Origin of the sequence: Paenibacillus gyeongsangnamensis (genome assembly GCF_027533625.1) — a bacterium.
GTDB lineage: Bacteria > Bacillota > Bacilli > Paenibacillales > NBRC-103111 > Paenibacillus_G > Paenibacillus_G gyeongsangnamensis.
Map to the genome: position 1 here is coordinate 173,015 of NZ_JAQAGZ010000001.1, position 115,343 is coordinate 288,357.

The 115,343-nt window shown below is 55.2% G+C and carries 109 protein-coding genes, 2 pseudogenes and 1 riboswitch (2 of these 112 running past the window's edge); of the genes and pseudogenes, 67 read left to right on the forward strand and 44 right to left on the reverse strand.

Annotation, left to right across the window (positions count from 1 at the left end; all coding sequences use genetic code 11):
* Window positions 1-429 carry the 5' portion of an AraC family transcriptional regulator gene (locus O9H85_RS00735; RefSeq protein WP_269879356.1) on the reverse strand. Its footprint begins 414 nt before the window's first position, so the window shows 429 of its 843 coding nt (coding positions 1-429); the start codon lies at window positions 427-429; the stop codon falls past the left edge of the window.
* Window positions 430-818: 389 nt separating this feature from the next.
* On the opposite strand from O9H85_RS00735, the gene O9H85_RS00740 reads away from it, so the two are divergent.
* A complete protein-coding gene (locus O9H85_RS00740) occupies window positions 819-1,958 on the forward strand; it encodes an extracellular solute-binding protein (protein WP_269879357.1) in 1,140 nt (379 codons plus the stop codon).
* Between the two features lie 92 nt (window positions 1,959-2,050).
* Window positions 2,051-3,663: pseudogene (locus tag O9H85_RS00745) on the forward strand (glycoside hydrolase family 3 protein).
* A gap of 154 nt (window positions 3,664-3,817) precedes the next feature.
* On the opposite strand, the gene O9H85_RS00750 reads toward O9H85_RS00745, so the two are convergent.
* Window positions 3,818-4,237, reverse strand: a complete 420-nt coding sequence (locus O9H85_RS00750) for a cupin domain-containing protein (protein WP_269879358.1) — start codon at window positions 4,235-4,237, stop codon at window positions 3,818-3,820.
* A 285-nt stretch (window positions 4,238-4,522) separates the two neighbouring features.
* Between O9H85_RS00750 and O9H85_RS00755 the strand changes: the two genes are divergently transcribed.
* From O9H85_RS00755 to O9H85_RS00780, 6 genes are all read left to right on the forward strand, one after another.
* Window positions 4,523-5,986 (forward strand): sulfatase-like hydrolase/transferase, encoded by a 1,464-nt coding sequence (locus O9H85_RS00755; RefSeq protein WP_269879359.1) that lies wholly within the window; start codon window positions 4,523-4,525, stop codon window positions 5,984-5,986.
* Between the two features lie 102 nt (window positions 5,987-6,088).
* Complete coding sequence (locus tag O9H85_RS00760) at window positions 6,089-8,404, forward strand: helix-turn-helix domain-containing protein (protein WP_269879360.1); 2,316 nt, start codon at window positions 6,089-6,091, stop codon at window positions 8,402-8,404.
* A gap of 141 nt (window positions 8,405-8,545) precedes the next feature.
* A complete protein-coding gene (locus O9H85_RS00765; RefSeq protein ID WP_269879361.1) occupies window positions 8,546-9,502 on the forward strand; it encodes an ABC transporter permease in 957 nt (318 codons plus the stop codon).
* A gap of 21 nt (window positions 9,503-9,523) precedes the next feature.
* Window positions 9,524-10,390 (forward strand): carbohydrate ABC transporter permease, encoded by an 867-nt coding sequence (locus tag O9H85_RS00770; protein WP_269879362.1) that lies wholly within the window; start codon window positions 9,524-9,526, stop codon window positions 10,388-10,390.
* A gap of 48 nt (window positions 10,391-10,438) precedes the next feature.
* Window positions 10,439-11,959: an extracellular solute-binding protein gene (locus O9H85_RS00775; RefSeq protein WP_269879363.1), complete on the forward strand. Its 1,521-nt coding sequence runs from the start codon at window positions 10,439-10,441 to the stop codon at window positions 11,957-11,959.
* A gap of 236 nt (window positions 11,960-12,195) precedes the next feature.
* The gene (locus O9H85_RS00780; RefSeq protein WP_409348087.1) at window positions 12,196-12,474 is read left to right on the forward strand and encodes a Ger(x)C family spore germination protein; all 279 of its coding nucleotides are present in this window, start codon (window positions 12,196-12,198) and stop codon (window positions 12,472-12,474) included.
* Between the two features lie 39 nt (window positions 12,475-12,513).
* Here O9H85_RS00780 and O9H85_RS00785 read toward each other — a convergent pair whose 3' ends face one another.
* The gene (locus O9H85_RS00785) at window positions 12,514-14,007 is read right to left on the reverse strand and encodes a peptide MFS transporter (protein WP_269879365.1); all 1,494 of its coding nucleotides are present in this window, start codon (window positions 14,005-14,007) and stop codon (window positions 12,514-12,516) included.
* Window positions 14,008-14,437: 430 nt separating this feature from the next.
* On the opposite strand from O9H85_RS00785, the gene O9H85_RS00790 reads away from it, so the two are divergent.
* Both O9H85_RS00790 and O9H85_RS37425 read left to right on the forward strand, forming a co-directional pair.
* Entirely contained in the window at window positions 14,438-14,965 is a 528-nt protein-coding gene (locus tag O9H85_RS00790) for an alpha-galactosidase (protein ID WP_269879366.1), read from the forward strand.
* 365 nt (window positions 14,966-15,330) lie between these two features.
* Complete coding sequence (locus O9H85_RS37425) at window positions 15,331-15,558, forward strand: AzlD domain-containing protein (protein ID WP_409348078.1); 228 nt, start codon at window positions 15,331-15,333, stop codon at window positions 15,556-15,558.
* A 123-nt stretch (window positions 15,559-15,681) separates the two neighbouring features.
* Here the strand turns inward: O9H85_RS37425 and O9H85_RS00800 are convergent, their stop codons facing one another.
* Together O9H85_RS00800 and O9H85_RS00805 are read right to left on the reverse strand one after the other, a co-directional pair.
* Window positions 15,682-15,996, reverse strand: coding sequence for a hypothetical protein (locus O9H85_RS00800; protein ID WP_269879367.1), 315 nt, complete (start codon window positions 15,994-15,996; stop codon window positions 15,682-15,684).
* A 438-nt stretch (window positions 15,997-16,434) separates the two neighbouring features.
* Window positions 16,435-16,551, reverse strand: coding sequence for a YjcZ family sporulation protein (locus O9H85_RS00805; protein ID WP_269879368.1), 117 nt, complete (start codon window positions 16,549-16,551; stop codon window positions 16,435-16,437).
* A 263-nt stretch (window positions 16,552-16,814) separates the two neighbouring features.
* Between O9H85_RS00805 and O9H85_RS00810 the strand changes: the two genes are divergently transcribed.
* Complete coding sequence (locus tag O9H85_RS00810) at window positions 16,815-16,913, forward strand: YjcZ family sporulation protein (protein WP_269879369.1); 99 nt, start codon at window positions 16,815-16,817, stop codon at window positions 16,911-16,913.
* Window positions 16,914-17,039: 126 nt separating this feature from the next.
* A complete protein-coding gene (locus O9H85_RS00815; RefSeq protein ID WP_269879370.1) occupies window positions 17,040-17,429 on the forward strand; it encodes a hypothetical protein in 390 nt (129 codons plus the stop codon).
* Between the two features lie 39 nt (window positions 17,430-17,468).
* On the opposite strand, the gene O9H85_RS00820 is transcribed toward O9H85_RS00815, so the two are convergent.
* From O9H85_RS00820 to gcvT, 9 genes are all read right to left on the reverse strand, one after another.
* A complete protein-coding gene (locus O9H85_RS00820; protein ID WP_269879371.1) occupies window positions 17,469-18,020 on the reverse strand; it encodes a hypothetical protein in 552 nt (183 codons plus the stop codon).
* Window positions 18,021-18,062: 42 nt separating this feature from the next.
* Entirely contained in the window at window positions 18,063-18,320 is a 258-nt protein-coding gene (locus O9H85_RS00825) for a hypothetical protein (protein WP_269879372.1), read from the reverse strand.
* A 72-nt stretch (window positions 18,321-18,392) separates the two neighbouring features.
* Window positions 18,393-18,734 carry a hypothetical protein gene (locus O9H85_RS00830; RefSeq protein ID WP_269879373.1) on the reverse strand — a complete coding sequence of 114 codons (342 nt, stop codon included), beginning with the start codon at window positions 18,732-18,734 and terminating at the stop codon, window positions 18,393-18,395.
* 34 nt (window positions 18,735-18,768) lie between these two features.
* On the reverse strand, window positions 18,769-19,140 hold the full coding sequence (gene gerPC, locus O9H85_RS00835; RefSeq protein WP_269879374.1) for a spore germination protein GerPC: 372 nt from the start codon (window positions 19,138-19,140) through the stop codon (window positions 18,769-18,771).
* 56 nt (window positions 19,141-19,196) lie between these two features.
* Window positions 19,197-19,409: a hypothetical protein gene (locus tag O9H85_RS00840; protein WP_269879375.1), complete on the reverse strand. Its 213-nt coding sequence runs from the start codon at window positions 19,407-19,409 to the stop codon at window positions 19,197-19,199.
* A 52-nt stretch (window positions 19,410-19,461) separates the two neighbouring features.
* A complete protein-coding gene (locus O9H85_RS00845) occupies window positions 19,462-19,911 on the reverse strand; it encodes an Hsp20/alpha crystallin family protein (RefSeq protein WP_269879376.1) in 450 nt (149 codons plus the stop codon).
* 339 nt (window positions 19,912-20,250) lie between these two features.
* Window positions 20,251-21,708, reverse strand: a complete 1,458-nt coding sequence (gene gcvPB / locus O9H85_RS00850) for an aminomethyl-transferring glycine dehydrogenase subunit GcvPB (RefSeq protein ID WP_269879377.1) — start codon at window positions 21,706-21,708, stop codon at window positions 20,251-20,253.
* Window positions 21,705-23,063 carry an aminomethyl-transferring glycine dehydrogenase subunit GcvPA gene (gene gcvPA, locus O9H85_RS00855; protein WP_269879378.1) on the reverse strand — a complete coding sequence of 453 codons (1,359 nt, stop codon included), beginning with the start codon at window positions 23,061-23,063 and terminating at the stop codon, window positions 21,705-21,707. Before gcvPA ends, gcvPB begins: the two co-directional genes overlap by 4 nt.
* A gap of 33 nt (window positions 23,064-23,096) precedes the next feature.
* Complete coding sequence (gene gcvT / locus O9H85_RS00860) at window positions 23,097-24,197, reverse strand: glycine cleavage system aminomethyltransferase GcvT (protein WP_269879379.1); 1,101 nt, start codon at window positions 24,195-24,197, stop codon at window positions 23,097-23,099.
* Window positions 24,198-24,440: 243 nt separating this feature from the next.
* Window positions 24,441-24,547: riboswitch (glycine riboswitch) on the reverse strand.
* A 208-nt stretch (window positions 24,548-24,755) separates the two neighbouring features.
* Here gcvT and gcvH point away from each other — a divergent pair.
* Window positions 24,756-25,154: a glycine cleavage system protein GcvH gene (gene gcvH / locus O9H85_RS00865; RefSeq protein WP_269879380.1), complete on the forward strand. Its 399-nt coding sequence runs from the start codon at window positions 24,756-24,758 to the stop codon at window positions 25,152-25,154.
* Between the two features lie 281 nt (window positions 25,155-25,435).
* Here gcvH and O9H85_RS00870 read toward each other — a convergent pair whose 3' ends face one another.
* Entirely contained in the window at window positions 25,436-26,119 is a 684-nt protein-coding gene (locus O9H85_RS00870) for a DUF2238 domain-containing protein (protein ID WP_269879381.1), read from the reverse strand.
* A 162-nt stretch (window positions 26,120-26,281) separates the two neighbouring features.
* On the opposite strand from O9H85_RS00870, the gene O9H85_RS00875 reads away from it, so the two are divergent.
* The 3 genes from O9H85_RS00875 (at window position 26,282) to O9H85_RS00885 (ending at window position 28,817) form a co-directional block, all read left to right on the forward strand.
* Complete coding sequence (locus tag O9H85_RS00875) at window positions 26,282-26,767, forward strand: CBO0543 family protein (RefSeq protein ID WP_269879382.1); 486 nt, start codon at window positions 26,282-26,284, stop codon at window positions 26,765-26,767.
* A gap of 291 nt (window positions 26,768-27,058) precedes the next feature.
* The gene (locus O9H85_RS00880) at window positions 27,059-27,487 is read left to right on the forward strand and encodes a MarR family winged helix-turn-helix transcriptional regulator (protein ID WP_269879383.1); all 429 of its coding nucleotides are present in this window, start codon (window positions 27,059-27,061) and stop codon (window positions 27,485-27,487) included.
* A 55-nt stretch (window positions 27,488-27,542) separates the two neighbouring features.
* On the forward strand, window positions 27,543-28,817 hold the full coding sequence (locus tag O9H85_RS00885; RefSeq protein WP_269879384.1) for an MFS transporter: 1,275 nt from the start codon (window positions 27,543-27,545) through the stop codon (window positions 28,815-28,817).
* 70 nt (window positions 28,818-28,887) lie between these two features.
* Here the strand turns inward: O9H85_RS00885 and O9H85_RS00890 are convergent, their stop codons facing one another.
* From O9H85_RS00890 to O9H85_RS00920, 7 genes are all read right to left on the reverse strand, one after another.
* On the reverse strand, window positions 28,888-29,067 hold the full coding sequence (locus O9H85_RS00890; protein WP_269879385.1) for a hypothetical protein: 180 nt from the start codon (window positions 29,065-29,067) through the stop codon (window positions 28,888-28,890).
* A 161-nt stretch (window positions 29,068-29,228) separates the two neighbouring features.
* Entirely contained in the window at window positions 29,229-29,873 is a 645-nt protein-coding gene (locus tag O9H85_RS00895; RefSeq protein ID WP_269879386.1) for a hypothetical protein, read from the reverse strand.
* Between the two features lie 267 nt (window positions 29,874-30,140).
* Complete coding sequence (locus O9H85_RS00900) at window positions 30,141-31,559, reverse strand: MBL fold metallo-hydrolase (protein ID WP_269879387.1); 1,419 nt, start codon at window positions 31,557-31,559, stop codon at window positions 30,141-30,143.
* A gap of 103 nt (window positions 31,560-31,662) precedes the next feature.
* Window positions 31,663-33,003, reverse strand: coding sequence for an ABC transporter substrate-binding protein (locus tag O9H85_RS00905; protein WP_269879388.1), 1,341 nt, complete (start codon window positions 33,001-33,003; stop codon window positions 31,663-31,665).
* A gap of 109 nt (window positions 33,004-33,112) precedes the next feature.
* The gene (locus tag O9H85_RS00910; RefSeq protein ID WP_269879389.1) at window positions 33,113-33,934 is read right to left on the reverse strand and encodes a carbohydrate ABC transporter permease; all 822 of its coding nucleotides are present in this window, start codon (window positions 33,932-33,934) and stop codon (window positions 33,113-33,115) included.
* 18 nt (window positions 33,935-33,952) lie between these two features.
* Window positions 33,953-34,843: a carbohydrate ABC transporter permease gene (locus O9H85_RS00915; RefSeq protein WP_269879390.1), complete on the reverse strand. Its 891-nt coding sequence runs from the start codon at window positions 34,841-34,843 to the stop codon at window positions 33,953-33,955.
* Complete coding sequence (locus O9H85_RS00920; protein WP_333474128.1) at window positions 34,840-35,967, reverse strand: ABC transporter ATP-binding protein; 1,128 nt, start codon at window positions 35,965-35,967, stop codon at window positions 34,840-34,842. Before O9H85_RS00920 ends, O9H85_RS00915 begins: the two co-directional genes overlap by 4 nt.
* A gap of 278 nt (window positions 35,968-36,245) precedes the next feature.
* On the opposite strand from O9H85_RS00920, the gene O9H85_RS00925 reads away from it, so the two are divergent.
* Window positions 36,246-37,304: a tartrate dehydrogenase gene (locus O9H85_RS00925; RefSeq protein WP_269879391.1), complete on the forward strand. Its 1,059-nt coding sequence runs from the start codon at window positions 36,246-36,248 to the stop codon at window positions 37,302-37,304.
* Window positions 37,305-37,509: 205 nt separating this feature from the next.
* On the forward strand, window positions 37,510-37,989 hold the full coding sequence (locus tag O9H85_RS00930; RefSeq protein WP_269879392.1) for a C40 family peptidase: 480 nt from the start codon (window positions 37,510-37,512) through the stop codon (window positions 37,987-37,989).
* A gap of 185 nt (window positions 37,990-38,174) precedes the next feature.
* Here the strand turns inward: O9H85_RS00930 and O9H85_RS00935 are convergent, their stop codons facing one another.
* Window positions 38,175-39,257 (reverse strand): phosphotransferase, encoded by a 1,083-nt coding sequence (locus O9H85_RS00935; protein ID WP_269879393.1) that lies wholly within the window; start codon window positions 39,255-39,257, stop codon window positions 38,175-38,177.
* Between O9H85_RS00935 and O9H85_RS00940 the strand changes: the two genes are divergently transcribed.
* The gene (locus O9H85_RS00940) at window positions 39,230-39,442 is read left to right on the forward strand and encodes a hypothetical protein (RefSeq protein ID WP_269879394.1); all 213 of its coding nucleotides are present in this window, start codon (window positions 39,230-39,232) and stop codon (window positions 39,440-39,442) included. The two genes, O9H85_RS00935 and O9H85_RS00940, sit on opposite strands and share 28 nt — an antisense overlap.
* On the opposite strand, the gene O9H85_RS00945 is transcribed toward O9H85_RS00940, so the two are convergent.
* Window positions 39,439-39,747 carry a hypothetical protein gene (locus O9H85_RS00945; RefSeq protein WP_269879395.1) on the reverse strand — a complete coding sequence of 103 codons (309 nt, stop codon included), beginning with the start codon at window positions 39,745-39,747 and terminating at the stop codon, window positions 39,439-39,441. The two genes, O9H85_RS00940 and O9H85_RS00945, sit on opposite strands and share 4 nt — an antisense overlap.
* A gap of 137 nt (window positions 39,748-39,884) precedes the next feature.
* On the opposite strand from O9H85_RS00945, the gene O9H85_RS00950 reads away from it, so the two are divergent.
* Window positions 39,885-40,199 carry a hypothetical protein gene (locus O9H85_RS00950; protein ID WP_269879396.1) on the forward strand — a complete coding sequence of 105 codons (315 nt, stop codon included), beginning with the start codon at window positions 39,885-39,887 and terminating at the stop codon, window positions 40,197-40,199.
* Between the two features lie 24 nt (window positions 40,200-40,223).
* Here the strand turns inward: O9H85_RS00950 and O9H85_RS00955 are convergent, their stop codons facing one another.
* The 3 genes from O9H85_RS00955 to O9H85_RS00965 are packed head-to-tail and all read right to left on the reverse strand — an operon-like array spanning window position 40,224 to window position 42,217.
* Window positions 40,224-41,132 carry a DMT family transporter gene (locus O9H85_RS00955; protein ID WP_269879397.1) on the reverse strand — a complete coding sequence of 303 codons (909 nt, stop codon included), beginning with the start codon at window positions 41,130-41,132 and terminating at the stop codon, window positions 40,224-40,226.
* A gap of 36 nt (window positions 41,133-41,168) precedes the next feature.
* Window positions 41,169-41,849, reverse strand: a complete 681-nt coding sequence (locus O9H85_RS00960) for an LrgB family protein (RefSeq protein ID WP_409348088.1) — start codon at window positions 41,847-41,849, stop codon at window positions 41,169-41,171.
* Complete coding sequence (locus O9H85_RS00965; protein ID WP_269879398.1) at window positions 41,846-42,217, reverse strand: CidA/LrgA family holin-like protein; 372 nt, start codon at window positions 42,215-42,217, stop codon at window positions 41,846-41,848. Before O9H85_RS00965 ends, O9H85_RS00960 begins: the two co-directional genes overlap by 4 nt.
* A gap of 109 nt (window positions 42,218-42,326) precedes the next feature.
* Here O9H85_RS00965 and O9H85_RS00970 point away from each other — a divergent pair, with 109 nt between their 5' ends.
* Window positions 42,327-43,214, forward strand: coding sequence for a LysR family transcriptional regulator (locus O9H85_RS00970; RefSeq protein ID WP_269879399.1), 888 nt, complete (start codon window positions 42,327-42,329; stop codon window positions 43,212-43,214).
* On the opposite strand, the gene O9H85_RS00975 is transcribed toward O9H85_RS00970, so the two are convergent.
* On the reverse strand, window positions 43,211-43,936 hold the full coding sequence (locus O9H85_RS00975; RefSeq protein WP_269879400.1) for a YwaF family protein: 726 nt from the start codon (window positions 43,934-43,936) through the stop codon (window positions 43,211-43,213). The two genes, O9H85_RS00970 and O9H85_RS00975, sit on opposite strands and share 4 nt — an antisense overlap.
* A gap of 256 nt (window positions 43,937-44,192) precedes the next feature.
* Here O9H85_RS00975 and O9H85_RS00980 point away from each other — a divergent pair, with 256 nt between their 5' ends.
* The 6 genes from O9H85_RS00980 to O9H85_RS01005 all read left to right on the forward strand — a co-directional run bounded on the left by O9H85_RS00980 (window position 44,193) and on the right by O9H85_RS01005 (window position 49,380).
* Entirely contained in the window at window positions 44,193-46,148 is a 1,956-nt protein-coding gene (locus tag O9H85_RS00980; RefSeq protein WP_269879401.1) for an ATP-dependent DNA helicase, read from the forward strand.
* Between the two features lie 214 nt (window positions 46,149-46,362).
* Window positions 46,363-46,989 (forward strand): SRPBCC domain-containing protein, encoded by a 627-nt coding sequence (locus O9H85_RS00985; protein ID WP_269879402.1) that lies wholly within the window; start codon window positions 46,363-46,365, stop codon window positions 46,987-46,989.
* The gene (locus O9H85_RS00990; RefSeq protein WP_269879403.1) at window positions 46,986-47,951 is read left to right on the forward strand and encodes a D-2-hydroxyacid dehydrogenase family protein; all 966 of its coding nucleotides are present in this window, start codon (window positions 46,986-46,988) and stop codon (window positions 47,949-47,951) included. The genes O9H85_RS00985 and O9H85_RS00990 overlap by 4 nt, the downstream gene beginning before the upstream one ends.
* Window positions 47,952-47,972: 21 nt before the next feature.
* Window positions 47,973-48,266: a Dabb family protein gene (locus O9H85_RS00995; RefSeq protein WP_269879404.1), complete on the forward strand. Its 294-nt coding sequence runs from the start codon at window positions 47,973-47,975 to the stop codon at window positions 48,264-48,266.
* Window positions 48,267-48,458: 192 nt separating this feature from the next.
* Window positions 48,459-48,785 carry a helix-turn-helix domain-containing protein gene (locus tag O9H85_RS01000; RefSeq protein WP_269879405.1) on the forward strand — a complete coding sequence of 109 codons (327 nt, stop codon included), beginning with the start codon at window positions 48,459-48,461 and terminating at the stop codon, window positions 48,783-48,785.
* A gap of 79 nt (window positions 48,786-48,864) precedes the next feature.
* A complete protein-coding gene (locus O9H85_RS01005) occupies window positions 48,865-49,380 on the forward strand; it encodes a DinB family protein (RefSeq protein ID WP_269879406.1) in 516 nt (171 codons plus the stop codon).
* Between the two features lie 178 nt (window positions 49,381-49,558).
* On the opposite strand, the gene O9H85_RS01010 is transcribed toward O9H85_RS01005, so the two are convergent.
* The 3 genes from O9H85_RS01010 to O9H85_RS01020 form a co-directional block, all read right to left on the reverse strand.
* Window positions 49,559-50,932 (reverse strand): MATE family efflux transporter, encoded by a 1,374-nt coding sequence (locus tag O9H85_RS01010; protein ID WP_269879407.1) that lies wholly within the window; start codon window positions 50,930-50,932, stop codon window positions 49,559-49,561.
* A gap of 763 nt (window positions 50,933-51,695) precedes the next feature.
* Complete coding sequence (locus O9H85_RS01015) at window positions 51,696-52,124, reverse strand: exosporium protein C (protein ID WP_269879408.1); 429 nt, start codon at window positions 52,122-52,124, stop codon at window positions 51,696-51,698.
* 33 nt (window positions 52,125-52,157) lie between these two features.
* A complete protein-coding gene (locus O9H85_RS01020; RefSeq protein WP_269879409.1) occupies window positions 52,158-52,607 on the reverse strand; it encodes an exosporium protein C in 450 nt (149 codons plus the stop codon).
* A gap of 459 nt (window positions 52,608-53,066) precedes the next feature.
* On the opposite strand from O9H85_RS01020, the gene O9H85_RS01025 reads away from it, so the two are divergent.
* Window positions 53,067-54,605 (forward strand): extracellular solute-binding protein, encoded by a 1,539-nt coding sequence (locus O9H85_RS01025; protein ID WP_269879410.1) that lies wholly within the window; start codon window positions 53,067-53,069, stop codon window positions 54,603-54,605.
* 52 nt (window positions 54,606-54,657) lie between these two features.
* Here the strand turns inward: O9H85_RS01025 and O9H85_RS01030 are convergent, their stop codons facing one another.
* Window positions 54,658-55,767, reverse strand: a complete 1,110-nt coding sequence (locus O9H85_RS01030; RefSeq protein WP_269879411.1) for a CdaR family transcriptional regulator — start codon at window positions 55,765-55,767, stop codon at window positions 54,658-54,660.
* A gap of 174 nt (window positions 55,768-55,941) precedes the next feature.
* Here O9H85_RS01030 and O9H85_RS01035 point away from each other — a divergent pair, with 174 nt between their 5' ends.
* The 8 genes from O9H85_RS01035 to O9H85_RS01070 all read left to right on the forward strand — a co-directional run bounded on the left by O9H85_RS01035 (window position 55,942) and on the right by O9H85_RS01070 (window position 64,287).
* Entirely contained in the window at window positions 55,942-57,111 is a 1,170-nt protein-coding gene (locus O9H85_RS01035; protein WP_269879412.1) for a glycerate kinase, read from the forward strand.
* Window positions 57,108-58,073, forward strand: a complete 966-nt coding sequence (locus O9H85_RS01040; RefSeq protein ID WP_269879413.1) for a D-2-hydroxyacid dehydrogenase — start codon at window positions 57,108-57,110, stop codon at window positions 58,071-58,073. The genes O9H85_RS01035 and O9H85_RS01040 overlap by 4 nt, the downstream gene beginning before the upstream one ends.
* 229 nt (window positions 58,074-58,302) lie before the next feature.
* The gene (locus O9H85_RS01045; RefSeq protein WP_269879414.1) at window positions 58,303-60,180 is read left to right on the forward strand and encodes an LTA synthase family protein; all 1,878 of its coding nucleotides are present in this window, start codon (window positions 58,303-58,305) and stop codon (window positions 60,178-60,180) included.
* Window positions 60,181-60,364: 184 nt separating this feature from the next.
* The gene (locus tag O9H85_RS01050; protein WP_269879415.1) at window positions 60,365-60,898 is read left to right on the forward strand and encodes a helix-turn-helix domain-containing protein; all 534 of its coding nucleotides are present in this window, start codon (window positions 60,365-60,367) and stop codon (window positions 60,896-60,898) included.
* Between the two features lie 181 nt (window positions 60,899-61,079).
* Window positions 61,080-61,856, forward strand: a complete 777-nt coding sequence (locus O9H85_RS01055) for a DODA-type extradiol aromatic ring-opening family dioxygenase (protein ID WP_269879416.1) — start codon at window positions 61,080-61,082, stop codon at window positions 61,854-61,856.
* A gap of 117 nt (window positions 61,857-61,973) precedes the next feature.
* Window positions 61,974-62,471: a signal peptidase II gene (lspA, locus tag O9H85_RS01060; protein WP_269879417.1), complete on the forward strand. Its 498-nt coding sequence runs from the start codon at window positions 61,974-61,976 to the stop codon at window positions 62,469-62,471.
* A 15-nt stretch (window positions 62,472-62,486) separates the two neighbouring features.
* Window positions 62,487-62,618 carry a hypothetical protein gene (locus tag O9H85_RS01065; RefSeq protein ID WP_269879418.1) on the forward strand — a complete coding sequence of 44 codons (132 nt, stop codon included), beginning with the start codon at window positions 62,487-62,489 and terminating at the stop codon, window positions 62,616-62,618.
* A gap of 175 nt (window positions 62,619-62,793) precedes the next feature.
* Window positions 62,794-64,287, forward strand: a complete 1,494-nt coding sequence (locus O9H85_RS01070; RefSeq protein WP_269879419.1) for an oligosaccharide flippase family protein — start codon at window positions 62,794-62,796, stop codon at window positions 64,285-64,287.
* On the opposite strand, the gene O9H85_RS01075 is transcribed toward O9H85_RS01070, so the two are convergent.
* A complete protein-coding gene (locus tag O9H85_RS01075) occupies window positions 64,257-64,613 on the reverse strand; it encodes a hypothetical protein (protein ID WP_269879420.1) in 357 nt (118 codons plus the stop codon). The two genes, O9H85_RS01070 and O9H85_RS01075, sit on opposite strands and share 31 nt — an antisense overlap.
* A gap of 98 nt (window positions 64,614-64,711) precedes the next feature.
* Here O9H85_RS01075 and O9H85_RS01080 point away from each other — a divergent pair, with 98 nt between their 5' ends.
* The 3 genes and pseudogenes from O9H85_RS01080 (at window position 64,712) to O9H85_RS01090 (ending at window position 67,762) form a co-directional block, all read left to right on the forward strand.
* Window positions 64,712-65,155: a hypothetical protein gene (locus O9H85_RS01080; protein ID WP_269879421.1), complete on the forward strand. Its 444-nt coding sequence runs from the start codon at window positions 64,712-64,714 to the stop codon at window positions 65,153-65,155.
* 300 nt (window positions 65,156-65,455) lie between these two features.
* Window positions 65,456-66,434 (forward strand): annotated as a pseudogene (locus O9H85_RS01085) (aldo/keto reductase).
* A 281-nt stretch (window positions 66,435-66,715) separates the two neighbouring features.
* The gene (locus O9H85_RS01090) at window positions 66,716-67,762 is read left to right on the forward strand and encodes an FUSC family protein (protein ID WP_269879422.1); all 1,047 of its coding nucleotides are present in this window, start codon (window positions 66,716-66,718) and stop codon (window positions 67,760-67,762) included.
* 127 nt (window positions 67,763-67,889) lie between these two features.
* On the opposite strand, the gene O9H85_RS01095 is transcribed toward O9H85_RS01090, so the two are convergent.
* The 4 genes from O9H85_RS01095 to O9H85_RS01110 form a co-directional block, all read right to left on the reverse strand.
* On the reverse strand, window positions 67,890-68,945 hold the full coding sequence (locus O9H85_RS01095; RefSeq protein WP_269879423.1) for a polysaccharide deacetylase family protein: 1,056 nt from the start codon (window positions 68,943-68,945) through the stop codon (window positions 67,890-67,892).
* 126 nt (window positions 68,946-69,071) lie between these two features.
* On the reverse strand, window positions 69,072-70,280 hold the full coding sequence (locus tag O9H85_RS01100; RefSeq protein WP_269879424.1) for an ABC transporter substrate-binding protein: 1,209 nt from the start codon (window positions 70,278-70,280) through the stop codon (window positions 69,072-69,074).
* Between the two features lie 293 nt (window positions 70,281-70,573).
* Window positions 70,574-72,082 (reverse strand): monocarboxylate uptake permease MctP, encoded by a 1,509-nt coding sequence (gene mctP, locus O9H85_RS01105; RefSeq protein ID WP_269879425.1) that lies wholly within the window; start codon window positions 72,080-72,082, stop codon window positions 70,574-70,576.
* Window positions 72,083-72,133: 51 nt separating this feature from the next.
* Window positions 72,134-72,343, reverse strand: a complete 210-nt coding sequence (locus tag O9H85_RS01110; protein WP_269879426.1) for a DUF3311 domain-containing protein — start codon at window positions 72,341-72,343, stop codon at window positions 72,134-72,136.
* Window positions 72,344-72,514: 171 nt separating this feature from the next.
* Between O9H85_RS01110 and rpiA the strand changes: the two genes are divergently transcribed.
* Entirely contained in the window at window positions 72,515-73,198 is a 684-nt protein-coding gene (gene rpiA, locus O9H85_RS01115; protein WP_269879427.1) for a ribose-5-phosphate isomerase RpiA, read from the forward strand.
* 79 nt (window positions 73,199-73,277) lie between these two features.
* On the opposite strand, the gene O9H85_RS01120 is transcribed toward rpiA, so the two are convergent.
* Window positions 73,278-74,132 (reverse strand): glycerophosphodiester phosphodiesterase, encoded by an 855-nt coding sequence (locus tag O9H85_RS01120; RefSeq protein WP_269879428.1) that lies wholly within the window; start codon window positions 74,130-74,132, stop codon window positions 73,278-73,280.
* A gap of 243 nt (window positions 74,133-74,375) precedes the next feature.
* On the opposite strand from O9H85_RS01120, the gene O9H85_RS01125 reads away from it, so the two are divergent.
* From O9H85_RS01125 to O9H85_RS01135, 3 genes are all read left to right on the forward strand, one after another.
* Window positions 74,376-75,413, forward strand: a complete 1,038-nt coding sequence (locus O9H85_RS01125; RefSeq protein WP_269879429.1) for an extracellular solute-binding protein — start codon at window positions 74,376-74,378, stop codon at window positions 75,411-75,413.
* On the forward strand, window positions 75,410-75,952 hold the full coding sequence (locus O9H85_RS01130) for a type 2 periplasmic-binding domain-containing protein (RefSeq protein WP_269879430.1): 543 nt from the start codon (window positions 75,410-75,412) through the stop codon (window positions 75,950-75,952). The genes O9H85_RS01125 and O9H85_RS01130 overlap by 4 nt, the downstream gene beginning before the upstream one ends.
* Before the next feature lie 406 nt (window positions 75,953-76,358).
* Complete coding sequence (locus O9H85_RS01135) at window positions 76,359-77,615, forward strand: rhamnogalacturonan lyase family protein (RefSeq protein ID WP_269879431.1); 1,257 nt, start codon at window positions 76,359-76,361, stop codon at window positions 77,613-77,615.
* A gap of 19 nt (window positions 77,616-77,634) precedes the next feature.
* Here O9H85_RS01135 and O9H85_RS01140 read toward each other — a convergent pair whose 3' ends face one another.
* The 4 genes from O9H85_RS01140 to O9H85_RS01155 form a co-directional block, all read right to left on the reverse strand.
* Complete coding sequence (locus O9H85_RS01140) at window positions 77,635-78,465, reverse strand: helix-turn-helix domain-containing protein (RefSeq protein ID WP_269879432.1); 831 nt, start codon at window positions 78,463-78,465, stop codon at window positions 77,635-77,637.
* Window positions 78,466-78,566: 101 nt separating this feature from the next.
* On the reverse strand, window positions 78,567-78,815 hold the full coding sequence (locus O9H85_RS01145; RefSeq protein WP_269879433.1) for a hypothetical protein: 249 nt from the start codon (window positions 78,813-78,815) through the stop codon (window positions 78,567-78,569).
* 32 nt (window positions 78,816-78,847) lie between these two features.
* Window positions 78,848-79,273: a hypothetical protein gene (locus O9H85_RS01150; RefSeq protein ID WP_269879434.1), complete on the reverse strand. Its 426-nt coding sequence runs from the start codon at window positions 79,271-79,273 to the stop codon at window positions 78,848-78,850.
* 175 nt (window positions 79,274-79,448) lie between these two features.
* Window positions 79,449-80,339: an AraC family transcriptional regulator gene (locus O9H85_RS01155; protein ID WP_269879435.1), complete on the reverse strand. Its 891-nt coding sequence runs from the start codon at window positions 80,337-80,339 to the stop codon at window positions 79,449-79,451.
* Between the two features lie 155 nt (window positions 80,340-80,494).
* Here O9H85_RS01155 and O9H85_RS01160 point away from each other — a divergent pair, with 155 nt between their 5' ends.
* The 22 genes from O9H85_RS01160 to O9H85_RS01265 all read left to right on the forward strand — a co-directional run bounded on the left by O9H85_RS01160 (window position 80,495) and on the right by O9H85_RS01265 (window position 110,418).
* Complete coding sequence (locus O9H85_RS01160) at window positions 80,495-82,621, forward strand: TIM-barrel domain-containing protein (protein WP_269879436.1); 2,127 nt, start codon at window positions 80,495-80,497, stop codon at window positions 82,619-82,621.
* Between the two features lie 1,233 nt (window positions 82,622-83,854).
* On the forward strand, window positions 83,855-86,095 hold the full coding sequence (locus tag O9H85_RS01165; RefSeq protein ID WP_269879437.1) for a helix-turn-helix domain-containing protein: 2,241 nt from the start codon (window positions 83,855-83,857) through the stop codon (window positions 86,093-86,095).
* A gap of 345 nt (window positions 86,096-86,440) precedes the next feature.
* Window positions 86,441-88,045, forward strand: a complete 1,605-nt coding sequence (locus O9H85_RS01170) for an extracellular solute-binding protein (RefSeq protein ID WP_409348080.1) — start codon at window positions 86,441-86,443, stop codon at window positions 88,043-88,045.
* Between the two features lie 138 nt (window positions 88,046-88,183).
* Entirely contained in the window at window positions 88,184-89,041 is an 858-nt protein-coding gene (locus O9H85_RS01175; RefSeq protein WP_269879802.1) for an ABC transporter permease, read from the forward strand.
* A gap of 28 nt (window positions 89,042-89,069) precedes the next feature.
* Window positions 89,070-89,942, forward strand: a complete 873-nt coding sequence (locus O9H85_RS01180; protein WP_269879439.1) for a carbohydrate ABC transporter permease — start codon at window positions 89,070-89,072, stop codon at window positions 89,940-89,942.
* A 15-nt stretch (window positions 89,943-89,957) separates the two neighbouring features.
* A complete protein-coding gene (locus tag O9H85_RS01185; RefSeq protein WP_269879440.1) occupies window positions 89,958-90,905 on the forward strand; it encodes a sugar phosphate isomerase/epimerase family protein in 948 nt (315 codons plus the stop codon).
* Window positions 90,906-90,961: 56 nt separating this feature from the next.
* Entirely contained in the window at window positions 90,962-91,669 is a 708-nt protein-coding gene (locus O9H85_RS01190; RefSeq protein ID WP_333474129.1) for a hypothetical protein, read from the forward strand.
* 20 nt (window positions 91,670-91,689) lie between these two features.
* Window positions 91,690-93,432 carry a prenyltransferase/squalene oxidase repeat-containing protein gene (locus tag O9H85_RS01195; RefSeq protein ID WP_269879441.1) on the forward strand — a complete coding sequence of 581 codons (1,743 nt, stop codon included), beginning with the start codon at window positions 91,690-91,692 and terminating at the stop codon, window positions 93,430-93,432.
* 70 nt (window positions 93,433-93,502) lie between these two features.
* Complete coding sequence (locus O9H85_RS01200) at window positions 93,503-93,658, forward strand: hypothetical protein (RefSeq protein ID WP_269879442.1); 156 nt, start codon at window positions 93,503-93,505, stop codon at window positions 93,656-93,658.
* 349 nt (window positions 93,659-94,007) lie between these two features.
* Entirely contained in the window at window positions 94,008-95,873 is a 1,866-nt protein-coding gene (iolD, locus tag O9H85_RS01205) for a 3D-(3,5/4)-trihydroxycyclohexane-1,2-dione acylhydrolase (decyclizing) (protein ID WP_269879443.1), read from the forward strand.
* Between the two features lie 45 nt (window positions 95,874-95,918).
* Entirely contained in the window at window positions 95,919-96,815 is an 897-nt protein-coding gene (gene iolE / locus O9H85_RS01210) for a myo-inosose-2 dehydratase (RefSeq protein ID WP_269879444.1), read from the forward strand.
* An 84-nt stretch (window positions 96,816-96,899) separates the two neighbouring features.
* Window positions 96,900-97,910 carry a 5-dehydro-2-deoxygluconokinase gene (gene iolC, locus O9H85_RS01215; RefSeq protein WP_269879445.1) on the forward strand — a complete coding sequence of 337 codons (1,011 nt, stop codon included), beginning with the start codon at window positions 96,900-96,902 and terminating at the stop codon, window positions 97,908-97,910.
* Between the two features lie 34 nt (window positions 97,911-97,944).
* Complete coding sequence (locus tag O9H85_RS01220) at window positions 97,945-99,390, forward strand: CoA-acylating methylmalonate-semialdehyde dehydrogenase (RefSeq protein WP_269879446.1); 1,446 nt, start codon at window positions 97,945-97,947, stop codon at window positions 99,388-99,390.
* A gap of 217 nt (window positions 99,391-99,607) precedes the next feature.
* Window positions 99,608-100,483 (forward strand): class II fructose-1,6-bisphosphate aldolase, encoded by an 876-nt coding sequence (gene fba / locus O9H85_RS01225; RefSeq protein WP_269879447.1) that lies wholly within the window; start codon window positions 99,608-99,610, stop codon window positions 100,481-100,483.
* A complete protein-coding gene (iolG, locus tag O9H85_RS01230; RefSeq protein WP_269879448.1) occupies window positions 100,483-101,526 on the forward strand; it encodes an inositol 2-dehydrogenase in 1,044 nt (347 codons plus the stop codon). Before fba ends, iolG begins: the two co-directional genes overlap by 1 nt.
* 23 nt (window positions 101,527-101,549) lie before the next feature.
* Entirely contained in the window at window positions 101,550-102,368 is an 819-nt protein-coding gene (gene iolB / locus O9H85_RS01235) for a 5-deoxy-glucuronate isomerase (RefSeq protein WP_269879449.1), read from the forward strand.
* Between the two features lie 73 nt (window positions 102,369-102,441).
* The gene (locus O9H85_RS01240; protein WP_269879450.1) at window positions 102,442-103,455 is read left to right on the forward strand and encodes a LacI family DNA-binding transcriptional regulator; all 1,014 of its coding nucleotides are present in this window, start codon (window positions 102,442-102,444) and stop codon (window positions 103,453-103,455) included.
* A 486-nt stretch (window positions 103,456-103,941) separates the two neighbouring features.
* The gene (locus O9H85_RS01245; RefSeq protein WP_269879451.1) at window positions 103,942-106,554 is read left to right on the forward strand and encodes an exo-rhamnogalacturonan lyase family protein; all 2,613 of its coding nucleotides are present in this window, start codon (window positions 103,942-103,944) and stop codon (window positions 106,552-106,554) included.
* Window positions 106,551-107,243: a DUF1961 family protein gene (locus tag O9H85_RS01250; RefSeq protein ID WP_269879452.1), complete on the forward strand. Its 693-nt coding sequence runs from the start codon at window positions 106,551-106,553 to the stop codon at window positions 107,241-107,243. Before O9H85_RS01245 ends, O9H85_RS01250 begins: the two co-directional genes overlap by 4 nt.
* Window positions 107,240-107,941 carry a rhamnogalacturonan acetylesterase gene (locus O9H85_RS01255; RefSeq protein ID WP_269879453.1) on the forward strand — a complete coding sequence of 234 codons (702 nt, stop codon included), beginning with the start codon at window positions 107,240-107,242 and terminating at the stop codon, window positions 107,939-107,941. Before O9H85_RS01250 ends, O9H85_RS01255 begins: the two co-directional genes overlap by 4 nt.
* Window positions 107,942-107,955: 14 nt before the next feature.
* Window positions 107,956-109,269 carry an ABC transporter substrate-binding protein gene (locus O9H85_RS01260; RefSeq protein ID WP_269879454.1) on the forward strand — a complete coding sequence of 438 codons (1,314 nt, stop codon included), beginning with the start codon at window positions 107,956-107,958 and terminating at the stop codon, window positions 109,267-109,269.
* A gap of 150 nt (window positions 109,270-109,419) precedes the next feature.
* Window positions 109,420-110,418, forward strand: a complete 999-nt coding sequence (locus O9H85_RS01265) for an aldose 1-epimerase (RefSeq protein ID WP_269879455.1) — start codon at window positions 109,420-109,422, stop codon at window positions 110,416-110,418.
* Window positions 110,419-110,571: 153 nt separating this feature from the next.
* Here the strand turns inward: O9H85_RS01265 and O9H85_RS01270 are convergent, their stop codons facing one another.
* Window positions 110,572-111,618: a CapA family protein gene (locus O9H85_RS01270; protein ID WP_269879456.1), complete on the reverse strand. Its 1,047-nt coding sequence runs from the start codon at window positions 111,616-111,618 to the stop codon at window positions 110,572-110,574.
* 125 nt (window positions 111,619-111,743) lie between these two features.
* Here O9H85_RS01270 and O9H85_RS01275 point away from each other — a divergent pair, with 125 nt between their 5' ends.
* Window positions 111,744-112,850: a YheC/YheD family endospore coat-associated protein gene (locus O9H85_RS01275; RefSeq protein WP_269879457.1), complete on the forward strand. Its 1,107-nt coding sequence runs from the start codon at window positions 111,744-111,746 to the stop codon at window positions 112,848-112,850.
* A gap of 177 nt (window positions 112,851-113,027) precedes the next feature.
* Here O9H85_RS01275 and arfA read toward each other — a convergent pair whose 3' ends face one another.
* Window positions 113,028-114,542, reverse strand: coding sequence for an arabinosylfuranosidase ArfA (arfA, locus tag O9H85_RS01280; RefSeq protein WP_269879458.1), 1,515 nt, complete (start codon window positions 114,540-114,542; stop codon window positions 113,028-113,030).
* A gap of 195 nt (window positions 114,543-114,737) precedes the next feature.
* Here arfA and O9H85_RS01285 point away from each other — a divergent pair, with 195 nt between their 5' ends.
* Window positions 114,738-115,343, forward strand: the 5' portion of a protein-coding gene (locus tag O9H85_RS01285) for an ArsR/SmtB family transcription factor (protein ID WP_269879803.1). It continues 303 nt past the right edge of the window; 606 of the gene's 909 nt are visible here — the first part of the coding sequence; it begins with the start codon at window positions 114,738-114,740; its stop codon lies beyond the right edge, outside the window.

Below are 115,343 nucleotides of genomic sequence, written 5' to 3' on the forward strand. Positions count from 1 at the left end.
GAGCAGCGCAAGTGAAACGGTCAGGTCCGGCGCCATCCCCCTGTTTTCATCGGCGGTATGGTGTTCATTCCGTTCATACAGTGCGACAAATTGCTCGAACAAGCCGACCGATTCCATCCAGAGGGCGGAAAGCCCATTGAACTCAGCGCCGTCGGAGACGGCTGTCATCTTCGGGAACGGATATAACTCATGGAAATCGAACGGTCCCAGCTTCACAGTACAGCTGAGCGCTAAGTAACGAACGCTAGAGTCGGCTTCCGACGGATGGAGCTGATAAGGAACGCCGGGTGGGAACACAACTAGGTCACCCTTGTGGATCATGTGACGTTCTTCCTCGATTTGAATGGTACGAGTGCCGTCCAGTACGAGCCAGAAGACCGGGAATGGACTGGTGACAGGACCGAAGCTGAAATCATGCGGCTTATCCATATGCCGAATCCATCTGGGCTGGAGACTAAATTCGAGTCTTTGTGCATGAGGATGCAGGATAAACATCGGCGGGCCGCTCCTTCGCCTTCATCGTAAGAATTGTCAAATCTATCGTCAATTTTGCCATGGGATCGAAATGATGTAAATAGTATTCTTAAAATGGAGATGAGAGATATCAGGCATGCAACGTTGAAAACGTTTGCGAATACGGGGGGATTTCCATTTTAAAGCGTAAGCGTAATTGGAAAAAAGCATTACACGTCTTTCTAGTTCTTGGTTTATTGACCGCCTGCAGCCAAGGAGCCGGTCAAACAGAAGCACCGGCTAAGGCTGATCCGAGTAAACAAAATGGGATCAATACGGAAGCAGCTGAAATCGTTGTATACAATGTGTCCAATGCCAGTGCAAACCTTGAATGGTATAATGCCACAGATTTCGGCAAAGAAATCAAAGCCAAATTTCCGAATGTGAAAATCAACTTTATCGCTACGGGCAAAGGTATGACCCCGCAGGATCTCGTCGTTTCCGGTCAGCAGATCGATTTGATCATCAGCTCCATCTTTTCTTTTCCGTTGTTAGCTGAGACGAACCTGCTGTATGATATGTCCGAGCTGATTAAGAAAAACAACTATGACATCAACCGGCTGGAACCGTATGCTGTCGAATACCAAAAGCAGTTCGGCAGCGGAGGGATTTATGGGTTTCCGATCAGCAATGCCCCGGTCGCTTTATTCTACAACAAAGATATATTCGATAAGTTCGGAGTGGCTTATCCGAAGGACGGCATGACATGGGACGAAGCTTACGAATTAGCCAGAAAATTAACCCGGATGGATAACGGCACCTCTTACTACGGCTTTTCTACACGCTATCCGTTTATGTACAACGTGAACCAATTATCGCTTTCTTACTACGATCCGAAGGCTCAAAAGGTGCTCGTAAGCGACGATAAGTTCAGACTGTTTATGGAAAACTTCACACGATTTGCGAGTATTCCCGGAAATGAGAAGGCGACGACCGATATGTTCAGTAAAGAAAAAAATGTCGCTATGATGGCGTATCAGTTCGGCAAATGGGATTTTGACAGCTGGGATATGGTAAGCCTTCCTTACTTCAAGGAGGCGCCTGGCATTGGACCGCAGGTCTATCCAACATACATGAATATTTCCAGCACGAGCAAGCATAAAGAGCTCGCGTTTGAAATTTTGAAGGCACTAACTACGGATGACTACCAGATGCGCATTTCCAAAGCCGGGACACTGCCAAGTGTGCGCAATCCGGAAATCATTAAGGCTTTTGGTGAAGCAGGGGACCCTGCCAACGGGAAAAATTATAAAGGTAAAAACGTTGGGGCGTTCTTTCCTGCAAAACGCGCTAATGCATCGTTCGTCACCAAATATGACGACATTGTCGCAAAGCGAATAAACACAGCCTTCACCGATATTGCGGCGGGCAAGAAAGACAGTAATACTGCGCTCAGGGAAGTGCAGGAGGCCTCAACGGCTGAGATCCAATCGGTGAAAAAATAATGGTTACTTATCTTCAGAGCGGGAGGCACAATGAGATGAGCAATGCGGAGCAATGGCTGGCGCGAATGACGCTGAAGCAAAAATTGGGACAAATGATTTGCGTGCGAGCAGGAGGCTATGATAAGGAGGTTCTGGAAGGACTGAGAAGAGGAGAGGTTGGCTCGATCGGTTCAGTTTTTTTCAAAAAGTCTTTGACAGGACTACATTCCCTTGTCGATAAAGTGAACGAATATATGGAGGCCGCTGCTGTGCCGCTGCTTCTGTTTTCCGATGGCGAGCAAGGGATTAGGCGGCATATGCAAGCGGGCACAACGTTCCCGTCCATGATGGCGCTTGGAGCGACGTTTTCACGGAACTGGCTTACCGGATGGGGTGGGCGATCGGTCGGGAGGCTCGAGCAGTAGGCTTCGGCATGATTAGCAATCCGGTTCTGGATGTGAACTCCAATCCGGATAATCCGATTATTAATACGCGCGCGATAAGCGATAAGGTGGAGCATATTATCGAGCTCGGTGAAGCGTACGTCCGTGGGATGCAGGACGCGCAGGTCATTCCGAACGGCAAGCATTATCCAGGACACGGGGACACGCACATCGACTCGCACATCTCCATGCCGAAGGTGGAGCGTTCTCTCGAGCAGTTGATGGAAACGGAGCTGCGCCCGTTTCGAGAGCTGATCGCCAAAGGTATGATGGGGATTATGACTGCGCATATATTGTATCCTGCCCTTATGGAGGAGGGGGAAGAGCCGGTGCCGGCGACGCTTTCCCGAACGATTATTACGAAGCTGCTGCGGGAGAAGCTCGGCTTCCAGGGGCTGATTGTGTCGGACAGTCTGACGATGAAGTCGGTCAAGGACGAATACGGCATTGAGCGGGCAGCGGTCATGGCAGTTCAGGCTGGCAACGACATCATTCTTCAAGATTATCAATCCAATCCGGAGATCACGGTCCGAGCGCTGCTCCAGGCTGTAGAGTCGGGGGAACTGTCAATGGAGCATATCGACGAATCCGTTAGGCGCATTCTGAAGGTAAAGGAAAAGTTCGACCTTTTGGACAATCGTAAAATTGACCTTCAGCACGTGCAGGCGATTCTAGCGTCGGAGGAGCATCGTGATATTGCCCAGGAAATTGCTGACCATTCCGTCACCGTGCTTGAGGGCGAGTCCGTGCCTTTGCCCCCATCGCTCAAGAGGAAGGTGCTCGTTGTGGCGACACGCAGTGCGGACGAAGGGCGCGAAGTCGAGGATATGGGCATCCGCATTGCGAGCAAGGCGGCTTATTTGCTTGATCGCTGCGTGCCGCACTGCGGTCAGGCGGATTTGTGCGTCGTTGGCGAGGAACCGGATCAGGATGATGTTGACCGCGTATCGGCCGCATTAGGTGAAGGCCATTATGACCATGTCATATTCGGTACATTCGTCCGCGTAATAAGCTACAAGGATGGAAGCGGCACGATATCGCAGCGCCAGAGCGAATTGATCGGACGAATAAAGCAGTACGATCCCGGTATGACCTTTCTTATTTTTGGCAGTCCTTACATCTTACGAAAGACAGAAGGCGTATTCGCCAACTGCGTGTGCGTATACAATGATTGCAACTCTTCGATTGATTCGGCTGTCAAAGTGTTGTTCGGCGAGCTGAAAGCCTCTGGCAAGCTTCCTGTGAACGTAAATGATAAATACGTTTACGGATACGGTCTGTAGAGGGGAGGATTCAATTGGCAGGTCCGGCCTCGGATCACGATTATCGTATTCCGAGGCCGCTGCTGTAAACTTCGATTGAATCGAACTAAATATTAAATAAGTTTGGGCTTCTCGAAGGAGCCGTTAAATTGTTCCCCACCCCAGCATAGGGTCGCTATTCCGACCAAGTCACCGGTTTATCCAGAATGACGCCATCCGTCTCCACCCATTGGCGGAGACTGCCGGCCTGAACTTGAATAACGATGAAATACAAATCCCCAGTACCGTTATTGCGTAGCGTGCGTTCGCCTTCAGGTGCAACGCGGACCGCTGTTCCTTCCTTGACATCAAAAATCTGTCCATCCACCTGGAACTGACCTCGGCCGCCAATGAAAAGGTATAGCTCTTCATTCTCGCGATGTGTGTGATAGAACGGGATAGCGCCTCCCTCCGGCAGTTGGTTCAATGAAACCTCCATGCCGGTTAGTCCAAGCCTATCCTTCAGAAAGTACTTACCTGGGATGGGATCCTTCGTCATACTCAAAAGACCGCTAAAAGAACCTGCTTCCACAACGTTGAAATTAGTTCCGTTCATTTGTCGACTCACCTCGCATATTTTCATTTTCAGCGGCGTTCGTTACTTTCGTTGTTTGTACCTTGCTTTTCAGTTATTTCCATTCCTCCCAACTTTATTAGTTATTACTGCCCTACTATATCATTTAATACATTTTTAGGTTTCTTACGGATTGCTATTTTGCCTTCATCGTAAGAATTGTCAAATTTATCGTCAATTTTGGCATGGGATTGAATGGATGTAAATTGTATTCTTTAAATGGAGAAGAAAGATGAAAACAGCAGTGTCGGGAGGAACGACAATACAATGGAAAATATCAAACGGAAGTCGAACATCGTATTTATACTCGTAGACGATATGGGTAGCTGGGCGCTCGGCAGTGCCGGAAACAGCGAAATTCGCACCCCTCACCTCGACAAGCTCGCTGCCGAAGGGACCCGGTTCGATCATTTTTTTTGCACATCGCCTGTTTGCTCGCCTGCGCGGGCATCGATTATGACCGGAAGAATTCCGTCCCAGCATGGCGTTCACGACTGGATTCGCTCGGGCAACGTGAACCGAGGCGAGCTAAATGAAGAGGTGCGCACGCATCTTGTGTTTGCCGACGAGCGTACCGCAGTCGATTATTTGGCTGGTCAGCCGACTTATACGGAGCTTCTCGCTGAGGCCGGTTATACCTGCGCGTTAAGCGGAAAGTGGCATTTGGGCAACAACGCGGTCCCAAGGAAAGGCTTCGAACGCTGGTTTTCGATCGCCAGAGGGGGCTGCTCCTATATGAAGCCGGATATCGTGCAGGATGGCGAGGTAAAGATCGTGAACGAATACGTAACCGATCTGATCACGGATCATGCACTGCAATTTTTAGACGAGCTGGGGCGTCAAGAATCCCCGTTCTATTTGAGCGTTCACTATACGGCGCCTCATTCGCCTTGGAACCGCTCGGAGCATCCGGAATCGTACGTCGCCATGTACGACGACTGCCCGTTCGAATCGGTGCCGGAGCTCACGCCGCATCCGAACCAGATCCGGACGGCCCCGCATGGGGAAGGGGAACGCCGCAAAGAGCTGCTGCGCGGCTACTACGCATCCATCACCGCCATGGACGACGGAATCGGCAAAATCATGGATATGCTCGAGGAGCGGGGACTTCGGGAGCAAACGCTTGTCGTATTTATGGGTGACAACGGCATGAACATGGGGCATCACGGGGTATGGGGCAAAGGGAACGGTACGTTCCCGCTCAATATGTACGATACGTCGGTCATGGTTCCCGCCATTTTCAGCCAGCCGGGCGTTATTCCTGCCGGACGAATTATGAGTGAGCTGCTTAGCCAGTACGACGTATTCCCAACCCTGTTGGATTACGTAGGACTGTCCAATCCCGAACAGGATCGGCTGCCCGGCCGCAGCTTTGGCGACCTGCTGCGGGGAGAAACGGGAGCCGGCCGCGAGGATATCGTCATCTATGACGAATACGGCCCGGTCCGCATGATCCGGACCCAGGATTGGAAATACGTGCACCGCTATCCATACGGGCCGCACGAGCTGTACGACCTGCGGAATGATCCGAACGAGGACGCCAACCGGGTTGACGATTCGGAGTGCCAAGAGGTGCTTGAAGCGCTGCGGTTCCGGCTAGGGGAATGGTTCGGGAAATACGTGATCCCAGGGAAGGATGGCATATCCGCTCCCGTTACGGGATTCGGGCAGATGAGTCCGCTTGCTCCGGGCGTAACGGAAGGCGGAGCCTTCAAGCCGCTGGCGAAATAGTAAGGAGAGGACGGCTTCTGGCCGTCCTTCGCCATATCCATACTTTCCGTTTCAGGCTTCCGCCTGGATGAGGATATTTTCCATCATACGAGGGGGATCTAGATGAAACGTACCTTTTTCATCCGTCTGCTGCTGCGGTTAACGATCGCCGTCGTATTAATCACGATGCTCGTAGGGGCGCTTATGTACCGGTATACGGCTTCGATGCTCAAGGAGGAAGTGCTGGGCGCCAATACGGAGCTGCTCGCGCAGACAAGAAAGATCGTCGAGCAGGCGCTGGGCGAGGTGCAGCAAATGGCCGGCTCGCTCGCCTTGAACAGCGACGTAGAGAAGGCAGTTTGGCTGACCTGGAACTTGGACGAGGATTATCATTTTTTAGTCAATACGAGTAATCTTTTTTCCGATCGCATCAACTCCTCCAATTATTTGCACTCCATCTACTTGTACAGCGCGGTCAACCAAAAGCTGATTTCCCGTTCGGGCATTGACGACATTTCCACTTTTCCTTATTCGGAAAGCTTGAAGAGCTTCCTTGCGAGCCGCGGAACGTCGGATTGGGAGGCGGATCGTTTGAACGATGGCGGCGGCAGTGACGACGTCATTTCTTTCTATTTCAGCGTTCCGATCCAGAACGCGCAGAAGAAAGGCGTACTGATGATCAACCTGAAGGAGAATGTGCTGTACAATGCGGTCGTGAATACGAATCAGCGCAAGCTGGGGAATGTGGCTATCCTGAATTCGGATGGCGAAGTGCTTTCATATAAAGATAAAAAGCAGCTGCCGACCCGGTTCGACGAGACGGATATGGTGCGGATCCGGAAGGCCAAGGAAGGGTACTTCGTTAAAGACTTGGACGGCAACCAGACCTTGGTTTCGTACATGACTTCTTCACTCAACGGATGGATTTATGTGACACTAAACCCTTACAACGAAGTGTTCAAGCGGTCCAAGGAAGTACTCCGCCTTACGTTGCTGGTTTCTTTCACCGGTCTCGCGCTTGGAGTTCTGCTTATGATCGCGGTATCCGGAATGTCTTACCGACCCGTCAGAAAAATGGTGCAGCATATCGCCTCCAACATCGGAAGGCCGCTGCCGGGCAGCCCGCACGGGGACGAATTCGGTTATATCCGTGACTCGATCGACCATCTCCATCATCAGAATGAAGAGTTCAAAGCGAAGTTTCACGAACAAGAGCTGATCCTGCAGGACCATGTGCTCGTCAACCTCTTATCCGGCAAAGCGAAGGAGAACGACGAAATGCTGCGCCAGATCCGATACTATCGGCTGAATCTGGAACCGGAGCATTTCATCGTCATGGTCTTGCGCATTCATCTGGACGGCATCTTGCTGCCGGAGACGGAGGAGCATGCGCTTAACCTGATCCGGTTTCAAATACGCGCGATAGGCGAGGAAGCGATTGGCCGGTTCGGCAAGGGGGCCTATATCAGCCAGTTTCACCGGCACGATGTCGTCATTCTGAACGCCAGGCAGGAAGATGATCATGAACGGGCGATCGGCAGGGCCAAAGAGCTGGCGTTTCATATGACAAACGCCGTGACCGGACAAATCCCGGACGTGCAGCTGACTATCGGTGTCGGCGGCCGGTTCAGGAGGCTGTCGGATATATCCCTTTCCTACGGCGAAGCGGTGGAAGCACTCTTGTACGAGCGGATCGCAGGCAAAGGGAGCGTGCTGTCTATCCACGACATGCAGGTGAACCGCGGCAACCGGAACCGTTTTATCGTTTATCGCGGCCTGGTAGACAGGCTGGTCGGCGATTTGAAAACCGGCAGCCTGACGCAGGCGCTCCAGACGAAGGACCTAATGATAGGAGAGTTGAAAAACGACCCGCAATTCGGGTTTTCCTATAAGCATATGATTCTGACGCATCTGTTAAACGGGCTCGTTGCGGTCCGGGTGGAATTCGTGAAGAAGGAGGACGAGCCGGACGATGTGGAGAACCGCTGGTTCGCCGAGTTTCCCAAGCTGCACAATCTCGATGAAATCGGTGAGTGGCTGGGGCGAATCATCACGCAAATGGGGGACGAGCTGCGGGACAAGCGTGAGAATAAAAATATCGAAATGATCGGGAAGCTGGCCAGTTATATCCGGGCGCACTATCGCGAACCGATCGGCCTGCAGACGCTTGCCGATCTGGTGTTTATGAACGGCAATTATTTGTCCAAAGTTTTCAAGGAAGTAACGGGAAAGACGTTCATCGATTTTTTAACGGAAATCCGGTTTGAAGAGGCATGCCGACTGCTGAAGGAAACAGACCTGTCCGTTTCCGAAATTGCGGAGCAGACCGGCTTCGGTCAAAAGCAGAACGTCATCCGGACATTCAAGAAATATACCGGCCTAACCCCGACGGAATATCGCAACCGCACCGTCATGGACCGATTAAAGGGCGAGAACTGATCGAAAGATACCGATCCGATCAATTCATACCCAACCTAAGGCAAAAAAAGAAACCGTTTACACCAATTGAATCTTGAGCAAATTCCCCTTATTACCTAATCTGAAAGTGCTTACAAAAAACAACGCAAGGGAGGGGTCATTATGGCTGTGCCGGCAACAGCAGCGGCGGGTGTAGAACCGGCGATCCGCAGGCGTAGAATGCTGTGGAAACGTATGGTTGCGGGACGTTATTTGTACATCATGCTGCTGCCGCTCATCGTTTATTACGGCATCTTTCATTACTATCCGATGTACGGCGCCTTGATTGCATTCAAACAGTTCAGCATCACCAAGGGGATCCTCGGCAGCCCGTGGGTCGGATTCAAGAATTTTGAGTATTTGTTCGGACTGGACAAATTTTGGCAGGTGTTCTGGAATACGATCATCATCAGTGTATACCGGCTAGTTTTCGGATTTCCGATGCCGCTGATTATGGCGATTTTGTTGAACGAAGCTAGACGGATCGTGTTCAAAAGAACCGTGCAGACAATCGTTTATTTGCCGCATTTTATTTCCTGGGTCATTATGGGCGGCTTATTGATCAACTTGCTTTCCACGGACAGCGGCGTCGTCAACAACATCATTAGAGCGTTCGGAGGCAATCCGGTCGGTTTCCTGACGGATGACCGCTATTTTCGCAGCACGCTGGTATGGTCGATGATCTGGAAGGAGTTCGGCTGGAACACGATTATTTATATGGCCGCGCTGGCAGGCGTCAATCCGCAGCTGTACGAAGCGGCCTTGATGGACGGCGCGAACCGGTGGCGGCGCATTTGGCACATTACGCTGCCTTCCATCCGCGGAACGATCGTCATTCTTTTTATTCTGCGTATCGGCAGTCTGATGGAAGCCGGATTCGAGCAAATTTTCATTCTGTACCACCCTGGCGTCTACAACGTAGCCGATATCATCGACACCTATGTGTACCGGATCGGGTTGACGGAAGGCCGCTTCAGCTTGGCTGCGGCCGTCGGATTGTTCAAGTCGGCCATCAACTTCGTGCTGCTGGTCGCCGCCAATCGTCTGTCCAAAATGATGGGCGAGCAAGGAATTTATTAAGAAGCGTGGAGGGGGAGTACAATGCCGCGCGGCGGATTAGGCAGCAGGCTGTTCGACAGCTTAAACAACGTTCTTTTAACTTTGATAGCGCTTTCCACTTTATATCCGTTCTGGGATTCCCTGATCGTATCCGTCACGCCGCTTAACGAAAGCATCGCGACGAACATCCATCTTTATCCGCGGGTCATTACGCTGGAGGCATATCGGTATTTGCTTAAGCTCAGCCAGCTTTGGACCTCGTATAAAGTAAGCATTATCGTCACGGTTGCTGGAACGGCGATCAGCATGGCGGCAACGACGCTGGGCGCTTATGCGCTCTCCAAGAAAGAACTGCCGGGCAGCAGGGTGGTCATGTTCTCCATCGTGTTTACGATGATGTTCGGCGGCGGGGTGATCCCGAACTTCCTGGTAGTCAAGCAGCTCGGGATGTTGAATTCGATCTGGGCGATGATCATTCCGTCGGCAATTCAAACCTATAACTTGATCATCATGCGCAGCTTCTTCTCCACCATTCCGGAAAGCCTGGAGGAGTCAGCCAAAATAGACGGCAGCAACGATGTCGGCATTCTGCTTCGTATCGTCATTCCGCTGTCGATGCCGGCCATCGCCACCGTATCGCTGTTCTACGCGGTGTCGAAGTGGAACGAGTTTTTCACTGCTGTGATGTACATTACCGACAAGGGCATCTGGCCGCTGCAGCTGTTCCTCCGGTCCATGCTGATCGACAACGAAGCTGCGTTTCAGTCGGGAGGAGACAGCCCGTTTCTGCTCGGTCAATCGATTAAAATGGCGACGATCATGATTTCCGCCATACCGGTCATGGCGATCTATCCGTTCTTCCAGCGTTATTTCGTGCAAGGCGTTACACTGGGCGCCGTCAAGGAATGACGGGCGGGATTTCATACAAAGATTCATGATTCAGAAGGAGGAAAACAGATGATGCGTATGCAAAAGGGGATGCTGCTCACGCTTGCTGCCGTATTAGGGGCAACGGCGGCGGGATGCAGCAGCAATGGGAACGAGACGGCACCGAAGCAGGAGAGCAAGACTAGCGGCGCACCGACCAAGATCGTATTCCTGACGCCGGGCGACAATGCGGCGAAGGGGCTTCAGCCGGGCGACCGCGTACTGGCCGAGATCAACAAGCGGCTGAACATCGACCTCGAGGTCAAGTTCGTACCGGAGAACGGCTTTGAGAAAATCAACGTCACCATGGCAACGGGCGAGTGGCCTGACGTCGTCACGATCAACTACCCGTCGCCGTCTGTAAAGCAGTGGATCAGCGAAGGATTGCTGCTGCCGCTTAACGATTATTTGGGCCAAATGCCGACGGTGAAAGACAAGCTGGAGAAAAGCCTGCAGTGGACAGCCGTTGGCGGCAAATATTACGGGTATCCGTTCATCGAGGAGCGGTCCAATGCGGGGCTTGCCTATCGCGCCGACTGGCTCAACAATCTGGGGCTGAAGCCGCCGCAGACGCTGGACGAATTGTATCAGGTGCTCAAGGCCATCGCAACGCAAGATCCGGATAAGAACGGAAAACACGATACCTATGGCATTACCGCCGAGAAAGGCAACGTTCCGTTCAACTTCGTCATGTATGCTTACGGGCTCCCGCACGGGGACTGGGTGCTGGATGGCGGCGGCAAGGTCGTGCCGATTTTCGAGCATCCGGCATTCAAGATGGGCATGCAGTACCTTCGCAAGCTGTGGGATGAGAAGCTGATCGATCCGGAGTTTCTGCTGAACGATTCACAGAAGCGCGAGGAGAAATTTTATCAGGGGAAAGTCGGATTCATGCAAGCCCCGCTATTCCGCCACGTCAATCGGCTCGAGACGAGTCTGCAGAAGGTAACCCCGAGCGACAAACTCGGCTATGAAGCCCCGCCGGCCGGTCCGGACGGCAAACGCGGGATGAGCAATGCACCGAAGAGCGGTTTGTTTACCGCCATTACGAAGAATGCCAAGAATCCGGCCAAAGCGGCACAGTTCATTGAATTTATGCTGTCAAAGGAAGGCCGCAACCTGCTCGAGCTTGGAATTGAAGGCGTTCACTACACGAAGCAGGGCGATAAGATCGTCTACAATGAGCAAGAACGGGCGAAGGACGGGTTCGCCGCTAACGGATGGGCGCATCCGCTGGCCTGGGGCAGCGTCGTCTGGCCACTGACGGAGAATTACTTGCCGCAAACGGAGCCGCAGGCTGATCGGGCAAAGGAATCCGTGGACATCTCGACCAAATATATGGTGCCGAATCTGCTTAACACGACAACCGATGAGGAAGTGGAGCTCGGGAGCGTGCTGAATGAGCTGTACAAGCAATATTTTTTCGAAATGATGACGGGGAAACGTGACATCGACGCGGGTATCGTCGAGTTGTCCAAGAAGTGGCGGGAGCAGGGCGGCAGTAAGGTACTGGATGCGGTCAACAAAGCGTATCAGGCGCAAAAGAAATAGGAGACGCTCAACAATTTCGCCTTTACGAAAAAGAGGCAGTGCCGGCATAACCGGTACTGCCTCTAGGTTTTGAATGCTGTAACCTTCGCAGCACTCGTCTTGAGCATGATGGCTTATTTGAAAATACTTAATCCGACTCCAATCAAGTAAGGAACTAACCACAATCCCCAAACCGCCAAGCTAAACTTATGAAATTGACCGATTTGCTTTTCATCTTTTCTCCATAATAAAAAACGATAAAGCAAGAAATCATGAGAACGTTCCGCAAGGCTGTAACATATGGAGGGGATATTTACCAGCTCGAATATGAGACATATTTACATCACTACCGCAAGTGGAAAGAGTTCAATGGAAAAAGTGCTTTTCCGATTTCTGAGAAATCGATTCAAAGCATTGAGATTGATGTCAAAATCAATCACACGGGGATGATGAAAAAAATTTGCAATGAAGCAGCGAAAGGCGACGAAACCGCACCACCGGATGGCGCGTCGTTGATGGTTAAGGCCAAACATTAGAAGGCCTCTGTCTGAGGACAACGGAAGCCTTTCGTTGCTTTAACGGATCCCCTTCATATGTTCCTTTATATTTGAAGCGAACAGTAAGAGAATTAAACCAAGGATAATCGATATCCCTCCAATGACGCCAAAGTAGAGCATCTCGGTTTCAGGAGTGTAAAATTTAACAATTTGCGCGTTGATGGCCTGCGCCGCGGCGTTGGACAAAAACCACAGGCTCATCGTTTGTGCCGAAAATGCGGTAGGAGCTAATTTGGTCGTAGCTGAGAGGCCTACCGGAGACAAGCACAATTCGCCGACCACGACAATGAAATTACTTAGAACAAGCCACAATGGGTTAACCAAGGAATGGGTCCCGCCAAGATAGGCAGGCAAAAGGATAACAAGAAAGGATAAGCCGGAGAACAATAAGCCTAAGGTGAATTTTTGCGGCACTGACGGCTGTTTGTTCCCAAGTCTCAACCATAACCAGGCAAAAACAGGTGCAAAAATGATAATAAAAAGAGGGTTTAGCGATTGGAACCAAGCAGGCGAAATATGAATTCCCGCATAATCCAATTTGGTACGTTTATCCGCGTAATTGGCGAGGATGGTCGACCCTTGCTCTTGGATAGCCCAGAACATAACGGAAGCAATAAATAAAGGAATATAGGCGACTACTCTTGAACGCTCAGTTGCAGTAGTTTTAGGACTCCGATACATGACAATAAAGTAAAGAGTCGGGATGAGAATACCCAGAATGCTTACCAGAGTCAAAAATGTTTTAAATGTAAGGGCCCCCATTGAAATGGCAACTGCAACTAAGATGGCAATCAATACGGCAACCGAGCCAATTCGGGCGAATACTTTATTTCTATCCGTCGGGGAAAGAGGATTGGCAACAAATGTACCGGCCAGACCAAGATTGTTTTTCTTTGTCATAATAAACACGATTAATCCGATCAGCATCCCGACGGCGGCCAAACCGAATCCAAGATGAAAATTATACTTCATTCCTAAAGTACCGATAATTAAAGGGGAAAGGAATCCCCCAAGGTTAATCCCCATATAAAAAATGCTGAATCCCGCATCGCGGCGATTGTCTTCTTCGCTATATAATTCACCGACTATGCTGGAAACATTCGGCTTCAATAACCCTGTTCCAAGCACAATCACAACCATAGAAGCGAAGAGTGTAACTGCGCCTCCCGGTATGGCCAATAAGATATGGCCCAACATGATCAATATTCCGCCGTAAAAAACGGCCTTTGAGGTTCCGAAAATTCGGTCGGCCAACCAGCCGCCGATCACTCCGGACATATACACCAGTGAACCGTATAAGGACATAATGGAAAGTGCCGTACTTTGAGCAATTCCGAGTCCGCCCTTAGACACTTCATAGTACATATAAAATACAAGTATGGCCCTCATGCCGTAGTACGAGAAGCGCTCCCAAAATTCCGTAAAAAACAAATTAAACAAACCTCTTGGATGTCCAAAGAAACCTGTTTGAGGTACGCTTGCTACAATTTTTTGCTTATTTGAATCCGACATAGAGGACCCTCCTAAATATGTATCGAATAGTATTATTTTCAATAATTCAGATGCTATTCATTAAAAAAAGGCTGTAGAGGAAAGGATGAGGAATCAAGCTGTCTATAAGCAGAAACTACAGTTAAAATGAGCGTCTTTTTTGTTCAACAGCAAATAAGACTTTCGGGTGGGGTTAATGCTAGTATGAAATTGAATCAATTGGCAACGCATGCAACCTTGTTCTATGAAAAGGAGAATGATTACCGATGCTTCTCAACGCATACTATTTCCGGCATCATATGTATTCGCTCGTACCAAGGCATGTCCGCGAGGATATGGAATGGATGGCCGACGTAGGAACGAAGGCAGTTACACTCGCCGTGTTGGAGCAAGATTTATACGCGGCCAAATGGAACATCGAGATCGTTTGCCGTGAGGCTGACCGGTTGGGATGGAAGTCCACGTCGTACCGTCCCGTTGGGGCGGATTGGTTGCCGGCGCACCGAAGGTGCCCAGCATGTTTACAGCGAGGAATCCGCAAACGTGGATTCTTAAGGAGGACGGAAGTCCGCTTTACAGCAAAGCGTCAGGTCCGGCCAGCAGTGTTCATCATCCGGAGGTTAAGCAATTTTTCCGCGAATCGTTGAAAACAATGCTTACGGAATGGCCGATCAAAGGCATCGTATGGGATGAAGTCAAAACATTGGATGTTAAGGATTATTCACCCGAATCCGTTAAGTCATTAGGGAACGAACCGAGTATGGAGCAGTACACGGACGCGGTAAGCGACTTTTTCGACGAGATGGGTGCTTATTGTAAACAGGTTCAACCGAATGTGAAGGTCTCTTCCCGGGGAAGAAATTTGATGGTGACGTTCGGAAATTTAGCGCGGATCCGATCTCCGTATCGTTCGTTGAACTTATCCATCGTATCATCGAATTGCGATTTAAAAACAAGCGTAACCGGTTCCTTCATGTAATCCTCTGAAGTAGTTGTGACGGGGGCAGCCTCTTTACTGCAAGCGGCAAGAGTGGAAGCGAGAAGCATGACGGCACTCATCGGCACAATGATTTTTCTGTATTTGTCACAACGAACCCTCCCTTTTCAATAAATGGTTGCGCTTTCATTTCTACTTAATTTTAGCGTAGTAAATGAACAAATTCAAACAAAATAAGTAATTATCGGTAACTTTTGTACCTGACGACCAGGGCGGAGCGGGGACCGCGGCGGGCGGTTGCTGTCATTGAACAGACCTATTCAATCAATGGAAGGTTTGAGCGGTGTCAGCATTGACAAAAATCTGTTTTGTTTCATCGTTGTCGGAATCGTCGCTGTTGTTTCGAATTGCCGGAATGGGCCAAACGTTGGTTAAATTATGTTCCGATTGCGATTATGGCGGCGTTAATAGGTCAAGAGCTATTCATTCATCATGGGAGGATTTCGTTATTTTCAAATAACCTGGAGCTATACGCAGCCATTCCCAGTTTCTTGATCGCCGTATGGACGCGCAGTTTATTAGGAGCCGTTCTTTCAGGGGTCACGGCATTAATGGTTTTACGCTTTCTTTTTTAAACGAGGCTTGCCGCGGCAAGCCCCTTTTTTATTGATAAGAATTTATAAGTATTCGTAGCTTATAGCTTCGCATCAACCTTGGTAAACGCGCTGGTCCTTGTAAGACAAGGACGGCGTAGCCGTTTATCCTGGATCCAATATATTCATGCTTTTAATATGATTTTTCGTTTCCTGCGTGCCCAATGCGTATAGTTTTTGATAAATTGCTTTTAACGCCAGATCATACCCGTCATTTGCATTGTCATGATGATAAGGGATGGCGGGAGCATGAGCACGCACGAAAGTATCTAACTCATAATCTTCCTTATCTTCAAACAGATCTTCAAGCTGCGTAATTTCTTCAGGCGTTGCCTCGATTTCCAATTCGTAAGAAGCGTCGCCCTGGTGATGCATGATGGTTCGGGATTGGACTGAAACGTAATACTTTTGCTTTTCCATTCTATCCCTCCAAATTTATTTTACATAATACATCCATAGAAATCCCCCCAATAGGGCGGCGATCGGAAATGCAATGTAAACAATAATCATTGGATTCGCCAATATCGGGTGCCTTACCGAGGTAAAATCCATTCCTTTATCAAGTGCTTTGCGTTGTTTCCGTATGACAATGAAGGAATAGATTAGAGAAAAAACACAGACACAGAAAGCCAGTCCAAGTAAACCCATTAGCATCGCAGTTAGGATCTCCTTTGCTCGTTTTTCCCAACAATCTTTTCATTATTAGATTGTCCTTCATTGATAAAACCAATTCCAAAAAAACTGAATTTTGAGGAGAATAAGCTCCGTCATCGTTATTCGCCGCAGTAAGTCATGCCCGTCCCGAAAAAAGGCGAACGCCCGGACTGCATCGGCAGCCGGGCGCTCTTGCATAACGAATTAGATTACCGTTGTCCGTAAAACAATGACCAACAGAATGAAAAGAACGAGAATGACAGCCGTTGATGTAAACAAACCGACGCAGCTACAGCCGCCGAATCCACCACCAAATCCCATAGTAACCATCCTCCCTTCCATTGTTCTAATCCATCATATTAGCGGAGGCCGATTGTGGACTGGACGTATGTATACGAAGTGCAAATATAACGGATAGGGAGGAGTGATCCGAGAAGAGGAGGAAAATCGTCTTTTTCTGAGCATCAAAAATAGTCATAAGTACAAGCGGAATGGCTCCTATCCGTATACAATAAACTGTTGATATCACCGGATAACTGATATCACGCTGGTTTGGTGAAATTATCGCTTAAGGAGGGAAAACCATGAGCTGTGCATCTTGTTTCGGCGGATTCACTTCGACGGCTGTCATTCTTGTTCTTTTCATTCTGTTGGTTATCATCGGCCGTTCCATTCTGATCTAATTGTCTGGCAATAATAAAGAAAAATTAGGGGGTTGCCGCGGCAACCCCCTAATCGGCTTGATCTTCAGCATCTAAGATGGGACACCGTACTAAGATCATACTTACTAAAGGCAGGGTGATGTGACAATGGGACGTACCGTGATTGATACAACAGCAAGACAGTGGGTGGGCCAGCCCGTTTACATTTTACTGAAGGATGGCAATTATTATATAGGAATGGTCAAAAGGATAACCAAAAAACAAGTGATCCTTGCAGATGCAAGAAAAAGCACGCAAAAAGGCCGATCAAAGCAGCTCTCGAATGCCAAAAATGTACAAATATCGGGGTTCCTCGGTTCCATGCTTGGGGCAGGCAATGCGGGACAGCTGCCATTCGGCGGTATAGGGGCAGGTACGCAAAGTCCCGCAAATACCGGCGGTTTTTTCGGCACGTTAGGTAAAGCCTGGCCTATGGTCAAAGTAGGGATAGGCATGATTCAAACGATATGGCCGTTATTTAGATCATTCAAGATTTAAGCGCTAAACCAAGCGAAATCCGAAGCCGGCAAAGGATTCTTACGAATCTTCACCGGCCTCCTTATTTTTCTGGCGTATTCGAATGTTCTTCTCGGCATTGTCGGGGTTCTCGTTGGTGCTTGCTTCGACATGGAAAGGAGCATCAATGAGATCATTGTCCATCACAAGGCTGGCAATTTGGCTTAACCGGTTGCCCCCGAGGCTTTTGCCCGTACCGTAATTCACTTTTTGGTTGCTTCTCCAGCCGAGCTGTTTGTTATCGCCCAAGTCAATCGCGGAGCCGGTGGTAACCGTATTTGCATTAACGGATTGAAATTCAACGGCGCTTTGCTGCAGCGTTTGACCGTCCTTCGATAAATGGATATATTTTAAATCTTCCACCGATGCATCCAAGACGTCTTGATCGTATACAACATTAACGGCGTTCGTGAGTACAGCGTCATTCAGGATGCCGAAGCCTTGATTGCTCTTCGAGTAGCTGCTCCAGGCGATGGCTTGATTCGTTCCTATAAATATGCCTGAAGAATTCTCAATATTGTTCACGATCAGTTTATTAAAAATGACGCAAGCCTTCTGATTGGGCAAGCTCAAGCGAAAACCTCCTTTCCTTTAAGAGGCTGTGCAGTATCGCTCTTACAGGGCCTGATTCTGGAGAGAAGCGGCAGGCTGGAGTTCAGTAATAGGATTATCGATAACGTCATTGTCAATCAAAGTCGTCAGGAAGCCCGCTTCGATGTTTTGTCCGAATAGCTGACCGTTCCCGAAATTCGCTTTGCCGTTTTGATTCCAGTTGGATTGGGATATCTCTCCGACCCCGATCATACTTCCTCTGTTCAATGTATTTACGTTGATCGCACCCGCTGCGAGTGAAATAAAGACTGCCAAGCTCACACCTCCCGATAAACTTATATCTGTATGGTATTCCGCCCAATTCTGAAAGTGACAACATATTTTTAGCACCTTTTAGCGGCTGGCGGAATGACCGGGGGATGGTGCCGAGTTACCGATTACGGGTTCCTCAGCCTGAGTCTTTTCACTCGTGGATAATACCAATTTCTTTAACCAGTCCGGAGCCTCGGAATCGGAAATGTTCAGCATATCCAGAAAATCGGAGTCGTTCAAGAGAGACCGAATCCCGGAGACCACGTTGCGGTCGCCGCTGACGGAACCGAAGCCCTGCGTTAATTTCTGGTGGCTCTCAAATCCGGTAGGCCAGTTATTGCCCATATTAATACAAGCGGCATTTTCCACTGAGCCGATGCGGATGGACCCGATTACAAATTGCGGAGACAAAAATGAAGCCAAAGCGGCCCCCTCCAATCGCTTGAGAAGTAACCCGCTATTTGGGCCTTATCCGGTAACCGGTAGGCGTAGACTGCAAGCCCGTTCCGGGAGCGGAGGACGGTTGTTCTTCGGAAAAGGAATCCGTTTCGCCGGCGGATGGCGAAGCCTGTTTTTTGCTGCGCTGCTGCTGCGTTTTCGCCAGAGGCAGGTCCGGGCCTAATGGGGTTCCGAAATTATTGCCTAAATTCAAAGAACCGCTCAAATGCTCAATATCGAGCGCATCCAAGTGATATTCCAGCTTCTCGAGTACAGGCTGATGAATATGTACATTTTCGATGGTAATTTGGGTTGATTTCGTGGACAGGCGCTCCAGCGCCTCTTCGATATGACGGAATCGGGCGGTTAATTCTTGTATCCGGTTATCCAAGTCTCTTGCCAGCGTTTCGGGAGGGGGCTGTTTTTTCCTTTTCCAAAAGAACGGCATCACTTGTCTTTTGAAATCGTATCAAAATCATCGCCATCGTCTATTTCGGCTCTTAAGTCGGTAATCAAGCAATGGTGTCCTGTTACCGTTCCCATGCTTTGATTTTGTTTGGAATGCTGTTTAAATTTCCATTGCATATTGCTCCCTGTAAATATTCCCGATGATTTGGAAACGGTTCGCACCTGAATGTCCCGGAATTGGATGTGCATCATGCGTACACTCCCTTAGATAGCTTCTTTATTAAATATATGTTTTCCATCAGCGTTACATATCAAGAATATCAACAGGAATGGACTGTTGCTGCGCGTCCTGCTTGATTGGAAGCTCGATGATAAGCAAGCCGCGGCTGTACTTCGCATGAATTCCGTCCGTAGAGACGGGTCCCGGCATCGATAAAGCGCGGCGGAAACCGCCGAAGAACCGTTCATTCAAGGAAATGCGGCTGTCGGACACGGGATAGAGACAAGGAATTTCTCCTTCCAGGACCAGTGTATGTCCTTCAATCGAAATGCGGATCTCGTCCAGCGACTCAAGTCCCGGCAGCTCCGCCAGCACAATGACTGCGGATCCGGTGTGATACATATCGATACGAGGTCCCGTATTCGGAATCAGCCCGGCGATCTCCTGCCAGAATTCCTCACCTAAGATCTCGCTGGCTTGTTTATGGAACGCGTTCCGGTCTTTATTGGGACGATTTCTTTTGTTGTCCTCCATGCTCCTCACCTCTCTTGGCTCGATACATTTATATGAAGTGAGAGACGTAATATTGAACAAATCTACAATTTTTGAAGCATGAGAAACGGGTTTACAAGAAGAAGCGCGGAGCGCAAAGAAGTTATTTGCCTCCGCTGAATTTTTTAAGAAGATAAAGGATCGAGGAATACTCGCTTCTCCGGCGGCAACCGCGGAAAAATTAGTCGATCTGTTGGTCGGGAATCAATTTGTGCAAGGGACGGTTGTGGAAGAGCTGTAACGATGCAGGCCGGATAACATAAGGAGGGGATGCCCCATCTTACCGTCCCGGCAGGATGGGGATGATAGCCGCTGCCGAGCTTAGCTGCAGGAGCAGTTCAGCACCGGCTTGCGGGCCGCCTGCGTTTCGTCGAGACGGCGGACGACGGTGTTGTGCGGGGCGCTGAGGAGCAGCTCGGGCTGCTGCTTCGCTTCCTCCGAGATCCGAATCATGACGTCGATGAAGGCGTCGAGCGTTTCCTTGCTTTCCGTTTCGGTCGGCTCGACCATCATGCATTCTTCCACATTGAGCGGGAAATAGATGGTCGGAGGGTGGTAGCCAAAGTCCAGCAGCCGCTTGGCGACGTCTAGAGTCCGCACGCCGTATGCCTTTAAGCTGCGGCCGGACATGACGAACTCGTGCTTGCAGACACCCGGATACGGAATCTCAAAGTGTGGTGCGAGCCGGTGCATCATGTAATTGGCGTTCAGAACGGCGCATTCCGATACGTAACGCAGCCCTTCCGGACCGTAGGAACGGATGTAGGTGTAGGCCCGGACGAGGATGCCGAAGTTGCCGTAGTACGCTTTTACCCGGCCGATGGACGCTGCTCCTTCATGATCGAGAAAGAACGTGCCGTCTTCGCGCCTCGCCACAACCGGTTTAGGCAAAAAGGGAACGAGCTTATGCTTCACCCCGACCGGACCGGCGCCCGGTCCGCCGCCTCCGTGAGGTGTGCTCATCGTTTTGTGAAGATTCAAGTGCACGACGTCAAAGCCCATGTCGCCGGGGCGGGTGATGCCCATGATGGCGTTGGAATTCGCGCCGTCGTAATAAAGCAATCCCCCGGCCTCGTGCACGATGTCTGCAATCTCCCCAATGTGTTCCTCAAACAAGCCGAGCGTGCTGGGGTTGGTCAGCATCAGCGCGGCCGTATCCGGACCGACGGCTCTGCGCAGCGCGTCCAAATCGACGAGGCCCCGTTCGTTCGAGGCGATCGTGATGGTGTCAAATCCGGCTGCCGCGGCGCTGGCGGGGTTGGTGCCGTGCGAGGAGTCGGGCACAATGACCTTCGTCCGTTTCTCGCCCCGGCTCTCATGGTAGGCCCGGATCATCATTAGCCCGGTCCATTCGCCGTGGGCACCGGCGGCCGGCTGCAGCGTCACCTGATCCATTCCGGTGAGTGCGGCCAAATCGTTCTGCAGCGTGTACAGGAGCTGGAGCGCCCCTTGGATGCTTTCCTCCGGCTGGTATGGGTGGATTTTGGCGAAGCCGGCAAACCGGGCCGTATCCTCGTTTATTTTCGGATTGTACTTCATCGTGCACGAGCCGAGCGGATAAAAGCCGTTGTCGACGCCGAAATTGCGGCGGGACAGCTCGGTGTAATGCCGAATGACGTCGACCTCGTATACCTCGGGCAGCTCCGCGGGCTTGCTGCGCAGCATCGATGCAGGAATAACGTCGGCAGGGTCCGATTCCGGCACATCGCAAGGAGGCAGCGAATAGGCGACCCGTCCGGGCCTGCTCATTTCGAATATTAACGCTTTATCCGGTCTCATGCGAGCTCCCCCAATCGTTCGACGAATCGGTCGATTTCTTGTTTCGTCCGTTTTTCGGTGACGGCGACAAGCATATGCCCCTGAAGCCCCGGATAAGCGGATCCCAGGTCGTACCCGCCGATAAAGCCGGCTTCCAACAGCTTCTTGTTCCATTCGCTTACGGCCGTGCCTTCCGGCAGAGCAAGAACGAATTCGTTGAAGAACGGCGCCCCGAACGGAAGCTTGAAGCCGGATAGCGCGGACAAGATACGCGAAGTATAGCGGGCCTTTTGCCAATTCAGAAGGGCGGCCTCGGGGAGCCCCGCTTTGCCCATAACGGACAAATAAACCGATGCGCATAAGGCCAAGAGCGCCTGATTCGAGCAAATGTTCGACGTTGCTTTCTCGCGCCGGATATGCTGCTCTCTCGCCTGGAGCGTCAGCACGAAGCCGCGTTTCCCGTCGCGGTCGACCGTTTGGCCGACGATCCTGCCCGGCATCCGCCGCATCAGCGGCTCGGCGACGGCGAAGAAGCCGCAGGTCGGGCCGCCGAAGGAGGACGATATGCCGAGCGGCTGCGCATCGCCTACGACGATGTCGGCGCCGATATGCCCCGGGGCCTCCAGCAGTCCGAGCGACAACGGATTCGTGCTGACGACGAGCAGGCCTTTGTGTGCGTGAATGAGCGGTTCGATGGCGGTCAAGTCCTCCAGGCAGCCGAAAAAGTTCGGGGATTGCACGATGACGGCGGCCGTTTGCTCGCCCACGCAAGCTTCCAGCTTGCCCAGGTCGGTTACGCCGTCGGCATAGTCGATTTCAATGATGTCCAGGCCCAAGCCGCGCGCCGTCGTACGCAAGATGTCGCGCGCTTCCGGATGGACGGTGCGGGAGACGGCGATCTGCTTCCGCTTCGTGGCTCCGCTGGAGAGTACAGCCGCCTCCGCCAGCGCCGTAGCGCCATCATACATGCTCGCGTTGGCCACCGCCATGCCGGTCAATTCGCAAATATACGATTGAAACTCGAAGATGGCTTGAAGCTCGCCTTGGCTTATTTCCGGCTGATACGGAGTATAGGCGGTGTAAAATTCGGACCGCGAAAGGATATGGTTGATGACGGCCGGCACATGGTGGTCATACAAGCCGGCGCCGAGAAAGCTCGGATAACGTTCGCTGTCGGCGTTGCGGCCTGCAAGCTCCTTCATATGGGCAAGCAGCGTCGGTTCGTCCATGGCGGACGACATCGGCAGCGTTCCGCGGTAGCGGACGGATTCGGGAATGTCCCGGAACAGCTCTTCTATAGACGTGATGCCGATCGTCTTCATCATCACGGCCCGGTCTTGTTCGGTCATCGGAATATAACGATGCTTGAAGCTCATAGGGGATCCTCCTTCTAGGCTTCTGCGGTCTGGTCAGCTGCTTCGTCGGTAGAACGGCGTTTTGACGACTTCCGCTTGCAAACGTTTGCCGCGGATTTCAACCCAAACGGCGGTTCCCGGCTCTGTAAAAGCGGCGTCGATCAACGCCAGCCCGAGATTGCGTTTCAGCGTCGGGGACTGCGTTCCGGATGTGACTTCGCCGATCGCCAGGCCGTCCGCAAAGACCGGATATCCGGTGCGCGGAATGCCGCGGTCGATCATTTCGATGCCGACAAGCTTGCGCGCCAATCCGTATTCTTGCTGCCGAATCAAGGCATCGCGCCCGATAAAGGAGTCCTTCCCCAGCTTGACGAACGAGCCGAGTCCGGCCTCCAGCGGAGAAACGTCCTTCGACAATTCCTGGCCGTAGAGCGGCAGCTTCGCTTCGAACCGCAAGGTATCGCGCGCGCCGAGGCCTGCGGGGACGAGCCCGAAGGGCTCTCCGGCTTCCATCAGTCCCTTCCAAAGGGTCTGTGCTTGATCCGCCGCTGCATAGAGTTCAAATCCGTCCTCTCCGGTATAGCCTGTACGGGAGACGAGGGCCGGTACGCCGCACACGGCGGCTTGAGTCAAGAAACGGAAGGGCGCCAGTCTGTCGGCAGCCGCAGTCGTCACGCGGGCGAGGATGGCGGCGGCATTCGGACCCTGCAGGGCAAGCAGCGCCGTTTCGTCGGAGACGTCCTTCAAGGTTACGTCCCCGATGAGATGCTCCTGCAGCCAATCAAAATCTTTGGCGGTGTTGGATGCGTTCACGACAAGCATATAATGATCGGCCGACAACCGGTAGACAAGCAAATCGTCGACGACCCCTCCTTCCGGGAAGCACATGAGCGAATACTGCGCCTGACCGTCGGCCAGCCGCGATACGTCGTTCGTCGTCATCCGCTGCAGAAACGCCTCGGCAAACTGCCCTGTTGCCAGAAACTCCCCCATATGGGACACATCGAATAAACCGGCTTGCTTGCGTACCGCGTCGTGCTCCTTTTGTATCCCGGTAAACTGCACCGGGAGCTCCCAGCCGCCGAAGTCGATGCAGCGGGCGCCTTCATACCCGGCATAGAGCGGATACAGCGGAGTTCTTCTCCATGTGGCCATCTCATCCTCACCTCGTCGATAGTTTAATCTGCGAAAATGCGAAAAAGACAGGGCAAAAAAGGCCGTGCGGCTGCAGCGTCCCGCGCTGCTTGCGTCTCCTTTTTCGCTCTGTCCTTTGTACCTGAGAGTTACCCCGGCCCTTCGTACGGCGCCTGCGCATGAAACGAAGGCGGGTCGAAAGCGAGTTTCCCCTTGGGTGACTTCCGGTCCGCCGATGCGTCCCGTCCGTGCTCTCCAGAGGTGCGTCCGGTAAAGGTCCTTTTGCCTGAGAGATTCACCCCGGATCGGGCTTACTCCTTCGGCGTTACCGGGCACGCTGCGTGCCGGCAATCTCTCCCTGCTACCTTCATTCGCATATTCGGTTTGCTTTTATTGTGCATGAGCGGACAATCCGGTGTCAACCTTAATTTCTGAATATTGAAAATTTTATTGCAAGGCATATTGACGCCCAATCGGACACTGCTTTATGCTAGTGGTGTCTAAGCGAATACAACGGATACACGCCTCCGAGACAGAACATGGACGCCGAAACGGACGAAAAGGAAAGGGTGTTGATCGATGAGCGTAATCAAACCGGGCTTGAGGTATACGGAGGAGCACGAATGGGCTGAGCCGGCGGACAGTCGTATCGTGCGGATCGGCATTACCGATTTTGCGCAGAGCCAGCTGGGCGACATCGTCTTCGTGGAATTTCCGGAAGTCGGCGACGCCGTGCAAACGGATCAGCCGATGGGAACGATTGAATCGGTCAAAACCGTCTCCGATTTGTTCAGTCCTGTTAACGGCACCGTCATCAAAGTCAATGAAGCGCTGCTGAACTCGCCGGAAGCGGTTAACGAGGATCCGTATGGGGCGGGCTGGATGATCGAGGTGGAATTGGAAGGCGATGCGGCCGAGGCGCTTACAAGACTCTTGACCGCGGAACAGTACGAGTCGTTCACCGCGTCGGAAGGATAGGGAGAAAGGGGCCCTTGTCCCCTTTTGAGCTTGGCCAGAAAGTGGTGAATTGAGGTAATAGATGTTACGAAGGGGTGGAGTATCTACTTCCGGTCGCTGTTGTCTGCAGGAAATTTTTATTCGAAGCCCTTAGCAGCGGGGATTTCCCGCAGACAAAGGCAGACGCTATCGCTCCTACAGTAGATACCCCACCTCCGTATGTATCTCTATTCTTGTCAAAAAACACCTTTCTTTACAGCCTGAGGAGCCCATGGCCCCTTGTATTGTTTTTAAATATTAATTTATTGACCCGAAGCCAATTCAAGCTTTTTCTCCTTGCTCCATTCGGCCCACGCAGTGATCCCCGTCGCAACGAGTCCTCCAAGGAAGCCGAGCATCATGTCTTTTTGCGTATCGTAGACATCTCCCTGCATCCCGACAAATTTCTCTTCGCCACCCGGTCCATACACCAGGGCCCCAAGCATTTCAATGATTTCGAAGCCGGCGCTGAGGCTAAGAACGATAGCGACGGGAATGGCGTAAGGCCAAAACCCGTGTTGATTCGCAATCCGGGTGAGCAGCTCGCGGAACGGATAAACCAATAATAACCCGAATGCAAAATGAACGACCCGGTCGTAGTAGCTTCGGGTTGTATGAAAGGACGATTTTAACCAAAGGTCAAAGGGAGTTCCTTCATACGTATAATGTGAGGCATATGTATGAAGACAAAAAAATAGGAACATCAGCAAATAGGACAAGTTGCTGAAGCGAAACCAACGGTAAGTGAAACCAAGGGCAAGGATCACTGCGATCAGTATCGATTGACTCACGAGCCATTGCATTCGGCTGGTCGGCGATATGGCCATATATACCCAAAAAAGGATAAATAGACCTATAATCGTATGCAACGGTACATTACGGGAAAAAGGAATGCCGGGATCCGTTAACCAAGTTGTTCGCCCGGGACGAATGGCTTCATGGGTCATTTTGAATGTATGCTCCCTGCTGTAAAGAGTTCGTATTGAAGCGTTAGACGCTGATTTTCATAGTATGGATCAAATATCCCTTTTCATTCGCCGGGCGGTATAATAATCGGGTACCTTTGGATGCATAATAAACTATCTTTACTAATTCCGGGAGTGTTGAGGATGGTTCTGTTTTGGACAACCATTGTGTTGCTGAATTTTTTTGCCTATATCATTCCCAAGCATTTGCCCCGTTGGCAGCTGTATTCGACATCCATCTTCGCCGTCATGCTACAACAAAGCATCGATGTCTATTTTGACTTAAAATGGGACTTATACGGTTATTTTAATAAAGGGGTAGACACCTTAGGGTTTGTCGTTGAATATGGGATTTTTCCGGCGGTCAATATGATTTTTTTAAATTTTTGGGTCATTCGCAAAGGCTTTCAATCTAAATTGGGTTACTTGTTGGCTTGTTGCTGCATAGCGATCGTTTACGAGTTCATGGCTTTAAAGAGCGGATATTTTTATTATAACGGCTGGAAGCTCATTTACTCGATGATGCAATACCCTATCTTATTTTTAATTCTTGTAGGGAACCTGCGGCTGATCCAGCATTTTTACAACAAGCAAAGGGAAGAGAGGATCTCCTTCCGTCACCCGGATTGATAAAGGCTTTCCCCCATAACCCGCTACAATTGATGCAGCTTCCTGAACTCCTTCGGTTCGGACTATGGATTTTATCTCCAAGGAGCACAGTATTTGCAAGCGGTTGCATTACGGTTTCAAAGTTTCTTAAATTTACCGAGGGGTGATTTTATCAAGGAGCTTCTAGTATCGGCCACAGCTTTGCTGGACCGGAGGTAGAGCCCCGGAATATCGCAAGGATAATATTGACAATAACTCACAGAAGTCGTATATTTGTTGTACATACAAAATAAGAAGAAAGGGGAGAGTAACGTGGCTGATGAAGGCTTTCTTCAAAACTGTCTGTTTTTTACCGCCAACCGGCTAAGCCGTGCCATTACGAAAATAGCGGAAGAAGAATTTGCCGTTACAGGATTAACGCCCATGTACGGGTACTTGATTCGTCTCGTGATTGGAAATCCCGGCATTTCACAGAAGGAGCTGTCGGAGAAGCTCTCCGTGACCGCCTCGACGCTTACCCGGTTCGTCGATAAGCTGGAGAGCAAGCAGCTGGTGGAACGCAAGGTCCAAGGCAAAACCGTGCTTGTATATCCGACTTCCAAAGGCAAGGAGTTGGAGGAATCAATCGTTCAAGCGTCCAAGAGCCTGCATCGCCGTTATGAGGCCATTCTGGGGAAAGCGGCTGCAGATCAGTTGTCAAGCGATATCGTGATGACGAGCGGAAAATTAGGGCATCATTAATTTTGTTCTAAATATATTGTATGTACAAACAAATATAATATGGAGTGATCAGCCTATGAATACGAATGCAGCCAAATCGTCCGGTGTACATTACGGGTGGATCGTTGTGCTTCTCACATTCGTCACTCTGCTCGTATCGGCGGGAATTCGATCGATGCCGAGCATTCTCCTGCTCCCCTTTGAAAAAGAGTTCGGTTGGAGCCGTGGAGGCATTTCCAGCGTTATTTCGATCGGGATTTTCCTGTACGGCTTGGTCGGACCGTTCTCCGCCGCCCTGCTGCAAAGATTCGGAATCCGGAGAATGGTCGTCCTCTCTTTGATTTTATTGGCTGTCAGCCTATCGCTCACGCCGCTCATGACGGCCCTATGGCAGTATGAAATCTTATGGGGTCTTGTCTCCGGGCTTGCCACAGGAATGATGGCTAACGTCCTGGGCGTAACGGTCAGCAATCAATGGTTCGTCAAACGGAAAGGGCTGGTTGTCGGTATGCTTACGGCAAGCGCGGCTACCGGTCAGCTGCTGTTCCTGCCCCTCCTGGCCAAAATCACGGTCGAATTCGGCTGGAGGAATGCCGTTCACGCGGCTGTCGCAGCCATCGCCGTCGTCTTGGTTGCCGTTGCAATATGGATGAGGAACCATCCTTACGATGTCGGGGCAGCGCCTTACGGGACGGATGAGATCGTCAAGCCGGCTGCTTTTACAGGAAATCTGCTGCTAAGCCCGCTTCTTGCTCTTCGTTCCGCGCTGAGGAGTCCAACCTTCTGGATGCTGGCCGGCACGTTCTTCTTCTGCGGATTTTCCACCAACGGTTTAATCGGCACCCACCTCATTTCGGCTTGCGGGGATCATGGGATACCCGAGGTGATGGCGGCCGGTTTGCTCGCCTTGATGGGATTGTTCGATCTTGTAGGCACGACGCTGTCCGGCTGGCTGTCGGACCGGCTGGACAGCCGCAAGCTGCTGTTCTGGTATTATGGATTGCGCGGTCTTTCATTGTTGTTCTTGCCGTATGCGCTCGATATGAATCCTTTGATGCTCTTCATTTTTTCCATATTTTACGGTTTGGATTGGATTGCGACCGTGCCGCCTACCGTCAAGCTGACCACGCAAGAGTTCGGCAAGGAAAAAGCCGGCATGATGTTCGGCTGGATCGTCGTAGCCCATCAATTGGGCGCCTCGACCGCGGCCTACAGCGCTGGAGTGATGAGAGACCTGCTGGGAAGCTATACTGCTGCTTTCATCGCGGCCGGATTCGTCTGCTTGTTCGCGGCGCTTATGGCCATCCGGATTTCCAAAGTCAGCGCAGCGGCCAGGCAAGCCGTCTCCTGAAGAAGGCTGCGGGGCTTGTCTGTCCGAAATAGGGAGCAAGTCCGGATACACCGGACCGCTCCCTGCCGGTTTACAACGGATGGGATTCGATCGACCTCGGCAACCTGCGAAGGGGAAGCAGCTCATGGCCTAGAATGCAAAGTACGATAACAAGCAAAATAAATAATACGAGGATGAGCAAGAGCATTTCGAAGGTCATCCGTTCCTTCAGCACATGTCGGGCGCCCGTTCTCCGCGCTAGCCTGCGCATACTGCCGTCACCGGAAGAATCCTCCGCATGTCCTGTTTGCGGACTGCTTTCTTCATCTTGTATCTGCCTCCCATAAGATGACCTGAATATTTTCAAGAGTTTGACCCTTTATCATACGGGTGGAAAGCATCGAATGATTGTATGGATGACCTGCCGGGCGGCTACCTGGCGCGCGCTCTCCGCGGAAGCATGCGTTGGAGGTTGAATTTTTTCCGGGAAGCATGCTGACGGTCCGGGTTTTTCCGGTCATTTTGAAAGTGCAGAAACAGGTTTGCTAGCCATTTGGCTATGAAGGCAATGATTACATAGTAAATAAACAGATGAACATAGGTTGTCCCTTTGTATAAGCGGAATAAACCGAACGTTGTCAAGGCAGGCTTGAACAGAAGGCCTAACATCGCGCTGAGAACGATGGCGTAATAATAATAATTTCTGCCGCGGTTCAGGGTCCATTGATACAGCAGAATGAAGCTTACCGGAATAAAGGAGATGTCCAGGGCGAAGCTTCCGACGAGTAAAGGAATCGCTTGAAAAGGATAACTCCACAAGGCATTTCTCGTTCCGAAAGCATCGATGTATGTGGACAGCATATGCACGCTGTATCCGTAAAACCCGAGCAGCAGCGCCTTGCTCCGATCCATCCTATAATACAGTACGATCAACGGGACGATCATGAGCAGGGTATACATCCAGAATCCCCATGTATATATATTGGAATAACGTTCCCAATAAGAAGTCAAAGCGAGAGTCAGCTGCTCTTGCATTCTGTTCAATTGATCAAACCTCAGATGCTGCTCGGGTGTCAAGGCCAGTCCCCCTTCGATCGTTTCTAAGTAGGGTACCCTGAGATCTGGGAATTATTCGTATTATTACCAAATTGAAGGCCCGAAGCAGATAGCTGCAGAGAACTTAAACCCCAAGAGCAACGATTCCGGCGAGGCGCTAGGGCGGGGGAGATGCCCCGGACCACGAGAAAAAGCAGACCGTATCCCTTCTTATCAGGGTTACGGTCTGCTTGCGTTGCCTCCCGTCCGTTTTTAACAGCAGGATATTTACCCAGTTCGTGATCTGGTTCAGTTGGAGAAGTCGGTGGTTTGCACCGCCAGGAGAGAACGATTCTTCAGCACATAAGTTTGGCCGGACTCGGGGAGCAGCCGGACGCCGTTCAGGGGCTGAAGACGTTCGGGGTAGAAGCTGTGGAGCGGGATCAGAACGGCAGGATCAAGATAGTCCACCGTCCATTTCAGATGGCGCGCGGAAGCGTGTCCCGACACCCGATGCGACTCAAAGGACATGCCGGCCCGCTCGACAAACTGCAGCAGCCGCTCATACGACGGATCGTAGGAGCCGAGCGGCGTTCCGTCGGAATGGATGAACAAGCCGCCTCCGGTGTTCAAATCGAGCAGCTCCAGCAAATGGCGGTACTCGTTCTGCACGAAGTATCCGGAAGGGGAAAGGTTGATTTCATCCGCGGATATCCGTTTAAACTGCTGAAGAACCGTGGTCTGCCAGTCGTAAAGCTTTTCCTCTTGGAGCTGGCGGAGGAAACCGGAGGATGCATAGACGAGAGCGTCCGTGAGGCCCGTATGCTTATAGAGCAGGTATGCCGTGGCAGGCTCAAGCACGAGCGTGCGTCCGACCTCCCGTGCAGCCTGAACCATCGTTCGCAGCCGGCCGATATTCCGGTGGTACACGTTGAATACGGCTAGGCCCTCCGACCCTTGCAGGGCGGCGGCGATGCGGGACGGCAGCGTCAATTCGGTGGCCTCCGGCAGGACCAGGTCTCCCGTCAGCTCGCCCATGGAGCCGTCGGCGTCCGGTTCCCACAGCATCGTGCCTTCGATGATCAGGGCGTCCAAGCCCATGGCTTTGGCCGTGGAGAGGCTTTGCTTGGTCAGCTCCTGATCGAATCCGTGAAAGCGCAGATCCCCCGTATAAAACACGCATCCGTCCGGCGTGCGGATATGGAAGCCGCAAGCTCCCGGAACGCAGTGGTCCATCGGCAGAGCCGTCACCTCGATCTCGCCGACCCGGACAGGCTTGTGCAGTGCCATAGACTGATAATCTCTATTGCCGGGGACGCCCTCGCCGATCTCGTTCAGGGAGGCGTACAGCTTGGCCGATTCCTCCGAGAGGTAAACCGGTATCGACGGAGCAACGAGTCCCATGACCGACATATGATCCAGGTGAAGATGGGAAATAAACACAGCCGTTTCCAGATCGGACCGCTCCGACGGAACGTGGTTCATCCCCCGGGGCAGCTCATGCCCTGCGTACAGCCCGCCGATCTCAGGCAGAATGCCAAGCTTAAGGTAATCGTGCACCAGCTTCGGCTCCCGCTTCCGTACCTCGTGATCCGCAAGGGGCGATGCGCCCAAGAAAGGCGTGCCGAAATCGAATACGATCCGGGCCCGGCCGTACTCTATCGTAATGATGGTTCCTCCGATCGTCCGCAGACCGGCCCAGAACCGGATTTTCGTTTCATTCGTCATATCAGTGCAACCTCCTTAAAGGTAAAAAAGAAGGGCCGGGAGGCCGGACTTCGGCTGCGCCGACCTTCTGGCCATAGAATCCCGTCCCTCCTGTGCGCTTCGGTTATTTCTGCGCCTTGCCTTTTTCCAGTGCTGCGTTCGCCGCCTTCTCCGCGTCGGCCAAGCCTTGCTCGACGGTTTTTTGATTATGCAGCACGGCGTCGACTTCCTTCATGACGTCGTTCTTCATCGTCGTCGAGCCGGCCATCCGCGGGTAGAAGAACCCGGCGTCCAGCTGCTTCGCGGCTACGCCTTGCTTCGGATTTTTGGCGACGAAGTCTTTGTACTCCTGACTGTCGTTCGCCGTCGTGCGGACCGGCAGATAGCCTGTCTTCATGGCCCAATAAGCGGTATTTTCTTTATTGATCAAGAACTTGATGTACTGCCATGCGGCCAATTTCTGCTCGTCGCTTACGCCGCTGGTGAAGACGGAGACGTTCGTTCCTTGAATGACGGCCGCCGCTTTCTTATCCTTCGGAAGCACCGCCACGTCCCAATCGAATTTCCCGCCTACCCCTTTGTCGACGAAGCTGAGGCCCGCGGAGGAACCGATATACATGGCTACGTCGCCGCGTCCGAACGGATCGGACATGAACTTGTCTTCGCCTGCCGTACGTCCAGTGCCGTCTTTGATGAAGCCGTAAATATAGTCGAGCGCCCGCTTGCCTTCAGGCGAGTTGAACTTGACCTTCAGCGCTTTCTCATCGATAAATTCGCCGCCGGCCTGCAGCACAAAGCTCTGCAGATCCATGCCGACGGAGTTCTCGAAGCCCATGCCGAGCGTCTTGCCTTGCGTCAGTTTCTTGGCCGCGTCCTTCACTTCGTCCCAAGTCGTCGGCACTTTAAGGCCGGCCTTGTCAAGCAGTGTTTTGTTGTAGAACAAGACGTTCGTGCTCTTGTTGAAAGGCAGACTGTAGTATTTGCCGTCCCACAGGTTGTCGTCGCGGAACACTTTGGAGATGTCGTTCAGCTCATCCTTCGACCAGCCGTACTTGGCGTCGTTGATGTATGGCGTGAGATCGGTTACCAGATCGTTGCTGATGAAATCGGTGTTCCAGTCCTCGTAGGTTTGGGCCAGCGTAGGCGATTTGCCGGCTTTGGCGGCAGCCGTCAGCTTCTGCTGCAGGTCGCTGTAGTTTCCTTGAGTGACAAGCTTTACTTTAATGTTCGGATTTGCTTTGGTGAAATCGTCGGTAATTTTCTTCAGCGCTTCTTCCTGCGCACCGGTCATCGCATGCCAGAATTCGATCTCGACCTGCTTGCCTTCAATGCTCGTCGCGATTCCTTTGCTCGCCGCCGGAGCTGCCGCACCGCCGTCCTTTGCCGCGTCTTTGGTGCCGCTGCTGCAGGCCGAAGCCGTTACCGCTACTGTTCCTGCCAAGAGTACCGTTAACCATTTTTTCATGAAAAGTTGACCCTCCATCTAAATAGTTGAAAGTGATAGCATTACGATTTCCTTGGATTACAGACTTCCGGAACGGGTGTGCGCATCACCGCCTTTAAAGAGATTGCGGCTAGCCCTTCAAGCCGCCGCGCGAAATGCCCTCGATCAAATACCGCTCGAATACTAGGTAGAGGAGGAGCATCGGAACTACGATCATGGCCGAAGCGGCCATAAGCAGCTCATAGTCCGTGCCGGCCTCGGTCGTAAAGGAGGTCAGCCCGACGGGGAGCGTGCGCATTTCCTTCGTATTGGTTACGATGAGCGGCCACAGAAAAGCGTTCCAGCTGCCGATGGCCTTGAATAAAACGACGGTTACGAGCGCCGGTTTGGCGAGGGGCACCATGATGTTCCACAAATATTTGAAATCGCCGCTTCCGTCGATCCTCGCCGCATAGTACAGCTGGACCGGAATGCTCAAGAAATATTGCCGCAGCAGGAAAATCGCAAACATGCTCGCAAGCCAGGGAACGATCAGCGCTTCATAGCGGTCGATCCATCCCAGCTGGGAGAGCGTGACGTAATTCGGGATGAGCAGCACCTCTCCAGGCACCATCATCGTGCCGAGCAGAATCGTGAACAGCAGATCCCGCCCATAGAAGCGCAACCGGGAAAAAGCGAAGGCGGCGAGAATCGTCGTAATCAATTCCCCGATCGTGGAAACCACGGTCACGATGACGCTGTTCAGCAGGTATTGCGAGAAAGACGCCATGCTCCACGCCTTGGCATAATTCGTCACGTTCAGCGCTGCCGGCAGCCACTTGGGCGGCATGACCATCACCTCGGACGGCGACTTCAGAGAGGTTGAGAGCATCCAGAGAAACGGCAGCACCATCAAGACTCCGCCGATGGACAGAAGCGCGTACAGCAGCCCGGAGAGCCATTTGTTCGACATGGGAATTCGCTCCTTTCCTTAGTAATGGACCCGTTTACGTCCGATCCACAGCTGGATCAGCGTGAAGACGAAGGTAACGAAGAAAAGAGCGTAGGCTGCTGCCGCTGCAATACCGTACTGGTATTCGCCGTTGAACTTCTGATAAATGTAATAGACGATCGTCAGCGCGCTCTGTGCCGGACCGGGCCGCGCTCCGAACAGCGAGTAGACCTCGTCGAAAATTTTAAAGGAAGCGATCATCGAAATGACCGTGATGAAGAAGGTGGTCGGCGACAGCAGAGGCACCGTAATATGCCAGAACCGGCGCCACTTCGGCGCACCGTCGATGCGGGCCGCCTGCAAGTACTGCGTGCCCACGTTCTGCAGCCCGGCGAGGAACAGCACCACATTGTACCCGAGTCCCTTCCATACGCTCAGCAGGATGAGGGAGGGCATCGCCCAATGCGGATCGTTCAGCCAGTTGACCGGCTGAATGCCCGCGAAGCTGAGGAGATAGTTCATCAAGCCGTAATCATGATGGAAGATCCAGCGCCAGACGATGGAGACGGCCACCATGGACGAAACGAAAGGCAGGAAGTAGACGGTCCGGAAAAACGATTTTCCCTTGCCGACGGCATTCAGCATCAGCGCGATGAGCAGCGAGATCGCAATCGTAAGAGGAACGGCCCCCAGCACGAAGATGATCGTATTCTTCATGGCGCGCCAGAAATCGGGGTCGTGCAAAATGAAGATATAATTATCGATGCCTCTGGCTTTTACAATATTTTTGTAGTAGTTGTATTTGGTGTAAAAGCTGACGTCGAACGATTTGAGGATTGGATAAAGGTGAAAGACGGACAGCACCGCAAGCGCCGGCAGCAAATACAGCAGCGCCTTGAGCGTACCGCCCCAAGTCGGTTGTTCCTTCACGTTCCGGCAGCCTCCCCGCTTCGGAGCCCTAAGCGGACGCCGCTCTCCGCGTCGAACAGATGCAGCTTGGAGGCGTTCAAGGTGATGCCCACGCGGTCTCCCTGGCGGATGGCGGTATCGCTCGGCGCGATCAGCCGAATCACGTGATCTCCGCTTGACACGCGGATCCAGCAATCCTTCCCTGCCAGCTCGATGTAGGTGATCTCGCCGGACAGATTGCCTTCCCCGGGCTCTGTGATCGAGCAGTCCTCCGGCCGGATGCCTAACGAAATCCGCTGCCCTTCCCTGAAGTGATGTTCGGCCAGGTCCATCGGCAGCGGCGCCGATGCACCCTCCACCCGAAGGGAGCGGCTGTCCGTATCGTACGAGCCGGAAAGCAGATTGATCCTCGGCATGCCGATGAATTCCGCTATGAAGCGGTTGGCCGGCGTACGGTAAATGTCCAGCGGAGCGGCATATTGCTGCAGCTTGCCTTGATCCATAAGCAGGATGCGGTCGGCAATGCTGAGCGCCTCTTCCTGATCGTGCGTGACGAACACGGTCGTGATGCCGATTTCACGCTGGATGCGGCGGATCTCCTCACGCATTTCCAGACGGAGCCTGGCGTCGAGGTTCGAGAGCGGCTCGTCCAGCAGGAGCAGCTTCGGCTCTTTGACCAGGGCGCGGGCGATCGCGACGCGCTGCTGCTGGCCGCCGGACAGCTGTCCCGGCTTCCGGTCCAGCAGGTGGCCGATCCGGACAAGCTCGGCCATATGCCGAGCCCGCTCGAGCGCTTCGCGCTTGGGCATTTTTTTCATTTTCAGCGGAAACAGAATATTCTGCAGCACCGTCATATGCGGGTACAGCGCGTAATTTTGAAATACCATGCCGATCTGGCGGTGCTCCGGCTCGACGTGGTTGACCGGCTGGCCGTCGAAGCGGATCTGTCCGCCGGTAGGCTTATACAATCCCGCCAGCATGAAGAGCGTCGTGCTCTTGCCGCAGCCGCTCGGTCCGAGCAAAGCGACCAAATCGCCGCTTTCCATTACGGCATTCAGCTTGTCCACGGCAGGCTGATCTTGAAAGGACATTGTGATATCCATCAGCTCGATGCGCAGATGAATTCCCCCTATCTGGTGCAGCATGAATCATTTTGAAAACCTGTCAACTGCAAACAGCCTTCATTGTATCACTGGTTTATTTTCTTATCGTCAAGCTAGTGTAAAGGAAAAGTAAATGCAACGGGCGACTGGGGGCGGGAAGGGACAGAGTTTATTTCGGCATGAAAAATAGAGGCATTATCAGGGGGAGCCGGGAAGGAGAGTAGATGCGAACGTCGAATTACACATTATGCAAACGTTAACATAGGGATGGCGCCTTGAATGCGTCAAATTTTGCAGCCGATTGGAGAGGGGTTAGTCTAATGGAAAAGTACGAAATCGCTGTCATTCCCGGCGACGGAATCGGTCAAGAGGTCGTTCCCGCCGCGATCCGGGTATTGGAAGTCGCAGCCGATCTGCACGGAGGGCTTGCTTTTAAGTGGACGCATTTTCCATGGAATTGCGAGTACTACTTGCAGCACGGGCATATGATGCCGGAGGACGGGATCGCCACGCTGCGCGGTTTCGACCAAATCTTCCTGGGGGCGGTAGGTCTGCCGCAATCGGTTCCGGATCATATTTCCCTGTGGGGGCTGCTGATCAAGATCCGGCGCGAAATGAAGCAAGCCATCAATGTCAGACCCGCAAAGCTGCTTCGGGGACTGCAGTCGCCGCTGCGGGAGCCGAACGATTTTGACCTGATCGTCGTGCGCGAGAATTCGGAAGGGGAGTACTCGGAGATCGGCGGCCGCATCCACAGCGGTGCGGATCAGATGGCGATCCAGAATGCGGTGTTCACCCGCAAAGGCACCGAGCGGGCGATGCGCTACGCCTTCGAGTTGGCCAAGTCCCGCAGGAATCATGTGACCAGCGCGACGAAATCCAACGGAATTTCCCACAGCATGCCGTTCTGGGACGATGTGTTTAAAGACGTCCGTTCCGGCTACGGGGTCACGGACACGGCGAGCATTCATATCGATGCGTTGGCCGCCTTCTTCGTGATGAAGCCGCACATGTTCGACGTGATCGTCGCCTCAAACCTGTTCGGCGATATATTGACCGATTTGGGCGGAGCGATTATGGGCAGCATCGGCATCGCCCCGGCCGCCAACTTGAACGTGGAGCGGGAATATCCTTCGATGTTCGAGCCGGTACACGGCTCGGCGCCCGACATTGCAGGAAAGGGAATCGCCAATCCCATCGGACAAATCTGGACCGGCAAAATGATGCTCGATTTCCTGGGCTTCGGGGAGATCGGACAGCTGATTCTGGATGCGATTGAAGATACGCTTTCCGCGGGCATCAAGACGCCGGATCTCGGAGGACGCGCTACCACCGGGGAGATGACGGATGCGATTCTGCAGCATTTGAGAAAGCGCTAGCATTTGTGCGGGTTCAGGAGAGCTCCGCTTGCGGGACAGCCCCGGAAGCGGAGCCGCTCCGGCAGGAATGGAACCGCTTTCTCCTATGGTTGGGGCTTCCTGCATTACCATCATTTCATCAAGGTGGAGCCTATTTTTCCATGGTACAGTAAGGCTAGGTAGTCGTATGATACCAAATATGGAAAAAGGGATGTGTACCGCATCAATGAAAAAAGCACTGATCCTTACAGCCGTTTCCTTCTCCCTGTTGTTCTCCGCTGCCTCCGTAAGTCTGCCCGGGTCCGCTTCCGCCGCTGAAATCTATGCTACCCACGGCGACAGCATCGTGAGCACGGCCACATCCTATATCGGCAAAGTCCGGTACCACTTCGGCACTCGGGACTCGCAGCATCTGGTGTTCGACTGCTCTTCCTTCACTCAGTTCGTCTTCAAGCAGAACGGAATCAATATTCCATGGGGCTCCAGCGCGCAAACGAGATTCGGAACACCGGTGAACAGCAAGTCGCAGCTGAGCATCGGAGATTTGGTCATGTTTAGCGTGAGTACGCTCGGACGGATCAATCATGTCGGCATTTATATCGGAAACGGCAAATTCATCAGCAACGTACCGAGCTCCGGCGTCGTCATCTCCGACCTGAACTCCGGTTATTGGGGAAGCCGTTTCATTACGGGGCGGCATTATTAATGCTTACATAGAATCATAAGGAACACGCTAAAGCTCCGGAGATCATCTCTTCGGAGTTTATTTTTAACGTTATAGAAAGTTTAAGTTCGCTAAAGCGCTAAAGCGGACTGCAACTTTCTATACCAAGAAAAATTACCTCTAAAAACGGTCTGGCTGCTTTGAAGGACTCCGATAAGGAGTTTTTCTTATAGCTCGTATTGCGGTGGAAGGGACTGAGGCTCCATCACTTCCTCTGATACCGGCTCCTGGTCCGGTGCAGGTTCGGGCTCTTTGGCCGCCCATTGATCAAGGAACCGTACGGCCGCGAGGCGGGCATCCCAGGTATCGCGCGTCGTCTGGAAGCCAGTGACCCTGTGGCCGAGGGCAATTTGGCGGACGATAAACCAGGCTTCGCGCGGCAGCCGGAAGAAGGCGCAGACCAGCCTGCGCTCGGACGGCTCCAGCGGACGAATTGTTTCGTACCCTTGGAGCAGCGCCTGCATCAGCGCGGGGTTGAACGAGGCCGTATTGGCCAGCGTCTTGGCCAGCTCGAAGTAAATCGAGCTTTTACGCAGAAAATCCCAATCGATGAAATAGACGTGATCGTCCCTGATCAGGACATTCGGGACCGTAATGTCGCCATGCGTTAACGCAGGATGGCGGGCCTCGCGACTCAGAAGGCTGCGGACTTCCGGATTGTTCAGCATGCTCCAGGCTTCGTCCGCCAAGGCCAGACACGCCGGTCCGTGCTTCTTGAACCAGCGGCCGGTTCGCCGGTCCTGAGCGGCGCGGGGAAGCCGAGCACGGAACAGGCGGTCCTGAATCTGAAACTGCCTAGCCATATTCATGGAATACCTTCGCCCCTTGGACAAGCGGTCCCGGCTCGCAGTATGCAGCCGACCCAGCGCAGCGCCGAGAAGTCCGAAGTCCGTTTCCTCGAACCGCAGCTGCCGTCCTTCGATCCAATCCATCAAATAATAGGGCTTACCTCCCCAATCAACCCAATAACGGTTCGACCGGGCTTTGATCCACTTCGTCAAATGGGGGTAGCCGCTGTGCCCCAGCTTTCCGATGTGCGATGCGGTCCGGCTAATCTGCCGAATTGCGCCGAGCTTTATTCCCGTCGGTTTGACTTGGTACGGTTTCAACACGAAAGGGCCTTGATCGGTCGTGACCCAATAAGCCGCGTCCTTCTTATAGAGCGAATCAAGCGGCTGGTAGGCGTGCAGGGTCAATCCGTAATTTCGGAGCAGCTTCCTCAGTGTCTTCTTATGTAATGGATGCGCCATGGCTCGGTCTCCTGTTCTATACCGGGGTTGTATTTGCCAGTATATTCCCGATGGTGCTATCGGTCACAGGGCAGGAGCGGAGAGGTGAACAAGGGGGGATGACGGCGCTGTCGCCAAAAAAAAGAATACGCCGGGCTATTTCCGGCGTATTCCTGTTTGCGATGGGGATGCGCTGCCCGAGCTAAGCTAGAGGATAGCCCTGGCTTTGCGACTGCTGAATCACGTTGTCCAAATACTGGATCGACTTCCCTAGCCGCTGCTCAATCTCCAGCAAGCGGCGAATCTGCGCGTCGAGCTGGACCTGAACCTGCGCCTGTGCCTGCTGCAGGTTTTCCTGCACCTGAAGCAGCTGTTGACGGGTATCGCGGAGCTGCTGGCTGTAGGTGCTGGCTCCGCTCGCATGAAGAGCCTGTTGGGCCTGCATGGACTGCTGCATGCGCATCGCTTGCTGCTCTTGCAGAAACTGCTCGTATGACGGGTTATTTTGCATAGTAGTCCCTCCCTATAAGGTTGATAGTTTTACTATGCCAATTGCCCATCCATTTTATACCTTGATTGCCAGCTGGTGCATAGCATGTCCCCCACGAGGCACAATAACGGTAGATCTTTCGAACGAGGAGGGACACGATGCTGAATTTAAACGAGCTGGAACGTATTCATGCCGATGTGGAGGCGGTTCATGAGATCGTTCGCATACTGCGGGCACGAATCGACGGCAAGGACGTACACATTCATATTCTCCAAAATGCGAGCGGGCATTACTTCTTCGAGCTCAGCCATGCTTATAGAGACGCGGATCAGGCCGAGCCGATCGTCATGGCGGAGAACCGTTATGATTCCATCGAGGAAGCGGCCCGGGGCGCGCTGCAATCCGCGGCATTATATTACCGCAGCACCGATGAAGGCGGCGCCTGGCACCGCAACGCCTCTTTTATTCAATAGGCCGCCGCGGATGGGCTGCGGGTGTTACGCGGACCTTAGGGCTGCGGCCGTTCCACGCGACGGCTTGGGCTTCCGGTTGACCAGGAAGATACTGACGCCGATCAGCGCGAGGCCCGCAACCAAATAGACGGTAAAGGGCTCGCCCAGTACGATCGTTCCGCTGAATACGGAGATAAGCGGCACCAGGAACGTATAGGAAGCGACCTTGCTGGCGTCGCCGGCATAGACGAGAGTGAAGTAGACGACCCACGAGACCGAGATGCCAAGCACAATGCCGAACACGAGTCCGAACACATAGCTGGCGTTCCATGTAATGGCGGACCACGATTCCGTTGCCGTTCCGGCTGCCGTCAGTACGATCCCCCCAATTAGGCATTGGCAGGCGACCAGCCACAAGGAATCGACCCGGCTGCCGACCTTCTTCACGTATACGGCGCCGCCGGCCCAGGAGAGAGCGGTCAGACAGGCAAAAACGATACCGAGTACCGCGATATGGCCCGAGAAGCCTCCGGCGCTGACCGTCGCCACGCCAAGGAAGCCGAGGGCAAGACCGATCATTTTCACCGCGGTCATCCGCTCGCCCAGCCACAGCCAGGCGAAAATTCCTACAAGGACGGGCTGCAAATAAACGATGACCGAGAACAAGCCGGAGGGCATGTACATCAAGCCGACCGTTTGCAGCCCATAGAACAGCGCCACATTCAGAATGCCGGAGATGACATAGACCGGCCAGTTTTCTTTGAGCTTCAAAGACTTGAGTTTGGGAAGCAGAAGGATGGCGATCAGCATCCCGCCGATCAGCGTCCGCATCCCGGCGAACAGGAGCGGCGGCGTGTAGGCCAGGGCGATTTTGTAGATCGGCCAAGAGGTGCCCCATACGATAACAAGGAAGCTTATGAGCAGTAAAGTTTTGGTGCGGGATAATGAATTCATATTGTCAGTTCCTTCTCATTATAGTGGATTGCGGAATTACGAGATGAACCGGATCAGCAGCGGGGCGGCACACATCGTAATGAACGCGGTCAGCACCATCGCTACCGAAGCAATGGAGCCGGTCAGGGAGCCGAACTCGAACGCCTTGGAGGTCCCGGCATTGTGCGAGCTCGTTCCCAGCAGGACGCCCCGGGCGATATCGTTATGGATGTTGAACAATCGGACGACGACCGGTCCGACGATCATTCCAAGCAGTCCCGTCAGCAGAACGAAGACCGCGGTGATGCTGGGAATGCCTCCGATCGTACCCGATACGGCCATGGCGATCGCTGTCGTTGCGGAACGGGGGGCCAGGCTGTCCGTAATGGCCGTATTCAGCTGAAGCCATTTCGCCATCCAGGCGGAGGTCAGAATGGCTACGATGGCGCCGGAGCCGACGCTGACGCCGATCGTAACGGCATGCTTCTTCAGCACATGGAAGTTCTTGTATAAAGGAATCGCCAGCGCGACGGTAGCCGGACCGATCATTTGGCTGATCCAGCCTGCTCCCTGATGGTAAGCTTCAAACGGAATGTTAAAGCCTATCACGAGCGCAATCAATGAAACCGGAGCGAGCAGCAGCGGCGTCAGATACACTTTGGGAAACGCGCGATATACTTTTTTGGTCAACCAATACATGAACAGCGTGAGCGCGAAACAACCGATGGCGAGCACTATGACCGGCTCCTTTCATTTCTTCTTGCCAGTGCTTGAGCGATTAGTCCGGCGCATACCATCACGAAGATCGTGCTCGTGAGAATGACGAGTCCGATGCGCATACCGCTGCTGAGCAGCAAGCTGGAATAGGGCAGAACCCCGACCGCCGACGGGATGAAGAAGAGCAGCATCTCCGCAAGCAGCCACTGCGCGCCGGAGTCGATCCATTCCAGCCGAAGCACTTTCGTTTGGAGCAGAATAAAAACGCAGAGAAGCCCGAGTATGCTTCCCGGGACCGGAAGCCGCAGCACCGCGGCCAGCTGATTCATAACAAACGAGACCGCCATGAAGAAGATCACTTGTCCCGCCGTGTAAAGGAATGATTTCATGTTCATCCAACCTTTCAACTATTGTAGTGTACATCATGCCGATGTATAGGTAAAATGAATACATGGAATCTGTAGTATTCCATTTATCTATGTAGAGCGGGGGCCGTATATGGATATCCGGCATTTGCAATATGTCCGGCAGGTCGTCAAGTGCGGCAGCTTCACGAAGGCGGCCGATAAGCTGCATATCACCCAGCCGACGATCAGCAAAATGATCGGCAACCTGGAGGACGAGCTTGGCGTCGAAGTGTTCGTCCGCAGCGGGAAGCGGCTGGAGCTGACCGATGCGGGGCAGGTCATCTATGAACGGGCTCAGCATATCCTGCAGTCGTTCGACAGCTTGACAAGCGAGCTCAACGATCTGACGAAGCTGAAGAAAGGACGTATACGGATCGGCCTGCCGCCGATGGTCGGCGCGCACTTTTTTCCGACTGTCATGAGCAGCTTCCGGAACGATTATCCCGGGATTATGCTGGAGCTCGTGGAGGACGGTTCCAAAAAGGTCGAGTCTTTCGTTGCGGACGGCTCGCTGGATATGGGGGTCGCGCTGCTTCCTACGCAGGAGGCGTCTTTCGATTCCTTTACGATCGTCAAGGAGAAGCTGATGCTCGTCGTCCATCCGTCGCACCGTCTGGCGGATCGGCAGCAGGTCGGGCTCCCGGAGCTGGCGGAGGAGCCGCTCATCACGTTTCGGGAGGACTTCGCCCTGCATGACCGGATTCAGGAGGCTTGTCTACAGGCGGGATTCGAGCCTCGGGTAGTCTACGAGAGCTCGCAGTGGGATTTCATCAGCGAGATGGTTGCCGCGAATTTGGGGCTCGCCATGCTGCCTCAGCCGATCTGCGCCCGGCTGGACTGCCGCAAGGTGGCGACCGTCCCGTTAGACACGCCCGTCATCCCTTGGCAGCTGGCCATGATTTGGCGGAAAGAAGGATACTTGTCCTTCGCCGCGAGAGAGTGGATTCGGTATACGCGAAGCATGATGGAAGCGGATTAGAGGTGATTACGGGGGAGCCGGACGAGCAGCACATACATGAATAGGAAAATCACGAGCGCGATGAGCTCCTCGGAAAGCAAGTAATAAGGATACGGACCCAGCAGATCCAGCAGTGAGGCGGTTTCCGGCTTATGCAGGAGAAACATGTAGTTCGCGCCAAGCACGCGGTCAACGGGACCGAAGATCACGAGCAGGACGTTCAAAAAAAGCATCGTGAGCCCGATCGAACGAAGCGTCGGCCTATAGCCTTCGATCCAGGTCATATACAGCGGCGCCAGAATGATGGCGCTGTGGGCGATAAAGAAGTGGAAGAAGATGAAATGCGGGAACGGATAGCCCAGATTCGGCGTCAGGACGGCCTGCAGCGCTCCGCCGATTCCGGCGAAGAACAGAATTTGGTACAGAAGCCGGTTCCCGGTCGCGAGCATGACGATGGAGAGGATCAGCGTCATGCTGCAGAGCTCAAGCGGAAGCGTATAGCGGATATCCCAGAGGCTGTAACGGAAATACCAGACGTACAGCCCTGCTTCCGGAAGGAGCAAGGAGAGAAGAAGCAGGGTACGGATGCGCTTCTTCAGCGAAGGGCTCGACCTGATCGTTATTCGGAACCTGAACATGGCCAAGGCTAATCCGAGCAGTACGAGAAGACTTGCGAGATGCGCCCCCGTATAAGGAACGAAGTGTTCCGGATCGCCCGGATCGAAGAAGAAGCCGATGTTCATTAGCGTCACCCGCTTGCTCTAGGATTCGTTATAGCCTCATCATTAACGGATCCCGGCGGAAAGAACAGTACTATCTTACGCTAGTACCATTGGGAATAAACAATCAGCCTGAAGGCTGCCCTTGCTGCTAATCGGTAAGTACGATCATGTGCTCCGATCCCGTTTCCCCCTTTGCTTTTGTCCGGGCACCATGCCATAATATCCTTTGTTATTTGAAATTCCCTTCAACCTATGCGAGAAAGTGGAGGCATCCAGCTTGAATCGGTATCCTTTTGCCTATGAACCTTCCCGGCCGTTCCTTGCGCAAGCGGGGGAGTGGATCGGGGATGTGTTCTATGATATTTTGCCCGAGCAGGGCTTCGAGGTTCGGGACGAACAAATTTATATGGCGTTTCAATTGGAGCGGGCGTTCGCCGAGAAGCGGACCATTCTCGCGGAAGCGGGAGTCGGGACGGGGAAGACGCTCGTTTATTTGTTATATGCCGTCTGCTACGCACGGTATATGCGGAAGCCCGCGGTCATCGCCTGTGCGGACGAGTCGCTGATCGAGCAGCTGGTCAAGCCGGAGGGCGACATCGCCAAGCTGTCCAAGCACTTGAACCTGGAGATCGACGCAAGACTGGCGAAATCGCCGGATCAATACGTGTGCTTGATGAAGCTGGACGAGGCGCGGATGGGCCATGTCGAGCCGGAGCTGTACCGCGCGGTGTATGAAGAGCTGCCGGACTTCGTCCATGCTTATGAAGGACTCCAATCGTTCCATGCTTACGGCGACCGCAAAAATTATCCGCTCCTGAGCGACGAGCAGTGGAACCGGATGAATTGGGACCCGTTCCAGGACTGCTTCGCCTGCGAGAGAAGGCACCGCTGCGGCCAGACGCTTTCCCGCGACAGCTACCGAAAATCGGCCGATCTCATCGTCTGCTCCCATGACTTTTACATGGAGCATGTGTGGACCTTCGAGAGCCGGAAGCGCGAAGGACAGCTGCCGCTGCTGCCGGACCACTGCGCCGTCGTGTTCGACGAAGGGCATCTGCTGGAATCGGCCGCACAGGAGGCGCTGACGTATACGCTGAAGCACGTCGTCTTCGAGGAGCTCATCACCCGTCTGCTCAAGGGAGAGATCCGCGAATCGCTGGCGGTTCGCATTGACGAGGCGATCGAGCAGAGCGAGCTGATGTTCACCAGGCTCGAGGAGCTCAGCACGGTCATTCCTGGCTCGGGCCGCAGACGCATCCTCATGAACGAGCAGCTGCTGGACGATATTCACCGCTTCCGGGACATTCTGTCCTCGATCGAGGAGGAGCTCGTCTTCGAGAGCGAGCTGTTCACGCTCAACATGTATCAGCTGCGCATCGTGGAAGAGCATCTGGAAATGATGCAGAAGGCGCTCGCCCTGTTCAAGCATCCTCAAACGTTCGTCTGCTGGGCGACGGAAAGCATCAACGGGCTCTCTCTTGTCATCCTGCCGCGGACGGTGAAGGAAGTGCTCCGGGAGCGAGTGTTTTCCTTGAACATCCCGATCATATTCTCTTCCGCGACGTTGTCGGTGGACGACTCCTTCGATTATGTGGCCGGCAGCATGGGCATCGAGGATTACTTGTCCTTCAGCGTGCCTTCGCCTTACGACTATGCGCATGCCATGAAGGTGACCGCTCCGGTTTGGAAGCATAGGGGCACATTCTCGGAGAAGATGAAAACGACCGTCCGGCTGCTGGAGCGTTCGGGAGGCCGCGCCTTGATCCTGTTCTCCGGCGCGGAGGAGATGGACCGGTTCCGCCGGGAGCTTATCCATTATCCGGAATGCGCGGGGATGCGCTTCGGTTTCGAGGGGCAGCGGGAGATCAGCCATTTGATCTCCGCCTTCCAGCAGGACGAAGAAAGCATCCTGTGCGCGTACAGTCTGTGGGAGGGGCTCGATGTGCCCGGTCCGTCGCTGTCGAATGTGATCATTTGGGGGATGCCCTTCCCTCCCGAGCAGGACCCGGTATTTGCGGCGAAACGCGCGTCGTCGGCTTCGCCCTATGAGGAAGTGGATCTCCCGTACATGCTGCTGCGGCTCAAACAGGGCATGGGCCGGCTCATCCGCACAAGACAGGATCGCGGCACCGTAGCTATCCTGAGCGAGCAGCTGTACGAGCAGCCGCTGCTGCGCGAGAAGGTTGGCGGATTGCTGCCCGAAGGGGTGGAGCTGAACATGGGAGAAGATTAAAGACTGGGAAAAAAGGTCAATCGGTATCGCTTTTACAGGCGATGGGATTGGCCTTTTTTCGGCAAGTCCGGAGGGAGTCTTTTGGGTTTGCACACAAAAGGACCTTGTGATTTCCGTTCGGAAAATGACTTGCTTGAGCGCGGAAGGATTTTGCGCAGAGATAGGGAATGAAATAATATGCATCAATCCATAGGTCGGTCAGGAGGGATTCGCATTGGCTAGCCGAATAACGAAAGAAGCGCTGCAAACGGAGACAGGTCGCGCTCTGGAGGACTGGAGGACGGTTCTGCAGCAGGAAGCCGGGGCCGCGTGGTCGGATGAGGAGATCGTACACTATTTGAGCGAGACATATGAAATCGACGACCCGTGGAATCGGCTTATCGCTTCGGATTATGCCGGGCAGCTTGGAAGGAAGCCTGTCGGACAAACCGCGGATGCGGGCTTTCAGATCGGGGTGCGTAGAACGCTTCCGTTGTCCCCGGAGCAGTTGTGGCCGATGCTCGTCTCGAAGCAAGGGCTATCCCTATGGATCGGAGAGCAGCCCGTCTTCCGCTTGGAGCCGGGGCAGCGGTTCTCCTCGAAGCAAGGCGCCTTCGGCGAGCTGCGCGTCGTGAAGCCTTCGCAGCAGCTCCGAATGACGTGGCAGCTTCCGGACTGGGAAGTGCCTTCCATGCTGCAAATCCGCCTGCTGCCCGGAAGCCAAGGGAAAACCACGCTCAGCTTTCACCAAGAGAAGCTGGCGGGCGCATTCGCAAGAGAAGAGATGAGGCTGCATTGGGAGGATGTGATTCAGCATATGCTGGAATTTGCAGCCGGAAGAGAAGGAGGGGAAGCGCGATGAAGATCAACTGTGCAATACTGGATGATTATCAGAATAAGGCGCTGGAGCTGGCCGACTGGAGCACGCTGACGGACCGGGTGAATCTTCGCGTCTATTCGGAGCATATGGATCATGAGGACAAGCTGGTTCAAGAGCTAAGCGATTGCGAGATCGTTGTGATCATGCGGGAAAGGACGCCCTTCCGGGCATCGCTGCTGGCCCGTCTGCCCCGCTTGAAGCTGCTCGTCACGACCGGGATGCGCAACGCATCGGTCGATCTGGCGGCCGCCGACCGGCAGAGCATCGTCGTATGCGGTACGGCGGGGCATTCGGAATCGACGGCCGAGCTGACTTGGGCCTTGATTCTTGGCCTCGCGCGGCATGTGCCTCAGGAATTTCAGGCGATCCGCCAAGGCGGCCCGTGGCAAAGCACCATCGGTACGGACATGTCCGGCAAGCGGCTCGGCGTGCTGGGGCTTGGGAAGCTCGGCAGCCGGGTGGCGCGGGTAGGGCTTGCTTTTGGCATGGAAGTCGTCGCATGGAGCCAGAACTTGACAACGGAACGGGCCGAGGCCGAGGGCGTACGGCTGGCCGCTTCCAAGGAGGAGCTGCTGGAGAGCAGCGACGTCGTCACCATTCATCTCGTGCTCAGCGACCGGACTCGCGGCCTGATCGGCGCGGCCGAGCTGGAACGGATGCGCCGGACGGCCTATCTCATCAATACCTCCCGGGCGGCGATCGTCGACCAGGCGGCGCTGGCGGAGGCCCTGCGCACGGGACGGATAGCGGGAGCGGCGCTGGATGTGTTCGAGACGGAGCCTTTGCCGGAAAACGATATTTTCCGGTCGCTTCCGAATGTGCTGACCACCCCGCATCTAGGCTATGTCACGGAGGCGAACTACCGGACCTACTTCCTGGAAGCGGTGGAGGACATCGAGGCTTACCTGAACAGCTCGCCCGTACGCAGGCTGTTCCCCCAATAATTCGAGAGGAAGTGTTTCGAGATGGTTGAGCATTTGGTATTGTTCAAGCTGAAAGAATCCACGACAGACGTGCAGAAGCGGGAGATCGCGGAGACGCTCAAGGAGCTGGCCGAGATCGACGGCGTGGTCGAATTTTCAAGCGGCATCAATCATTCGTCGGAGGGTAAGAGCAAAGGCTTCGAGGTCGGCATGCGCATCGGCTTTCGGGACCAGGAGTCGCTGGACGCGTACTTGCCGAGCGAGAGGCATCGAGCGGTTATCGGCAAAGTGAAGCAGCATTTTGATGATGTCATCGTATTTGATTATACTTGGTAGATCCTGGCAGACCCCCTGTGGAAGTTGAGTGGGGTCTTTGCTTCGGTCGTGCCCGTATTTCATTAAGCCGCAGACGCAAGCGTCGGCGGTTCTTTTTTTATATTTGGAAAGGATTATACCGAAGGTTATCGGACGATACTTGAAGGATCATCGAATTTCAGGAGCTGGTGAGCACGGATGAATCCCTTTGGAATGCAAGTTAAACAAATTCGGCTGCAGCGGGGCGTCGGGGTTTCCGAATTCGCGCTGGAGCTCGGGGTCACGCCCGACTATTTGACGAATCTGGAAAACGGCCGGACGAGGACCATCCAACTGGAAATCTTAAGCAAGCTGGAGCGCGAGCTGGCCTCGTGGGCCGGGAGGAACGAAGAGACCGGGGAGCGGGAGGAGCCGGATACTCAGTCGGCGCTGCGCGCGGCCAGGCTGGCATTTTCGCTGCGCGAGCTGCACCGGAGAAACCCGGAGGCGGCGGACAGCCTGATGCGGATCGTCGAGCAGGGCTTGCTGCTGTTCAAATGACGGAGAGGCCGCTGCCTAGTATTCATACGGAAGCCCCTGTGCTATAATACGGTAAAAAATAGTATAGGAGGCGGAAGAGATGAATATCCGGCCGACAAGCGGAGAATACGGCGGCGACTTTGGAAAGTACATTAACCGGGTGCCCGATGGGAATATCTTTGAAATTTTAACCCGGCAGCTAAGTGAAAATACCGAATTCTTATCCGGTCTGACGGAGACACAGGCGGGCCACAGGTATGCGCCGGGCAAATGGAGCCTGAAGGAAGTGATCGGGCATGTGATCGATAACGAGCGCATCATGGCTTACCGGCTGCTGCGGATTGCCAGAGGCGACCGGACGCCGCTGCCCGGATATGACGAGAACGCGCTGATGGAGGGCTCTTCTTTCGACGAATTGCCATGGTCTGCGGTTCTTGAGGATTATGCGGCTGTGCGCCGCGCTACCCTAACGCTGCTCGAGGGGCTGCGCGAGGATGCCTGGTCCCGGCTTGGCGTTGCCAACAACGCCGAGCTTTCCGCCAAAGCGCTGGCTTACATCATTGCCGGACACGAGATTCATCATTTGGGCGTCATCCGGGAACGCTATTTGGATTAGGCTGCCCGAATGAAAACGCAAGAAGAGGGAAGGTCGACGTCGACCTTCCCTCTTCTTTATGCGTTGATAAGAATTTATAAGTTTTTCGCAACTTATAGCTTCGCATCAACCTTGATAAACGCGCTGGTCCTTGTAAGACAAGTACGGCGTAGCCGTTTATCCTGGGGACGGGCCCTGTTTATCCCTCCTGCAGCAGCGGCTTGAAGACGTTCGCGCGCTCCCGCTGAACGAGGCGCAGGCGAAGGTATAAGCCGACCGCTCCGGAGGCGAGACCCGTAATCAAGCCGATCCAATAACCGAAAGCGCCTAGTCCGGTCAGATGAGCGAGCGCATACCCCAGAGGGAGCCCGATCACCCAGTACGAGACGAGAGCGACGACGAGCGTCACATTGACATCCTTATAGCCTCGGAGCGTGCCTTGGATCGGCGCCGCCAAGGCATCGGACAGCTGGAAGAAAATCGCATAGATGAGAAACTGCTTAGTCAAATTCAGTACCGAAGGATCGTTCGTATAGATCGCCGCTACCGCATCGCTGAACAAGATCAGGAACAAAGCGCACAGGGCCGCCATGCCGACCGCCATGCCGATGCCCAAATTGCTGTACTGCCTCGCATCCTTAAACCGCTTGGGGCCGACCTCGAAGCCGACCAGAATCGTCAGCGCCATGGAGATGCTGAGCGGCACCATGTAGAGGAACGAGGCGAAATTGATCGCCGCCTGGTGCGCGGCGATCGTAATCGTCGAGTATTCGCTCATCAGCAGCGTTACGGCTGCGAAGATGCTCGTCTCGAAGAAGATGGCGAAGCCGATCGGCACCCCGACCCGCAGCAGCTCCTTCCAGGCGGTCAGCGACACGCCGTACCCCCGCTTCAGCAGCGGATAAGCGGAGAAGGGCTTCACGCGCAGTACGACGAACATAGCGACGAGGCAGATACACCAATAGGTGATCGCCGACGCCACGCCCGCCCCGACACCGCCGAGCTTCGGGAACCCGAAGGAGCCGAAGATGAACAAGTAGTTCAGCAGACCGTTCACCGGCAGCGAAATGAGCGTGATCCGCATGGACATGCGGGTTTGGCCCAGCCCGTCCATGAAGTCGCGAAGCACCGTGTACACGAACATCGGGAGTATACCGGCCGAGATCGCGGTCAGAAAGCCTTTGGCCGTCTGCCTTACGCCGGGCTCCAGACTCATCCGGTTCAGAATCGGATCCAGCAGCAGCCATCCGGCGGCTAGAACCGCCAGCGCTACGGCTGCGGCCAAGTAGATGCCCTGCACGACAGTGAAGGAAACCCTATCCTGCTTCTTCTCGCCGATCAAATGGGCGACAGCCGGGGTGACCGCGAATAATATGCCGGTCAGTCCCGTCTGGACGGGGATCCAGATGCTGGTGCCGATGGCGACTCCGGCGAGGTCGGTGGCGCTGGCATGCCCGGACATGAACGTATCGAAGAACGTCATGGCGAACATGGCCAGCTGTGTTACAAGGAGAGGAAGCAGGATGAAGAGCAGCTGCTTTATTTTTTGGGATGTCGTATAAGTTGGTTTCATGTTGTTCAAGTTCCTTTGCTTAAAGTCGAAAAAAACGCTCTGACTATCATATCAGATTTTGGAGGTTCGGCAAGAGGAATGTTCTGTGACAGGCTGGCGGCTTCCGGTGATCCGTTCCTTCACGAGGAACTTCATCAGGAGGGCATTAAGGTCGTGCGCAACATATCAATAAGCCCGTATGTTGAAGAAATTTAGTTTAAATTGAAAAAGCTGACATCGATTTAATACCGATGCCAGCTTGTGAGTTGCATTAGTTTTAAAATTATAATATCCGGATTATGGGTTTTCAATCTAAGTATCCGATGGCAAGTCCAGTAAAGGTTACGGGACCGATTACGCTCGCAGTATTGGCACCGGGATTGGCGATTTCCCCCGTCAACTGGTATACAATGAATCCAGTTGATGCAGATACGTTGAAATCAATAGTACTAAACGAAACGGTATAAAATGATTCGGCGGGTGCGATTTCGGGAGTTAACCGTTTGTTGAAGATTTCAACGCTTGGAGGGGTACCGTTTACTAACCGGAATATTCGAAAAATGACAATGGGCGTTCCGGTTAAGGCCTGTAAGCCGATCGTTCCTTTTAATTCGATTCGGTTTAACGCCGTTACCGGCGGTATGATGAATTCACCTAGATCAGCAAGCTGCGTACCTGGTGAGCCAGGTGTAAAATAATAGGCGGAACACCGCCTGTTTGATTGTCCGGCACGCTGGCTTTATAATCGAGAATCACTACGGACATGTCCTTTCCTCCTTCATTTTTAAGAAATAGGACCCAGAGCTAATGCGCTAAGAGCAATTGGACCTGCAACACTTGCTGTCGAACCGCCGGTGGATCGTTCGACGGTCAACGAATAGACGTGTGCACCCGACGGAACATTGAAATCTGCCGTAGTCATTCGAATGGCGTAAAACAGTTCATTCGCTGTCTGAATGCCTTGTTGTGTAACAAAAATTTGCACTCCATCTCGAAAAATGCGGAATATTACTTGTGCAACGCCGGAAGTCCCTGCAACGCCTACAGTGGCATTTAATTCCACCCGGTTGTTGGTAGAGGCAGTCGAATCTAAAACAATAGTCACAGAAGCTATCGTTTGGGGAGGAGCCGAAAAATTGATAGGGATGGGCAAAATCTCAGTTGATGTGCTTGAGGGTTCGGCCACCCCAACCGCTAAAATGTTTACAGTCACTTTTGTAACCTTCTTTCAATATGGATTAGTCGATTAGCCTGAACCCAAGCCAAGGCCGCTGAATGTGATGGGACCCACAACTTGTATAGTGCTTTGAGCCGTCTGAATGAAGGCGTAAACCGTAAGCTGATAAATATGAAAACCGAACGGAACATTTTCATCGATTGTATTAAAAGAAATGTTGTAATCGGAAGTCACTGGCCCAGGTATTTGCAGCCCGACGATCGTGTTAAAGATTTCACGCCCATCCCGATAAATATGAAATACGACGTCGTTATTAAAAATAGGTCCCAAATTTCGGACGCCTACATCTGCAGTAAGAAGAACCTGATTGTTAGCGGAAGAAGAGGTTATATTGGGAAGAAATAAACCCAAATCTGCAATTTGGAGCTGTGTCGGTGTTTGGGGAACAGTTACAGCAGGGGTTCCTGCAAAAAAGCTGCTCGGTACGCTAGCTTGATAATCTAGAATAACGGTTGTCAATTAAATTCATCCTCTCTATTACATACTTAATATAAGTTATGAAATATACAAGAATTGTTGTGTACTTCTGCTGAAATTCAGGTCAGTATAAGTTCAGCGTATTGAAGTTCTTGACATTACCTGGGGTTATGCGGAATTGGAATAGGTGCATTGGATAGAAAGAGGTGAGCTAGGGATTATTGTTCTTCAATCCCAATCTTGCTACATTGAGGTAAGGAACGCATTTTCAACCGGATGACGGGGGAGAAAGGAGCGATGGAGAAGCGGCTCATTCTGGGAAACCGGCTAGGGCAAGTACCGGGAGCACGCGGTGGGAGATATTCTCAGGATACGGTAACACAGGCTCAAGCAGGCGCAGTTTTTCGATTTTTTTGTAAGCGTATACAAGCTAACGTTTTTTTGCTGGACCGGAAGCAAGCACTTGAACCAGAATTCCCAAAATAGAGGGGGACATGTCTCATGAACTTTAACCGCTTAATGGCAGGACTTAGTGCGCTATTCATTACAGCCGGCGTATTGGCCGGATGCTCGGGCTCGGGACAAACGCCGGGTAAGCCGGGGACGGAGGGCAGCGGCAAGCCGGCACAGGAAGATAAGACGCCGCTGGAGGTATCGATGGCCCTGGTACAGGTCGGCGATATTCCGGCCAAGGGCAATGCCGTGGAGCAGGCGATCGAGAAGTATACAAATACGAAGCTCGATATCCAATGGATTCCGAATTCCGCCTACGATGAGAAAATCAACGTGATGATCGCATCCGGCGAGCTGCCGAAAATCGTCAAGGTCAACTACGTGCCGACCGTCATCAATGCGATTCAGGAAGGCTTGTTCTGGGAAGTCGGGCCGATGCTGAAAGACTACAAGAACCTTTCCGCGCAAAATCCCCAATATTATCAAAACATTGCGGTCGAAGGCAAAATATACGGCATTCCGCTGTACCGGGAGATCGGCCGCGCAGCCGTGATTTACAGGAAAGACTGGTTCGACAGCATGAACCTGAAGGTTCCGAAAACGCTCGATGAATGGTACAACGTATTGAAAGCGCTAACACTTAACGACCCGGACAAGAACGGCAAGAACGATACGTACGGGATGATGCTTAACAAGAAATACAATGAAGGCGATTCCGCGCTGCTGACCAAGATGGCGATTCCGCAGGGCGGAGTCAACCGCTGGGGCGTAGACAACAACGGGAAGTTTATGCCGGAATTTTTGACCCCGCAGTTTAAGGACGTCCTGAATTTGTTCCGCCGTCTGTATGCCGAGAAGCTGATTAACCAGGACTTCCCGGCGATGGATTCCACCGAGATGGATAAACAATTCGAATCGGGCCGCATCGGCATGAAGCTGAACGGCGTAGCGACGAATGCCGCGAACGCGCAGGACCGGCTGGTCAAGGTCGTCAGCACGGCCCAGCTCGATACGACCAACTGGGAAGGGCCGCAGGGCATCCGAATTTACGGCGCCGCCGGCAATAACGGATTCCTGGCGTTCCCCAAATCGAAGGTGAAGACGGAGGCGGAGCTGCGCAAGCTGCTGACGTTCCTGGATAAAATGATGGATGAGCCGATGTCGACGCTGCAGAAGCGCGGTTTTGAGGGAACCCACTTCAAGAAGCTTGACGGCGGTCTCGTGCAATGGACGGATTTGACCGCATTCAACCGCGAAGTCAAGCCTTACCGCGACAACCTGCTGAATTTCGAGACGTACAACGTGCCTCCGCTCAAGGACTCCGAGCTGGCGATGAAAGGGTACAAGATGGAACCGGATGGCTTGAAGTATGCCGTGAGCAACCCGGCGCTGAACCTCTCCTCCAAAACGTATTCCGAGCGCGGCAAGGAGCTGGATCAGATGATGTGGGACGCCGAAACCAACTATATCGTCGGCAAGCTGGATGAGGCGGGCTGGCAGGCGGCCATCGACAAATGGCGCAAAGCCGGCGGTGACAACCAGATTAAGGAATACGAAGCGGCCTACGCCGCCCAGAAGAAGAAGTAAGCGCTGAAGGAGAGCCGCGGATAAGGGTACAGATGCGGATGCGGCCGATGCGTCAGCCGGATCCGCGCTCCGTCGGCTCAAGCCACAGCGCGAGCTGCAGCACCAGCGCATCGTGAAAATGCTGGGGATCGTAACCGGTCAATGCTTTGATTTGCTCTAATCGGTTAATCAAGGTGTTGCGGTGGATCCCCAGCTTTTTTGAGGCCGACGCGATACTCAGGCTGCACTCGAAGAAGCAGGTCAAGGTTTCCCTTGCTTTGCCGCTCCGGCATGCGGCCAGCTTGTCCAGCAGCCGCTGGCGGTGCGCCTCGGGAATTTCGTGCAGAAGCGCTCTCGTTTCTACGGCTTCAAAATAAACAATCTCCTGCTGTTCTGCCTCCCCGTAACGCAGAGCGAGCTCGGCTTCCTGGCTGCCGATGCGCAGCTGAGCTTTATCCGCAACAGGCGAGCTGATGCCGATGCGGTAATGGCCGGTCTCGGAGCGGAGCAGGACGGACAACCGGCTTATGAACCGGCCCGTTCTGCCTTGATCGGCTTCCGGGAGCAGGATCAGCAGCTTCTGCGGCCCGGCTTGGCTCATTAGAACGTAATCGGGAGCAAAGGTCCGGGTCGCCTTCGCAAGCAGGCTCTCGAAGTTTGGTTCTTCATGCGAAGGTCGGTAAGCTGCGGCAGCGACCCGGTACGGAGGGACGAGGCGGAGGCCGAGCGACATCAACCGCCGCTCGATGAGCGGCAGGTCCGGTTTGGCGGAGTGAAGGAGCTCCTCCATGATCCAATCCGCCGTCATCTGCTTCCACTCGCTCTGAAGCTTGATCTGGTTTTGCCGGATCATGAGCTCGGTCGTCATTTTGACCAAATGCCCGAAGGCGGACACCTCCTGCGGATCGCCGGTGATGCCGATGGCGCCGACGGCCTGTCCATTCTCGTGAATGGGGAGGTTGATCCCCTGCTGGGTTCCTCTCCACCGCCGGGAGCTGTGACGGTCCACGATCAGCTCCCGGTTCAGCCGCACCGCTTCGGCCGCCGCCTCGTGCCGCTGTCCGATCCGTTCCGGATCTCCGCTGGCGATGATCACGCCGTCCGTATCCATGATATTAATGTTCCGGTTCAGCCGCTCCATCGTTTCTTTGACGATTTCTTGAGCCAGCTCCCGAGTCAGCATAACGATCGACTCCTTTAGTATCCAACGTTCCTTTTTGTACATTATATCTAAAAATGATCCTGATTTCCGGACAAATTTCGGTTGTAATAGCTGAAGATTTCAATGGAGCTTTTCAGGTATGATGAAGACAAGCGGAAAGGAATTCAAATTTGCAGTACAGGGAGGCGGACGGTCATGAAATTTGTTATTGCGCCGGATTCGTATAAGGGCAGCCTGACGGCTTTGCAGGCTGCGGATACGATGGCCCGCGCGGTTCGGGACGAGCTGCCGGAGGCTGTAGTGCGGATCATTCCGATGGCGGACGGCGGAGAAGGTACGGTTGACGCATTGGTTCGGGCTGCGGAGAGCGGCACGACCAAGCCGGTGGCGGTATGCGGTCCGCGGGGCGAACGGCTTCAATCCCGCTTCGGCGTGATCGAAGGAAAGGACGGCCCTTCCGCCGTGCTGGAGGCCGCCAATCTGTTCGGCTTGCCCATGGTGCCTCAAGAGGAGCGAAATCCAATGCACACTACCTCCCGGGGGCTGGGAGATGCGCTGATGGCCGCGCTCCGGCTCGGCTGCCGGGACGTGATCGTCGGCCTCGGCGGCAGCTCCACCAACGATGGCGGCTTGGGCATGCTCAGCGCACTCGGAGCGCAGTTCTATAATGCGGCGGGGGAGCTCTTGGAAGGGTACGGCCGCGACCTAGCCGATATGGCCCAAGTGGACCTTGAAGGCCTTGACCCGCTGGTTAAGGAATGCCGGATTACGGTCGCCTGCGATGTGACGAACCCGCTGCTGGGGCCGCAGGGAGCCTCTTATACGTTCGGCCCGCAGAAGGGGGCGACCCCCGAGCAGGTCGCTTCGCTGGATCATGCGATGAGCCGCTATGCCGATCTGCTGGAGCGGCATCTGTCACTCCGGCTGCGCGACAAGCCGGGTGCCGGCGCGGCGGGCGGGCTCGGCTTCGCCTGCATGGCGCTAGGCGCGAGGATCGTACCGGGAGCGGAGGTCGTCGACCGGGCGTCCGGACTAAAGCGCCATATCGCAGAAGCCGACTGGGTGCTGACGGGGGAAGGGCGAAGCGACGGCCAGACGCTGTTCGGCAAGCTGCCTATGTACGTGGCGGAAGCGGCAAGGGAAGCGGGCAAGCAGGCGATTTTGCTCTCGGGCAGCCTGGGGGACGGTTTGGAGGAGCTGCGGAAGCATTTCGCCGGCTGCTTCTCGATTGTCCGCGAGCCCGCCACGCTGCAGGCCTGCATGGAAGAAGCGGAAGCCAATTTGTACGAATGCACCCGCAGCGTAGCGAGGCTTCTGGGCGCAGCGGCCGAGTTCGGCCAAAGAAGGGGGAGCCAAAGTCGATGAAGACCATTGTGGTATTGGACGGCTATACGCTTAATCCGGGCGATTTGTCCTGGTCCGGACTTGAAGCGCTGGGAGAAGTCAGACTGTACGACCGTACGCCTCCGGAGCTGATCGCCAAGCGGGCGGCCGGGGCGGAGATCGTACTTACAAATAAAACGCCGATCACCGGGGAAACGATGGCGCAACTGCCGCTGCTGCGCTACATCGGGGTACTGGCCACCGGGTATAACATCGTGGATACGGAAGCGGCGAAACGGCGGGGCATCGCGGTCACGAACGTGCCTGCTTACGGGACGGACTCCGTCGTTCAATTCGTCTTCGCGCTCCTGCTGGAGCTGTGCCACCGGGTGCAGGCTCACAGCGATGCGGTCCGCGCCGGAGAGTGGACGACCAGTCCCGACTTCAGCTTCACCTGTTCGTCTCAGCTCGAGCTGGCCGGCAAAACGATGGGCCTCATCGGCTTCGGCCGGATCGGAAGCGCTGCTGCTCGGGTCGCGCAAGCCTTCGGGATGCGGGTGCTTGCCGTCGGCAGCGGACGGAGGCAGCCTTCCGAGCAGGAGGGCGTGACCTGGGTAACGCTGGAGGAGCTGCTGCGGCAGTCCGATGTGGTGAGCCTGCACTGTCCGTTGACCTTGGAGACGGAAGGGCTGCTTGACGCGCGGCGGCTCGCGCTGATGAAGCCGGCGGCGCTGCTGATCAACACGTCCCGGGGGCCGCTCCTTCGGGAGCAGGATCTGGCCGACGCCCTGAACGAAGGGAGGCTGGCCGGCGCCGCGCTCGACGTGCTCTCCGTTGAGCCGCCGAGCGCGGACAACCCGCTGCTGACAGCTCATAACTGCATCATAACGCCGCATATTGCATGGGCGACGAAGGAAGCGAGAGCGCGGCTGCTGGATACCGCGGTGCAGAATGTGAAGGCCTATCTGGAGGGTCGGCCCGTTCATGTGGTAAACGAAGGATAACCGGCGATCGTCTGCTTGGCTTCGGACTCCCGCGGTGAAACAAACGACCGGATGCCGGATGAGTAGGAACCCGGCGGATGCGCCGGACAAGTGATACGTCCTCAGGGCTGGCTGCAGCTATGGGGACGTTTTTTGTTTGCCGACTGGGATGCGGCGTTATTCCGTTAGCGCATGCATAGGAAATCCTTGTAAGTGGTATCCTACAGCAATAACGACGGGAGGGGTCTGCATGTCCGAGAGCCGACAGGCCGTATTTTGGCGCAGCGCCTTTTTGCTGACGCTTGTATTGCTGACAGCGAAGCTGGCGCTGCTACGTCATTTTTTGTTTCAGGAGGTGAAGCTGCGGCTGCTGGCGACGGATGTGGCGGCGCTGCTTGTCCTTCTGGGACTGGTGGAGCTGCTCGTACCGAGTCGGGCAAAAAAGACGGTTTACTGGCTGGTGAATTTCGTCTGCTCCTTAATTTTCTTCGCGGCAACGCTCTATTTCAGTCATTTCGGCACGGTCGTCACCTACACATCGCTGTTCGAGCTGAAGCAGGTGAAGCAAATTTCCTCAAGCATCAAATCGACGATCGACCCGATCGATTATGTCTTCTTCGTTGATCTTGGACTGATGATTGTCGTCAGCTTGTTGCGGAGAAGAAGCTTGCCTCCGTTGCTCAGCAGTCGTCCTTTGCGCAAGACGGGGGGCGCCCTGATGGTGGCCGGGCTTCTGCTGTCCGCCTGGTTCTTCAAGAAGGGGGAACCGATCAACAACGAGCTGAAACGGGCGGAGGAGCTGGGCTTCTTCAATTACCAGGTAGCGAGCGTTTATGATAATTATTACAACAATGATCTGACCAAATATAAGACGGTGGCCGAGCTGAGGCCGGTACTCGAGCGAGGCGAATCGAAGTATCCTTATATGAAGCCGCTGGCCGAAGGAGAGCAGCCTCAGCAGTTCGCCGCCGAGAAGGGCAAAAATCTGATCGTTGTGCAGCTGGAGGCGTTGCAGGCGTTCCCGATCGGCATGTCGCTGAACGGTCAGGCACTGACGCCGGTGCTGAACGATTTTGCGAGCCGCAGCTACTATTTCCCTCATATCTTTCAGCAAATCGGTCAGGGCAATACGTCCGATGCGGAGTTCATGTCGAACACGTCGATATACCCAACAGGAACGATTCCCATGTCCACGGGATTCGGTGACCGTGCGCTTCCCAGCCTGCCGAAGCTGCTGGAGGCCGCAAGCTATGAAGCCGACACATTCCATGTGAACGTCGTCACCTTCTGGGACCGGAATAAGCTGTATCCGGCGCTCGGCTTCTCCCATTATTATGACAAGCCGTACTACAACAACGACCATTTCAACGAATTCGGGGCTTCCGACGAGGAGCTGTACCGGGAAGTGATCAAGGTTCTCAGCGGCCTGCAGCAGCAAAACAAGCCGTTCTACGCTCAGCTCATTACGGTATCAAGCCACTTTCCTTTCATTATCCCGGAGAACAAGAAACGGCTGACGCTGCCGGACAAGCTGAAGGGAAAACAGCTTGGCGATTACCTGCAGGCCATCAATTATACCGACTTTGCGTTCGGGACGTTCATTGAGCAGCTCAAGGCGACCGGTCTTTGGGACAACAGCGTCATTGTCGCCTATGGCGACCATTTCGGCCTGCAGCCTCAGGATAACGACCCGAAGGAAGTGGGCGCCGCACTCGGCATCACCTATCACCCGGAGCTGACCCGGTTCAACATCCCGCTCTTCATTCACCTTCCCGGACAAGAGCAGGGCCAAGTGGTGGAGCAGGTGGGCGGACAGCTTGACATCATGCCGACGCTGGCGAATTTGCTCGGCATTTCGCTGGAGGAGCAGCAATTTGTCCATTTCGGCCACGATCTGCTTAATATGAACAAAAATTTGTTCGGCATCCGGTATTATTTGCCCACCGGCTCGTTCATCAACGACGACATTCTGCTGATTCCAGGCAAAGGCTTCGGGGATGCTACGGCTTATTCGATCAAGACGCTGCAGCCGATCAGCGACTTCAGCATGTACCAGCGCGACTATAAATATATTCTTCGCCGGATGCAGGTGTCCGATCATTACGTGAAGCTGCTCCCGAAGCGTTAGAAGTTCGGTGAAAAAGTAGCGGTGTGGGCGGAATCGTTCTGGAGAAGCGACCCGAAGAATGATTCGCTCGCGCAGCGGCCTCTTTTTCACCGGACTTTATAGATGCATCGCGGTATGGCGGATCATTCAACGATTTGATAAGATGAGGCTACGAAACGACCAGAATGGGAGAGCTGGATATCTTATGGAAATCGGAACAAGCATACGCCAAATCCGGCGCAAGCGAGGCATCACCATGGGACAGCTGTGCGAGGGGACCGGCTTGTCGCAAGGCTTCATGAGTCTTGTTGAGAATAATAAAACGTCGCCCTCCCTCGCTACGCTGGAGACGATCGCCTCATATTTGAACGTACCGATCCCTTACCTGCTGCTGAAACGGGAGGAACGGATGAACGTCGTGCGCAAGGCGGACCGCACCTTCAGCCTGTACAAAGGGATACTGAAGGTCGAGCATTTAGGAGAGATCGGGGGCCTTCGGCTGCTGCAGATCGAAATTCCGCCCGGCATGCCGGCGGAGGGAGATATCCCGATGAGTGAGCATGAAGGCATCGAGTCGCATTATGTAGTCAAGGGCAAAGTGATTGCGACGCAAGGAGAAGATGAAGCCGAGCTGGAGGAAGGCGACACGTTCTCCTGGCATGCCTGCGTGCCTCACAGCGTGCGCAACGCTGGCACGGAGCCGGCGGTGCTGCTAATCATAAGTTATAAAGATGCGTAAGCGACAGCTGTAATCCGAAGAGGGCTTCCGAAGATTACTGTTTTTCTTCGGGAGTTATATTTGTAATACTAATTTTTAATATATATAGCTAATATTTTCTGTTGACGAAACGAGCTGTCAGGTGCTATATTGTAACTAACAAAAGGTAAGTAATGATCATAATTAAAGGAGGATTTTTAAGATGCTGCCATCCTTGTTTCTAGCTCACGGATCGCCAATGATCGCGATTGAAGATACCGAATATACCCGCTTTCTGGGGACCTTTGCATCGGCGCTGAAGCCCAAAGCCATCGTTATATTCACGGCGCATTGGGAGAGTGAGGTGCTTAGCATTACGGATACGGACGATGTGTACGAAACGATTTACGATTTCGGCGGGTTTCCTCCCGAGCTGTATGCCATCAAGTACGAGGCCCGCGGCTCGAAGGAGCTGGCCTCGCGGCTGGCGGAACGGTTTACGCAGAAGGCGATTGCCGTCCGCAAGGACGCACGCCGCGGGTTGGACCACGGCTCCTGGACCATTCTGCACCGGATGTTTCCGAAGGCGGACATTCCGGTCGTTCAAATTTCCTTACATCCGTTTCTGCCGCCGAAGGAGCAGTACCGGATCGGGGAAGCGCTGCAGGGGCTTGGAGATGAAGATATTCTCGTGATCGGCAGCGGCGTAACGGTGCATAATCTGCGGATGCTGAATTGGTCGGCGGCCGGTACGGGCAATGTGGAGCCTTGGGCGGAAGCGTTCGACGATTGGATGATCGAGAAGGTGACAAGCCGGAATTTGGAGGCGCTGGACGACTACAAGACCCAGGCTCCTCATGCCCGGCAGGCGGTTCCGCGGGAGGAGCATTTTGTTCCCTTGTTCCTCGCCATGGGCAGCGGTGACCCGAAGCGGGTGCCGCAGGTGCTGCACCGCAGCTACGACCTGGGAGCGCTCAGCTATTTGTGCTTCCAATTTTAAGGGTTGGCGATTGGCAGTCGTTCTATGCTATATTGATCTGGACATGCGAAAGAGAGGGGTTGTGTGCAGCATACGGCTGCCGCAACCCCTTCCGCATAGTAGGGAGGGGGAGGAGAAATGCTCTTTTATATCACATGTCTGCTGTCTGTGCTGGCCGATCAAGCGACCAAGCTGTGGATTCGGGGACATCTTGCCGTAGGGGACTCCATAGAGGTATGGCCCGGCATGCTCCGTTTTACCCGCTACGAGAACAGCGGGGCGGCGTTCAGCTCCTTCCAGGGATACGGACGGTGGTTTGTGCTGGTTGCCGTTGCGTTATCGGCTGCAGTGCTGATTTTCCGGAAGAGGGGGGAGTTTAGGACGCCCGTCCTGGAGCTCGGGACCGGGCTGTTCGTCGGCGGCGCCGCCGGCAATGCGATCGACCGGATCGTCTTCGGCAGCGTAACGGACTTCATCCAGTTCGAATCCAGCCGCGGGATTATGAACCTTGCCGATCAAGCGATTCATATCGGCGTGCTTCTCATCCTCTTGAATTCGCTGATTGCCGGTCGCAGCCGCGGATCCGCAGAAGCCGCAGGAAATCATTTTGTACAACGAGACGAAAAAAAACTATAAGCCTTAACAGCAGAAGTGGATACGTTCCCCGACGCCAATCCGGACAAAGACTGGGACGGCTATTTGAAAAATCCGGACGGCATGAATCTGAATCGGTACCTTGAGATCTATCAGTCGGCCTACGGCGCGAAGTATAAGAAAAAATAACAGAGAATCCGTGAACCCCCTCCCCGCCTGGCCTATCGCCTGCCGCGGGGAGGGGGTTTTTGTGTAAAACTGGAATAATGAGTATTGCTGGGAAGCCGGAGCGGTGGTACGATACTACAAGCTGTTAGCGTAAACCTGCGTCATACAACCAGACAAGAAGAAGGTGCCCGTCAGAATGCGGAGAATCCGTCTTGCTTCTTTAAGCGATCATCAGCGGTTTTTACTGCGCAACGTTTCGATTATTGTCCTCGGCTTGTTTATCAACCAGCTGCTTCAAACCGTCGGCAGCATCGTTCTCGCCCGTGTGCTGCACGATCCCGCCGCCTTCGGCGAAGTGAATTTGCTGCTGCAAATTTTCGGGATGGTGACGCTGTTTCTGAACGTCGGCTTCAATTCTACCCTCGTCTACACATTCTCGACGAATGCAAAGGAGGCGGTCGAGACGAAATTCCGTCTTGCGCTGCTAGGCAGCACCTTCTTCGGTATCGTGGTCAGCCTGGTGCTGGCCTGCCTGGCGCCTCTGCTCGCAAGTGCCTACAAGCTGCCCGCACTGAACGGAGCGCTTCTGATGAGCTCGGTGATGCTGGTGATGAACTCGATCATCAATATGGGCGTCTCGTCCTTCTCGGGGAACCGGGACTTCGGGACGCAGGCGTTTTTTATGGTGATTACGACGATCTTCTCTACCTTGGGCATGGTGCTTGGGGTACTCTGGCCGGTCGGAGGCCATACCCTGCTCTGGAACGTGTCCTTCTGGATGGGAGCCGGATCGGCGGTGACGGTCGCTTTCATATGCTGGAAGGTGCACAAGGTACACCGGCCGAAGTGGCTCGGAAGCGTATCATTGCCGGAGGCCTGGCGCATGATGAAATTCGGCGTGCCGCTCTGGGCGGGCAATATCGCCAAAGCGTTCCAGCAGCCGTTCCTCGTCATGGTCATCGGCTCCAGCTCCGTCATCGCCGTAGGCCATCTGGCGAACGCGCTGCGCATTACCGGGTTTATCGGCATCGTCACCTGGGCGTTCATGATCGTAACCTTCCCGTTCGTGGCGGAGAGCTCCCGCGATCCGGAGGAGAGCAAGCGGAGGGGAACGCTGTGCATCCGGTACAACAACCTGATTCTGTACCCGCTCACGCTTCTGATTTGCTTATACCCGAATCAAATCAACGGTTTTCTATTCGGCGATGGCTACGCGACGGAAGAATCCGCTATGTATATCCGGCTGCTTGCGCTAGGCGTCTTTTTCTCCTCGGTGGGGCGGCTCGGGGGCAATATCCTGGCCGGAATCGGCCGGACGAAGGCCAACTTCTGGGTCATGATCGTAGCCGGTGTCTTCGTGGTGGCGCTTGTTCCGTTCCTGGCTGCAAGCAGCCCTGTGCTGGCCGTCTGGATTTACACGGGAGGCTGGGCGGCATCGGCCGTCTCCATGATCTGGTTCTTCTATCTCGAAAGCTTTCCTCTGAACTGGTGGAAAGCGTACGGGGAGCCGCTGATTCCTTCGATCGCCATGGGTGTCCTGCTCCTGGTCGGAAGCTTCACCGGAATGCTGTTCCCCTTATTTATCGTGCTCGCCCTCATCAGCCTAATTGGGCTGAGCCTATACATCGAAGGGAAGCCTGCGCGCGGCGCAGGCCCGCTTCAATTCCACCGCGACGCTCGTTCCGAATGAGCCGCGGTTTTTTGCCGTCCCCGGATCAGAATGACGGAGTAGAAAACAGCGGTCGCCAGGCCGCCTGCGATACCGCAGATGATGTCCGACATCGTATCGGCAAGGCTGCCCCACCGGCTCTGCAGTCTGAACAAAGGATCCGTCGTAAATTCGTAGATTTCCCAGCAGCCGGCCATGGTGACCGAGAAATAAAGCTGAAATAAACGTCCGTTTTCGTATGCAGGACAGCCTCTAGACGATCCCGGTTCATGTGCTGCACCATGATTAGCCCGTCGTAATACAATACACTCTCCCTTCGGATGAAATCTTGAAATTTTGATTAACATGTTCCTGTCCGGTTGTAACAAAAATCCACAGACGTCTTGGTCGTTTTCCTATCATCTCGAATATCTTATAGTAACTTCTCAGCAAAGGAGAGATAGATGTGCCGAAAAATTCGAATCGATCTCAGCGCTCCCGCGGAGCGAACCGCTCCGAAAGTAATCGATCCAACGGAGCTAACCTTTCGGGCCTGAACCGTTCCCGCGGAGTCAATCCGCTTGCAGCGAATCGTTCCCAGGGCATGAATCCGTTTCTGGTCAACCCTAATGAGGGTGTGAACCCGTTCTTGATCAATCAATCCCGCGGAACAAATCAGTCCCGTGGAATGAACGTATCCCGTGGAATGAACGTATCCCATGGAATGAATATGTCCCGTGGCATGAACATGTCCCGTGGCATGAACATGTCCCGTGGCATGAACATGTCCCATGGAATGAACGTATCCCGCGGCATGAACCTGTTCAGCGGTATGAACCGATCCCATGGTCTCAACCGCCCCGCTTGGCCGCTGCAAGGCCAACAATCCGGCAATAGCTTTTTGTGGTAACATTCCAGCGCTTTGAAGCCGGACCCTTCAGAGCCATCCGTCCCGGTCGGGGGCGGTTTTCTTTTTAGTTGATAAGAATTTATAAGTTTTCGAAGGCTTATGGCTTCGCATCAACCTTGATAAACGCGCTGGTCCTTGTAAGACAAGGACGGCGTAGCCGTTTATCCTGGATATCGGAAAGAAGAAGGTGCGTGCTTCATTATCTCCAGGTAAGTAAGGTAACCTGATTTCAGTTATTTTCAATTGCCTGTCTCTGGCTTATACTTTGGAGGACTATCTTCATTTGGGAGGTACATAGCGATGACGTCAACATTACCGCTTCACGAATATGGATTTGAGGCCAGCCGGATCGTGCTGGGCTGCATGGGACTCGGCGGAGGCTGGGGCCGGGATGCCGTACTGGAGCCGGAGCATGTCCGGCAGGCGCACGAAGCGATCGAAGCCGCATTCGAGGCGGGCATCAACATGTTCGATCATGCCGATATTTATGCGCACGGACGGGCGGAGCAGGTGTTCGGCCAGGTGCTCAAGGAGCGCCCCGAGCTGCGTGACAAGATGATCATTCAATCGAAATGCGCATCCGGTTCGAGGAAGGACCTTGGCTGCCGGGACGTTACGATTTCTCCGAAGCGCATATTCTTTCCAGCGTCGACGGCATTCTGAGCCGGCTCGGCATCGAGTCACTGGACATTTTGCTGCTGCACCGGCCCGATCCCCTCGCAGAGCCGGAGGAGGTGGCTTCCGCGTTCGATAAGCTGAAGCGGTCCGGAAAAGTCAAGGCGTTCGTTGTTTCCAACATGAGCCCGTCGCAGATCCGCTTGCTGCAGCGCAGCCTGAACGTCCGCTGATCGCCAATCAGCTGGAGCTGAATTTGTCCAAAACGGACTGGATCGACGCGGGAGTGCACGTGAACCAGAAGAAGGGAACGGAAAATTCGTTTCCGGAAGGGCTGCTGGAGTTTTGCGCGATGGAGAAGATCCAGGTCCAGTCGTGGTCCCCGTTGTCCAGGGGAGTCTTCTCCGGCCGTACCGGGGAAGACCAGCCGGAGCGTATCCGGCAGACCGCCGCTCTCGTCGGCGAGCTGGCGGCGCGGAAGGAAACGACGCCGGAGGCGATCGTGCTTGCTTGGCTGATGCGCCATCCCGTTAAGATCCAGCCGGTCATCGGCATGGCCAACGCCGCCCGGATCCGCGCCTGCGGCGAGGCGGTTAACGTTACGATGACGCGGGAAGAATGGTACTCGCTGTACGTATCGTCCAGAGGCAACCGGATGCCTTAACGGCGTGCTGCCCCCGGCAAGCCGTAACGATCCCGGAACAGGAAGGCCCGATGCGGCCCTGACCTGCTTCGGGATTGTTTGCGTTCCGGCCGGGCGGGGGGAGCTCTTTCAAGGCATCTAATGCCCGTCAACCGGCAGCCGGAAACGGCGGAGCGCGGCTAAGGGGAGGACTTTGAAAGAAGGGAATTGACCGGCCCGAGGATGTTTTGTATGCTGTAGGGATGGAGCATGCAGGAATGTGCATTCAGACCACAGATCAACCATCCGAAGGAGGGGGCCTATTGACATTCGGAGCACGCATGCTCAAGACGGGGATCGCCGTCACCTTGTCCTTATACGTCAGCGTTTGGCTTCACTTTTCTCCTCCTGTCATTGCTGCCGTTGCAGCCATCTTTGCCATGCAGCCTTCCATCTACCGGTCCTGGCGGTATTTCCTCGAACAGGTCCAGACCAATACACTTGGCGCCGTGATCGCTTTGCTTGCCGGGATGTTCTTTTCGAATGCGCCGATCGCGATCGGCGTCGTCTGCATTCTCGTTATTATGCTCTGCATCAAGCTGAAGATGGGGGAGACGATCGGCCTCACGCTGGTTACCGTCATAGCGGTGATGGAGGCGTCGGGCCAGTGGGATTTTGCCCTCAACCGGTTTCTGCTCAGTATGGTCGGCATCGTATCGGCGTTCATCATCAACATCGCTTTCCTGCCGCCGAAGCCGAAGGAGCAGTTCAACGACCAAATTCATCACGTGTTCACGCAGCTGTCCCTGCTGCTCCGTACCGTTATCTCCGGTGAAATGAAGGAGAAGGTGTTCCGCGAGCAAAGGCAGAAGCTGAAGGACGGAATCGGCTCGCTCTCCGACAAATACAAGCTGCTGGAGGAGGAGCTCAAGAAGCTGAAGCGCGCGAAATACCGGAAGACCCGGCAGCTTGTCGTCTATAAGCAAATGCTCTATACGCTGCAAAAAGGAGCGGAAGTGCTGGAAGCGGTGGAAGAACATTATTTCCAAGCGGACCGGACGGAAGAGATGAATATGAGGTATGACCGGCATCTGGAAATGTTGATCAAATTCCACGAGCATGTGCTGTTGAAATTTGAAGACAAGCTGAAGCCTGAGAGCTGGGATTCCGACTCCATCGAGGATTTGAACGATGCATTTCTTAAATCGGCTACCAATGGCTACAGGGAGGACCGGGAAGGCGGGCTCCGGCTGTTCATCGTCTCCGCGGCCATGTACGATTACGGACACCAGACGGCTCGTCTGAACCGGCTCGTCGAGCACGTGGATGCGAAGGAAGAAGAGGAACCGGCAGCGGGCGGTCTGATATGACTATCGGCGCAAACGTATGAATAAGCAGGCTAAAGGACCGTTCGGTGATTTTTTTTCCGGACGGTTTTTTAATAGCGCATTACCTTGCGGAACCTACAGAGACCGGCGGATGCCGATCCTCGCCGTCTCATTTCATTCGCTTATCGTCGTAAGCCGATAGCATTTGGATCAGCTCGTCTCCGCTGATATAGGGCATGCCTGCATGTACTCTGCGAAGCAGGTGCTCGCCCGGCCGGTTCAATCCAGGCGTTGTCGTGGCGAAATAGCGGATGCCTACCGATTGCGCAAGGCTTACGGTATCCTCGCTGTAATCTCCGTGAGGAAAGGAAAGCACGGACAGCCGATTTCCCAGCCGGACCTGAAGCAGTGCTTCGGCCAAGGACAAGTCGCGCAGCACCTTCTGCCTGTGATCCTCCTCCGTCTCGAGCGCACCCGTCGCTTCCAGGACTATCCGGTGATCCAGCGGCGTTACCATGCGGCCGTTCTCCCCCGGCAAATCATTGTGAAGATCGTACGTATGCGAATAGAAGCCGAAGCCGTCGCAGGACATTTCCCTCATTTGACTCCACGACAAGAAAGTAAAATAAGGCGAGCTTGTGCCGATCGTACCGACGATAACAAAATTGGTTGCCGTCATGCCATGCCGCTTCAGCAGCGGGTAGGCAAAGCGGTAGAAGGAATCGTAACCGTCATCGAACGTGAGAACGACGGCATTCGCGGGGAGCGTCGTCTTCCCTTCCAGGAAAGCGATGGCATCCTCAAGGGAAACGACGTGATACCGGTGCATTTGAAGCGCTTTCAAATGCTGCTCGAACCGATCCGGCGTGATCGTGATGGCCGATTCCCGGGGATCGAGATGATGATAGAGAAGGATCAGCACCTGACCGGCAAAATGACGCTCCGTACTGCCGGTATCCTGAGGAGTCTTCGGTGTCGGCGGCTTCGGGCAGGCCGGCCCGGCGGCACGCCCGGCAAGGAAAGGCGCGAGCAGCGGAAGCGCGGTTCCCGGTCCTGCCGGAGCGGCGAGCGCCGGAAGGAAGGCGGCGGCAGCCGGGATGTAATCAGAGGTTGAACCGGTCATGTCCGGATAACCGGCCGCCCTTGCCTCCGGGCCAGCCCATGGGAGTGAGAAGAAGAAGACGACGGCAAGAACGGCGCTTCGGATGCATTGCTTGGACCACATGAACGTTCCCCCTTTATCCGTTTGCTCTATCATTGTATGCCCGAGCAGCGAAGGAGGATTACCGTATCTTTGCAAAAGAAAGAAGCGAACGGATTCCCGTTCGCTCCGGTCCTAGCCGTATTCGCCTTACTTGCTTTTGGCGGCTTCCAAGTCCTTGACCGCTTGCTCCGACGCCTTGCGGGAAGCGGTGATGATGTCGGCATTGCCTTGAATGACATCCTTGAAGGCGTTCAGCGCCTGCTTCTCGACCAGGTCGTCGTACAGCGACTTCGTCGTGATGGCTGCCGGCTTCAGAGGGTATCCCGCCTGCTTGTTCTTGCCCTTCAGCTGAGGCAGGTCCTGGCCGTAAGCCTCGATAAGCTTGGCATTCTTGACGACAGGCAAGCCGGCGCCGTCCTTGGCGAATTTCGTCTGCATCTCATCCGTGGTCAAATATTTCAGCACTTCGAAGGCCATTTCTTTATGCTTGCTTGTGCTGGAAATGCCGGCGTAGGTCGGGTACATCTGCGAACCGACGCCGGCAAACTCCTTGAACGACGGCAGCGTGACCATGTCCAAATTCATGTCGGACGGGGCCGTGATGGCAACGCTGTTAAAATAAGCGTACATGGCGAGGTTTCGATCCTTCGTGAACATATCGCCTTCTTTGTTATATTTCTCCTTCGGCGGCATGACGCCGTTGACGCTGTAGAATCGGGAGAAGTTATTGGCCAGATTCCGGAACTCCTCCGTATCGATGTTCGGCTTGCCCGAGGCCGGATCAACGAACGGCAGCGACAGCTGATTGACGCGGAGCATATGGCTCATCGACGCCATGAAGACGTAGTATTGGACGCCGCCGTCGGCGCGGGTCAGCTTTTTGGACAAATCGTACAGCTCGTCCCAGGTCATGCCGTCCTTCGGATAGGGCACGCCGAACTTATCGAAGATGTCCTTATTATAGGCAAGGACTTCCGCCGTGGTGAAGATCGGGAGGGCGTAGATGGCGCCGCTGCCGAATTTTTTGATGAAATCGACGGAAGTATTCTCAAGATGGCTGAGATCGAAATTATTTTGCTTGATCAAATCATTCAGATCATACCCAAGACCGAACTTGGAAAACTGCGGAACGTATCCGATGGAGAGCAGCACGATATCAAGGTCTTGACCGGAGCTTAGAACGTCTTCGAATTTCGAGCCGGTTACCCAAGGAATGAATTTTACCGTCACGTTCGGGAACTTCGTTTGGATGGCGCTGCCCATCAGATCCATGAACTGCTCGTTCGTGGTGCCGTTGTTCGGACGGTAGAAGGTAAGCTCAACCGGCTGCTTCAGAAGCTCCGAACGGTCGGCCACCTTGGCTGCCGTCGGCGTTCCTCCGCCGCCGCAAGCGCTTGTCTATACGGCCAGAAGCAGGGCGGCCAAGGCCGCTTTCAGCATTTGCAATCGATGAAACATCAAAATCTCCCCTTTTATAATTCGGATTCACATTTATATTAGCACCCATTATAGCGGCAGCTCCCATTGGATTCCATGGATAAACTCCGGTTTTGTCGAATATTGTTCAAAGATGAGGATCGGTAAAAAAACAAGCCTCCCGAGCCGCAATGGGCATTTCGGAAGGCTTATCGGAGCCATTGGAGCGCCTCTCAGGCTCCTTCCGCTTCATAATCGGACGGAACGGTCTCGTCCTTGCCGCCCCTCATGCCGATCGACCGGAAGATCACGGTCAGCACAAGAGCGATGATGAAATTGACCGCCAGAGCGTACAGCCCGGAGTAGACCGTCGTGCCGCCTCCGAGGCCGAAGGGCAGCTTAAATTGATTGCCGTAGCCGGTAGCGGCGGCCATATACGTGCCCCAGACCATGCCTGCGGCCCAGCCGAGGAACAGCGCCCATTTGTTGAACCAGTTGGTGTACAGGCCGATGATGACGGCCGGCAGCGTCTGCAAAATCCAAATGCCCCCAAGCAGCTGCAGATTGATGGCATCCTGGCGGTTCATGAGGAAGATGAACGCCAGCGCTCCGATCTTGACGATCAGCGAAATCAGCTTGGCCATGGATGACTCCTGCTTGGGCGTACAGTTTTTATTGATATATTCCTTGTAAATATTGCGCGTAAACAAATTGGCTGCCGCAATGGACATGATCGCGGCGGGCACAAGTGCTCCGATGCCGATGGCGGCGAACGCGAAGCCCGAGAACCAGTCCGGGAACATGCGGAGGAACAGCTGAGGTACGGAGTCGTTGGCGTTCTTGACGTCGATTCCTGCAGCGATCGCCATGAACCCAAGCAGCGCAATGATCCCGAGCACGAACGAGTAAGCCGGGAGCAGCGCCGCATTCCGTTTGATGACGGAGCGGCTGCTGGAGCTGAAGATTCCCGTCAACGAATGCGGATAGAGAAACAGCGCCAAGGCCGAACCGAGCGCGAGCGTCGCGTAGGGAGCGAAGCCGGCCGGCGTGATGATGACGGCCGCCTTATGCTTCACGGCGACAGCGTCGAAGATTGCCCCGAAGCCGCCTAGCTTGTAAGGAATATAGATCACGGCGGCAGCGACGGTGATGTAGATCATGAGGTCCTTGACGATGGCGATCGCGGCGGGGGCGCGCAGACCGCTGTTGTAGGTGTATACGGCCAGCACGCCGAAAGCGAGAATGAGCGGGAGGTCGCCCATCAGCCCGCTGCCGGTGAGGCCCATCGCCTCCAGCACCGCCTGCATGCCGACGAGCTGCAGGGCAATGTAGGGCATTGTCGCAAGAATGCCGGTGACGGCTACCGCGAGCGCCAGCAGACTGCTTCCGTAGCGGCCGCGGATAAAGTCCGATGCGGTGATGTAGTTATGCTTCTTGGCGACCGACCAGAGCCGGGGCATGACCATGAAGACGAACGGATAAATAATAATCGTGTAAGGTACTGCATAGAAGCCGATAGCGCCCTTGGCATACATGGTTGCGGGAACCGCGATAAACGTGTACGCCGTATACAGGTCGCCGCCGAGCAGGAACCAGGTGATCACCGTTCCGAACCGGCGGCCGCCCAGTCCCCATTCGTCAAGGAGGTGCAGATCGCCGCTTTTCCACCTGGAGGAGATAAAGCCGATGACGGTAACGAAAATAAAGAAGAGCAAAAAGACGATCAGCGCAGTCTGGTTCATGGCATTCGCCTCTTTCGGGAATAATGGGTGATGCATCAGGGTAAAAAGGGTTTATTTTCCTTTCGTGGCAACGTAGACGATCGCTGTCAGTCCGGCGCTTAGAATAACCCAAAGAAACTGATACCAGTAAAAGAAGGGCATGCCGGCGATTCCGGGCTCCATCGAGGCGTAGAAGGGGGGCCAGAGCGTGCCGATAAACGGGAGAAGCAGCAAATAGTACCAAAGGGAACCTTTTCTTTTGCCTTTGTTGTCGCTACTCATGGGTCGGATTTCTCCTTTCGATAGCTTAGAGTTTGATATAATATACGTGGTATCCCGGGCAGTTATGTAAGCGCTGCCCTAATAAAGCGGACGAACCCCGCTATTCATGATTAGACCGGGATGACGCGATTTAAACAGTATGGGGTATAAAGTAGATAAGGAGGGATATGAATGAATGCCAAGAAAATAGCGGGAGAGAAAGCGGCGGACTATGTGAAGGACGGAATGACGGTCGGACTCGGTACGGGATCGACCGTGTATTGGACGATTCTGAAGCTGGGCGAACGGGTCAAGCAAGGTCTGGAGCTGCGCGGCGTGCCGACCTCCGAGCGGACACGGCAGCTGGCGGAGCAGCTCGGCATTCCGCTAGTTCCTTTAGCCGAGGCGGAGCCGCTGGATTTGACGATCGACGGGGCGGACGAAATTTCGGACGAACTGGATCTGATCAAAGGGGGAGGAGGCGCGCTGTTCCGCGAGAAAATGGTGGCGTTGGCATCGAAGCGCCTGCTGATCGTGGCCGACGAGTCCAAGCGCGTACAGCGGCTGGGCGCGTTTCCGCTCCCGGTGGAGGTCGTTCCATTCGCATGGGAGGTGACTGCCAGGCGAATCGAGAGGCTCGGCTGCCATCCCCGTCTCCGGTTAGCGGATAAAGGGACCTTCCTGACCGACAACGGCAACTTTATTCTGGATTGCGATTGCGGCTTGATCGCGGAGCCGGCGGTTTTGAACCGCAAGCTGAAGGAGCTGACGGGCGTGGTGGATACCGGCTTGTTCATCGGTATGGCGGATACCGTGATCATCGGAGCCTCCGAGGGAGCGAAGACGGTGGAACGGCAGTGCGGTACGGACGCGTAAAGGTTGAATATGCGGTGCGGAGCACCGGACGTCAAGAGGGGCTGACCGATCGGTCAGCCCTATTGGCCGTTGATTGGGCTTACAGCTTTACTCCGCGCTTCTTCAGCACTTGAACCAGCCGGGCAGGGTGGTTCGTAATAATGCTGCTTACGCCGTAATCGATCATGCGGTTCATGAGCCCGGGGTCATTGACCGTCCATACATACACTTCCTTGTTGTGCTGTTTCGCGAGGCGGAGGTACGTTTCATCGACCAGGGGATAAGCCGTGCTGAGAACCTCGTAATCTTGGCTGGCGAACACCGACTCCGGATTCGCGGGCTTCTGGCCCAAGATCAATCCGGTCTTGATGTTCTTGTTTAAATGTTTCACCTTGGCCAGCAATGCGGTGTCGAAGGAGGTTACGGTGCATTCTTTGACAAAATCATGCCGTTCGATGGCGGACACCGCCTTCTCGGCAAGCCTCTTCTGGTGCCCGTTGTTTTTGAGCTCGATGTTGAGCTTCATGCGGCCTTGCACGGTCTCGATGACCTCATCCAGCGTCGGTACGCGTTCGGATTCGAACGTCTTGCCGAACCAGCGGCCCGCACTGGCCTCGCGAAGCTCGCGGGAATCGATCTCCCACATCGGTTTATTGATGCCGGTCGTTCGCCGGGCATTATCGTCATGCATGACGACGAGGACGCCGTCTGCGGTTTCTTGCACATCGAGCTCGCCGTAGCCGGCTCCGTCCCGGATCGCCTGCCTCATAGAGCTAAGCGTGTTCTCCGGTGCGGCGTCCGAGCTGCCGCGGTGCGCGGTAACGAGACCGGATGGGTCGGCGTGCGCTGCAGGAGAGGAGACGGCCGAGGCCAGCTCGGCAGATTTCGGAGAAGAGGGGACAGCGGCAAGGTTGCCAGCGAGCATCAGTGTGAAGACGACCAATAGTTTGTTCATATGCGCGGGTCTCCCATCCTGTGTAAGTCGGAACAAACCAAGAATAACATACCGTTATTAGAAAAATTTTAGGCGAGCCGGATTTATTTAGCAGAGCTCTTAACGATTGCTTAACAATTTAAGGGTTTCGTAAAAAAACACAGGCGACCGTAACTTTCTCAATACTGGTAAATTGGAAAAAGCGCTATGATGATGTTGTTAGCGCATACATGAATCGTTATTTTTATAGAAAAGAGGGGTTTCATGTACACAAGAGGCGTAACCATATCTCTGGTTGTTGCGCTTGCGGGAGGTACGCTTGCCGGCTGCTCCGGCGGAGCGGGCAATAGCCCGGCACCGAGCGCAGGCTCCAATGATACGGGGAGTAAAGCTCCCGTAAAGTTCTCCATATCTTATCCTACAACCGTCTCTACCGGATACCACACGCGGATTCCCGATCTGAACCAGGACAAATGGGTGAAGAAGCTGGGTCAGCTCACGAATACCGAGCTTTCAGTGAAAGTAACCGAGGAATCGAAGATGCCTGTCATGTTCGCAGGCGGCGACCTCCTGGACGTTGTAGGAACCGCCGGAACCTATACGAACAAGGTCATGTCCGGTTCGGTCGAGAACGGCGTATTCATGCCTCTTGATGATTTGCTTAAACAGTATGCTCCGAACCTCATGAAGAAGGTGCCGAAAGCGGCGTGGGACAATGTATCGTATCAGGGCAAAATCTACGGCATTCCGGATTATTTGGACAACCCTTCCCGACGCGCGACGTTTATCCGCAAAGATTTGCTCGACCAAACGGGACTGAAGGCACCGGCGACGATCGACGAGTTCCTTAACGTACTTCGGGCGTTCAAGAAGCTGGGAGTCGAGAATCCTTACCAGATGCGCGAAAACTTCAAATATTCCGACCTGGTGTTCGGCGCTTTCGACGTTCTGCCTTATAAAGATCAATTCAAGCTCCAAGGCAATCAGCTCGTGCCGAAGTTCTTCGATTCGGAGAACGTGCAGAAGGCGCTGCAGGTTTACAAAACGATGCTCGACGAAGGTCTGATTCCGAAGGATTTCGCTTCGATCACGTCGACAGTGTACACCAAAAGCTTGAACAGCGGCAAAGCAGGCATGTGGTCTGCAATACGGCGGGCTTGCCGGATTACCGTACTTCGGCGACGCAAGTCGTTCCGACGGCGAAGATCGAGATTATTCCTTCCCCGAAAGGGCCGGAGGGCAAGGGCGGATACTTCTATTATACACCGGTTGTCCGTTCCTTCTATATCAAAAAGAACATGAAGCAGGACAAAGCGATTGCTATTATCAAGTTTTTCGATTGGGCGGCAACGGACGAAGCGGCGAAATTCTTCTCCTTCGGCATCGAGGGCGACACTTACACCATGGAGAACGGGAAGCTGAACTACAAGTTTCCCAAGACGAAGGAAGAGGTCGAAGAAGAAGGCTTCCGCTCGGGTACGTTGTGGGGCGGTTCCAACGCAACCTACAACAAGCTGCGTCTGGAGCTTAGCGATAACGGCAAAGACACGATTAAAGCGTTCGATGATATTGTGGCCAAAGAAGGCTTGCCGGGCATCGGCTTTTCTCCGGATCTTGCGGCATTCGCCAAGTACCCGGATCTCGCTCCCGGTCAGGATACAGGCCCTAAGCTGATCATCGACCATATGACGAAGATGATTTACGGCAAAGAACCGATCACCGACTGGCCGAAGGTTATCGAGGAATACAAATCCAAGGGCGGCAACGATGTAATCAAAGAAGCGACGGACCGCTACAATAAAAAGGACGGCGCGATCATTCTTACGCCGCCTTCCAAGTAATCCGAACAGCCGGCATCCTGCTTTAGGGGTGTCGGTTGTTTTTTGCTTGGTTGATAAGAATTTATAAGTTTTCGTAACTTATAGCTTCGCATCAACCTTGGTAAACGCGCTGGTCCTTGTAAGACAAGGAAGGCGTAGCCGTTTATCCTGGGTTGACAAGAATTTATAAGTTTTCGTAGCTTATAGCTTTGCATCAACCTTGGTAAACGCGCTGGTCCTTGTAAGACAAGGACGGCGTAGCCGTTTATCCTGGCACACAAAAGACCTTCCACTGATTTCCGGACGGTCTCGGCAAAGCCGGCAGAATACGCTGAAAACATAGCAGAATCGGTTATGTTCCGGCCGGAGGTTTTATTTTAAGATGGCATTACAAACGGTTTTTCAGAGAAAAGGAGGCGCGAACGCTATGGTGCAACGGCAAGAACGGCAGCCCTTCCGCACAGGAAACATCCGCATTCATGAAGCGGGGGCCGGCTGCAAAATGCTGCTCGGCGACCTGAACGGGGACGGGAGGATGGAGCTTCTGCTGGTACAGCCGGACGGAGGCATCGATGACCGTTACGTCCCTCACCAGGTGCAGTGCTTGACGGCTTTCGATCTGGACGGGCGCCTGCTTTGGCAGGCCGGGACGCCTTCCTCCGCACCCGGAGGACCGGGCTCCGATTACCCCGCCCAGATTTGCGATTGGGATGGAGACGGACATCTTGAGGTGCTGTGCGTCATGGAGAAGCAGTTCCGCGTGCTGGACGGGCGCACGGGAGCGGTCAAACGGGCTTATGAGCTGCCTTATCCGGAGGCGCATGACTGTATCGTGGTCGCGAATTTGTCCGGCGGGGAATGGCCGGGCGACGTGCTGCTCAAAGACCGGTACAGGCAGATCTGGGCGATGGATCAAGAGTTCAAGGTGCTGTGGACGCATGAGGGTAATACGGGCCATTATCCTTGGGTGTACGATATCGACGGGGACGGCCGGGACGAAGTGATGGCCGGCTATGACATGCTGGATCATGACGGCCGCAAGCTGTGGTCGTGCCAGGATCTGCAGGACCATGCGGATTGCATCTGGTTCGGGGACGTGAACGGAGACGGCAGCCCGGAAATTGTCATCGGCGGCAGCGTTACGGTGATGTACGACCTGTCGGGAGCCGAGCTCTGGCGCTACGAGGATTCCATCGAATCCCAGCATGTGGCGCTCGGCCGGTTCCGGGGAGACTTGCCCGGTCTGCAGATCGCAGGCCTCGACCGGATCGTGCGGGGCGATGCGAACGGCAGGGACGGACTGTTCCTGTTGGATGACCGGGGTATGGAATTATGGAAAGAGGATCGCACCACCAAAGGCTGGCTTACGATCATCGAGCCGATCCGCGGCTGGGACGGCTCGGGCCTCGACTATATTCTTGCTTACCGCAGAGGAGGCGGGGTTACGCCTTCGCTTATCGACGGCTTCATGCGTACGGTCGCCGTTTTCCCGGAAGACGGGTATGTCGTTCATGGCGACCTCTTTGGTACGGGCCGGGAGCAGGTCATCGTATATAACCGGAGCGAGGCCTTTATTTATTCGGATGAGCCGACCGGTCTGGAGCCGAAGCAGGGAGCGCGTCAGCTTCCCCAGCCTAAGCGGCTGTACAGCTCGACGCTGTATCCGGGGGGTGAAGTCCTGTAGCCCCGGGGACCGTAAGGGATCACAGCTTTTGCTTGCGGTACAGCGAAGGCGGGCAGCCGCAGAAGGCCGTAAACTGCCGGGTGAAATAGAACGCGTTCTGAAATCCGGTCTCCGCTGCGACCTCCGCCACCGATAGCCGCGTCAGATCCAGGAGCCGTTTCGCATGCTTCAGCCGCAGCTTGATCAGCATTTCCATGACGGCTTCGCCGGTCTGCTCTTTAAACAAGTGGGCGAACCGCGAAGGGGAGAGGTTGACCTGTGCGGCGATCCCTGGGACGGTCAACGGTTCCCTGTACCGCTCGGTCAGCAGCCGAATTGCGCTCTCGATGCGCGGATCGAGCTGCCGGGCGGCGAAGGAGGAGCAGCGGGCGAGCAGCAGCAGCACTTCCTCCAGAGCGATGTAGGCGAGCCTTTCCGAGAATGCGTCGTCTTCGGCGTTATATTCCACCAGACTGGAGAAAGCATGGCGGATGCGGCCGAGCATCCGACCATCCTCCACATGAACCTGTTTGATCCCCTTAATTTCCTCGGGCAGCTGAAGCAGCGGCAGCCACGGCTCCCGGGGGACGAAGTGGCACCAATAAAATTCCCAGACGGCCGGCTCAGCCGTCGCGTAGTAATGAGGGGTTCCGGGCGTAATGACCGTCACATCCCCTTTGCTGCAGATGCAGCTCTCCCCGCCGTTATGGAAGCGGCCGTGTCCCGACAACGTCAAAGTTAAATAATAGTCCCGGGTGCCTCGAGAGCGCTTCACGCGATAGCCGAAAGGCTTCTTGTAATGCGCGGAGATCAGGTTGCCCGGAAGCGTCGACCGGTTCTCGTGTATAGCGGAATACGGAATATCACCCATGCTTCAACCCCCTCTCGTCCTCTATATTTTATCTGGCAAATAAAGGGATATCAATCGTTTGCAAAAATGTGCAAGCGCTTGCAATATTGTCCGAATCGGCATCATCCGGGTAGAAAAAGAGGACGGCCTAAGATGACAAAAGGCATATCCGTAATGATCGCTGCGATCGCTTCCATTCTCATGAGCTCATGCATCGGGGGAGGGAGCGGTTCGGCGTAGCGGGGAGGGATAGGCTCCAGCCGCAACCCTCGAAGGGCGGAGCCGTGGTCGCCGCCATCGATACCGGCGACATCAATACGGCGCTCCGGGCTGCCGAAGAGGACGCCAACAAACGGATTCAAGACGTCCAATCGAAATAGCGTCTCATGCCGTCCGGCTTACGTTAACGGACCGAACGGCGGCGGTGGGAATAGATCCAGTTCTTCTTGATATCCCTGACGAGTCCGTCTTCCTTCGCCAGCACTTGTTCCACATACAAGTCGAAGGTAGCGAACAGCTCCGGAGCCGGTTCCAGCAGACGGGCCGCGCGGACTCCCTCCAGCTCCAGCAGCAGTCCGTGCTTGGAGGCGATCCGGTGCGTCATATGCAAGAGCAAAAAATCCTCCCATGTCGTGGCGTCCGCTTCCCGCAGAAACCGCCAGCCTCCAGCTTCTTCCTCGACCCGGATGCCATGAATTCTCATCATGTATTCGGGCAGGATCAAGTAGCCCTCCGGAACCTCCGCCACCTCGGCGTTCCATTCCTCGGCGATCAGCCGGAGCTCCTCCGGCATGGGAATCGGTTTCCCGGACAATAACAATGCTGGCATGTCAGCCTCACCGCTTTTCGGAGTAATGAACCGCACTAGTGGCGGCCGGAGCGAAGCGCTCCGGCTATTATTGTAGTATGAATCCATGCGGCGCGTCCATCCTGCAGCTGAAGCTGTAGCTCTTGCATGTGGCGAGTCGGACACAGCGGCGACCTTGGGACGGTTTATTCTTCTCCTAGGCCTCGTAGCTGCGAATCCGCTTGCGGTATTGCTGGGGAGATTCCTGCTGAACGCGGGTGAACTGCCTTGAGAAATAGTGAATGGAAACAAAGCCGAGCCGCTCCGCGATTGACGTCACCGAATCGTTCGTCTCGCGCAGCTCGGCTTTTGCTTGCTCCAGACGGCGGCGCAGGAAGTAATGCTGGGGGCTGTAGCCGGTTTCTGCGCGGAACAGCTCGTACAGATAAGCCTCGCTGAGCTGCAGCGAGCGGGACCACGACGACAGGTGAAAGGCGTCCTTCAAGTGCCCGTTCATCCAGTCGATGATCCTGCGGATGCGCGGATCGCTCGGCTCGTACGGATGAGCCAAGAAACGTGCAAAACCGGTCAAGAATTGCTCGAACAGCGACCTCAGCTCGATCAAGTTCCAGGGATCCCGCTTCTCAAAGCTGCGGATGACCGACTTGTAAGCCTCCATCCAATCCGAATGCTGCGGGACTCGCGTACGTGCCGGCAGCCGGATCTCTTCCTCGAAAGCGACGCGGGCCGCGCACAAGCCCGGGTCGTATGCGGCGTGTGAATAACAGTTCAGACGCTTGTCTCCGACGGGCTTGGACGTAGAATCCCACAGCAGATCGACATAGACGGAGGCATGCACCATAGGCTGCTGCGGGTCGGCGGCATAGCTGTGTTCCATGGAGGGCTCGATATAGAACAGGTCCCTCGGTTCCGCCTCATAGGTCGTGCCTTCGAGGGTGACGGTTCCCCTGCCTTCCGTAATATAGATGAAGGAATGTGCATAAGGCAGCCTTGGGCCGACTTTGCCGCCTGGATTGAACTGGTAAAAGTCGGCGCCGAGCACCCGGCTGCGAATGTGGTCGAACGGGATGCGCTGCATGCTTGTCATCGGGCGGCGGGCTCCTTTGCTTAGTCGAAAATAACCCTAGAATCGTGCAAATAGTATACCATAAGCCAAAGCCAGGTTCAGCCCCTTTTTGTTAAGATCAGAAAGTATAAGTTTTAACCGGAGGTTCAGAACTAAAGCGAAGGAGGGGCTTACCCTTGCAACCTTACGAACTTACCTGGAACGAAGTTCAGCCCGGGGTGTGGAAGACGACGATCGGGCGTCCCGAACCGTTAACGCCGCTGTCCGTCCTTGGCATAAAACCCAGAACGGAAGCGCTAAGGCAAATGCCGGAAGCGGCATTCCCGCTTGCGGAGGCAAGCAGCGAAGGCAGCAGCCGGCGCGCACTGCTCCGCGTACCCTTGACCCCGGAGGAGAAGCTGTACGGCCTGGGATTGCATTTCATGCGGATGAACCACCGCGGCCGCACCCGATACTTGCGGGTCAACAGCGATCCGAAGCAGGATACGGGGGAAACGCACGCACCGGTTCCGTTTATCGTTTCCGACCGCGGTTACGGGGTGCTGATCGACACGTCCCGAATCGTTACCGTATATTGCGGGTCGAGCATGAAGGAGAAGGAAACGGCTCCGGAGCAGGCGATTGACCGGAACAACGATAGGAGCCGGTGGAAGGCGACGCCGGTTTCGGAGACGATGGAATGGCTGCTTCCAGCCGAAGGAGCGGACGTCTACGTGTTCGGAGGGAGCACGCCGCTTGAGGTCGTCCGCCGGTACAACCTGTTCAACGGGGGCGGCACGCTTCCGCCGCGCTGGGGGCTCGGCTTCTGGCACCGGGTTCCGACGCTATACAGCGGAGACCAGGTGAAGGAAGAAGCGCTGGAATTCCGGAGGCGCGGCTTCCCGTGCGACGTCATCGGGCTTGAGCCGGGCTGGCACAGCAAGAGCTATCCGGTGACGTACGAATGGAACAAGGAGCGGTTTCCGGAGCCTGCGGCCTTCGTGAAGGAAATGGCGGACGAAGGGTTCCGCATCAACCTGTGGGAGCATCCGTATGTTTCTCCGGAAGCGGCTGTCTACGAGCCGCTGCGGCCGCTCTCCGGCACCTACTCCGTATGGGCGGGCCTTGCCCCGGATTATACGCTCGAAGAAGCCCGGAATATATACCAACGGCTGCACAGGGAAGCGCATGTATCTATCGGCGTATCCGGTTATAAGCTCGATGAGTGCGACGGCAGCGAGCTGACGAACAATTCCTGGATGTTCCCGGCGCATGCCGAATTTCCGTCCGGCGCGGACGGCGAGCAGATGCGCCAGCTGTACGGTCTGTTGTTCCAGCGGATGACGGCCCAGCTGTACGAGAACGATAACCAGCGAACGTACGGGCTCGTTCGCGCATCGGGTACCGGAGCTTCGAATTTGCCTTACGTCCTGTATTCGGATCTGTACGACCATCGGCAGTTCGTGCGGGCGCTCTGCAACGCTTCCTTCAGCGGTCTGCTGTGGACGCCGGAGGTGCGCAAGGCCGCCAGCGCCGAGGATTGGGTACGCCGGATGCAATCCGTCTGCTTCTCGCCGATGGCGATGCTCAATGCCTGGGGAGACGGAACGAAGCCTTGGAGCTTCCCTGAAGTGGAGCATATCGTGCGGCATTACATCCGGCTGCGCATGCGGCTGCTGCCGTATTTGTACACCGCGTTTGCCCGCTATTACGAGGATGGAACGCCTCCGTTCCGGGCGATGCCCTTGGCAGGCTCCGGTTATTCGAGCGGTGCGGAGAAGGGGCAAGCACAGGAGAAGAAGCTCGATACGGTGGAAGCCGCCTATGGCGGAACGCGCAAGCGGGAATGGGACGATCAGTTCCTTGTCGGCGACGATCTGCTCGTTGCGCCGCTGTTTGCGGGAGAGACGGAGAGCGACGTGATCTTGCCGGAAGGCCGCTGGTATGGGCTTGAAACGGGCGAAGCCTTCGAAGGCGGGTCTGTCGTACGCGTAGCCCCGGGGCTGGAGCATATTCCGGTGTTCGTACGGGACGGCGCCATCCTTCCGATGACCGCCGCCGCAGACCATGCGCCGAAGCCGGGTGAGCAGGTGCCGCTGATCCTTTGCCATTTCGGACAATCCGGCGGGGAAGCGCATCTGTATGACGATGACGGCCGGACGCAGGAATACCGCGAAGGCCGCCGTATTTGGCGCAAGGCAGTCGTGAAACAAGGAGCGGACGGAAACTGGACGGGCGAGCTGTCCTCGCACGATGCGGCATTCCCGTCGACCTTCGGCGAAGTGGAATGGCGCTTCGGATTGACGCAGCTTCCTTCATTTTGAAACGAAAGACCCAGGAGCCTCTCGAAAGGGAGTGGCGATCCGCAATCTGCTCGATGAGCTGCTAAACAGCTTGAGGAGCCGACGGGCAAAGGAAGAACCGACCAACTCTTCAAGCAATGGAGTGTCTGCTGCAGATGATGCTCAAATCCAAAGCGTCCCGCGACCTCTCGTAGGAGGGAACGCATCAGCTTGGAAAGGCGTACAAGCTATGCTCCAAGAGTTGAATAAGGATGCACTTGTAAAGAAGACGGGCTCCGCCTAAAAAACGAATGCTTTGTAACAAGACTTAGGCTGCCGATGGATGATCCGCGGCAGCCTAAGTTTCTTCTTGGTTGATAAGACTTTATAAGTTTTCGTAACTTATAGCTTCGCATCAACCTTGGTAAACGCGTTGGTCCTTGTAAGACAAGGACGGCGTAGCCGTTTATCCTGGGTTGATAAGACTTTATAAGTTTTCGTAACTTATAGCTTCGCATCAACCTTGGTAAACGCGCTGGTCCTTGTAAGACAAGAACGGCGTAGGCGTTTATCCTGGGTGAGCGGTCCGAGACTTGCTATCCGGATGCTTCATCTATCTTTTCGATCTTGCGGTCCTGGAAAAAATCCCGGATCTCTTTTTCGGTAAATCCCGAGTTTCGTGCGATAATCATGAGATGAATCCATTGTTCGTCTAAGTATTTAATAGGGTATTGCGTTTGGTTAACCAAATTCATAGGATCCTCCAGGTTTGAATTTTGCGAGTTGGCAGCTCTTCATAATCCACGGTGGATGTTCTGGTCACGAATCCATCATAACACATCATCGTCATCCATAAATTACCGCTAGTCTAATAATTTCAGTTATATCGTGGCAGGATTAGACTTTATTAGAATTTCATTAGAATAGTAAAGAGAAATCCCTTGACAATTTCAATGAAAAGATTTAAAGAGCTTGCGATACTCTTGATCTGGAGGAATGGACTTTCAAAGCTTGGAGTTTCCCCTGAACCATTCAAGCGTATAGGGAATCGATTCTTCTAACGACGTCGCCTATACGCCGAAACACGTTCAAGTATAACAAACCGTATATCGTGTTGAAAGGCGCTTAACCGCTAAGGCATAACAACAGACCGCTTGCCGCGGAAAGCGGATACAAGCTATAATAAGTAAACCGCTTAATCTCCATTCCGGCGAACGGCTTCTCCGTCCGGTTCTAGATGACTGCGGAAGTATGGAACCAAGGAGCATCAGGCGCATGAACAAGACTTGGTACAAACGATTACTCCTATCGTATTTTCCGATTCTCTTCATTACTGTAAGCGTCATCATTTTTATCGCCGTATCGATGCTCAGCGAATTTTCCATCCAAGAAACCGAGAAAGCGAACCGCGTATTCTCCAAATATGTGACGGATTCTATGGAGACCTCTCTGAAAGGAATAGAGCGGGTCATGCTGGAGGAAGCGGGGAACAGTACGGCGATTTACAACTTTTTCGAAATGAAGGATACGGCCGATCCCGGCACGGTATACTATGAAACCTCTAAGGAAATGCATAAAATGATGGACGATAACCCACTGATTCATTCGGTTTATTTGTACCGCGCCAAAGACCGGGTGGTGCTGACGACGAATGCGGTGGAGAAGCTGGACAGCTTTCAGGACAAGGACTTCATAGCCCAAGCCCTGGAGAAGCCCCAGAATGCCGGTTGGTCGCCTGTACGGGAATACTCGAATCTGAGCCTCCAGCCCAAGGACAAAGTTATTTCGTTAAGCAAAAAAGCGCTGATTCCCTTCGGGAACCAGGGCATCATCGTCGTGAACGTCAGAGTCGACCTTCTGCTGCGCATTGTGGACGAAATGATCAACCCGGACATTACGTTCATGGACATTACCGATGCAAGGGGGCTGAAGGTCTATCCCGTCACCCAGGCGGACCCTGCCGTCAGCGGCAAAACGGGCTCCTCCAAGGGAACGGTCATTACGAGCCTCGACTCCAAGGTAATCGGCTGGCATTTCATGAGCGGGATCAAGGGAGGGCGTACTTTCAGCTGGGTCTCCGCCATCTCCCGCATTTGGATCGGGATCGGGCTGGCGACGGTTCTCTTCAGCATCGTCTATACGGTTTATGTTACGCGCCGAAATTACAAGCCGATCGAAGGCATCATGGCCCAGATTAACAGCTACCAAAGCAGGAGCCCGCTGAAGGGCGGCGACGAGTTTTCCTTCATCGGCAAGGTGCTGGATAATCTGATGGACCAGACGATCCGGTACGAAAAGCAGTTTCAGGAGGATTTGATCGTCCGGCGGAAGCAGTTTTTTCATGAAGTTACGGAAGGGCCTGCCGCGATACCGCAGCAGGAGTGGGCCGCCTCTATGGGCCGGTTCAAGCTCCCAAGCCATTACTTGAAGCTGATGGCCGGCATTGCGGAGATCGACGCTTTTGCGGCGTTCCAGCAAAACTATAGCGCAACCGACCGGCAGCTGCTCAAGTTCGCGCTGACCAATGTGGTGCATGAGTTTTCCGATCCAGAGCGGCTTACCGTATGGGCGGAATGGATTTCCGACCGCCGATTGGCCATCCTTCTGCTGATCCACAAGGAGGAGCAGAGCGAACCGGAGGCCGTCGCCGAGCTGCTCGACCGGTTCCGTACCTGGGTCGCGGTCAATTTAAAAATCACGCTCACGCTCGGACTCGGACGGGCCGTCTCCCGGCACGAAGCGGTGCGGGAATCTTACCAGGAAGCGTTAACGGTTCTGGATTATAAAATGTCGGCCGGCAGCAATAAAGTGATCCGCTATGGCGAGTTGGACGGCGAGGCTGGAGATACGCACAAATACTATCAGCGGATGGATGCGATGAATCAAGAATTCCGGATCGCCGACGCCGCTTGGCAGGTGCAGCTTGAGCAATTTGCTCAGGAGCTGGAGACGGACGTGCTGAAGGACGATGACATCCGTCAACTGCTCCGTTACTTTACCCGGCTGCTGCAGCGGACGATGGAAGGCCTGTCGCCCGAGATTCTCGCCTACTGGAACGATGAGACCGTTCCGGCTCTTTCCGGGGCGATTGAGGCGTCGGAAACGCTGGAAGAGCTGCTGCCGGTTCTGGTCTCGTCGCTTACCCGGTTGCACGGGCATTATATCGCGCTCCGGGAGTCCAAAAACCATCATCAGCTGATGAGCGAGATCCGCAGGTATATTGAAGAAAACTATGCCAACCCGGATTTGTCCCTGAACCTGATCTCCAATGAATTTAACGTGAACGCCAAATATTCCAGCCATCTGTTCAAGGAAGAATACGGGCTGAAATTCGTGGATTTCCTGATGAATCTGCGCATGGAGCACGCGAAGAAGCTGCTGCTGGAGACGGAGCTGCCCCTTCAGGACATCTCCGAGAAGGTCGGCTATACGCATTCCATTTCGTTCGGACGGACGTTCAAGAAGGTCGTCGGGGTTACGCCCGGGGATTACCGCAAATATATGCGAACCTCATAGCAATGAAACGAAGGCTCCCATGGAATCATGCGGCGCCTTCGTTTGCATTCGGGCACCGGGCCGGTCGGTCAGCAGAGCGAACAGTGGCTTCCGAGGCTAGCTTTAAGAGCGGGAAAGCCTCGTCATTATGCGGTTTGTAACGCTCCATGACCAAAAAGTTGGTCAACCGGAAATCGGTTGGCCGGGCTTTTTCGGGCATTCCGGGAAACGGTTTACCCTGAAGAATCATGTTGGTTGACCCTATGGCGGCGGAGCCTGTATAACGGATTTAAATCCAGAGCGGGCCCGGGCAGCCGCACAGTCGGCGCCGCGTGCGAACACCGGATTATTGAGCGAAGGAGATGAATGACTTTGAAAAAGAAAACGCTTAAACGCGGTGCCGCGTCGGTTCTTGCGGCGGCAACGGCATTCGGACTTTTGGCGGGCTGCAGCACCAAGGGGGAGCAGGCGGGCGCCGGGGCGGCTTCCGGCGGAGACGGCGCATCCAAAGCCCAGCTCACCTTGAAGGTAGAGGTGTTCGACCGGGGAAATTCGCCGGCCGGCATGACCGTAACGAAAAATCTCGTTACCAAGTGGGTTCAAGAAACGTTCGGCAATCCTAACAATATCAAGCTTGAATATATTCCGGTTCCGCGGGCCCAGGAGGTCGATAAGCTGAACGTCCTTATGGCGAGCGGCGACGCGCCGGATATCGTGTTTACCTACGATCCGAACCTCGTCTATAAATATGTGCAGCAGGGAGGCCTGATGGATCTCGGCAAGCTGATCGATGCGTGGGGCGCGAACCTGAAGAGTTACCTCGGGAAGGATACGCTGGATTACGGCAAATTCGACGGCGTACAGTACGCGATTCCGGCCAAACGGGTCTACCTCGGCAAATATTCGTCCATGATCCGGCAGGACTGGCTCGACAAGCTGGGGCTTCCGGTTCCGAGGACGACCCAGGAGGTGTACAACACCTTGAAGGCGTTCAAGGAAAAGAACGCCGGCGGCAGCGGCACGATCCCGCTCGGGCTATCGCTCGCACCGGCCTCGATCGAACCGATCATCTGGCCGTTCATCAAGAAGACGTCGGACGAAGAGCGGTATACGCTGATGCAGCTGCTCGGCTCCGGAGACCGGCCGACGCTCATGCCCGGACACAAGGAAGGCGTGCAATTCCTGAACAAGCTGTATAACGAAGGCTTGATTTCCCCGGATTTTGCGCTCGATAAGGACAAGAAGAAGCTGCAGCAGGACGTCATGACCGGCAAAGTTGGCATGTATGCGGAAGATGCGGGGCAAAGCTACGGAACAGCGCCGGATATCATCGGCGTGCTCCAGAAGAACATTCAGGGCGCGAAGGTAACTCCGATCGATCCGTACACGAACGAGGAAGGCAAGCATTCCAAACCGGCTTACCAGCCTGCAGGCATGTACATCATGATTCCGAAGACAAGCAAGAACGGCGAAGCGGCCATGAAATATTTGAACTGGATGGCGCAGAAGGACGTGCTGAACCGCCTCACCAACGGCGAGGAAGGCAAAAACTATACGCTGCAGGACGGCATTCCGATTCTGAAGGACGAAGACGCGACGAAAAATCTGCTCTACAACGCAGGCGACATGCGACTCGTATCCAACGGACTGGACCTCGGCGATAAAGACAAAAATTTGAAGGCGATGGCTCTCGCGGTACCGGAAGCGTTCCGCAAGGACGCGGCCGCAGCGTATCAGAACGGCCTGGCCGATGGCATTCCGCCGCTCCGGTTCGAGAAGCCGATCCAGTCTGAAGTGAAGTACGGCAAAGTACTGCAGGATAAATACGACGAGCTGATCGTCAAGAGCACAATGGCCAAACCGGCGGATTTCGATAAAGTGTACGACGCGGCGCTGAAGGACTACCTGTCGAGCGGCGGCGAGGAAATCAAGAAGGAACGTACGAAAGCCTATAAAGCGATGAAGAAGTAAGCGGCACGGTTCATAAAACGGCGGCAAGGGGGAGCGGTCCGCTCTCCTGTGCAGGAGCCGGAGAAGACGAAGCTACAAGGAGGAGAGTGCGTGAGAAGCGGAAGAGCTTATTTGATTCGTTACTGGCAGCTGTATGCCATGCTGCTGCTGCCCATCGCTTATTTCCTCGTATTCAAATACGGCCCGATGTACGGCGTGACGATCGCTTTTAAAAATTTCAATTTCTTTCAAGGCATCAATAAGAGTCCTTGGATCGGCCTGGATACGTTCCGGCAAATCTTCAAGATGGACGCCTTCTACCTGGCGCTCCGCAATACGTTTATGTTGAACTTTCTCGATCTGGTCTTTTCGTTTCCCGCGCCGATCGTGCTCGCGTTAATGCTGAACGAGCTGCGGACGCTCTGGTTCAAGAAGCTGTCGCAGACCATTTTGTACCTGCCTCACTTCATCTCCTGGGTCATTATCGGAGGCATCGTGTACCAGGCGTTCTCCACGAACTCCGGTATGGTCAACCATCTGCTCGGCAATTTCGGGATCGGACCGATTCCGTTCCTATCGGATAAATATTACTGGCTGGTCACCTATCTCGGCACCGGGATCTGGCAAAGCGCGGGCTGGGGCACGATCATTTATTTGGCGGCGCTGACGGCAATCAACAAAGAGCTGTACGAGGCGGCGGATGTGGACGGCGCGGGACGTTTTGCAAAAATATGGCACATCACGCTCCCCGGCATCCGCTCTACGATCGTGGTGCTGCTGGTTCTGAAGCTCGGTGAAATGGTGCAGATCGGCTTCGACCGGCCGTTCGTCATCGGCAACGTGACGGTAGCCGATTTCTCGCAGGTGCTCAGCACGTTCGTATACAAGATGGGGATGCAGACCGGTGAATATTCGGTCGCGACGGCCGTAGGCTTTTTCCAGGCGGTGGTCGGGCTCGTCTTTATTCTGACGTCCAACTACATTTCCAAGAAAACGACGGACGAGGGCATTCTTTAGCAGCTTGTCTTACGAAAGGAGTGCGTTTATGAAGGCTAAAGCGGGGAACCGGATTTTTGACGGAGTGAATGTCGTACTGCTTATCATTTGTCTGCTTTTGTGTCTGGCGCCGTTTCTGCATATCGTCTCGATCTCGCTCAGCTCGAACAAGCCGATTCTGTCCGGCTTCGTGACGATTTTTCCCATCGACCTCAATTGGGAGGCGTACAGCCGGGTGCTGAAGGATGCGGCCATGATCCGCTCGCTCGGGCTGTCGGTAGGACTGACGGTGCTGTTTACAGTGCTGTGCATGCTAATGACGATCTGCGCGGCTTATCCGCTGACGAAGACGGAGCTGAAGGGCCGGAAACTATTCATGTACCTGATCGTGTTCACGATGTTCTTCAGCGGGGGGATCATTCCCGAATATATTCTGGTCAAGCAGCTGCATCTGGTCAATACGATCTGGTCGCTTATTTTGCCGCTGCTGATTAACCCATTCTACCTGATCATTCTGATAACGTTCTTTGGCGGGATTCCGAAAAGCCTCGAGGAGTCCGCGGAGCTGGACGGCAGCAGCCATTTCGGCACGCTGATCCGTATCATTCTTCCGCTGTCGATGCCGGCGGTCGCGACGCTCAGCCTGTTCTATGCCGTGAACCGGTGGAACGGGTTTATGGATTCGCTCTTCTACATCACCGATCCGAATCTGTATCCGCTGCAGCTGAAGCTGTACCAAATGATCATGAACAGCATGATGACGGATCAAATGCAGGCGGAGGGCGCCCAGATCGTGCAAATTTTGCCGGAAAGCCTGAAGGCGGCGAGCATCGTCGTGGCGACTGTGCCAATACTGGTCGTTTATCCGTGGCTGCAAAGATACTTCGTATCCGGTATTATGCTGGGGTCGGTGAAAGGCTAAGGGGGCTGACGGGCTATGAAGGATAAAGGCGTTTATTCTTTCTCGACCTGCTGGAACATTAAGCGGCATACGGTCGGGCGGGAAATGATCGAGGAAATCAAGGAGCTCGGCTTCCGCCAGGTGGAGCTGAATTACAACGTCACCGAAGAGCTGATGAAGACGATCGAGCCGATGATTGAACGAGGAGAGATCGGGGTATCCAGCGTGCATAACGTATTCCCGTTCATGGGCGATAAAGACTACGATACGGATTCGGTCATGCTCGGCTTCGATGACGAAGCCAAACGGCAGCGGTCGGTGGAGCTGTTGATCCGCTCGATGGACTATGCCGACCGGTACGGGGTGAAGGCAGTAGTCGTCCATCCGGGCGAGGTGCCATTCGAGTACAACATCGACTCGGAGCTGAAACGGTTGTACCGGGAGTACGGCAAGGACTCCGCGGAATACCGCAGGCTGTGGAGCGAGATGCTGGAGCGGCGCGAGCGGCTCGGTCCGGTATATGCGCGGCGCATACGGGATAGCCTGGAGCAGGCCGCGGAGCACGCGGCGAAGAAGGGCTGGGACGTGGCGATCGGGATCGAGACGCGTTCCCGCTGCTATCAGATGCCGACGCTGATGGAAGCAAAGGCGATTTGCGATGAGCTTCGTGGGGCGCCGGTTTACTTGTGGTACGATATCGGCCATGCGATGATGATGGACCGGATGGGACTGTACGACAATCTGGCGGAGCTCGAACAGGTTAAGCGCTATATCTATGGCGTCCACATTCATGAAACGCTGGAGCTGTCCGATCATTGGTGCCCTTATGTGCACAGCAAGGATTTGAAGTTCTTCGATCATTTTCTGGAAGCGATCGATCTTGCCCGGGTGAAGGTGTATGAGCTGAAGGCGGCGTGCACGCCGGAGGAAATACATGAGAGCCATAAGCTGATCACCGGCAAAATCGAAGGGATGAAGGTTTAGGTGATTCTAAGTGCGGGATGAGATATTGGCATTGAAATATGCGCCGGTGCTGCTTTTTGACCGCCGGGAGCCGTTTGAGCCACGACTGCGAGGCCAATATCCTCCCCAGAGTTCGCGTAGGCGTCAGCGTTTGGCGCCGGCCAGGGGCTTCGTCTTCGTTCCGCCGAGACATTCGATTTGACGTCCGCGGACTTCTGGCTGTGATCGAATATGCGATTTATTGGGACTATGACATCCAGCATCTATATGAATTGGAGCATATATGGGTGTTTGTGGGCGAGGACGGAGAGGTTTGGGACGCGGAGGCCAGCTTTCACGGCAAAACTTTGAAGGCGCTTCTGAAGAACCGCAGCAATTTGACGGAAGGGACGCATGTCCGGTTGTTCTCGCAGCCGGGCAAGCATGCGTTCTCCCCTTTGGCGGAAGTGTTCGAGCTTCTTCCCGACTGGCGTACGGCTTGTATGGAAGAGGCGGGAAGGGACGGCTTAACCGTACCGGACATGTTCAAAGGTGCGTTCTTCACTGACGAATTGACGAACCGTTTGGTGGAGCGACATCTAAAGACTCTGGCCTTTGAGCCGGCTATGGAATTTAAAGAATACCGGCTTCGGCCGGAGTTGTTCGTACCGTGGGCAACGCTGGCTGAAGAAATTCCGCTGCGGATCGCGCGGGAGCTGAAGCGGCTGAGAGAGCGGAAGGAAGCGGAGAAAAAACCTTGGAAAGAACCTGAGAAAGAACCTTGGAAAGAACAAGAGGAAGCCTAACCGGAAAAGGGGATGTGGAGATGGAGCCGACTTATCGGAAGCTGGTGCAATTATACGATGATGTGACGGAATCGACCTTGATCAAGCAGGTGCGGGATACGGAGTCCAAGTATGTCGGGGGCATCATGGACGCGACGGGGATTCCGCGGCCGAACCATGGAGGGACGCCCAGCGCTATGGCCTGCTGGGCTAGCGCACTCGTTAATCCGGATTCGAGATATTACCATGACCCGGGGCTTCTCGACGCCTTCGAGCGGGCCGCCGATTTCATGCTGAACCGCCAGCATCCGGACGGAACCGTCTCGCTCGGCTCGACGAATTTCAATTCGCCGCCCGATACGGCATTCGTGGTCGGCGGCGTGACGCAAATGTACCGGCTGCTTGAGGGTCATGATTGGGACCCGGTGAAGCCGGCGGCGGCGAAGCTGAAGAGATTCCTGGAGCGCACCGTTCCGGCCATGCTCACGGGAGGCTGTCATACGCCGAACCATCGCTGGGTGATAACGGCTGCGCTGTCGCTGCTGTACGAGATTTTCGGGCTTCCCGAGCTCGTCGCCAGGGCGGAAGAGTGGCTGGCGGAAGGACTCGATATAACGGAGGACGGCGAATGGACAGAGCGCAGCAATGGCATTTATAATGCGGTGAGCGACATCGCGCTGTACCACGCCGGCCGCGTGCTGAACCGTCCCGAGCTGCTGGAAGCCGTACGGCGCAACCTGAGGATGATGGTATATCTCGTGCACCCTTCGGGAGAAGTGGTGACCGATTATTCCGGTCGGCAGGATTTCGGCCACACCTACGATATGGCGACGTACTTTCTGTCTTACCGGTTCATGGCGGCGCATGACCGGGATCCGTTGTTCGCCGCGATGGCTGATTATGCCGGTTCGTTCATCAAAGGGCTTGAAGGGGTCAACAACAACGCGATGCTGCAGCTTCTCGTTTATCCTCGGGAAACGGACATCAGCGGCTTGGAACGCGCGCCCCTGCCGGACCGCTACGTGAAGCGGATCAACGCCGCGCATCCCATTGGCGAACATCTGGGACGGATTGACAGCGTCGGCCATCATATGAAGATTCAGCACAGCAGCATGCATCTGGCCTTCGGCGCACCGGTCGTCCGCCTGCGGGAAGCGGACACTAGCGTCACGATCATGGCGAGAACGCCGTCCTTCTTCTCCTTGAGGCACGGCAAGGTGCGGCTGCTGGGGGTGAAGCTGTCGACGTCCTTCTCGCCGGGCGTCGTCAAGTTCGAGGATTTGGTCATGGAAGACGGCCGTTATGAGCTGGGGGTCGAGCTGGAAAAAGGATACACCGGACCGCTACCGAAGCAGCATCTGCCGGAGCGGGCGGGCGCCGGCCGCCCTAGTCCCTGGTATTTGCTGCCGCACCAGCACCGTCCGATGACGCATGTACAAACGCATCGGCTGACCGCCGAGCTGACGCCGGGAGAAGCGGAGTGGAGCATCCGCATCCGTTCCGACGAGCGGGAGGACGTCATTACGCAGCTGACGTTTATTCTCGGCGCGGAAGGGACGCTCAGCGGAGACGGACTACGGCCGGCGGGAGAAGAGGGCCGGTACGTGCTGAAGCAAGGCGCTGCACGCTACGAAGCCGGGGAGAATGCCATCGAAATCTCGCCTGGCGCAGAAGAGCATTTCGTATCCGAGGTACGCGAGGACACTCACCCGCAGGGCTGCCAATATGTACATATCAATCTGGTGACGCCGTTCGACCGGACTTTTACGGTGCGTCTGCTGTAAAAGGGGAGGTTGCTGACGGTGCTGGCTGCCGGAGCAGGATTGGCAGGACGGACTCCGGGAGCTGCTGGCATTGGAGCGGCTGTTCGGACGCCGTCCGGGTAAAGCGGCTTACGCTTGGACCAGCCTGCAGACGGACCGTCTCGGCGGTAGCGCGGTTCGGCTCCGGGGCGAGTCTTCTGCGATTTGCGTGGACGGGCGTACGGCCGCCACGGCATCGGCATTATGATACTCGCGGGCACGGAAGTGGCGAAGCTGAGGCGCGGACTGACGCCGCAGGAGGATTAAGGGATGGGGCCGGACGGAGTACGATTCGACGGCCCCTTTTTGAATTGTAAGCAGCGGCGGTTCCTGCATAATCCCGGGAAGGGAGCATAAGCTGGAAAAGAAAGCATTGTCAATGCTCAGGAGATGGTGTATTATCAAGTTAAGCGGTTTACCCAGTTTGCTTAACATCTGGAATGAACTGGGATTCAGAAAGAAGAGAAAGCGGTTTAAATTTCATTTGGACTAAATAATGTTTCTTTTTTGTCGGGTTAAGCGGTTAACTTATTTCAGGCAAAGGAAAGGAGACGGCTATGAGCACGATTCGCCTTACAATGGCCCAGGCGCTGCTGAAATTTTTGGACGCGCAGTATGTCTCGGTGGATGGAGAGGAAACGAAATTCGTCAAAGGCGTGATGGGCATTTTCGGACACGGCAACGTGACGGGGCTCGGAGAAGCGCTGGAGCGGAGCGCGGGGGATTTGGCCTATATCCAGGGCAAAAACGAGCAGGGCATGGTTCACGCCGCCGCGGCCTACGCGAAGCAGCGGAACCGCCGGCAAATCTTCGCCTGCACGACGTCGATCGGACCGGGAGCGCTCAACATGGTGACGGCGGCCGCAACGGCGACGGTCAACCGGATTCCGGTGCTGCTGCTGCCGGGCGACAACTTCGCGACGAGACAGCCGGACCCGGTGCTGCAGCAGCTTGAAGTAGCCGGCGATTACACTGTATCGGCGAACGATCCGTTTAAGCCGGTCAGCAAATATTGGGACCGGATCGTCCGTCCCGAGCAGCTGATGACGGCGGCGGTGCAGGCGATGCGGGTGCTGACCGATCCGGCCGAGACCGGAGCGGTGACGCTGGCGCTGCCGCAGGACGTGCAGGCGGAGGCTTACGATTATCCGGCTGCGTTCTTCGAGAAGAAGGTGCATTATATGGATCGGCGCCCTCCGGCGAGGGAAGCGGTGAGGCGTGCGGCCGAGCTGGCGGCGGGCAGGCGGAAGCCTCTGATCGTGGCGGGAGGCGGCGTACATTATTCGGGAGCGACGGAAGAGCTTCGGACCTTCGCCGAAGCGTTCGGCATTCCGGTGGCGGAGACGCAGGCCGGGAAAAGCGCTGTGCCCTGGGACCACCCGCTGAATATGGGTGCGATCGGCGTGACCGGGGCGCTGGCCGCGAACCGGCTCGCGAAGGAAGCCGATCTGATCATCGGCGTCGGTACGCGGTATTCGGATTTTACGACGGCGTCCAAGTCCGCCTTTGCCAATTCTGAGGTCGTGTTTATAAACATCAACGTCAGCGGCTTCGATTCCGTGAAGCTGAACGGGACGGCCCTTACCGCCGACGCAAAGGAAGCGCTTACGGCGCTGCAGGAAGCCTTGACGGCGCTGGATTACCGCAGCGGCTATGCGGAAGGCGAGTTTGCCGGTCTGAAGCGGAAGTGGGACGCCGAAGTGGACCGGCTGTATGACGTGCAGCATGAAGCGGGTCTCGCGCAGACGCGGGCGCTCGGCGTGATCAACCGGACGATCGATCCGTCCTCTGTCGTCGTCTGCGCGGCAGGCAGCCTGCCGGGGGACTTGCACCGACTGTGGCGGTCGGCCGAGCCGAAGACGTACCACATGGAGTACGGCTTCTCCTGCATGGGCTACGAGGTGAGCGGAGCGTTCGGGGCTGCGCTGGCCGACCCGTTCCGCGAGGTTTATGCGCTGGTGGGCGACGGCAGCTACCTGATGCTGCATTCCGAGCTGGTCACAAGCCTGCAGGAGGGACGCAAAATCACCGTGCTGCTGTTCGACAATCATGGCTTCCAATGCATCCATAATTTGCAGCGGGGCCATGGCAGCGACGGCTTCGGCAACGAATTCCGCTACCGCGAGGCTTCCACGGGTCGTCTTTCGGGCGGGTATCTCCCGATTGATTTTGCCGCGCATGCCCGGGCGCTCGGAGCGAAGGCCTACAAGGCGGAGACGGCGGAGGAGTTGGAGAAGGCGCTTCAGCTGGCGAAGCAGGAAAGCGTCACGACGCTGATCGAAATTTCGGTCGTTCCGGGTACGAACACGGACGGCTACGAATCGTGGTGGAACGTCGGCGTGCCGGAGGTATCCGTCAGCGGTAAAGTGCTGGCGGCCCACCAGGAGATGAAAGCGCGCATCCAAGCGGCGAGGCCTTATTAAATCGGAGAGGCCGATACATTTTTGAAAGAAGAGGGGAACGGGTCCATGAAAAAGCTGCCTTTTCAGCTTGGCATCCATCCGATCAATTGGGTGGGAGAAGACGTCAGAGAGCATGGCGCAGATACGACCTTCGAAGAGATTGTGGACGATATTCGTAAACTGGGGCTCACCGGAACCGAGATGGGCCGCAAGTTTCCGACCGTCAGGTCGGTGCTGAAGGAAGAGCTGTCGAAGCGCGGCATTCAGCTCGTATCGCAGTGGAAGTCCGTGCTGTTCTCGGACCCGGCTTACCGCGAGCAGGAGCTGGAGGCTTACCGCAAGCATGCCGCCTTCCTGCAATTTATGGGAAGCACGGTGATCAGCACGGCCGAGGTCGGCGGCTCGCTGCATTTCGACCCCCGGCGGACGCCGAACGAGAAAGAGGTGCTGCGGCTGGACGAAGCGGGCTGGCGGAGCCTCGCCGAAGGGCTTAATGCGGCCGGGGCCATTGCCCGGGATTACGGCCTCAAGCTGACGTATCATCATCACGGCGGAACCGTGGTGGAGCAGCCGGAGGAGATCGACAAGCTCATGGAGCTGACCGATCCGTCGCTCGTTTATCTGCTCTTTGATACCGGCCACGCCTACTATGGAGGAGCCGATCCGCTGGAGGTGCTTAAAAAGCATTACAACCGGATCGCTTACATTCATCTTAAGGACATCCGTCAGGCCGTGCTGGATGAAGCCCGCGCCGCACAGGCCGACTTCGTCACCTGCATCCGTAAAGGCGTATTCACCGTGCCGGGCGACGGCTGCATCGATTTCGCCCCGATCATAGGGGAACTGGCGAGCCGCGGCTATAACGGCTGGGCGATGCTCGAAGGCGAGCAGGATCCGGCCGAGCACAATCCGTATGAGTATGCGAAGAACGCGATGAGCTACCTGGATTCGCTTCTCCCCTAAAAGTCCGGAACCGTGATCCGCTCGCTTAGCATCCTCTGATTCGCAGGATTTTCAAATTCCATCCGAAAGAAGGTATCGACGGCAATGAGCTATATTTCCCTGCCTGAGAGCAAAGAGCTCGACTTCGTCGCCATCGGGCGGCTGTGCATCGATTTGAACGCGAACGAAATTCATCGGCCGATGGAAGAGACGATGACGTTTACGAAATACGTCGGAGGCTCTCCCGCCAACATTACGATCGGGATGTCGCGCTTCGGGCTGAAGACGGCGTTTATCGGCAAAATCGCGAACGACCAGATGGGCCGTTTCATCGCCGACTACCTGCGCCGCAACCGCATCGAGCTGACGAATGTCGTGACCGACCGGACCGGCGCGGTGACCGGGCTCGCTTTTACCGAGATCAAAAGCCCGACCGACTGCAGCATCCTGATGTACCGCGACAATGCGGCGGATTTGCAGCTGACCCCGGGTGAAGTACAGGAGGAGCTGATCGCAAAGACGAAGGTGCTGCTCATCTCCGGTACGGCGCTGGCGAAGAGCCCTTCCCGCGAAGCGGTGTTTCAGGCTTTGAATTATGCCAAGAAGCACGGCGCGGTCATTGCGTTTGACCTCGATTACCGGCCTTATACATGGACTTCGCCGGAAGAAACGGCGGTTTATTATAACCTCGCGGCCGAGAAATGCGACATCATCCTCGGCACCCGCGAAGAGTTCGACATGATGGAAACGTTCGAGCACAACCCGGAGCACAGCGACCAAGTGACGGCGGGCAAATGGTTCGATTATTCCGCCAAAATCGTCATCATCAAGCACGGCAAGGACGGCTCCATCGCTTACACGCAGGACGGAGCAGACCATCGGGCAAAGAGCTTCCCCGCCAAGGTCGTCAAGACGTTCGGCGCCGGCGACTCGTATGCCGCAGGATTTCTATTCGGCGTGATGCAGGGCTGGACGCTCGAGAAGAGCATGGAATTCGGCAGCGCCGCCGCGTGCATCGTCATTTCGAGCCACAGCTGCTCCGACGCAATGCCGACGGCCGCAGAGGTGCACGACTACATCGAACGCTGCAACCGCGGCGAAATCACGGCCTCATAAGCGGGCCGACTTACCGAGAGGAGAGCTGCATGCTATGACAACTACATTGAAAAACTGGATCGGCGGCGAGTGGATCGCTTCCGCATCCGACCGTACCGAGCCGGTCTATAACCCGGCCACCGAGGAAATTCTCGCTTATGTGCCGCTGTCCACCCGCGAAGACGTCGACCGCGCCGTACGCAGCTCCAAGGAAGCGTTCCAAACCTGGAGCCGCACGCCGGTGCCGCGCCGCGCGCGCGTCTTGTTCAAATACCAGCAGCTGCTGGTCGACCACTGGGAGGAGCTGGCGCGTCTTGTCACGCAGGAAAACGGCAAAAGCTACACCGAAGCCTACGGCGAGGTGCTGCGCGGCATTGAGTGCGTGGAATTCGCCGCCGGCGCGCCGTCGCTGATGATGGGCAAGCAGCTGCCGGACATCGCCACGGGCCTGGAGTCGGGCATGTACCGGTATCCGGTAGGGGTGGTCGGGGGAATTACGCCGTTCAACTTCCCGATGATGGTTCCGTGCTGGATGTTCCCGCTCGCCATCGCCTGCGGCAATACGTTCATTTTGAAGCCTTCGGAGCGTACGCCCTTGCTAGCGAACCGCTTGGCCGAGCTGTTCCGCGAAGCGGGCCTGCCGGACGGCGTGCTGAACATCGTTCACGGCGCGCATGACGTGGTGAACGGCATCCTCGAGCACAAAGACATCAAGGCCGTGTCGTTCGTCGGCTCCCAACCGGTGGCGGAGTACGTGTACAAGACCGCATCCCACCATGGCAAAAGAGTTCAGGCGCTCGCCGGCGCCAAAAATCACTCCATCGTCATGCCGGATGCGGACCTCGACCTGACGGTGAAGGAAATCACCAACGCCGCCTTCGGCTCCGCAGGCGAGCGCTGCATGGCCTGCTCCGTCGTCGTTGCGGTCGGCGAGGTCGCGGACAAGCTCGTGAACAAGCTGAAAGCGGCGGCCGACAATATCACGATCGGCAACGGGCTCGACGAAGGCGTATTCCTCGGACCTGTGATCCGCGGCCCGCATAAGGAGCGGACGCTGAAATATATCGAGCACGGCGAGAACGAAGGAGCGCTGCTCGTCCGCGACGGGCGCAGAGATGCGGCTTCGGACGGGAAAGGGTATTTCGTCGGCCCGACGCTGTTCGATCAGGTGCAGGGCGGCATGAAAATTTGGGAGGATGAAATTTTCGCCCCTGTCCTGTCGATCGTGCGGGTTGCGACGCTGGAGGAGGCGATCGAGCTGTCCAACCGCTCGGAGTTCGCCAACGGCGCGTGCCTGTTCACGCGAGACGGCGGCAACGTGCGCCAATTCCGCGAGACGATCGACGCCGGCATGCTCGGCGTGAACCTTGGGGTGCCGGCGCCGATGGCGTTCTTCCCGTTCTCCGGCTGGAAGAAATCGTTCTACGGCGACCTGCACGCGAACGGCACGGACGGCGTGGAGTTTTATACGCGCAAGAAAATGGTCACGGCGAGATGGTAAACCCGCTTTAGGAGGGGCTGCGGAAAAAGATTTGCCTCCGGCCGCTATTGAAATCGTAACATTAGATTGTCATTTTAGAGGAATCGTTACGATTTCAAAGGCGGGCGCTGTCGCTCCTGCGGCAAACCTTTTTCCTCCGCGGCACCATGCTGCTCTTGTAGACCATTTTCTAGCGCGATCAGGGAAGTAGCAGAAAGAAATGAAAGGAGCTGGTACGATGACGCTCGTTTCCATGAAAGCGATGCTGCAGCAGGCACTGGAAGGCAAGTACGCCGTCGGGCAGTTTAATTTGAACAATCTGGAATTTACTCAGGCCATCCTTCTCGGGGCGCAGGAGGAGCAGGCGCCGGTCATTCTCGGCGTCAGCGAGGCTTACATTCCTTATATGGGCGGGCTTCCTACCATTGCAGGGATGGTGAAGTCGCTGATCGATCACTACGGCATTACGGTGCCGGTGGCGCTCCATCTGGATCACGGCTCGACCTATGACGTGTGCCTTCAGGCGATTCACGCGGGCTTCACTTCGGTAATGATCGACGCCTCGCACCATCCGCTGGAGCATAATATCGACGTCACCCAGCGGGTGACGCAGGCGGCTCATGTACTCGGCGTGTCCGTGGAAGCGGAGCTCGGACGCATTACCGGACGCGAGGACGATCTCGTGGTCGATGAAGCGGAGGGGATGTACGCCGTAACGGATGAATGCGTCCGGCTTGTCCGCGAGACGGGCATCGATTGCCTGGCGCCGGCGCTCGGTTCCGTTCACGGCCCTTACCGCGGGCAGCCGAAGCTCGGCTTTGACCGGATGGGCGAAATTCAGCGCGCCACGGGGCTTCCGCTGGTACTGCACGGCGGGAGCGGACTGCCGGATGACGAAATCCGCCAGGCGATTTCGCTCGGCACGGCCAAAATCAATGTAAATACGGACAATCAAATGGCCTGCACGGCCGTGATTCGCCGCTTTTTGAACGAGCATCCCGAGGCGTACGATCCGCGAAACTATTTGATCCCGGCCCGGGAAGCGATTAAAGCAACAGTACAGGCCAAAATCCGGTTATTCGGATGCTCGGGCCGAGCGGGAGGACATGCCTAATGAAGAAGATCAGAATCGGCATCATCGGCGCGGGCCGGATCGGCAAAATCCACGCCGACAATTTGCGGCGCCATCCGCAGGCGGAAATCGCCGCCGTCAGCGACCTGTTCGCCGGACCGGAGCTGGAAGCCTGGGCGGCGGCCCGGGGCATCGGCACCGTGACAAAGGACAGCATGGAATTGATTACGAATCCCGACATCGATGCGGTGTTCATTTGCTCCTCGACCGATACCCACGTTCCGCTCATTATCGAAGCGGCTAAGGCGGGGAAGCATATTTTTTGCGAGAAGCCGGTCTCGATGGAGCTGGACCGGACGGAGGAGGCGCTTGAGGCGGTCCGTGCGGCCGGAGTGAAGCTGCAGGTCGGGTTCAACCGCCGCTTCGACCATAATTTCAAACGCGTGCGCGAGCATGTTCTGGGCGGAACGATCGGGGAGCCCCATATCGTAAAGATTACGTCCCGCGACCCGAATCCGCCTCATGACGATTACATTCCGCGTTCCGGCGGCATGTTCATGGACATGATGATCCACGACTTCGATATGGCGCGGTATTTGTGCGGCAGCGAGGTCGAGGAGGTGTATACGCAGGGTGCTGTCTTGATTAATCCGGTCTTTGCCCAGTATGGAGACGTCGACACGGCCGTCGTGACGCTGCGCTTCAAGAACGGCGCACTCGGCGTAATCGACAACAGCCGCCAGGCGGTGTACGGCTATGACCAGCGGGTCGAGGTGTTCGGCTCCAAGGGCAGCGCGGCCGTAACGAACGATCATCCGAATACGGCGGAGATCAGCACGGCGGAAGGGCTGTTCCGCGATAAGCCGCTGCATTTTTTCCTGGAGCGCTATAACGAGGCCTACATCGAAGAGACGCATATGTTTATCGATAGTCTGGTAAACGACAAGCCGGTTCCGGTGGACGGCAACGACGGCTATCAGGCGGAACGGATCGCGCTCGCGGCGCTGCTGTCGCTTCGGCTGGGTAGGCCTGTCAAGATCGACGAAGCCGATGCGCTGCAGAAGTCGTCGCTGGAATCGGTTTAATCCGGAAGGAGGAGGACATAGCCATGTCTGAACTGATTGTGAAGCCTGCACCAAGCCCTGGGCCGGACGGCACGCTCCTGACGGTGACGCCGGAGTCGGCTGGATGGGAGTACGTCGGATTTGAGGTAGTAAAGCTGGAGGAAGGCGGTCATCTGCGCCGGGAAACCGGGGAGAACGAGGTATGTCTTGTGCTGCTCTCCGGCCGGGCGGATGTGAGCACGAGGGAAGGCGCCTGGCCGGGCATCGGCCGGCGGATGAGCGTGTTCGAGAAGACGCCGCCGTATTCGGTCTATATCCCCGACGGCGACTTCTATGAAGTGAAGGCTCTTACACCGCTGGAGCTGGCCGTATGCGCGGCCCCGGGCCGCGGCAGCCACCCGGCAAGACTGATAGGGCCGGAGCAGGTGGGCGTCGAGACCCGCGGATACGGGAATCTGGAGCGGCAGATTCATAATATTTTGCCGGAACAGGAGCCTGCGGACAGCCTGCTGGTCGTCGAAGTATTCACGCCGAACGGCCATTGGTCGAGCTATCCGCCGCACAAGCATGACCGCGACGCGCTTCCGGAGGAGTCGCTGCTCGAGGAAACCTATTACTTCCGTGTGCAGCCGGAGAGGGGCTTTGCTATGCAGCGCGTCTATACGGACGACCGTTCGCTCGACGAGACGCTGATCGTGAAGGACGGCGAAGCGGTCCTCGTCCCGCGCGGCTACCATCCGGTATCGGCGCCTCCGGGATACGACGTCTATTATCTCAACGTGATGGCAGGTCCGTCGCGCACCTGGAAGTTCCATAACGATCCCGACCATGCCTGGATCATGACTAAGCCGAAGGAAGCGTAAAGCGGTTGCAAGTTGGGCCGATCCCCTTCATAATGAAATAAACATATCCTTAGAGAAAAAACGGGGAAGCACAATGAAAGCAACCATTTATGATATCGCCCGGGAAGCGGGGGTATCGATAGCCACGGTCTCTCAAGTCATTAACGGCAAAGGCAAAATCAGCGAGGAACGTCGCAGCGAGATCATGCAAATCATAGAGCGGCTGAATTACCAGCCGAGCGTGATCGCCGCCGCCCTTACCGGGAAAAAAACGTATACGCTCGGCCTGCTCGTACCGGACATTTCCAATCCGTTTTTTGCCGAGATCGCCAGGGCGGTGGAGGACCAAGGGCATCAGCTCGGGTACAGCGTCATGATTTGCAGTACCGACAATAAGGATGAGCGCGTGGAGCGCTACTTGTCCCTGCTGCAGCAGAAGAGCGTGGACGGGATTATCATCGGCACGGGGATCGAGAACAAGGAAATGTTGAAGCCGCTGCTCGAACGGGATATCCCGATTGCTTTAATTGCCCGGGAAATGCCGTCGCTCGACGTGAATACCGTTGTGGTGGACGATTTCATCGGCGGCGCCCTGGCTGCGCGGCATTTGACCGGTCTTGGCCATGCGCGGCTGGCGGTATTGGCGGAGGAAGCAAGGGTCAGCTCCAGCCGGGAGCGGGTCAGAGGCTTCATGCAAACGCTGGAGGAGGCGGGGTTGAACCGTGAGGACGTGATCGTGCGTCACTGCGACTATGTGGTGGAGGACGGCAAACGCAAGGCGCTTGAGCTGCTAAGCACATCAGGACGCCCGACGGCGATCTTCTGCTGCAATGATCTGCTTGCCATCGGCGCGCTTCAAGCGGCCAAGGAGCTGGAGCTCCGCGTGCCCGAAGACTTGTCGGTCATCGGCTTCGACGATACGATTCTCGCTTCGGTTACGGATCCGCCGCTGACCACGGTAGCCCAGCCGATCGGCTCGATGGGGAACAAGGTCGTCGATTTGCTGGTACAGGAGCTGAAGAAGGAAGCGGACTTCAAGCAGCGGGTCGTTCTGCGGCCGGAGCTCGTCGTGAGACGCTCTGCGGCTGAGCCGCCGTCCGGTTCATAAACAACCGGCCGTTCATGATCGTAAGAGCAATTCAAAATAGCATCTCAAAAGAGTATCTCTTAAGATCAGTGCAAACGGACACTTCCCGAACCGAACGGGGGTGTCTTTTTTTTCGTTGAATTTATAAGTATTCGTAACTTATATCCTTGTAAGACAAGGCCGGCGCAGCCATTTATTCTGAACGTTATAGAAAGTTTAAGTTCGCTAAAGCGTTAAAGCGGACTGCAACTTTCTATACCAAGAAAAACTACCTATAAAAACGGTCTGGCTGCTTTGAAGGACTCCGATAAGGAGTTTTTCTTATTGCGTCGGCCATGCTTTTGTCTAAAAAGTCCTAATGCTGCAAAAAAGTACGTTTCATTCTGTCTGTCTTTGCAAGAATCTCCGATTGCCGGAAAGCCGACGGTTTCCTATTGTGAAGAGCAGATGTGCAAGAGGAAGCGAAAACAGCCGACCCTTACCCTAGCGATAAAGGAGAAGGAACCGATGAATGACCAGACGATGAATATTCCACTTCGGTGGCTGCAGGAGAACAAGAGGGAACGACCGGCCGGCGTGACTTGGGGCGTGCCCTGGAGGGAGGGAGAGCTGAAACGGGAGGAGAACCTTGTGCTGTTTAGCGCAGCGGGAGAGCCCGTACCTGTTCAAAGCTGGACGACGGCTTATTGGCCGGACGGCAGCGTCAAATGGACGGCCCATGCCGCTTCGGTCGCCGCATCCGACCGGACGGGCGGTTATGTGCTGCGGAAGGGGGAGCCTGCATGCGGAGTGAAGCCCCTCGCCGTGAAGGAAACCGATGAGACCATTGAGGTCGATACGGGCATCCTGATCTGCCGGTTGAACCGAAGCGGAGCTTCCGTTATCCGGGACATCGAGCGTGAAGGCAAGCGGTTGTGCGGCGGGGCGATGCTCGTCGGCATCCGCGAAGCCCGCGAGACGCTTCATGGCGCGAAGATCATGCGGGAAGAAACGTTCCACAGCGAGATCGACCGGACCGAGGTGGAAACGCAAGGACCCGTGCGAACGGTGGTCAAAATGACCGGCAAGCATCGGATGCTTGAGGACGGCCGGACCTGGCTCCCTTTTACGCTGCGTTTCTATTTCTACGCCGGGCAGGACACGCTCCGAATCGTTCACAGCTTTCTGTTCGACGGAGATGCAGAGCAAGATTTCATTAAAGGTCTCGGCATGAGCTTCGACGTACTGCTCGAGGGAAAGCTGTATAATCGTCACCTGCGGTTTGCAGGGGATTCCGGCTTCCTCAGCGAGTCGCCCCAAGGGCTGATGACGTTCCGAACGACCGGCAGGTACCAGGATTTGTACCGCGAGCAGACGGACGGGAAAAAGGTTGCCTTCGACCCTCAGGAGGATGCCCGGTTCATGGAGCTGATCGATGATCTTGCCGTATGGGACAGCTTCAAGCTGGTGCAGCATACGGCGGATTCTTACACAATTACGAAGCGGACTAAGGAAGCGTGCAGCTGGATCCGCGCGGCGTCCGGCGGCATAGCGCGGGGGCTCGCCTACGTCGGGGGAGAGAACGGAGGGCTTGCCCTCGGGGTAAGGCATTTTTGGCAAAAATCACCTTCGTCGCTGGAGATTCACGGACTTTCCCGGGACGCCTCCACGGTAACGGCTTGGTTCTGGTCGCCGGATGCTTCGGCCATGGATTTGCGCCATTACGATACCGTGACGCATTTGAAGTCATCCTACGAGGGCTTCGAGGAGCTCCGCAGCACCCCGTACGGCGTGGGCAATACGACGGAGCTGAGCCTCAGCTTCCATGGCCGGACGCCGGACAGGGAAACGCTGGAGGCGCTGGCGGAAGAGAAGGAAGACCCGGCCCTCTTGGTCTGCGAGCCGCAGCGTTACTACGACTCGCGCGCGACGGGCATCTGGAGCCTGGTCGACCGGAGCACGGAAAGCAAGGCCGCTCTCGAGGACGGCATGGACGCCGTCTTCCGGTTTTACCTGGAGGAGGTCGAGCAGCGGCGCTGGTACGGCTTCTGGGATTACGGCGACGTGATGCACAGCTACGATCCGGTCCGGCATACGTGGCGCTACGATATCGGCGGCTGTGCCTGGCAGAACACGGAGCTGGTGCCGAACCTTTGGCTGTGGACGATGTTCCTGCGCACGGGCCGGCTGGACGTGTTCCGCTTTGCCGAAGCGATGACCCGGCATACGAGCGAAGTCGACGTCTACCATATCGGAGAGTACGCTGGACTCGGCTCCCGCCACAATGTGCTTCACTGGGGCTGCGGCTGCAAGGAGGCGCGGATCGGCATGGCCGGGCTTCACCGGATGTACTATTATTTGACCGCCGATGAGCGCATCGGAGACATCATGGACGAAGTGAAGGATGCGGACTATGCCACGGCGGGCCTGGACCCGATGCGTTCCTATTATCCCAAGGACGAATTCGTTACGCATACCCGCAGCGGCCCGGACTGGTCGGCCTTCTGCTCCAATTGGCTGACGCGGTGGGAGCGGTACGAGGATACCTTTTACCGGGACAAAATGCTGACCGGGCTCGATTGTCTCAAAAGGATGCCGTACCGGCTGCTTACCGGTCCGGTGTTCGGCTACGATCCGGCGACCGGCATTCTGGAGCATATGGGCGATGAGAACTGGGGTCATCATCTTATGATCTGTATGGGCGGAGCGCAGGTGTGGATGGAGATGGCGCAGCTGCTGAAGGATGCGGAATTCGCGGACATGATCGCGGAGTACGGGGCGTTCTATAACTTGCCGAAGGAAGAGAAGGCGCGGCGGACCTCGGGGGCGATACCTGGGAAAGATTGGAATATTCCGATGCTGTCGACGGCGATGATGGCTTATGCGGCCCGGCATGCGCAGGACAGCCAGCTGGCCCGGGAGGCCTGGAGCTATCTGCTTCAAGAGACGAACCACTGGCAAATCCGCATTCCGCTGGAGACGGAGCCCGTGGAGCGAAGCGAATATATTTGTCCGATCCGAGAGATTCCTTGGATGTCGACGAATACGGCAGCCCAGTGGTGCCTGAATACGATGATTTGCCTGGAGCTGATCGGGGATCAGCTGCCGGAGACGAATCAAACGGAGGTGGCTGCCGGATGACGGACATGAAGCTGCTCTATGATAATCCGCTAAGCGGACCGGAATGCCTGGAGGGCTTCCGGATGGAAGGGCCCGGGGAAATGACCTTCCCTCATGGGCGACTGCGTCTTGAAAGCCGCTTGGGCCCGTCCGAGGGGCTTAAGGCGAACTTCGTGCTGTGGTGTCCAGTCGTTTTCCCGGACCGCATCGCTATCAGCTGGGAATTCCGGCCGGTGAGAGAGCCGGGGCTGGCCATGCTGTTCTTTGCGGCCTCCGGAGCCGGGGGTAAGGATCTGTTCGACCCGGCGCTTGCGCCGAGGGACGGGCAGTACGAGCAGTATCATCACGGGGAGATGAACGCCTACCATGCGGCATATTTCCGCCGGGCGCTGAAGGAGGAGCGCGCGCTTCACGTCTGCAATCTGCGCAAAAGCTACGGGCTCCATCTCGTCGCCCAAGGAGCCGATCCGATCCCCGGCGCGGAGGATGCGGTGGAGCCGTACCGGATAAGCCTGATCAAAAATGGGGCGTCGATTCGGTTTCTCATCAACGAGCTGCCGATCTTCGATTGGACCGATGACGGCGAAGCTTACGGGCCCGTGCTGGGCGGCGGCCGGATCGGCCTTCGCCAGCTGGCGCCGATGATCGGTGATTATGCTCATTTGCAGGTCTGCCAATTGGCGGATGAGAAGGAGGAAAGCGGGGCATGAGGCAAACGAAGCTATTCATCGCAGGCGATTCGACAGCGGCCAGCTATCCGCCGGAGCAGGCACCGATGGCGGGATGGGGACAGCTGCTCTGTACCTTGTTCGATGCGCGGCAGGTCCTGGTATGCAATGAAGCGAAGTGCGGCCGTAGTTCGAGAAGCTTCATCGCGGAGGGGTACTTTGACCGGATTCGGGAGCGGATCGGAGCGGGCGATTATTTGTTCATCCAATTCGGACATAACGATCAGAAGCCGGGCGGCGGGTTTACGGATCCTTCCGGCTCTTACCCGGAAACCCTTGCGCGTTACGCAGCAATGGCTCGCGATCAGGGAGCTGTTCCCGTGCTGCTCACTCCGGTAGAACGGAGACATTTTGACGCAGAGGGGCGGCTGCTGGAGACGCACGGAGACTATCCTGAAGCGGTTCGACGCTTGGCCCGGGAGTTGGATGTGCCTTTGATCGACCTGTGCCTCAGCAGCCGTGCGCTGTACGAGTCGCTCGGACCGGAGGCGTCGAAGGGGCTGTTCGTGTGGTTGGAGCCGGGTGAGCACCCGAATTATCCGGACGGCGTCCATGACAATACGCATTTCAATGAGCGGGGCGCGCGCGAAATCGCCCGGCTGGCGGCGGATGGGATCGCCGCCGCCGATGTGCCCCTGAAGCATGCGTTGCTTCCGGCGGGACACATTCAGACCTCTTGAAGGAGATGCTGCCAATGAAACCAATAGCTATACGGCTTGCTGCGCCGATCCTGTTGGCAGGGATGCTCTCCGCCTGCGGCGGTCCGGCCGCTACGGACAATCCTGCCTCCACCGCAGACCGGGAGGGGCCGGTCGAGCTCGTTTTTTATTCCATGAGCAAGGATTTGGAAGCTTCCTTCAACGATCGGTACGGAGATGCGATCCGGAAGAAATTCCCGAATTATACGATCAAATATATTCAGCGGGGCACTGGAACCGATCTGCAGGACCTGCTTAACGCCGGCCAGCGTATCGATATTCATTGGGATTCGATCGGCTCGTTCCCAAACAGCAACATTGTATACGGCCTGAGCTATGACATGACCGATTTGATCAAAAAGCACAACGTCGATCTAAGCCGCTTCGAGCCGAGCCTGATCGATGCCATGAAGCAGCTCGGCGACGGCAAGATTTACGGCCTGCCCGTATATAACGAGCGGATGGCGCTGTTTTACAATAAGGATCTGTTCGACAAGCTCGGCGTGCCTTATCCGAAGGACGGGATGACGTGGGATGAGCTTGGAGACCTCGCCAAGAAGCTGAGCGTGGAAAAGGACGGCGTCGCGTACACGGGCTTCTCGCCTTCGATCAACCATTTGTTCCTGACCAATCCGTATTCGCTGCCGCTGCTCGATAAGGACACCCAGAAGGCGACGATTAACAGCGACAAGTGGAAGCAGGTCATCGAAGCGCAGCTGATCCGTCCGGCCTCCAGCCCGGTTTATGCCAAGGCGATGGCCGCCTACAACGGCAAAATTCCGGACCTGCAGCAGTTCGCCAAAGACCAGACGCTGGCGATGTTCATTTCGTCGCCGGTTCTGCCTTCGGTGATGAAGAAAGAGCTGTCGCAGTTTAATTGGGATATCGTGTCGTATCCGGAAATGAGCGACCTGCGCGGAATCGGTCCCCAGTCGTATCCGGGGTATTTTGCCATCACGAAGATGGCTCGGAATAAAGACGCGGCCATGGAGGTGCTCAAGTATTTGACCTCGGATGAATATCAGCTGGAATACTCCAAAAAAGGGATCATGACCTCGCTGAAGAGCGATTCGGTGCAGAAGGCGTTAGGCTCGGAGAGCTCGTTCAAGGGGAAAAATTACGGCGCGTTCTTCTACAACAAGTTCCCGGCCATGGCTAACAAAAGCGTCCTGGAAAGCCAGGTGGCTGTGCTCGGCACGTACACCAAGAACATGAATAAAGTGGCGGCCGGCACGATGGACCTCAATACGGCGCTGCGAACGGCCGAGGAAGAGACGAACAAGCTTGTGGATGATTTTAAGAAGAAATAAGCAAGCTGCGGCAGGTTCGGCGCCCCTGGTGCCGGGCCTGCTTTTTTTTCTGAGATTCACGATGTTTCGGCTTGCCTGAGGGGCGGGATTTCGGTATGTTGGAAGTGGGTATTGCAGTTCTACCATGGATTAACCTAAGGAGGAGAAACGGTGAGTCAAGCGAGAGCATTTGAAGCGGATTACCAAGGGGAACGAGCGATATATTTGGAAGCGGGCGGCTACGAGGCGGCGGTGCTGCCGGAGATCGGGGGCAACCTGATCGCGTTCCGCGAGCCGGCCAAAGGATACCGGTTCCTGCACGAGCCGCTGCCGGATGAGATGGAAGCGTTCAAGGCGAATCCGATCATCCACGGCATTCCGGTGTTATTCCCGCCTAACCGCTATGAGGACGGCAAATTCCCATGGAACGGGCGAACCTACGAATTCCCGGTGAACGAGCCGAGTACAGGCAACCATTTGCACGGCTTCGTACATAACATTCCTTGGGAAGCCGAGAGCTTCGGTACGATGGGGGCGGAGAGCTTCGTAACGCTTCGGCTAAAGGTGGACGCAGTTCACCCGGTGTACCGGTTTCTGCCTCATGCCTTTACGATCCGGCTTACCTATTCGCTCGGCGAATGGGGGCTGTCCCAGCGCGTGTCGGTGCGCAATGACGGGGAAGAGGCGATGCCATGCCTGCTAGCTTTCCACACGGCGGTCAATGCGCCTTTTGCTGAGAACGCTTCGGCGGCGGATTACCGGTTCCGAATGACGATCGGCAAGCGCTGGGAGCTGAACGAACGGATGCTTCCGACGGGACGCTTCCAGCCGCTGACGCCGGACGAGGAGCGGATGAAGGGTGAAGGGCTGTCGCCGTTCTTCGAGGCGATGGACAACCATTACACCGTGGAGCCGCAGGACGGTCGCAACCGCATGGAACTCGCGGATACCCGCAACGGGGTTGTGTTGGTCTATGACGCGGGCACCGCGTACAAGATGTGGATGATCTGGAACAACAACGCTGCGGAAGGCTTCTTCTGTCCGGAGCCGCAGGTGAACCTGGTGAACGCGCCGAAGGTTGCGCTGCCCGCCGAGGAGATCGGCCTGCTGTCGCTCGCTCCGGGCGAGATCTGGGAAGCGGCAAGCCGCATGTACTGCCGGCCGTTGTAAGATGTAAGTCCCGGTGCGAAGGGGTTCGCGCCGGGACTGTTTTTGTTGATAAGACTTATAAGTTTTTCGCGGGCTTATAGCTTCGCATCAACCTTGATAAACGCGCTGGTCCTTGTAAGACAAGGACGGCGTAGCCGTTTATCCTGGTGTAAATTACCTAATAGTTAACCGCCTCGACACCTGTTTGTATATTTTTCGCATCGTCGTTAGCTCTTGCTCCGAAACCTCCTGCGGATCCTGCAATGTCTCGCTCAGCGGTACGATTTGATATTTCGGGTCAAGGACCCATGTCGGGATAAAACGGGCTCCAATAATCTCCACTTTCCCCCGATCGTCTTTTCGCAAGGATATTTGAGCGATCACCCCGTTTTTGGTATGATCGTTCAATTTTAACCGCGTAGTGATCAGATTGCCTAAGGAATAAATCACGAACCGCTTTTTTCTGACGCCATAGATGTCGGCGACGTTATGGAATTCCGCGGGCTGGACGACATGAGGGTGCGAGCCCAGAATGATATCAGCCCCGTGTTTAAACAACAGATGAACGAGACGCTTCTGCCGTTCGTCAGGCAGAAGCCGATACTCTTTGCCGAAATGAAGGCATACGATGACAACATCCGTTTTCTTTTTCAATTGCCGGATGTCATGAATGATCTTGCACGGTTGGATTCGATTCACCGCCCATTGCTCATTCCTCGGTACGGGAATCGAATTCGTCCCAAGCGTATAGGCTAATATGCCGATTGCGATCCCATTTATATTTTTAATAAGAACATCCTTCGATTCCCGAAAAGAGCGGGATGTGCCGGTATGGGCAATCCGATTCCGGTCAAGTACATCCAGTGTTCGCTGCAGCCCTTGGATCCCGTAGTCCATGCAATGATTATTTGCGGTGATCAGCACATCGAAGCCTGCTTTTCCCAAGCTCTTGCCAAGTTCGTCCGGACAATTGAACAGGGGATAACTGTTTTTCGGGTTTCTTGGCTGGCGTTTGAAGTTGGCGGTTTCATCGGTTCCTGCAAAAACCGTTTCGAGATTGCCGATCGTCAAATCCGCCTTCTTCAAATAAGGAGCGATTTTTTCAAACATCCCGTCGAATGAATAACGCTTCTTGTCATCACCGGGAAGCTGCGCTGCGAGAATAAGCTTGCTCCTCATCATAATATCGCCGACGGCCGCGATCCTTATTTCGGTTGGCATGGAATCTCACCCTTCCCATATTTCATAACATCAACAGGGTATGAGGACCTGAACCGTTTTGATACCGGACAATCACAAAAGAAGTCCGCTGTCATAACGTGTAGGTAGGAGGTGGAAGGGACTTTATGAAACGATTCGGCATATTGCAAGCGGCTTTTCCTGCGAGAGGTTCAAAGTTATCGGCAAGCTCCTCCTATGTCCCCGAGGTTACATGGAGATTGTTTCATGCGGCGGGAAAAAAGCACGGCATGCAGGTTCTTTTCTTTCGGTCGGAGGATGTGGATTTCGGCAAGCGCAGGGTGCATGCATGGTCCTCTTCTTCGAGTAACGGGCTTTCGGGCTGGAAGCGGAGCTGGCACCCGTTACCGGACGTTTTATATGAAAATTACCCGATAGGGAGAAATGGCTTCCGCACGAAAGCCCTGGCTGTCAAGCAAAGGTTCAAACGGCTCGGCATTCCGGTGTTTAACCCGGCTTTCTTTAACAAAGCAGTCCTGCAAAAGATTCTGAGCCGCAGCCCGATCGTCCGTCCCTATCTGCCGGACGCCAAGATTGCCGTCAAAGCTTCGGATGTGACAGGGTTCTTAAAAAAGTACGGCGTCGTTTATCTCAAACCCGTCAACGGATACCAGGGAAGGGGCATTATCGAAGTCCGGCAGCTTTCCCGGGATCAAATTCGGGTGAAGTCCGATAAGTTCGACGAAAAAAAGTCGCTGCTGCAAACGTATTCGCTGCCAAAGTTCGAGTCTTTTACAGGGAAGCTGATGAAGCGGAAAAGGTATCTCGTGCAGCGAGGGCTGGACTTGTTAAAAAAGGGCGACCGCAAAATCGACTTTCGCGTCGTAGTCCACCGGGGAGCCGACGGAAAGTGGCATTCCGCCGGGATCAGGCCCAAGCTCGGTAAAGCGGGATCGATGGTCACCAACAGTCATGCCGGAGGAACGAAGACCCTGTGGGAAAAACTGGAGCTATGGGCGCATCGAACCGGAGCCCCGCTGCCGGGAGCGGGGGAACTCGAAAAACCGGCGCTTGCCGCAGCCAAGTATTTGACCCGATTCAGACCGACCCTGAGTCATCTGGGAATTGACGTCGCGGTGGACAACAGGAAAGGCATCTACCTTCTGGATTTCAACGTAGTGCCGGGGCGCGACCTGCTCACGCCCGCAATGCTTCGACGCGTTACGAAGCTGATAACCGGATTCGCCCGCTATTTGGCCACCAAACGTAAATGATTGACCGGCCTCCAGTGACAAAGTGGTTTTGGCCCATCAACCGGCCGAAAAAAAGATTAGCCTCTGAAAATAAAAAGCCGCTTCTCCGAACAGCCGAATCTGTACCGGAAAAGCGGCTTTCGCTGCACGAAGCTAGTCATGATGATTTCATCTGACTTGCCAGTGAGGGATGAGCCCTCACCCGTTCACCTTCAAGCGAATGACATTCCACGACGCCTTCGCCAGCCGTGCCTCGACGGCCGAATCCGAAACGATCGCTCCGCCGTTCGTATGCGGCTTCACGCGGTCCGGCTCCGCCTGTGTATTCACGGCCTTCAGGTCATCGTGCTCCAGCACGATGTGCTCGATCAAGCGGCAGCCGCCGAAGCTGCGCAAATCCACCTGAAGCGGCAGCGTGCGTTCCAAGTCCCGGTTGACGGCAAACACCGTCACTTCGCCGCGTTCCTCATTGTGGACGGCAACGGCCTCCAGGTAAGGCACATCGGTTATTTCCTTCGTATCGTACTTCGGAGAGCGGATCAGAGGGACGAGCGCTTGGCCCCGGCCGAACAGAGAGGCATGCAGATAAGGGTAAAAGATCGTCTGCCGCCAAGCCGGTCCGCCGTTTGCGGTCATGATGGGCGCGATCACGTTGACGAGCTGGGCAAGGCAGGCCATCTTGACCCGGTCCGCCCGCTTCAGCAGGCTGATCAGAAGACAGCCGACAACGAGTGCGTCCTCGTGGTTGTAAACGTCCTCCAGCTGGGGCGGAGCCACCTGCCAGGGAGCGATTTTTTTGTCCGCGTCGTTGGAATGGTACCATACGTTCCACTCGTCGAAGGAGAGGTACATCTTCTTCTTGCTGCGTTTCTTTGCCTTCACGTAGTCGCAAGTCGCGATGACCGTATGGATGAAATCATCCATTTCGAGCGACCGGGCGAGAAAGGTCGGGGTATCGCCGTTCCGGTTGCTGAAATATTGATGCAGGGACAAATAATCGACATGCTCGTACGTGTGATCCAGCACCGTAGCTTCCCAATCGGGGAAGGTCTTCATGGCGCGGCTCGAGCTGCCGCAGGCGACCAGCTCGATGGACGGATCGACCCACTTCATGACCTTGGCACTCTCCAGCGCGAGGCGGCCGTATTCCTCGGCGGTTTTGTGGCCGATCTGCCACGGACCGTCCATTTCGTTGCCGAGGCACCACGTTTTGATGGCATGCGGCTTCTCATACCCATGCTCGATCCGCAGGTCGCTCCAGTAGGTGCCGGAGGCATGGTTGCTGTATTCCACAATGCTGCGCGCTTCCTCTACGCCGTGGGTGCCCAGATTGACGGCCCACATCACTTCGGTATTCGCCTTGCGGGCCCAGTCCGCAAATTCGTTCAAGCCGACCTGGTTCGGCTCGACAGTGCGCCAAGCGAGCTCAAGCCGCTTCTTCCGTTGGTCCTTCGGCCCAATGCCGTCCTTCCAGTCGTAGCCGGAGACGAAGTTGCCGCCGGGATAGCGGACAATGGGCACCTGCAGCCCGCGGATCAGCTCCAGCACATCGGTGCGAAAGCCCTGCTCGTCGGCTTCCGGATGCTCCGGCTCATAAATCCCGCCGTACACGGCGCGGCCCAAATGCTCGATAAACGAGCCATAGAGGCGGGGATCGACTTCGCCGATGCGGAAGTCTTTGTCGATAATCATAGTTGCGCGTTCGGAGGTCATGCGAATTCATCCTTTCAAGTTGAAATAATAAATATATAAACTATATACATAAAAACATTAACTAGTTATAATAAACCATACGATCAGAGCTTTTGGCAATCTATTTTTCTGAAGCCTGAATTGACTTTTATGAATTAATAATGATATTAATATGAAAGCCCATGCCGGCTACGAAGAAAGGAAGAAGCCCAAGTGATGATCAAAGCGACGACGGACGTCTCCAACTTGCCGCTGTACGAAGCGCTGGCCAGTGAAGTGCGGCTGCGCATTCTGCGCATGCTGGCGGAGCGTCCCATGAACATAAAGGAGATCGCGCAGCAGCTGGAGCTCAGCAGCGCGATTGTGACGATGCATATCCGCAAGCTGGAGGCAGGCGGACTCATCAGTACACAGATGGTGCGTAAGGAAGGAGGCACCCATAAGATGTGCACCTTGGCCGCAGAGCGCATCCAGATCGACATGCCGCTAAGCGAAGAGCCGCAGCGCAAGGTATACGAGAGCTCGATTCCTATCGGACATTATACGGCCTTCGATATTCATCCGACGTGCGGATTGGTTACGAAGGAGAAGGTGATCGGGCAGTTTGACGATCCCCGCTATTTTCTGGAGCCGGAACGGATGTACGCTCATATGCTCTGGTTCGGGAAAGGCTACGTCGAATACCGCATACCGAATTATTTGCTTCCCGGGCAGCGGCCCGAGGAGATCGAGATCGCCATGGAGCTCGGGTCGGAGGCGCCGGGGGCCAACGACAACTGGCCTTCGGACATTTCGTTTTATTTGAACGGGGTTCCGCTCGGG

Bases quoted from the DNA above. Each gene is read 5' to 3' on its own strand.
- O9H85_RS00750 (WP_269879358.1), bottom strand. From the start codon at position 4,237: ATGAACGGAACTAATTTCAACGTTGTGGAAGCAGGTTCTTTTAGCGGT.
- O9H85_RS00755 (WP_269879359.1), top strand. From the start codon at position 4,523: ATGGAAAATATCAAACGGAAGTCGAACATCGTATTTATACTCGTAGAC.
- O9H85_RS00760 (WP_269879360.1), top strand. From the start codon at position 6,089: ATGAAACGTACCTTTTTCATCCGTCTGCTGCTGCGGTTAACGATCGCC.
- O9H85_RS00765 (WP_269879361.1), top strand. From the start codon at position 8,546: ATGGCTGTGCCGGCAACAGCAGCGGCGGGTGTAGAACCGGCGATCCGC.
- O9H85_RS00770 (WP_269879362.1), top strand. From the start codon at position 9,524: ATGCCGCGCGGCGGATTAGGCAGCAGGCTGTTCGACAGCTTAAACAAC.
- O9H85_RS00775 (WP_269879363.1), top strand. From the start codon at position 10,439: ATGATGCGTATGCAAAAGGGGATGCTGCTCACGCTTGCTGCCGTATTA.
- O9H85_RS00785 (WP_269879365.1), bottom strand. From the start codon at position 14,007: ATGTCGGATTCAAATAAGCAAAAAATTGTAGCAAGCGTACCTCAAACA.
- O9H85_RS00790 (WP_269879366.1), top strand. From the start codon at position 14,438: ATGGAAGTCCACGTCGTACCGTCCCGTTGGGGCGGATTGGTTGCCGGC.
- O9H85_RS00800 (WP_269879367.1), bottom strand. From the start codon at position 15,996: ATGGAAAAGCAAAAGTATTACGTTTCAGTCCAATCCCGAACCATCATG.
- O9H85_RS00805 (WP_269879368.1), bottom strand. From the start codon at position 16,551: ATGGGATTTGGTGGTGGATTCGGCGGCTGTAGCTGCGTCGGTTTGTTT.
- O9H85_RS00810 (WP_269879369.1), top strand. From the start codon at position 16,815: ATGAGCTGTGCATCTTGTTTCGGCGGATTCACTTCGACGGCTGTCATT.
- O9H85_RS00815 (WP_269879370.1), top strand. From the start codon at position 17,040: ATGGGACGTACCGTGATTGATACAACAGCAAGACAGTGGGTGGGCCAG.
- O9H85_RS00840 (WP_269879375.1), bottom strand. From the start codon at position 19,409: ATGATGCACATCCAATTCCGGGACATTCAGGTGCGAACCGTTTCCAAA.
- O9H85_RS00845 (WP_269879376.1), bottom strand. From the start codon at position 19,911: ATGGAGGACAACAAAAGAAATCGTCCCAATAAAGACCGGAACGCGTTC.
- gcvPB (WP_269879377.1), bottom strand. From the start codon at position 21,708: ATGAGACCGGATAAAGCGTTAATATTCGAAATGAGCAGGCCCGGACGG.
- gcvPA (WP_269879378.1), bottom strand. From the start codon at position 23,063: ATGAGCTTCAAGCATCGTTATATTCCGATGACCGAACAAGACCGGGCC.
- gcvT (WP_269879379.1), bottom strand. From the start codon at position 24,197: ATGGCCACATGGAGAAGAACTCCGCTGTATCCGCTCTATGCCGGGTAT.
- gcvH (WP_269879380.1), top strand. From the start codon at position 24,756: ATGAGCGTAATCAAACCGGGCTTGAGGTATACGGAGGAGCACGAATGG.
- O9H85_RS00870 (WP_269879381.1), bottom strand. From the start codon at position 26,119: ATGACCCATGAAGCCATTCGTCCCGGGCGAACAACTTGGTTAACGGAT.
- O9H85_RS00875 (WP_269879382.1), top strand. From the start codon at position 26,282: ATGGTTCTGTTTTGGACAACCATTGTGTTGCTGAATTTTTTTGCCTAT.
- O9H85_RS00885 (WP_269879384.1), top strand. From the start codon at position 27,543: ATGAATACGAATGCAGCCAAATCGTCCGGTGTACATTACGGGTGGATC.
- O9H85_RS00890 (WP_269879385.1), bottom strand. From the start codon at position 29,067: ATGCGCAGGCTAGCGCGGAGAACGGGCGCCCGACATGTGCTGAAGGAA.
- O9H85_RS00900 (WP_269879387.1), bottom strand. From the start codon at position 31,559: ATGACGAATGAAACGAAAATCCGGTTCTGGGCCGGTCTGCGGACGATC.
- O9H85_RS00905 (WP_269879388.1), bottom strand. From the start codon at position 33,003: ATGAAAAAATGGTTAACGGTACTCTTGGCAGGAACAGTAGCGGTAACG.
- O9H85_RS00910 (WP_269879389.1), bottom strand. From the start codon at position 33,934: ATGTCGAACAAATGGCTCTCCGGGCTGCTGTACGCGCTTCTGTCCATC.
- O9H85_RS00920 (WP_333474128.1), bottom strand. From the start codon at position 35,967: ATGCTGCACCAGATAGGGGGAATTCATCTGCGCATCGAGCTGATGGAT.
- O9H85_RS00925 (WP_269879391.1), top strand. From the start codon at position 36,246: ATGGAAAAGTACGAAATCGCTGTCATTCCCGGCGACGGAATCGGTCAA.
- O9H85_RS00930 (WP_269879392.1), top strand. From the start codon at position 37,510: ATGAAAAAAGCACTGATCCTTACAGCCGTTTCCTTCTCCCTGTTGTTC.
- O9H85_RS00935 (WP_269879393.1), bottom strand. From the start codon at position 39,257: ATGGCGCATCCATTACATAAGAAGACACTGAGGAAGCTGCTCCGAAAT.
- O9H85_RS00945 (WP_269879395.1), bottom strand. From the start codon at position 39,747: ATGCAAAATAACCCGTCATACGAGCAGTTTCTGCAAGAGCAGCAAGCG.
- O9H85_RS00950 (WP_269879396.1), top strand. From the start codon at position 39,885: ATGCTGAATTTAAACGAGCTGGAACGTATTCATGCCGATGTGGAGGCG.
- O9H85_RS00955 (WP_269879397.1), bottom strand. From the start codon at position 41,132: ATGAATTCATTATCCCGCACCAAAACTTTACTGCTCATAAGCTTCCTT.
- O9H85_RS00965 (WP_269879398.1), bottom strand. From the start codon at position 42,217: ATGAAATCATTCCTTTACACGGCGGGACAAGTGATCTTCTTCATGGCG.
- O9H85_RS00970 (WP_269879399.1), top strand. From the start codon at position 42,327: ATGGATATCCGGCATTTGCAATATGTCCGGCAGGTCGTCAAGTGCGGC.
- O9H85_RS00975 (WP_269879400.1), bottom strand. From the start codon at position 43,936: ATGAACATCGGCTTCTTCTTCGATCCGGGCGATCCGGAACACTTCGTT.
- O9H85_RS00990 (WP_269879403.1), top strand. From the start codon at position 46,986: ATGAAGATCAACTGTGCAATACTGGATGATTATCAGAATAAGGCGCTG.
- O9H85_RS00995 (WP_269879404.1), top strand. From the start codon at position 47,973: ATGGTTGAGCATTTGGTATTGTTCAAGCTGAAAGAATCCACGACAGAC.
- O9H85_RS01000 (WP_269879405.1), top strand. From the start codon at position 48,459: ATGCAAGTTAAACAAATTCGGCTGCAGCGGGGCGTCGGGGTTTCCGAA.
- O9H85_RS01005 (WP_269879406.1), top strand. From the start codon at position 48,865: ATGAATATCCGGCCGACAAGCGGAGAATACGGCGGCGACTTTGGAAAG.
- O9H85_RS01010 (WP_269879407.1), bottom strand. From the start codon at position 50,932: ATGAAACCAACTTATACGACATCCCAAAAAATAAAGCAGCTGCTCTTC.
- O9H85_RS01025 (WP_269879410.1), top strand. From the start codon at position 53,067: ATGAACTTTAACCGCTTAATGGCAGGACTTAGTGCGCTATTCATTACA.
- O9H85_RS01030 (WP_269879411.1), bottom strand. From the start codon at position 55,767: ATGCTGACTCGGGAGCTGGCTCAAGAAATCGTCAAAGAAACGATGGAG.
- O9H85_RS01035 (WP_269879412.1), top strand. From the start codon at position 55,942: ATGAAATTTGTTATTGCGCCGGATTCGTATAAGGGCAGCCTGACGGCT.
- O9H85_RS01040 (WP_269879413.1), top strand. From the start codon at position 57,108: ATGAAGACCATTGTGGTATTGGACGGCTATACGCTTAATCCGGGCGAT.
- O9H85_RS01045 (WP_269879414.1), top strand. From the start codon at position 58,303: ATGTCCGAGAGCCGACAGGCCGTATTTTGGCGCAGCGCCTTTTTGCTG.
- O9H85_RS01050 (WP_269879415.1), top strand. From the start codon at position 60,365: ATGGAAATCGGAACAAGCATACGCCAAATCCGGCGCAAGCGAGGCATC.
- O9H85_RS01055 (WP_269879416.1), top strand. From the start codon at position 61,080: ATGCTGCCATCCTTGTTTCTAGCTCACGGATCGCCAATGATCGCGATT.
- lspA (WP_269879417.1), top strand. From the start codon at position 61,974: ATGCTCTTTTATATCACATGTCTGCTGTCTGTGCTGGCCGATCAAGCG.
- O9H85_RS01070 (WP_269879419.1), top strand. From the start codon at position 62,794: ATGCGGAGAATCCGTCTTGCTTCTTTAAGCGATCATCAGCGGTTTTTA.
- O9H85_RS01075 (WP_269879420.1), bottom strand. From the start codon at position 64,613: ATGTTAATCAAAATTTCAAGATTTCATCCGAAGGGAGAGTGTATTGTA.
- O9H85_RS01095 (WP_269879423.1), bottom strand. From the start codon at position 68,945: ATGTGGTCCAAGCAATGCATCCGAAGCGCCGTTCTTGCCGTCGTCTTC.
- mctP (WP_269879425.1), bottom strand. From the start codon at position 72,082: ATGAACCAGACTGCGCTGATCGTCTTTTTGCTCTTCTTTATTTTCGTT.
- O9H85_RS01110 (WP_269879426.1), bottom strand. From the start codon at position 72,343: ATGAGTAGCGACAACAAAGGCAAAAGAAAAGGTTCCCTTTGGTACTAT.
- rpiA (WP_269879427.1), top strand. From the start codon at position 72,515: ATGAATGCCAAGAAAATAGCGGGAGAGAAAGCGGCGGACTATGTGAAG.
- O9H85_RS01120 (WP_269879428.1), bottom strand. From the start codon at position 74,132: ATGAACAAACTATTGGTCGTCTTCACACTGATGCTCGCTGGCAACCTT.
- O9H85_RS01125 (WP_269879429.1), top strand. From the start codon at position 74,376: ATGTACACAAGAGGCGTAACCATATCTCTGGTTGTTGCGCTTGCGGGA.
- O9H85_RS01130 (WP_269879430.1), top strand. From the start codon at position 75,410: ATGAAGCAGGACAAAGCGATTGCTATTATCAAGTTTTTCGATTGGGCG.
- O9H85_RS01135 (WP_269879431.1), top strand. From the start codon at position 76,359: ATGGTGCAACGGCAAGAACGGCAGCCCTTCCGCACAGGAAACATCCGC.
- O9H85_RS01140 (WP_269879432.1), bottom strand. From the start codon at position 78,465: ATGGGTGATATTCCGTATTCCGCTATACACGAGAACCGGTCGACGCTT.
- O9H85_RS01150 (WP_269879434.1), bottom strand. From the start codon at position 79,273: ATGCCAGCATTGTTATTGTCCGGGAAACCGATTCCCATGCCGGAGGAG.
- O9H85_RS01155 (WP_269879435.1), bottom strand. From the start codon at position 80,339: ATGACAAGCATGCAGCGCATCCCGTTCGACCACATTCGCAGCCGGGTG.
- O9H85_RS01165 (WP_269879437.1), top strand. From the start codon at position 83,855: ATGAACAAGACTTGGTACAAACGATTACTCCTATCGTATTTTCCGATT.
- O9H85_RS01170 (WP_409348080.1), top strand. From the start codon at position 86,441: ATGACTTTGAAAAAGAAAACGCTTAAACGCGGTGCCGCGTCGGTTCTT.
- O9H85_RS01175 (WP_269879802.1), top strand. From the start codon at position 88,184: ATGCTGCTGCTGCCCATCGCTTATTTCCTCGTATTCAAATACGGCCCG.
- O9H85_RS01180 (WP_269879439.1), top strand. From the start codon at position 89,070: ATGAAGGCTAAAGCGGGGAACCGGATTTTTGACGGAGTGAATGTCGTA.
- O9H85_RS01185 (WP_269879440.1), top strand. From the start codon at position 89,958: ATGAAGGATAAAGGCGTTTATTCTTTCTCGACCTGCTGGAACATTAAG.
- O9H85_RS01195 (WP_269879441.1), top strand. From the start codon at position 91,690: ATGGAGCCGACTTATCGGAAGCTGGTGCAATTATACGATGATGTGACG.
- iolD (WP_269879443.1), top strand. From the start codon at position 94,008: ATGAGCACGATTCGCCTTACAATGGCCCAGGCGCTGCTGAAATTTTTG.
- iolE (WP_269879444.1), top strand. From the start codon at position 95,919: ATGAAAAAGCTGCCTTTTCAGCTTGGCATCCATCCGATCAATTGGGTG.
- iolC (WP_269879445.1), top strand. From the start codon at position 96,900: ATGAGCTATATTTCCCTGCCTGAGAGCAAAGAGCTCGACTTCGTCGCC.
- O9H85_RS01220 (WP_269879446.1), top strand. From the start codon at position 97,945: ATGACAACTACATTGAAAAACTGGATCGGCGGCGAGTGGATCGCTTCC.
- fba (WP_269879447.1), top strand. From the start codon at position 99,608: ATGACGCTCGTTTCCATGAAAGCGATGCTGCAGCAGGCACTGGAAGGC.
- iolG (WP_269879448.1), top strand. From the start codon at position 100,483: ATGAAGAAGATCAGAATCGGCATCATCGGCGCGGGCCGGATCGGCAAA.
- iolB (WP_269879449.1), top strand. From the start codon at position 101,550: ATGTCTGAACTGATTGTGAAGCCTGCACCAAGCCCTGGGCCGGACGGC.
- O9H85_RS01240 (WP_269879450.1), top strand. From the start codon at position 102,442: ATGAAAGCAACCATTTATGATATCGCCCGGGAAGCGGGGGTATCGATA.
- O9H85_RS01245 (WP_269879451.1), top strand. From the start codon at position 103,942: ATGAATGACCAGACGATGAATATTCCACTTCGGTGGCTGCAGGAGAAC.
- O9H85_RS01250 (WP_269879452.1), top strand. From the start codon at position 106,551: ATGACGGACATGAAGCTGCTCTATGATAATCCGCTAAGCGGACCGGAA.
- O9H85_RS01255 (WP_269879453.1), top strand. From the start codon at position 107,240: ATGAGGCAAACGAAGCTATTCATCGCAGGCGATTCGACAGCGGCCAGC.
- O9H85_RS01260 (WP_269879454.1), top strand. From the start codon at position 107,956: ATGAAACCAATAGCTATACGGCTTGCTGCGCCGATCCTGTTGGCAGGG.
- O9H85_RS01270 (WP_269879456.1), bottom strand. From the start codon at position 111,618: ATGCCAACCGAAATAAGGATCGCGGCCGTCGGCGATATTATGATGAGG.
- O9H85_RS01275 (WP_269879457.1), top strand. From the start codon at position 111,744: ATGAAACGATTCGGCATATTGCAAGCGGCTTTTCCTGCGAGAGGTTCA.
- arfA (WP_269879458.1), bottom strand. From the start codon at position 114,542: ATGACCTCCGAACGCGCAACTATGATTATCGACAAAGACTTCCGCATC.